The sequence below is a fragment of the Streptomyces malachitofuscus genome (assembly GCF_055571035.1).
Window position 1 is genome coordinate 55939 of sequence record NZ_JBVIGA010000023.1, and the last position, 105851, is coordinate 161789.

At 72.5% G+C, this 105851-nt stretch carries 92 protein-coding genes, 1 tRNA gene and 10 pseudogenes (1 of these 103 running past the window's edge); 53 read left to right on the plus strand and 50 right to left on the minus strand.

What is annotated here, in order from left to right; translation table 11 throughout:
- The 5 genes in view from ACZ44S_RS29050 to ACZ44S_RS29070 are tightly spaced (at most 3 nt apart) and all read left to right on the plus strand, a layout consistent with a single transcriptional unit that may run on beyond the window.
- Positions 1 to 878 carry the 3' portion of a M16 family metallopeptidase gene (locus ACZ44S_RS29050; RefSeq protein ID WP_466934066.1) on the plus strand. The gene continues 436 nt to the left of window position 1, outside the view, so 878 of the gene's 1314 nt are visible here — the last part of the coding sequence; the start codon falls outside the window, past its left edge; its stop codon occupies positions 876 to 878.
- Positions 875 to 2248, plus strand: coding sequence for a M16 family metallopeptidase (locus tag ACZ44S_RS29055; protein WP_466934068.1), 1374 nt, complete (start codon positions 875 to 877; stop codon positions 2246 to 2248). The genes ACZ44S_RS29050 and ACZ44S_RS29055 overlap by 4 nt, the downstream gene beginning before the upstream one ends.
- Positions 2245 to 3333, plus strand: a complete 1089-nt coding sequence (gene lxmK, locus ACZ44S_RS29060; protein ID WP_466934070.1) for a class V lanthionine synthetase subunit LxmK — start codon at positions 2245 to 2247, stop codon at positions 3331 to 3333. Before ACZ44S_RS29055 ends, lxmK begins: the two co-directional genes overlap by 4 nt.
- Before the next feature lie 2 nt (positions 3334 to 3335).
- The gene (locus ACZ44S_RS29065) at positions 3336 to 4295 is read left to right on the plus strand and encodes a T3SS effector HopA1 family protein (RefSeq protein ID WP_466934072.1); all 960 of its coding nucleotides are present in this window, start codon (positions 3336 to 3338) and stop codon (positions 4293 to 4295) included.
- 3 nt (positions 4296 to 4298) lie between these two features.
- Positions 4299 to 5126: an SDR family NAD(P)-dependent oxidoreductase gene (locus ACZ44S_RS29070; protein ID WP_466934074.1), complete on the plus strand. Its 828-nt coding sequence runs from the start codon at positions 4299 to 4301 to the stop codon at positions 5124 to 5126.
- 93 nt (positions 5127 to 5219) lie between these two features.
- Here the strand turns inward: ACZ44S_RS29070 and ACZ44S_RS29075 are convergent, their stop codons facing one another.
- Positions 5220 to 6134 carry a D-alanyl-D-alanine carboxypeptidase family protein gene (locus tag ACZ44S_RS29075; protein WP_466934076.1) on the minus strand — a complete coding sequence of 305 codons (915 nt, stop codon included), beginning with the start codon at positions 6132 to 6134 and terminating at the stop codon, positions 5220 to 5222.
- A 196-nt stretch (positions 6135 to 6330) separates the two neighbouring features.
- On the opposite strand from ACZ44S_RS29075, the gene ACZ44S_RS29080 reads away from it, so the two are divergent.
- Entirely contained in the window at positions 6331 to 6987 is a 657-nt protein-coding gene (locus ACZ44S_RS29080; protein WP_466934078.1) for a GntR family transcriptional regulator, read from the plus strand.
- Positions 6984 to 8294, plus strand: coding sequence for an MFS transporter (locus tag ACZ44S_RS29085; protein WP_466934080.1), 1311 nt, complete (start codon positions 6984 to 6986; stop codon positions 8292 to 8294). The genes ACZ44S_RS29080 and ACZ44S_RS29085 overlap by 4 nt, the downstream gene beginning before the upstream one ends.
- A 111-nt stretch (positions 8295 to 8405) precedes the next feature.
- Here ACZ44S_RS29085 and ACZ44S_RS29090 read toward each other — a convergent pair whose 3' ends face one another.
- A complete protein-coding gene (locus tag ACZ44S_RS29090) occupies positions 8406 to 9230 on the minus strand; it encodes a maleylpyruvate isomerase family mycothiol-dependent enzyme (protein WP_466934082.1) in 825 nt (274 codons plus the stop codon).
- Between the two features lie 218 nt (positions 9231 to 9448).
- Between ACZ44S_RS29090 and ACZ44S_RS29095 the strand changes: the two genes are divergently transcribed.
- On the plus strand, positions 9449 to 10255 hold the full coding sequence (locus ACZ44S_RS29095; protein WP_466934084.1) for a carbon-nitrogen family hydrolase: 807 nt from the start codon (positions 9449 to 9451) through the stop codon (positions 10253 to 10255).
- Positions 10256 to 10552: 297 nt separating this feature from the next.
- On the opposite strand, the gene ACZ44S_RS29100 is transcribed toward ACZ44S_RS29095, so the two are convergent.
- Positions 10553 to 11047, minus strand: a complete 495-nt coding sequence (locus ACZ44S_RS29100; RefSeq protein ID WP_466934086.1) for an LURP-one-related/scramblase family protein — start codon at positions 11045 to 11047, stop codon at positions 10553 to 10555.
- Positions 11048 to 11197: 150 nt separating this feature from the next.
- Here ACZ44S_RS29100 and ACZ44S_RS29105 point away from each other — a divergent pair, with 150 nt between their 5' ends.
- Positions 11198 to 12598: an NAD(P)/FAD-dependent oxidoreductase gene (locus ACZ44S_RS29105; protein ID WP_466934088.1), complete on the plus strand. Its 1401-nt coding sequence runs from the start codon at positions 11198 to 11200 to the stop codon at positions 12596 to 12598.
- A gap of 76 nt (positions 12599 to 12674) precedes the next feature.
- Here the strand turns inward: ACZ44S_RS29105 and ACZ44S_RS29110 are convergent, their stop codons facing one another.
- From ACZ44S_RS29110 to ACZ44S_RS29120, 3 genes are all read right to left on the minus strand, one after another.
- Complete coding sequence (locus ACZ44S_RS29110; RefSeq protein WP_361026531.1) at positions 12675 to 12932, minus strand: DUF6458 family protein; 258 nt, start codon at positions 12930 to 12932, stop codon at positions 12675 to 12677.
- Between the two features lie 89 nt (positions 12933 to 13021).
- Complete coding sequence (locus ACZ44S_RS29115) at positions 13022 to 14320, minus strand: M18 family aminopeptidase (protein WP_466934090.1); 1299 nt, start codon at positions 14318 to 14320, stop codon at positions 13022 to 13024.
- A gap of 118 nt (positions 14321 to 14438) precedes the next feature.
- Positions 14439 to 16265: an acyl-CoA dehydrogenase gene (locus ACZ44S_RS29120; protein ID WP_466934092.1), complete on the minus strand. Its 1827-nt coding sequence runs from the start codon at positions 16263 to 16265 to the stop codon at positions 14439 to 14441.
- 161 nt (positions 16266 to 16426) lie between these two features.
- On the opposite strand from ACZ44S_RS29120, the gene ACZ44S_RS29125 reads away from it, so the two are divergent.
- Complete coding sequence (locus ACZ44S_RS29125; protein ID WP_037938163.1) at positions 16427 to 16891, plus strand: SseB family protein; 465 nt, start codon at positions 16427 to 16429, stop codon at positions 16889 to 16891.
- 141 nt (positions 16892 to 17032) lie between these two features.
- On the plus strand, positions 17033 to 18025 hold the full coding sequence (locus ACZ44S_RS29130) for a pirin family protein (protein WP_466934094.1): 993 nt from the start codon (positions 17033 to 17035) through the stop codon (positions 18023 to 18025).
- A 62-nt stretch (positions 18026 to 18087) separates the two neighbouring features.
- Here the strand turns inward: ACZ44S_RS29130 and ACZ44S_RS29135 are convergent, their stop codons facing one another.
- Positions 18088 to 20208 carry an ATP-binding SpoIIE family protein phosphatase gene (locus tag ACZ44S_RS29135; RefSeq protein WP_466934096.1) on the minus strand — a complete coding sequence of 707 codons (2121 nt, stop codon included), beginning with the start codon at positions 20206 to 20208 and terminating at the stop codon, positions 18088 to 18090.
- Between the two features lie 156 nt (positions 20209 to 20364).
- Here ACZ44S_RS29135 and aspS point away from each other — a divergent pair, with 156 nt between their 5' ends.
- Positions 20365 to 22128, plus strand: a complete 1764-nt coding sequence (gene aspS / locus ACZ44S_RS29140; RefSeq protein ID WP_466934098.1) for an aspartate--tRNA ligase — start codon at positions 20365 to 20367, stop codon at positions 22126 to 22128.
- 63 nt (positions 22129 to 22191) lie between these two features.
- Here the strand turns inward: aspS and ACZ44S_RS29145 are convergent, their stop codons facing one another.
- The 5 genes and pseudogenes from ACZ44S_RS29145 to ACZ44S_RS29165 all read right to left on the minus strand — a co-directional run bounded on the left by ACZ44S_RS29145 (position 22192) and on the right by ACZ44S_RS29165 (position 28111).
- Entirely contained in the window at positions 22192 to 23613 is a 1422-nt protein-coding gene (locus ACZ44S_RS29145) for a VCBS repeat-containing protein (protein WP_466934100.1), read from the minus strand.
- Positions 23614 to 23637: 24 nt separating this feature from the next.
- Positions 23638 to 24003 (minus strand): PH domain-containing protein, encoded by a 366-nt coding sequence (locus tag ACZ44S_RS29150; RefSeq protein WP_466934102.1) that lies wholly within the window; start codon positions 24001 to 24003, stop codon positions 23638 to 23640.
- Between the two features lie 177 nt (positions 24004 to 24180).
- A pseudogene (locus ACZ44S_RS29155) lies at positions 24181 to 24692 on the minus strand (hypothetical protein); the annotation flags it as partial.
- A gap of 121 nt (positions 24693 to 24813) precedes the next feature.
- The gene (metG, locus tag ACZ44S_RS29160) at positions 24814 to 26529 is read right to left on the minus strand and encodes a methionine--tRNA ligase (RefSeq protein ID WP_466934104.1); all 1716 of its coding nucleotides are present in this window, start codon (positions 26527 to 26529) and stop codon (positions 24814 to 24816) included.
- Positions 26530 to 26674: 145 nt separating this feature from the next.
- Positions 26675 to 28111 (minus strand): VWA domain-containing protein, encoded by a 1437-nt coding sequence (locus ACZ44S_RS29165; RefSeq protein WP_466934106.1) that lies wholly within the window; start codon positions 28109 to 28111, stop codon positions 26675 to 26677.
- Between the two features lie 277 nt (positions 28112 to 28388).
- Here ACZ44S_RS29165 and ACZ44S_RS29170 point away from each other — a divergent pair, with 277 nt between their 5' ends.
- Positions 28389 to 30464 (plus strand): PhoX family protein, encoded by a 2076-nt coding sequence (locus ACZ44S_RS29170; RefSeq protein ID WP_466934108.1) that lies wholly within the window; start codon positions 28389 to 28391, stop codon positions 30462 to 30464.
- 46 nt (positions 30465 to 30510) lie between these two features.
- On the opposite strand, the gene ACZ44S_RS29175 is transcribed toward ACZ44S_RS29170, so the two are convergent.
- Entirely contained in the window at positions 30511 to 31434 is a 924-nt protein-coding gene (locus tag ACZ44S_RS29175) for a LysR family transcriptional regulator (RefSeq protein WP_466934109.1), read from the minus strand.
- 202 nt (positions 31435 to 31636) lie between these two features.
- Here ACZ44S_RS29175 and snpA point away from each other — a divergent pair, with 202 nt between their 5' ends.
- Positions 31637 to 32323, plus strand: a complete 687-nt coding sequence (snpA, locus tag ACZ44S_RS29180) for a snapalysin (protein WP_466934111.1) — start codon at positions 31637 to 31639, stop codon at positions 32321 to 32323.
- A gap of 106 nt (positions 32324 to 32429) precedes the next feature.
- Here snpA and ACZ44S_RS29185 read toward each other — a convergent pair whose 3' ends face one another.
- From ACZ44S_RS29185 to ACZ44S_RS29195, 3 genes are all read right to left on the minus strand, one after another.
- On the minus strand, positions 32430 to 33431 hold the full coding sequence (locus ACZ44S_RS29185) for an endonuclease/exonuclease/phosphatase family protein (protein WP_466934113.1): 1002 nt from the start codon (positions 33429 to 33431) through the stop codon (positions 32430 to 32432).
- Between the two features lie 43 nt (positions 33432 to 33474).
- Positions 33475 to 34398, minus strand: a complete 924-nt coding sequence (locus tag ACZ44S_RS29190) for a hypothetical protein (protein ID WP_466934115.1) — start codon at positions 34396 to 34398, stop codon at positions 33475 to 33477.
- A gap of 79 nt (positions 34399 to 34477) precedes the next feature.
- Positions 34478 to 34918, minus strand: coding sequence for a hypothetical protein (locus ACZ44S_RS29195; RefSeq protein WP_466934117.1), 441 nt, complete (start codon positions 34916 to 34918; stop codon positions 34478 to 34480).
- A 212-nt stretch (positions 34919 to 35130) separates the two neighbouring features.
- On the opposite strand from ACZ44S_RS29195, the gene ACZ44S_RS29200 reads away from it, so the two are divergent.
- Positions 35131 to 36261, plus strand: coding sequence for a PP2C family protein-serine/threonine phosphatase (locus ACZ44S_RS29200; protein WP_466934231.1), 1131 nt, complete (start codon positions 35131 to 35133; stop codon positions 36259 to 36261).
- Positions 36262 to 36285: 24 nt separating this feature from the next.
- Here ACZ44S_RS29200 and ACZ44S_RS29205 read toward each other — a convergent pair whose 3' ends face one another.
- Positions 36286 to 36591, minus strand: coding sequence for a hypothetical protein (locus tag ACZ44S_RS29205; protein ID WP_466934239.1), 306 nt, complete (start codon positions 36589 to 36591; stop codon positions 36286 to 36288).
- Between ACZ44S_RS29205 and ACZ44S_RS29210 the strand changes: the two are divergent.
- A pseudogene (locus ACZ44S_RS29210) lies at positions 36493 to 37405 on the plus strand (hypothetical protein). The gene ACZ44S_RS29205 and the pseudogene ACZ44S_RS29210 overlap by 99 nt on opposite strands.
- A gap of 122 nt (positions 37406 to 37527) precedes the next feature.
- On the opposite strand, the gene ACZ44S_RS29215 reads toward ACZ44S_RS29210, so the two are convergent.
- Positions 37528 to 37692 (minus strand): hypothetical protein, encoded by a 165-nt coding sequence (locus ACZ44S_RS29215; protein ID WP_466934119.1) that lies wholly within the window; start codon positions 37690 to 37692, stop codon positions 37528 to 37530.
- A gap of 97 nt (positions 37693 to 37789) precedes the next feature.
- Between ACZ44S_RS29215 and ACZ44S_RS29220 the strand changes: the two genes are divergently transcribed.
- The 3 genes from ACZ44S_RS29220 to ACZ44S_RS29230 all read left to right on the plus strand — a co-directional run bounded on the left by ACZ44S_RS29220 (position 37790) and on the right by ACZ44S_RS29230 (position 40378).
- Positions 37790 to 39133, plus strand: coding sequence for a helix-turn-helix domain-containing protein (locus ACZ44S_RS29220; RefSeq protein WP_466934121.1), 1344 nt, complete (start codon positions 37790 to 37792; stop codon positions 39131 to 39133).
- A 203-nt stretch (positions 39134 to 39336) separates the two neighbouring features.
- A complete protein-coding gene (locus ACZ44S_RS29225; RefSeq protein WP_466934123.1) occupies positions 39337 to 40074 on the plus strand; it encodes a GAF and ANTAR domain-containing protein in 738 nt (245 codons plus the stop codon).
- 28 nt (positions 40075 to 40102) lie between these two features.
- Positions 40103 to 40378, plus strand: a complete 276-nt coding sequence (locus tag ACZ44S_RS29230; protein ID WP_466934125.1) for a hypothetical protein — start codon at positions 40103 to 40105, stop codon at positions 40376 to 40378.
- Positions 40379 to 40424: 46 nt separating this feature from the next.
- On the opposite strand, the gene ACZ44S_RS29235 is transcribed toward ACZ44S_RS29230, so the two are convergent.
- Both ACZ44S_RS29235 and ACZ44S_RS29240 read right to left on the minus strand, forming a co-directional pair.
- Positions 40425 to 40607, minus strand: a complete 183-nt coding sequence (locus tag ACZ44S_RS29235; protein WP_466934127.1) for a hypothetical protein — start codon at positions 40605 to 40607, stop codon at positions 40425 to 40427.
- Positions 40608 to 40701: 94 nt separating this feature from the next.
- Positions 40702 to 41520: a hypothetical protein gene (locus tag ACZ44S_RS29240; protein WP_466934129.1), complete on the minus strand. Its 819-nt coding sequence runs from the start codon at positions 41518 to 41520 to the stop codon at positions 40702 to 40704.
- 304 nt (positions 41521 to 41824) lie between these two features.
- Here ACZ44S_RS29240 and thrS point away from each other — a divergent pair.
- The 4 genes and pseudogenes from thrS to ACZ44S_RS29260 form a co-directional block, all read left to right on the plus strand.
- A pseudogene (thrS, locus tag ACZ44S_RS29245) lies at positions 41825 to 43048 on the plus strand (threonine--tRNA ligase); the annotation flags it as partial.
- 40 nt (positions 43049 to 43088) lie between these two features.
- Positions 43089 to 44072: a nucleoside hydrolase gene (locus tag ACZ44S_RS29250; protein ID WP_466934131.1), complete on the plus strand. Its 984-nt coding sequence runs from the start codon at positions 43089 to 43091 to the stop codon at positions 44070 to 44072.
- A gap of 155 nt (positions 44073 to 44227) precedes the next feature.
- Entirely contained in the window at positions 44228 to 45931 is a 1704-nt protein-coding gene (locus ACZ44S_RS29255; RefSeq protein ID WP_466934133.1) for a glycoside hydrolase family 13 protein, read from the plus strand.
- Between the two features lie 345 nt (positions 45932 to 46276).
- Positions 46277 to 47044, plus strand: a complete 768-nt coding sequence (locus tag ACZ44S_RS29260; protein ID WP_466934135.1) for an Ig-like domain-containing protein — start codon at positions 46277 to 46279, stop codon at positions 47042 to 47044.
- A 56-nt stretch (positions 47045 to 47100) separates the two neighbouring features.
- On the opposite strand, the gene ACZ44S_RS29265 is transcribed toward ACZ44S_RS29260, so the two are convergent.
- The 7 genes from ACZ44S_RS29265 to ACZ44S_RS29295 all read right to left on the minus strand — a co-directional run bounded on the left by ACZ44S_RS29265 (position 47101) and on the right by ACZ44S_RS29295 (position 53489).
- A complete protein-coding gene (locus ACZ44S_RS29265; protein WP_466934137.1) occupies positions 47101 to 47472 on the minus strand; it encodes a DUF6479 family protein in 372 nt (123 codons plus the stop codon).
- A 216-nt stretch (positions 47473 to 47688) separates the two neighbouring features.
- Positions 47689 to 49809, minus strand: a complete 2121-nt coding sequence (locus tag ACZ44S_RS29270; RefSeq protein WP_466934139.1) for an MMPL family transporter — start codon at positions 49807 to 49809, stop codon at positions 47689 to 47691.
- A gap of 198 nt (positions 49810 to 50007) precedes the next feature.
- Positions 50008 to 50322 (minus strand): hypothetical protein, encoded by a 315-nt coding sequence (locus ACZ44S_RS29275; protein ID WP_190164710.1) that lies wholly within the window; start codon positions 50320 to 50322, stop codon positions 50008 to 50010.
- Entirely contained in the window at positions 50319 to 50705 is a 387-nt protein-coding gene (locus tag ACZ44S_RS29280; RefSeq protein ID WP_466934140.1) for an ArsR/SmtB family transcription factor, read from the minus strand. The genes ACZ44S_RS29275 and ACZ44S_RS29280 overlap by 4 nt, the downstream gene beginning before the upstream one ends.
- Before the next feature lie 140 nt (positions 50706 to 50845).
- Positions 50846 to 51463 carry a Fic family protein gene (locus ACZ44S_RS29285; RefSeq protein ID WP_466934142.1) on the minus strand — a complete coding sequence of 206 codons (618 nt, stop codon included), beginning with the start codon at positions 51461 to 51463 and terminating at the stop codon, positions 50846 to 50848.
- Positions 51450 to 52058, minus strand: a complete 609-nt coding sequence (locus ACZ44S_RS29290; RefSeq protein WP_466934144.1) for a hypothetical protein — start codon at positions 52056 to 52058, stop codon at positions 51450 to 51452. The genes ACZ44S_RS29285 and ACZ44S_RS29290 overlap by 14 nt, the downstream gene beginning before the upstream one ends.
- Before the next feature lie 228 nt (positions 52059 to 52286).
- On the minus strand, positions 52287 to 53489 hold the full coding sequence (locus ACZ44S_RS29295; RefSeq protein ID WP_466934146.1) for a cytochrome P450 family protein: 1203 nt from the start codon (positions 53487 to 53489) through the stop codon (positions 52287 to 52289).
- A 109-nt stretch (positions 53490 to 53598) separates the two neighbouring features.
- Between ACZ44S_RS29295 and ACZ44S_RS29300 the strand changes: the two genes are divergently transcribed.
- From ACZ44S_RS29300 to ACZ44S_RS29310, 3 genes are all read left to right on the plus strand, one after another.
- Complete coding sequence (locus tag ACZ44S_RS29300) at positions 53599 to 54456, plus strand: TetR/AcrR family transcriptional regulator (protein ID WP_466934148.1); 858 nt, start codon at positions 53599 to 53601, stop codon at positions 54454 to 54456.
- 113 nt (positions 54457 to 54569) lie between these two features.
- Positions 54570 to 54950: a MerR family transcriptional regulator gene (locus tag ACZ44S_RS29305; RefSeq protein WP_466934150.1), complete on the plus strand. Its 381-nt coding sequence runs from the start codon at positions 54570 to 54572 to the stop codon at positions 54948 to 54950.
- A gap of 240 nt (positions 54951 to 55190) precedes the next feature.
- The gene (locus ACZ44S_RS29310) at positions 55191 to 55394 is read left to right on the plus strand and encodes a cold-shock protein (protein ID WP_004985680.1); all 204 of its coding nucleotides are present in this window, start codon (positions 55191 to 55193) and stop codon (positions 55392 to 55394) included.
- 104 nt (positions 55395 to 55498) lie between these two features.
- Here ACZ44S_RS29310 and ACZ44S_RS29315 read toward each other — a convergent pair whose 3' ends face one another.
- Both ACZ44S_RS29315 and ACZ44S_RS29320 read right to left on the minus strand, forming a co-directional pair.
- A complete protein-coding gene (locus ACZ44S_RS29315) occupies positions 55499 to 56386 on the minus strand; it encodes a serine hydrolase (RefSeq protein ID WP_466934152.1) in 888 nt (295 codons plus the stop codon).
- Positions 56383 to 57312: a LysR family transcriptional regulator gene (locus ACZ44S_RS29320; RefSeq protein WP_466934154.1), complete on the minus strand. Its 930-nt coding sequence runs from the start codon at positions 57310 to 57312 to the stop codon at positions 56383 to 56385. Before ACZ44S_RS29320 ends, ACZ44S_RS29315 begins: the two co-directional genes overlap by 4 nt.
- A 115-nt stretch (positions 57313 to 57427) precedes the next feature.
- Between ACZ44S_RS29320 and ACZ44S_RS29325 the strand changes: the two genes are divergently transcribed.
- Both ACZ44S_RS29325 and bla read left to right on the plus strand, forming a co-directional pair.
- Positions 57428 to 59053, plus strand: coding sequence for a penicillin-binding transpeptidase domain-containing protein (locus ACZ44S_RS29325; RefSeq protein WP_466934156.1), 1626 nt, complete (start codon positions 57428 to 57430; stop codon positions 59051 to 59053).
- 28 nt (positions 59054 to 59081) lie between these two features.
- On the plus strand, positions 59082 to 60017 hold the full coding sequence (bla, locus tag ACZ44S_RS29330) for a class A beta-lactamase (RefSeq protein ID WP_466934158.1): 936 nt from the start codon (positions 59082 to 59084) through the stop codon (positions 60015 to 60017).
- A gap of 21 nt (positions 60018 to 60038) precedes the next feature.
- On the opposite strand, the gene ACZ44S_RS29335 is transcribed toward bla, so the two are convergent.
- Both ACZ44S_RS29335 and ACZ44S_RS29340 read right to left on the minus strand, forming a co-directional pair.
- Positions 60039 to 60359, minus strand: coding sequence for an antibiotic biosynthesis monooxygenase family protein (locus ACZ44S_RS29335; RefSeq protein ID WP_466934160.1), 321 nt, complete (start codon positions 60357 to 60359; stop codon positions 60039 to 60041).
- Between the two features lie 42 nt (positions 60360 to 60401).
- Positions 60402 to 61262, minus strand: coding sequence for an SCO2400 family protein (locus ACZ44S_RS29340; RefSeq protein ID WP_466934162.1), 861 nt, complete (start codon positions 61260 to 61262; stop codon positions 60402 to 60404).
- A gap of 304 nt (positions 61263 to 61566) precedes the next feature.
- On the opposite strand from ACZ44S_RS29340, the gene ACZ44S_RS29345 reads away from it, so the two are divergent.
- The 8 genes and pseudogenes from ACZ44S_RS29345 to ACZ44S_RS29380 all read left to right on the plus strand — a co-directional run bounded on the left by ACZ44S_RS29345 (position 61567) and on the right by ACZ44S_RS29380 (position 69286).
- Positions 61567 to 62706 (plus strand): sugar ABC transporter substrate-binding protein, encoded by a 1140-nt coding sequence (locus ACZ44S_RS29345; protein WP_466934163.1) that lies wholly within the window; start codon positions 61567 to 61569, stop codon positions 62704 to 62706.
- Between the two features lie 105 nt (positions 62707 to 62811).
- Positions 62812 to 63030: a DUF4287 domain-containing protein gene (locus tag ACZ44S_RS29350; protein WP_466934165.1), complete on the plus strand. Its 219-nt coding sequence runs from the start codon at positions 62812 to 62814 to the stop codon at positions 63028 to 63030.
- A gap of 9 nt (positions 63031 to 63039) precedes the next feature.
- On the plus strand, positions 63040 to 63987 hold the full coding sequence (locus tag ACZ44S_RS29355) for an RNA polymerase sigma-70 factor (RefSeq protein ID WP_466934167.1): 948 nt from the start codon (positions 63040 to 63042) through the stop codon (positions 63985 to 63987).
- Positions 63988 to 64089: 102 nt separating this feature from the next.
- A complete protein-coding gene (locus ACZ44S_RS29360) occupies positions 64090 to 65292 on the plus strand; it encodes an NAD(P)/FAD-dependent oxidoreductase (RefSeq protein WP_466934169.1) in 1203 nt (400 codons plus the stop codon).
- A 201-nt stretch (positions 65293 to 65493) separates the two neighbouring features.
- A pseudogene (locus ACZ44S_RS29365) lies at positions 65494 to 65622 on the plus strand (oxidoreductase); the annotation flags it as partial.
- Positions 65623 to 65966: 344 nt separating this feature from the next.
- Positions 65967 to 68249, plus strand: coding sequence for a histidine kinase (locus tag ACZ44S_RS29370; RefSeq protein WP_466934171.1), 2283 nt, complete (start codon positions 65967 to 65969; stop codon positions 68247 to 68249).
- On the plus strand, positions 68246 to 68929 hold the full coding sequence (locus ACZ44S_RS29375) for a response regulator (protein ID WP_466934173.1): 684 nt from the start codon (positions 68246 to 68248) through the stop codon (positions 68927 to 68929). Before ACZ44S_RS29370 ends, ACZ44S_RS29375 begins: the two co-directional genes overlap by 4 nt.
- Positions 68930 to 68971: 42 nt before the next feature.
- The gene (locus tag ACZ44S_RS29380; protein ID WP_466934175.1) at positions 68972 to 69286 is read left to right on the plus strand and encodes an SCO4225 family membrane protein; all 315 of its coding nucleotides are present in this window, start codon (positions 68972 to 68974) and stop codon (positions 69284 to 69286) included.
- A 71-nt stretch (positions 69287 to 69357) separates the two neighbouring features.
- On the opposite strand, the gene ACZ44S_RS29385 is transcribed toward ACZ44S_RS29380, so the two are convergent.
- From ACZ44S_RS29385 to ACZ44S_RS29425, 9 genes are all read right to left on the minus strand, one after another.
- Positions 69358 to 71448 (minus strand): SpoIIE family protein phosphatase, encoded by a 2091-nt coding sequence (locus ACZ44S_RS29385; protein ID WP_466934177.1) that lies wholly within the window; start codon positions 71446 to 71448, stop codon positions 69358 to 69360.
- Between the two features lie 117 nt (positions 71449 to 71565).
- Positions 71566 to 75468 carry a CHAT domain-containing protein gene (locus ACZ44S_RS29390; protein ID WP_466934179.1) on the minus strand — a complete coding sequence of 1301 codons (3903 nt, stop codon included), beginning with the start codon at positions 75466 to 75468 and terminating at the stop codon, positions 71566 to 71568.
- On the minus strand, positions 75465 to 76421 hold the full coding sequence (locus tag ACZ44S_RS29395; RefSeq protein ID WP_466934180.1) for a hypothetical protein: 957 nt from the start codon (positions 76419 to 76421) through the stop codon (positions 75465 to 75467). Before ACZ44S_RS29395 ends, ACZ44S_RS29390 begins: the two co-directional genes overlap by 4 nt.
- A 4-nt stretch (positions 76422 to 76425) precedes the next feature.
- The gene (locus ACZ44S_RS29400; protein WP_466934182.1) at positions 76426 to 77349 is read right to left on the minus strand and encodes an AAA family ATPase; all 924 of its coding nucleotides are present in this window, start codon (positions 77347 to 77349) and stop codon (positions 76426 to 76428) included.
- Positions 77350 to 77357: 8 nt separating this feature from the next.
- Positions 77358 to 78629 (minus strand): toll/interleukin-1 receptor domain-containing protein, encoded by a 1272-nt coding sequence (locus ACZ44S_RS29405; RefSeq protein WP_466934184.1) that lies wholly within the window; start codon positions 78627 to 78629, stop codon positions 77358 to 77360.
- A 57-nt stretch (positions 78630 to 78686) separates the two neighbouring features.
- A complete protein-coding gene (locus tag ACZ44S_RS29410; RefSeq protein ID WP_466934186.1) occupies positions 78687 to 79922 on the minus strand; it encodes a hypothetical protein in 1236 nt (411 codons plus the stop codon).
- 49 nt (positions 79923 to 79971) lie between these two features.
- Positions 79972 to 80607 carry a response regulator transcription factor gene (locus ACZ44S_RS29415; RefSeq protein WP_466934232.1) on the minus strand — a complete coding sequence of 212 codons (636 nt, stop codon included), beginning with the start codon at positions 80605 to 80607 and terminating at the stop codon, positions 79972 to 79974.
- Positions 80607 to 81728 carry a sensor histidine kinase gene (locus ACZ44S_RS29420; RefSeq protein WP_466934234.1) on the minus strand — a complete coding sequence of 374 codons (1122 nt, stop codon included), beginning with the start codon at positions 81726 to 81728 and terminating at the stop codon, positions 80607 to 80609. Before ACZ44S_RS29420 ends, ACZ44S_RS29415 begins: the two co-directional genes overlap by 1 nt.
- A gap of 155 nt (positions 81729 to 81883) precedes the next feature.
- Positions 81884 to 82546, minus strand: a complete 663-nt coding sequence (locus ACZ44S_RS29425; RefSeq protein ID WP_466934188.1) for a DedA family protein — start codon at positions 82544 to 82546, stop codon at positions 81884 to 81886.
- A 301-nt stretch (positions 82547 to 82847) separates the two neighbouring features.
- Here ACZ44S_RS29425 and abc-f point away from each other — a divergent pair, with 301 nt between their 5' ends.
- The 4 genes from abc-f (at position 82848) to ACZ44S_RS29445 (ending at position 88012) form a co-directional block, all read left to right on the plus strand.
- Complete coding sequence (abc-f, locus tag ACZ44S_RS29430; protein WP_466934236.1) at positions 82848 to 84476, plus strand: ribosomal protection-like ABC-F family protein; 1629 nt, start codon at positions 82848 to 82850, stop codon at positions 84474 to 84476.
- A 107-nt stretch (positions 84477 to 84583) separates the two neighbouring features.
- Entirely contained in the window at positions 84584 to 85138 is a 555-nt protein-coding gene (locus tag ACZ44S_RS29435) for a DM13 domain-containing protein (protein WP_466934190.1), read from the plus strand.
- A 127-nt stretch (positions 85139 to 85265) separates the two neighbouring features.
- The gene (locus ACZ44S_RS29440) at positions 85266 to 86387 is read left to right on the plus strand and encodes a sulfite oxidase (protein ID WP_466934192.1); all 1122 of its coding nucleotides are present in this window, start codon (positions 85266 to 85268) and stop codon (positions 86385 to 86387) included.
- Between the two features lie 272 nt (positions 86388 to 86659).
- A complete protein-coding gene (locus ACZ44S_RS29445) occupies positions 86660 to 88012 on the plus strand; it encodes a DUF5933 domain-containing protein (protein WP_466934194.1) in 1353 nt (450 codons plus the stop codon).
- Between the two features lie 33 nt (positions 88013 to 88045).
- Here the strand turns inward: ACZ44S_RS29445 and ACZ44S_RS29450 are convergent, their stop codons facing one another.
- Together ACZ44S_RS29450 and ACZ44S_RS29455 are read right to left on the minus strand one after the other, a co-directional pair.
- Entirely contained in the window at positions 88046 to 88819 is a 774-nt protein-coding gene (locus ACZ44S_RS29450) for a polysaccharide deacetylase family protein (protein ID WP_466934195.1), read from the minus strand.
- A gap of 173 nt (positions 88820 to 88992) precedes the next feature.
- A pseudogene (locus ACZ44S_RS29455) lies at positions 88993 to 89289 on the minus strand (hypothetical protein); the annotation flags it as partial.
- Positions 89290 to 89473: 184 nt separating this feature from the next.
- Here ACZ44S_RS29455 and ACZ44S_RS29460 point away from each other — a divergent pair.
- Positions 89474 to 90241, plus strand: a complete 768-nt coding sequence (locus tag ACZ44S_RS29460) for a flavodoxin family protein (protein ID WP_466934197.1) — start codon at positions 89474 to 89476, stop codon at positions 90239 to 90241.
- Positions 90242 to 90376: 135 nt separating this feature from the next.
- On the opposite strand, the gene ACZ44S_RS29465 is transcribed toward ACZ44S_RS29460, so the two are convergent.
- Positions 90377 to 92695: a SpoIIE family protein phosphatase gene (locus tag ACZ44S_RS29465; RefSeq protein ID WP_466934199.1), complete on the minus strand. Its 2319-nt coding sequence runs from the start codon at positions 92693 to 92695 to the stop codon at positions 90377 to 90379.
- 907 nt (positions 92696 to 93602) lie between these two features.
- Positions 93603 to 94436: a PIG-L family deacetylase gene (locus tag ACZ44S_RS29470; protein ID WP_466934201.1), complete on the minus strand. Its 834-nt coding sequence runs from the start codon at positions 94434 to 94436 to the stop codon at positions 93603 to 93605.
- A 394-nt stretch (positions 94437 to 94830) separates the two neighbouring features.
- On the opposite strand from ACZ44S_RS29470, the pseudogene ACZ44S_RS29475 reads away from it, so the two are divergent.
- Positions 94831 to 95052, plus strand: a pseudogene (locus ACZ44S_RS29475) (pyridine nucleotide-disulfide oxidoreductase); the annotation flags it as partial.
- A gap of 75 nt (positions 95053 to 95127) precedes the next feature.
- Here the strand turns inward: ACZ44S_RS29475 and ACZ44S_RS29480 are convergent.
- The gene (locus ACZ44S_RS29480) at positions 95128 to 95493 is read right to left on the minus strand and encodes an ArsR/SmtB family transcription factor (RefSeq protein ID WP_466934202.1); all 366 of its coding nucleotides are present in this window, start codon (positions 95491 to 95493) and stop codon (positions 95128 to 95130) included.
- Positions 95494 to 95538: 45 nt separating this feature from the next.
- Complete coding sequence (locus ACZ44S_RS29485; protein WP_466934204.1) at positions 95539 to 96594, minus strand: flavin-containing monooxygenase; 1056 nt, start codon at positions 96592 to 96594, stop codon at positions 95539 to 95541.
- Between the two features lie 107 nt (positions 96595 to 96701).
- Here ACZ44S_RS29485 and ACZ44S_RS29490 point away from each other — a divergent pair, with 107 nt between their 5' ends.
- Together ACZ44S_RS29490 and ACZ44S_RS29495 are read left to right on the plus strand one after the other, a co-directional pair.
- Positions 96702 to 96869, plus strand: coding sequence for a hypothetical protein (locus ACZ44S_RS29490; protein WP_466934206.1), 168 nt, complete (start codon positions 96702 to 96704; stop codon positions 96867 to 96869).
- 230 nt (positions 96870 to 97099) lie between these two features.
- A complete protein-coding gene (locus tag ACZ44S_RS29495; protein ID WP_466934208.1) occupies positions 97100 to 97537 on the plus strand; it encodes an ArsI/CadI family heavy metal resistance metalloenzyme in 438 nt (145 codons plus the stop codon).
- A 238-nt stretch (positions 97538 to 97775) separates the two neighbouring features.
- On the opposite strand, the pseudogene ACZ44S_RS29500 reads toward ACZ44S_RS29495, so the two are convergent.
- Together ACZ44S_RS29500 and ACZ44S_RS29505 are read right to left on the minus strand one after the other, a co-directional pair.
- Positions 97776 to 97909: pseudogene (locus ACZ44S_RS29500) on the minus strand (DUF2637 domain-containing protein); the annotation flags it as partial.
- 61 nt (positions 97910 to 97970) lie between these two features.
- On the minus strand, positions 97971 to 98264 hold the full coding sequence (locus ACZ44S_RS29505) for a 2TM domain-containing protein (RefSeq protein ID WP_466934238.1): 294 nt from the start codon (positions 98262 to 98264) through the stop codon (positions 97971 to 97973).
- Positions 98265 to 98695: 431 nt separating this feature from the next.
- Here ACZ44S_RS29505 and ACZ44S_RS29510 point away from each other — a divergent pair, with 431 nt between their 5' ends.
- The 4 genes and pseudogenes from ACZ44S_RS29510 to ACZ44S_RS29525 form a co-directional block, all read left to right on the plus strand.
- A complete protein-coding gene (locus tag ACZ44S_RS29510; RefSeq protein ID WP_466934210.1) occupies positions 98696 to 99127 on the plus strand; it encodes an ester cyclase in 432 nt (143 codons plus the stop codon).
- Between the two features lie 630 nt (positions 99128 to 99757).
- Positions 99758 to 100018, plus strand: coding sequence for a ribbon-helix-helix domain-containing protein (locus tag ACZ44S_RS29515; protein WP_466934212.1), 261 nt, complete (start codon positions 99758 to 99760; stop codon positions 100016 to 100018).
- A pseudogene (locus ACZ44S_RS29520) lies at positions 100015 to 100459 on the plus strand (PIN domain-containing protein). The gene ACZ44S_RS29515 and the pseudogene ACZ44S_RS29520 overlap by 4 nt, the downstream one beginning before the upstream one ends.
- Positions 100460 to 100594: 135 nt before the next feature.
- Positions 100595 to 100781, plus strand: a pseudogene (locus ACZ44S_RS29525) (heavy metal transporter CzcB); the annotation flags it as partial.
- Between the two features lie 308 nt (positions 100782 to 101089).
- Here the strand turns inward: ACZ44S_RS29525 and ACZ44S_RS29530 are convergent.
- Positions 101090 to 101173: transfer RNA gene (locus ACZ44S_RS29530), tRNA-Gly, on the minus strand.
- Positions 101174 to 101211: 38 nt separating this feature from the next.
- Entirely contained in the window at positions 101212 to 102021 is an 810-nt protein-coding gene (locus tag ACZ44S_RS29535) for a GntR family transcriptional regulator (RefSeq protein WP_466934214.1), read from the minus strand.
- Between the two features lie 80 nt (positions 102022 to 102101).
- Here ACZ44S_RS29535 and ACZ44S_RS29540 point away from each other — a divergent pair.
- From ACZ44S_RS29540 to ACZ44S_RS29560, 5 genes and pseudogenes are all read left to right on the plus strand, one after another.
- Positions 102102 to 102379: pseudogene (locus ACZ44S_RS29540) on the plus strand (hypothetical protein).
- Between the two features lie 508 nt (positions 102380 to 102887).
- The gene (locus ACZ44S_RS29545; RefSeq protein WP_466934216.1) at positions 102888 to 103157 is read left to right on the plus strand and encodes a hypothetical protein; all 270 of its coding nucleotides are present in this window, start codon (positions 102888 to 102890) and stop codon (positions 103155 to 103157) included.
- Positions 103126 to 103857 carry a GntR family transcriptional regulator gene (locus ACZ44S_RS29550; RefSeq protein WP_466934218.1) on the plus strand — a complete coding sequence of 244 codons (732 nt, stop codon included), beginning with the start codon at positions 103126 to 103128 and terminating at the stop codon, positions 103855 to 103857. The genes ACZ44S_RS29545 and ACZ44S_RS29550 overlap by 32 nt, the downstream gene beginning before the upstream one ends.
- Positions 103854 to 104114 (plus strand): hypothetical protein, encoded by a 261-nt coding sequence (locus tag ACZ44S_RS29555; RefSeq protein WP_466934219.1) that lies wholly within the window; start codon positions 103854 to 103856, stop codon positions 104112 to 104114. The genes ACZ44S_RS29550 and ACZ44S_RS29555 overlap by 4 nt, the downstream gene beginning before the upstream one ends.
- 902 nt (positions 104115 to 105016) lie before the next feature.
- Positions 105017 to 105760, plus strand: coding sequence for a hypothetical protein (locus tag ACZ44S_RS29560; RefSeq protein WP_466934221.1), 744 nt, complete (start codon positions 105017 to 105019; stop codon positions 105758 to 105760).
- The last annotated feature ends 91 nt before the right edge of the window (positions 105761 to 105851 follow it).

The window sequence follows — 105851 nt, forward strand, 5'->3', positions numbered from 1 at the left end:
CGGCCCTGCTGTACCGGAGTCATGCCAACACCCACAACGGGTACGGCGCCCTGGAGGACCTCGACGCGGCCACGGCCGAGGACGCCGCCGGCTTCTACCGGACCCACTACGTGCCCGCGAACGCCGTGCTCACCGTCGCCGGGGACATCGACCCCGAGGCCGCGGCCACCCTCGTCGACCGTCACTTCGGCCCCCTGCCCGCGCGCCCGGCACCCGCCCGCGTACCGCTCGACGAGCCGCCGCGCACCTCCGGCGTCCGGGGGGAGCACCACGACGCGCACGCGCCCCTGCCGGCGCTCGCGCTCGGCCACCGGCTGCCCGACCCGCGCACCGACGCCTACCTGGCCCGCATGGTCCTGTGCGAACTCCTCACCTCAGGCCCCTCCGCCCCGCTGTCCGCGCGACTGGTGCGGGACAGCGGCGTCGCCGTGCGGGTCACCGCGGGCTGCGGCCTGTTCGATTCCCTCGACGCCCGGACGCCCGACACCCTCGCCCTCGTCGTGACGCACCACCGCGAAACCGGCTCCGAGGCGGTGCTGGCCGAGGTCGACGCCGAACTGGAGCGCCTGGCCGGCACCCCCGGCGCACTGCCCGGCGTCAACCTGGCGCGGCAGCGGCTCGCGGCCCGCATCACCCGCCGCGACGCCGACCTGCTGGTCCGCGCCCGCACCCTGGGCGCGTACGAACTGCTGCACGGCCGCGCCGCTCTCGTCGACGAACTCCCCGCGCGCGTGGGCGCGGTGCCCGACGACGCGGTGCGCGAGGCGCTGCGGGCCCTGCTGAGCGAGCCGCGCGCCGAACTCTTCCTGGTGCCGGGGCGGCAGCCGAACGACACGACCCACCGGCACCGCGACCGGAAAAAGGCGGCCACCGCATGACGACCACACCCCCCGCCCCACGGACCACCACCGCCGCCGTCGTCGACACGGTGCTGCCGGGCGGCACCCGGCTGGTGGCCGTCCGCGACGGTGTCGCGCCCCTCGTGGAGATCCGCCTGAGCATCCCGTGCCCGGTGCGGGAAGAGCGGCACGCCGCGACCGCGCAGGTCCTCGGGGACACCCTGCTGCGGCACACCGGGACCGAGGAGGACGCCCTGCCCGACGCATGGCGGATCGCCTCCCTGGACTCCGGCCGGGACGTCGACCGCGTCGGCGTCTTCGGCTACACCCCCGCCGCGGGCCTGGAGCCGGTGCTGCGGGTGCTGGCCGAGCGGCTGGCCCGGCCGCCGCGGGGCGAGGACGTCGTCCGCGAGGCGCGCGCCCGCCTCGCCGGGGAGATCGCCGTGGCCCGCACAGACGCCCGCTGGACGGCGCTGTCGGCGCTGCTGCGCCACCGGTACCCCGCCGCCTCCCTGCCCTGCGACCTGCCCGGTCCCGGGCACCTCGAGCAGGTGGACCCGGACCGTGTCGCCGCACTGCACCGCGCCCGGGTCCGGCCCGGCGCCGCCACCCTCGTCCTGGTCGGTGATCTCGACCCCGAGGAGGCGGTGCGGACCGCCGAACTCGCCCTGGAGCCGTGGGGCCCCCTCGGCCCGCCGCCCCCGCACCCGAGCTCTTCCCCGCCGCACACGCCGGCCGCCGCGGTGCAGCTCGTCCACCGGCCCCGCTCCAGCCAGGCCGAGGTGCTCCTCGGCGGCCCCGCGCCGTGCCGGACCGACCCGCGGCGTCCGGCGTTCGACCTGGCCAACGCGGTCCTGGGCGGGGGCGTCGGGTCCCGGCTGAGCCGCAGTCTCCGCGAGGACAAGGGGTACGCCTACGCCGTGGGCTCCGCCGTGGAGGTGCTCGCCGGGGAGCCCACCGCCCTGATCCGGCTCGCCGTGGCCCAGGAGCACACCGCCGCGGCGCTGGCCGAGGCGCGTACGGAACTGTCCCGGCTCGCGGAGCACCGCCTCGACGATGCCGCGCTCGGCGCCGCCGCGCGTCTGCTGACCGGCCGGCTGGCCACCGCCCGGGTGTCCCCGTCCGCCACCGCCACGTTCCTGTCCAACCTGCTCGCCGAGGGCGCGGACCTGGACTGGATCGACACCCACGCCGACCGGCTGGCCGCCGTCGGCCCCGACGACGTACGGGAGGCCGCCGCCCTGCACCTGCATCCCGGCGTGCTCGACACGGTCGTGGTGGGCGACGCGGACGTCCTCGGCGCCCCGCTCGCCGCACACGGCGCCGTACGGCGTCACCAGCGGCTGGAGGACGTGACCCCGGCGGCGTCCGGCGCCGCACCCCGCCCCCTGCCACAGGAGCTGCGATGACCTCGGTCCGAGCGAACCGCTACCGGGCCCGCCCCACCGACCTGTCGGCCGCCCCCGCCGTCGGAGCACTGCTGCGCCGCCTCGGGCTCGGTGCGTTCGACCCCGACCGGGTCACCTCCCGCACCGGCCGCAACGACAACTGGTCGGGCACGACCACCACCGGGGCCCGGGTCTTCGTCAAGCACCTCGGCCGTCCCGCCGACGACGCGGACGTCCGCCGCCGGCTGGCCAACACCCTCGCCTTCGAGGAGCTGATGCGCCGGGCGGACGTGCCGGAGCCGCTCGGGCCGCGCTGTCTGGGCTGGAGCGAGGAGGACGGGCTGGTCGCCTTCGAGCTGCTGGCGTCCGCCCGCAACGGCGCCGAACTCGCCGACGACGACGCCTTCGGGGAGCCCGAGGCCCGCGGCGCCGGCCGGCTGCTCGGCGCCCTGCACGGACTGGACCCCACGGGCCGGGTGGCCCTGGACCCGGCCCCCGCACAGCTCCCGCCCGCGGACGAACTCACCGCGCTCTCCCTGGAGGCCCACCGCACCGCCAGTGGCGCCGCGCTCCAGGCATGGGCCCTCCTCCAGGGCGACCCCGAGCTGGTGGCGGCGATCCGTGCGCTGGGCGAGGGCGACGAGGAGGCCGAAGCCTGCCCCGTGCACGGTGACTTCCGGCTCGACCAGGTGCTGTTCACCGACGGCGCGGCCCGCCTGGTCGACCTGGAGGAACTGCGCCGCGGCGACCCCGCGCGCGACCTCGGCGCCTACGCCGGCGAATGGCTCTTCCGGGTGGTCACCCGGCTCCCCCGCGGTGCGGCGTCCGACGCGGGAACCGTCGGCCACGGCGCCCGCGAACTGTCACGCGTGCGGCCCCTGATCGTGTGGTTCCGCGCGGGCTACACCGCCGCGGGCCGGTCCGTCGGCGCGGACCTCGCCACCCGGGCCGCCGCCTTCGCCGGTTGGCATCTGATCGACCGCGTCCTCGCCCGGGCCTCCCGCGCGTCGGTCCTCTCCGCCGTCGACCGCGCGGCCCTCGGGATCGGCCGCACGGTGCTGCTGCGCCCCGCCTCCCTCACCACGACACTCGGCCTGGAGGACTGACGGTGCCCCCGCTCTCCCTGCATCCCCGGCTCGGTGCCGCGCTGCGCGGCGCACGGGCGGACCTCTCCGGACCGACGGCCACCCTCGCGGGCACGACGGTGCGCGCGGACGACGAGTCCGCCCTCCGGCACCGGATGGCGAACACCCTCTACGAGGTGCTGCACGCGGGCCTGGCCCCCGACTCCGGACCCCGCCCGCGCACCCTCCGGGACGAGGCCTACGAACGACTGCTGGCCGACGCCGTCCCGCACCGGGAGACCGCCCTGCGGATACCGTCGGCCCACGTCACGCCCGCGGCCGGCCCGGAGCTGCGGACCGTCCTCGTCGAGGGGGTGCGCACGCTGGTGCCGGCGACGGCGGTGCGGGACGCCGGTGACGGCACCGCGGTGCTGGACTACCCCTGCGCCCGCCCGGCGCTGTCGGCGGGGTTCTTCCTCGTCGACGGTTCCGCGGGCACCGTTCCCGACGGCCCCGTGGCCCGCTACTACTTCCACCTCGAGGACGCCGACGCCGCCCCCCGGGCATGGGGCCTGCTGCTGCGCGCACTGGAGCGGCGCGCGCCGCGCTACCGCGCGAAGGTCGGCTCCTCCCGGCTGCTGTATCCGCGCCGCGACGCGATGGTCGTCTACCTCGATCCACGGGACGCGGACGCCGCGGACCTGCCCGAGGTGGCCTCACGGCTGCCCGGACTGGGCCGCTCCACCTCCGTGTTCGGGCAGGAGCTGGCACCCGGGCTGGCCACGGCCCGTGAGCCGTCCGACTCCCGCCCGGGCATGCGCCGGATGAGTTTCGGCCAGCACCGGGCGTACGCGGTGGCGGACGGACTGCTCGACCACGCCCGCGACGGTGGCTCCGGCGCCGCCGACCAGACCGTGGCCCGTGCCCTGCTGCGGGCGCAGGCCGATCCACGGGCCCCGTGGCGCAACCTGCCGGAGGGCCACCGGCCCGGAGCGGAGAACTGAACGATGAACCTGACCGGAAAGACCGTCCTCGTCACCGGGGCGACCTCGGGACTCGGCCTGCGCCTCGCGGAGGAACTGGCCGAGCGGGGCGCCACCCTGCTGCTGCACGGCCGTGACGCCGGGCGGCTCGACGCCCTGTGCCGCCGGCTGGGCGACCGGCACGGCGGGCGGGCGCACCCCTACGCCGCCGACCTGTCCTCGATGGCCGAGGTCCGTGACCTGGCCGCCCGGGTCGCCGGGGAGTGGCCGCGACTGGACGTGCTGATCAACAACGCCGGAGTCGGTCCGGGGCCCGAGGGTGCCGAACGGGAACTCAGCAAGGACGGCCATGAACTGCGGTTCGCCGTCGGCTATCTCGCCCCGTACGAGCTCACCCGCCTGCTGCTGCCCGCGCTGCGCCGCTCCGGCGCGGGACGCGTGGTGAACGTCGGCTCCGCCGCCCAGGCCGAGATCGACCTGGATGACCTGGACATGGCCGGCTTCTACCACAACTGGGCGGCGTACGGCCGGGCCAAACTGGCACTGGCCTCCTTCACGGTGGACCTCGCGGCCGAGACCGCGGGCGACGGACTGCTCGTCAACTGCGTCCACCCGGCGGATTTGATGCCCACGGCACTGGTCGCCGAGACGGGACTGGAACCGGCGTCCACCCTGGAGGAAGGGGCGGACGCGGTGCTGCGCCTGGTCACCGCGCCCCCCGCCGAGACCGGGACGGGCGGTTACTTCCACGGCGCCCGGAAGGCGGAACCGCACGACGACGTGCGCGACCCCGGCCGGCGGGCGGCGCTGCGGCAGGCGACGGAGCGGCTTCTGGCCCCGGCCCCCCGGTGAGGCCGTACCCCTGGGGGGCCGGAGACGCCCCGGGGCCCGGGTCGGTGCGCGGCCGGGGCCCCGGGGACGTGCGGACGCACGGTCCCCGGCGGGTCAGAGCTTGCCGAAGCCGTAGCTGAGGAGCTTCTTCGCGTCCTTCTCGCGCTGGGCGGAGGAGGACGACGCCAGGACCGTGCCGATGACCGTCCTGCCGTTGCGCGTCGCGGCGAAGACCAGGCAGTACTTGGACACCGAGCCGGAGCCGGTCTTCACGCCGATCGTGCCCTTGTAGCTGCTGAGCAGCCCGTTGGTGTTGGTCCACGGCGCCATCGTGCGGGTGCCGCCCGACTTCGTCCGCGTCTTCGCCGTGTACTTCTTCGTCTTCACGATCGAGCGGAACGTCGAGTTCTTCATCGCACTGCTCGCGATCTTCGTCAGATCGCGCGGCGTGGAGTAGTTCTTGCCGTTGCCGATGCCGTCGAACGAGTCGAAGTGGGTGTTCTTCAGGCCCAGCTTCTTCGCGTCGGCGTTCATCTTGCCGATGAACGACTTCACGCGGGCCGAACGCGTCTTGCCCGAGCCGAACTTGTCGGCCAGCGCGTACGCCGCGTCGCAGCCGGACGGCAGCATCAGGCCGTAGAGCAGCTGGCGGACGGTGACCTTGTCACCGACGATCAGCCGCGCCGAGGAGGCGTTCTTCGACACGATGTAGTCGCTGTACGCCTTCTGGATGGTGACCTTGGCGTCGAGGTTCAGGTTCTTCTGCGCGAGCACGACCTTCGCGGTCATGATCTTCGTCGTCGAGCCGGTCGAACGGCGCGTGTCCGCCGCCTTGGTGTACAGCGACTTGCCGTTCGCGTTGTTCATCACGAAGCCGCCCTTGGCGACGATCGTGGGCGCGGCGGCCGCCTGGACGGGAGCGGCCTGCGCGGGCGCTGCGAAGAGGGCGCCGGACGAGAGCACGGCGCCGGTGGTCACGGCGACGCCGACGGCTCTGCGGAGACGGATGCCCTGAATGCCGATCTTCAAGTGAGGTACCCCGATTGAGTTGAATGCCCCAGTGGTGCGGCAGAGTTGAGGTGCGGCCGGCCATGGGGCCGCACATGTCCGACTCCTGCCGGTGGCGGATGGTTGTGCTCGCCGTGAGGTGAGTTTCCGGGGATGGGCCGAGTCCGCATCGTGGACGCACGCTTCCACGCGTACGTGTTGTATCTATCCTGTCCGCATGACCAGCCTGGCCCATGTGAAGCAGCCGCCCGCCGCCGAGCGCGTCTACAGCCATGTCAAGCAAGCGGTGCTGGACCGTCGTTACGAGGGCGGCACGCTGCTCACGGAAGGCGAGCTCGCCGAGGCGGTGGGGGTCTCGCGGACCCCGGTGCGGGAGGCGCTGCTGCGCCTGGAGGCCGAGGGGCTGCTCAAGCTCTACCCGAAGAAGGGCGCGCTGGTCCTGCCGGTCTCCGCCCAGGAGATCGCCGACGTCGTAGAGACCCGGCTGCTCGTCGAGGAGCACGCGGCGCGGAAGGCCGTCCCCGCGCCGCCCGCCCTCATCGAACGCCTGGAGCAGCTGCTCGCCCGGCAGAAGGAGCAGGCCGCCGCCGGTGACTTCGCCGCCGCGTCCGTCACCGACCGGTGCTTCCACGCCGAGATCGTCCGCAGCGGCGGCAACGAGATCCTCTCCCGCCTCTACGACCAGCTCCGCGACCGGCAGTTGCGCATGGGCGTCGCCGTGATGCACTCCCACCCCGACCGCATCGCCAAGACCCTCGCCGAGCACGAGGAGATTCTCGGGGCGCTGCGCTCGGGCGACGCGGAGGCGGCCGTCGGCGTGGTCCACCGGCATGTCGGCTGGTTCTCCCACCTGGCCAGGGGTGAGGTGCGATGAGCGCTGCCCGTGAGGGGTCCGGCGCGGCGTCCGCGGGCCCTCCCGGCGGACGGCGGGCCCTCGCCGTCTGGGGGATCGGCGTCTCCGTCTACTTCGTCGCGGTCATCTTCCGCACGTCCCTGGGGGTGGCGGGCCTCGACGCCGCCGACCGGTTCGGGGTCAACGCCTCCGCCCTGTCCACCTTCTCCATCCTCCAGCTGCTGGTCTACGCGGGCATGCAGATACCCGTGGGGCTGCTCGTCGACCGGCTCGGCACCAAGAAGGTGCTGGGCATCGGCGTCGTGCTGTTCACGGCCGGGCAGCTCGGTTTCGCCTTCTCGCCGTCGTACGGCATGGCGCTCGCCTCGCGGGCGCTGCTCGGCTGCGGGGACGCGATGACGTTCATCAGCGTGCTGCGGCTGGGCACCCGGTGGTTCCCGGCGCGGCGCGGGCCGCTGGTCGCGCAGCTGGCCGGGCTGGCCGGCATGGCGGGCAACCTCGTCTCCACGCTGGTCCTGTCACGGCTGCTGCACGGCGTCGGCTGGACGGCGGCGTTCGCGGGCAGCGCGCTCGCCGGGGCCGTGGTGTTCGTCCTGCTGGTGCTGTTCCTGAAGGACCACCCCGAGGGCCAGGAGCCGGAGCCCGTTCCGCATCAGGGAGCCGCCTACGTACGCCGGCAGATCGCCGCGTCCTGGCGGGAGCCGGGGACGAGGCTCGGGCTGTGGGTGCACTTCACGACACAGTTCCCGGCGATGGTGTTCCTCCTGCTGTGGGGCATGCCGTTCCTGGTCGAGGCGCAGGGGCTGTCCCGGGCGGCCGCCGGCGAACTGCTGACCCTCGTGGTGCTGTCCAACATGGCCTTCGGCCTCGTCTACGGCCAGATCATCGCCCGGCACCACGGGGCGCGGCTGCCGCTGGCGCTGGGCACGGTCGGTGCGACGGCGCTGCTGTGGGCCGCGACGCTGGCCTGTCCGGCGGACACGGCGCCGATGTGGCTGCTGGTGGTGCTGTGCACGGTGCTGGGGGCCTGCGGGCCGGCCTCGATGATCGGGTTCGACTTCGCGCGGCCCGCGAATCCGCCGGAGCGGCAGGGGACGGCGTCGGGGATCACGAACATGGGGGGCTTCACGGCCTCCATGACGACGTTGTTCGCGGTCGGGGTGCTGCTGGACGCGACCGGCGACGACTACGGCGTCGCGTTCTCGTCGGTGTTCGTGCTGCAGGCGTTGGGCGTCTCGCAGATTCTGCGGTTGCGCAGGCGGGCGGCGCGGGCGGAGCGGGAGCGGTTGGTGGCGAGCAGGGTGACGTCGGTGCACGTGCCCGTGTAGGTGCACGGTGTGGGGCGGGGCGGGGGTGGGACGCGCGGCCCGGCGCTTACGGCTGCCGTCGCGCCCACCCGTGCCGCCCCGCGGCACGACTGCCCGCGTGGGGGCGAGGCCTCAGGGGGTGACCGCGAAGTGGCGGAGGATTGCCGCGGCCAGGTCCTGGTCGCCCTCCGTCTTCAGCCGGTCCGCCATCGCCTCCGCGGTCACCCGGCCGCAGGCCAGACGGACGTAGGTCTCCCAGTCGAGGGTGAGGGTGGCGGCCGGGCCGAGGGCCGGGGCCGTCTCCAGGGTGCCGCGGCCCTGGATGTCGACGCGGACCGTGCGCAGGAACTCCACCGGGCCGTGGACGTCGATGACCACGGCCGAACTGCGCGGCGCCCGCGCCTGCTCGGCGACCACGCGCGGCAGCTCGGCGAGCAGCACGTCGCGGGCGATGTACGCGCCGGGCGAGTCGAGGTTGCCGGGCCGGCCGAGGGCCGTGCGCAGATCCTGCTCGTGCGCCCACACGTCGAAAGCGTGCCGGCGCATGGACTCCTCCAGCGTCAGCTCCGTGCCCAGCGGGCCGCGCACCTTGGTGCCGGGCTCCCGGTTCTCGTTGCGCAGCTGCCGGTTACGGCGGATGATCATGAGCTCCAGCTCGGAGGTCATCTCCGGCGCCGTGTGGTGACGGCGCACGTCGACCTGCATCTCCATGTACCGCTGGTGGTCGTTGGTGACGTGGAACAGGTCGCGCGGCAGCGTGTGGATGGGCCGGGGGTCGCCGTACATCTCGGAGTCCAGGCCGATGACGTGCGACACGACGTCGCGGACGGACCAGCCCGGGCACGGCGTCCGCCGGTTCCAGTCGGCCTCCGGAAGCGGCTGCACCAGCTCGGATATCGCCTCGATCGAGTGGGTCCAGGCGTCGGCGTAGGGCTGGAGGGCGGGATGCAGGCTCACGGAAACGGGACCCCTCGGCGGTCGGTACACGGGCAGGTTGTGGCGGCGGTGCCAGTGGGCGGTGGCTGCACTGCGTGGGTGTCTCGAGTCTCCCCCAGTTCTCGGCTTCGCTCGAACCGGGGGTGCCCCCAAGTTACGCTGCTGTGAGGCACCCCGGCAGTGCTTTCGTGACGATCGTAGGCCCGTGGGCACGGGTCGAATGCCAGGACGGTGGTAGTGTGCGCGCTTCTTTGCTCCAAGTCGCCGTGAACGAGGACGAATCGGTCGATTCGCGCCGGCGCCGGGTCGCCGCGATGGTGCGGGATCAGGCCGGTGTCGATCTCGTCGTGCTGCCGGAGCTGTGGACCACGGGCGCGTTCGCGTACGAGGCGTTCGGCAGCGAGGCGGAACCGCTCGAAGGGCCGACCTTCGAGGCGATGGCCAAGGCCGCGAGCGACGCGGGCGTGTGGCTGCACGCGGGCTCCGTGCCCGAGCGCGCCGCGGGCGACGGCACCCTCTACAACACCTCCCTCGTCTTCTCCCCCTCCGGGGACCTGGCCGCCGCCTACCGCAAGATCCACCGCTTCGGCTTCGACAAGGGCGAGGCCGTGCTGATGGGAGCGGGCGACGCGCTCGTCACGGTCCGTCTGCCGCACACCGTGCTCGGCGTGGCGACCTGCTACGACCTCCGTTTCCCCGAACTGTTCCGCGGTCTCGTCGACGCCGGTGCCGAGACCTTCGTCGTCCCGGCGGGCTGGCCGGAGCGCCGCCGGTCCCACTGGACGCTGCTGGCGCGGGCCCGGGCCGTGGAGAACCAGTCGTTCGTCCTCGCCTGTGGAACGGCGGGGTCGCACGCCGGAGTTCCGCAGGCGGGTCACTCGATCGTGGTGGACCCCTGGGGCGAGGTCCTCGCCGAGGCGGGCCCCGGCGAGGAGGTCCTCACGGTCGACTTCGACCCGGCGACGGTGGCGGGCACCCGCGAGCGCTTCCCGGCCCTCAAGGACCGCGTCCTCGGCCTGGCCGCTCCGGGGCACCCGCGCGCGTAGCCGTCAGCCCTTCCGCCCCCGGGCGGCACCAGGGCCTGTCCGGCGGATCATGCCGGGGACGCGAGGGCCGGCACGCCTGTCCGCGGCGTTGCCGTCGGTTGCCGACTGCCCCACTCTCGGCTTCTCCCCGACTCTCGGCTTCTCCCCCACTCTCGGCTTCGCCCGAGCGGGGACCCCCGTGAGCGGGGGCCCAGCGCGTCGACGCCCTGCTCCGCCTTGCAGCCGGACACACCGGTCCTCGCTCGCCGGGCTTCCGACCACCGCCGGTTTCCTCCGACGTGAACCGCCGGACAGGCCCTACTCCTCCCGCTCCTTCTCCGCCAGGTGGATCACGCACACCGCCACCGCGATCAGCAGCGCGGGGTCCGCGTCCTCCCGTACGACGTCGACGCCGTAGGTCTCCCGGACGTGCAGCCAACGGCGGGAGACCACGGCGAGCAGTTCGCCGTCGTACTCCACGGCGAACTCCCGGTCCACGATCCTGCCGCTGACGTCCAGTTCGGTGCTGCCGTCCGCCAGGGCCACCCGGTAGTGGTTGCGCAGCAGCGACAGCCGCTTGCGCCGGACGGTGGCGAGCGGCTCGCCGCCCCGCTCGATCACCATCGTGTCCCGCAGGGCGAACATCTTCTGACGGATGTCGACCAGCACCCGGCCCTCGGTGTCCTTCAGCTCGAAGGTGTCCCGCAGCCGCATCGCCTTGCCGTCGACGAGGAAGACCTTGTTCCCCCGGTCGTCCTCGATCCAGTAGTCGTCCCCGATCCCGAGGATCCGGTCCCGCACGAGAAATCTCATGCCGTCAGGGCTTCCCCCGCCCCGCCCCCGGAACCCGGCGAATGGGCCGACGGGCCGAGCCCCTTCACCCGGACCCGACGGAGGGCGCCGGGGCCGCTCACGGAAAGGCGTGGCTGCGGAGATCGGCAGACGGCTACGGTGGGAGCAACCATGCCTGAGACAACCACCCGTCACCGACCCACCGCCCTCGTCGTGGGCGGCAGCCTGGCCGGGCTGTTCGCCGCGGCGGCCCTCGCGGAGAGCGCCGATGTCACCGTCGTCGAGCGGGACCGGTTTCCCGAGGGTGCCGGGCCGCGGCGCGGTGTGCCGCAGGCACGGCACGCGCACCTGGTGTGGAGCGGCGGGGTCCGGGCCTTCGACCAGCTGCTTCCCGGGCTGGTCGGCGAGGTCGTCGCCAGGGGAGGGCGGCTGGTGCGGATCATGGGGGACATGGTCTCGCGCGCCCCCAACGAGGTCTGGTTCCGTCGCTTCACGTCCACCCACCACCGCAATCTCGTCTGCTCCCGTGAGCTGCTGGACGCCGTCGTGCGCGACCGCGTGCTCGACGACGACCGCATCACGCTGCGGCAGGGCACCACCGCGCTCGGACCGACGGGGGACGCCACCAGGGTGACCGGCGTGCGGGTGCGCTCCGGTGAGCGGGAGAGCGTGCTGTCCGCCGACATCGTCGTCGACGCCTCCGGACGCGGATCCCGCGCCTCGCAGTGGCTGACGCGACTGGGACTGCCGGCGGTCGCCGAAAGGGAGATCGACGCCGGAGTCGCCTACGCGACACGGCTGTTCCGCGCTCCCGGGTCCACCGCGGGGATGGACTTCCCGCTCGTCAACGTCCAGGCCAATCCGGCGAAGGCGCCCGGCACGGGCGGCATCGTTCTGCCCGTCGAGGGAGACCGCTGGATCGTCACGCTGGCCGGTACCCGGGGCGGGGAACCCAGCGGTGATCCGGACGCCTTCGTGGACTTCGCCCTCGGTCTCGGTGACCCCGTCATCGGCGAGCTGCTGGCGAACGCCGAGCCGGTGGGTGACGTCGCCGCGACCCGCAGTACCGCCAACCAGCGCCGCTACTACGAGAAGATGCGCCGCTGGCCGGACGGGTTCCTGGTACTCGGTGACGCCGTCGCCGGCTACAACCCCGTGTACGGGCACGGCATCACCGTGGCCGCGCAGAGTGCCGTCGCCGTCCGGGACGTGCTCCGCTCCACGGGCCTGCGGGCGCCCGGGACCGCCCGGCGTCTCCAGCGGGTCGCGGCACGTCCCGTCGCCGCCGCGTGGGATCTCGCCGTGGGACAGGACGCCCTGTACCCGGGCGCCGCCGGCGCACCGCCCACCGCCGTGGAGCGGCTCCTCGCCCGGTACGTGGACCGGGCCGTCGCCACCGGTGCGCGCCATCCGCGTGCGCTCGGCGCGCTGCTGGACGTGATGAGTCTGGAGAAGCCCGCCACCCGGCTGTTCTCACCGGACATGCTCGTCCCGACGCTCCTCGGCCCCCGGAAGGCGCATCTTGAGGGACCGCCGTTGACGGAGGCCGAGCGCAAGGCGGCCGTGCGCTGAGGACCGGCTCGTACGGAGCGGGCGCGGGAGAGCCCCGCTCTCCCGCGCCCTCGTGCGCACCGGGCCGCCCCCGGGGTCAGACCCCGTACCCGTCGCTGTAGCCGTCGCGGGTGTGGTGGTGAGGGCGGGTCGTGTCGTCGACGACCGGGGTGGCGGGTGGTACGACGACCCGCCGACGCCGGGCGATGCTGCTGAAGGTCGCGACGCCGATCAGACCGACGATCATGAAGATGATGCCGACCAGGTCAAGGTTGACACCCTGCATGTCCCAGTCGGTCGCGAACGTGAGGATTGCTCCCACGGCGATGAGGATGATGCATCCGCCGAGGCCCATGAGTGTCGCCTCCCTGTCCGGTGTTTCCGGTGCGCACCGGGTACCCGGGCGGGCGGCGGCCATGCGCCCTTGCCGCGTACGGCGGCTGACTAGCCCTCAAGGAACGCGACGAGCGCGTTCGCCAGCAGGAACGGGTCGTTGGCGCCGCACAGTTCGCGTGCGCTGTGCATCGACAGGATGGCAACGCCGATGTCGACGGTCCGGATGCCGTGCCGGGCCGCGGTGATCGGACCGATGGTGGTGCCGCACGGCATCGCGTTGTTGGAGACGAAGGACTGGAAGGGGACGTCCGCCGTCTCGCAGGCCGCCGCGAACACCGCACGGCCCGAACCGTCGGTGGCGTAACGGTTGTTGACGTTGACCTTGAGGATGGGGCCGCCGTCGATCCGCGGGTGGTGGGTCGGGTCGTGCCGCTCGGCGTAGTTGGGGTGGACGGCGTGACCGGTGTCGGAGGACAGGCAGACGGTGCCGGCGAAGGCGCGCGCCCGGTCCTCGTAGGAGCCGCCGCGCGCGAACACCGAACGCTCCAGGACGCCGCCGAGCAGCGGGCCGTCGGCGCCGGTGTCGGACTGGGAGCCGTTCTCCTCGTGGTCGAAGGCGGCGAGGACGGGGATGTGGGACAGGTCCGTGCCCCGGCCCGCCGCCGCGGCGAGCGCGGCCGTACCGGCGTGCACGGACAGCAGGTTGTCCATGCGCGGACCCGCCAGCAGCTCGCGGTCGCGGCCCAGGTAGGCGGGCGGTTCGACGGAGTGCACCATCAGGTCCCAGCCGGTGACCTCGCCGGACGGCAGCCCGGCACTCTCCTCCAGGAAGGCGATGAGGTCGCCGTCGCGGACGTCGCCGCCCATGCCCCAGACCGGCTGCATGTGCCGCTGCTTGTCGAGCTTGAGGCCGTCGGCGTTGACCGAGCGGTCCAGGTGGATGGCGAGCTGGGGGACTCGCAGCAGGGGGCGGTCGACGTTGACCAGGCGGGTGGAGCCGTCGCGCAGGGACAGCCGGCCGGCCAGGCCCAGATCGCGGTCGAGCCAGGAGTTGAGCAGCGGACCGCCGTAGATCTCCACGGCCACCTGGCGCCAGCCGTGCGCACCGCTGTCGGGCCGGGGCTTCACCCGCAGGTTGGGGGAGTCGGTGTGGGCGCCGACGATCCGGAAGGGGGTGTGCGCGGGCGCGCCCTCGGGGACGTACCAGGCGATGATCGCGCCGCCGCGCAGCACGTACTTGCCGCCCGACGAGCCGTCCCAGGCGTCCGTCTCCGCGACCTGCCGGAAGCCCGCCTTCTCCAGCCGCTCGGCGGCGTTCGCCACGGCGTGGTACGGCGTGGGGCTGGCTGCCAGGAAGGACATGAGGTCGTCGGTGTGGCCGCGATCGAAGCGGGGGGGTTCGCTCATGGGGTTCACCTTAACGAGGGCGAGGGCCCGCTTCCCTGTGCGGGAGCGGGCCCTCGTCGGGTCCGGACGGGTCTCGTGGGGTTCTGTACCGATGACGTACCGTGAGGCCCCGAAAGGGTCAGAACGCCGCCTCGTCCAGTTCCATCAGGTCCAGTTCGACGCCCTCGGCGACCTTGCGGGCCAGGGTGACGCCCGGGAGGACGTTGGCCGCGAAGAACCGGGCCGCGGCGATCTTGCCGGTGTAGAAGGCCTGGTCCTTGGCGGTGGCCGTCGCCAGCTTGTCGGCGGCGACCGCGGCGCCCTTGAGGAGCAGGTAGCCGACGATCACGTCGCCGGAGGCCATCAGCAGGCGGGTGGTGTTCAGGCCCACCTTGTAGATGTTCTTGACGTCCTGCTCGGTGGCCGCCAGGTCGGTGAGCATCAGGCCGACGATGGCCTCCAGCTCGACCGCCGCCTTGGCCAGGTGCTCGCGGGCGCCCGCCAGCTCCTCGCCGCCCTCGCCGAGCGCCAGGAACTTCTTGATGTCCTCGGCGAGCGAGTTGAGGGCCGCGCCCTGGTTGCGGACGATCTTCCGGAAGAAGAAGTCCTGGCCCTGGATCGCGGTGGTGCCCTCGTACAGGGTGTCGATCTTGGAGTCCCGGATGTACTGCTCGATCGGGTACTCCTGCAGGAAGCCGGAGCCGCCGAAGGTCTGCAGCGACTGGGCGAGCTGCTCGTAGCCCTTCTCGGAGCCGTAGCCCTTGACGATGGGCAGCAGCAGGTCGTTGAGCGCGTGCTCGGCCGACACGTCCTCGCCCGCCGCCTCCTTCACCGCGATGGTGTCCTGGACGGACGCGGTGTAGAGGACGAGGGCGCGCATGCCCTCCGCGTACGCCTTCTGCGTCATCAGCGAACGGCGCACGTCGGGGTGGTGGGTGATGGTGACCTTGGGCGCGGACTTGTCCATGAAGTTGGCCAGGTCCGGGCCCTGGACGCGCTCCTTGGCGTACTCCAGCGCGTTCAGGTAGCCGGTGGAGAGGGTGGAGATCGCCTTCGTGCCGACCATCATGCGGGCGAACTCGATGATGCGGAACATCTGGCGGATGCCGTCGTGCTTGTCGCCGATCAGCCAGCCCTTGGCGGGGTGGCGGTCGCCGAAGGTCATCTCGCAGGTGTTGGAGGCCTTCAGGCCCATCTTGTGCTCGACGTTGGTGGCGTAGACGCCGTTGCGCTCGCCCAGCTCGCCGGTCTCGAAGTCGAAGAGGTACTTCGGGACGAGGAAGAGGGACAGGCCCTTGGTGCCGGGGCCGGCGCCCTCGGGGCGGGCCAGCACGTAGTGGAAGATGTTCTCCGTCATGTCGTGCTCACCGGACGTGATGAACCGCTTCACGCCCTCGATGTGCCAGGAGCCGTCCTCCTGCTGCACGGCCTTGGTGCGGCCGGCGCCCACGTCCGAGCCGGCGTCCGGCTCGGTGAGGACCATGGTGGAGCCCCACTGCCTCTCGACGGCGATCTGCGCGATCTTCTTCTGGACCTCGTTGCCCTCGTCGTAGAGGATTCCGGCGAAGGCCGGACCGGAGGAGTACATCCACACGGCCGGGTTGGCGCCCAGGATCAGCTCGGCGTACGCCCAGATCAGCGAGGGCGGGGCGGTGGTGCCGCCGATGGCCTCGGGCAGGCCGAGACGCCAGTACTCGGAGTCCATGAAGGCCTGGAAGCTCTTCTTGAAGGACGCCGGAACCGGCGCGGTGCTGGTCTCCGGGTCGAAGACCGGGGGGTTGCGGTCGGCGTCGGTGAAGGACTCGGCCAGCTCGTTCTCCGCGAGCCGGGTCAGTTCGTCGAGGATGCTCTTCGCGGTCTCGGCGTCCATCTCCTCGAACGGGCCCGTGCCGTACAGCTTGTCGCGCCCGAGTACTTCGAAGAGGTTGAACTCGATGTCGCGGAGATTCGACTTGTAGTGCCCCATGGCGACGGCTCCGTTAGAGAGATCGGCGAGGCACTGACTCCTCGCACCTAGTTCACGTACCAACAAGTAGCTACGATGATGCTACCCGTCGGTAATAAGAAGCAACCCCGATCCGGACATCTGTGACCCAGCCCTCCCGGCGGGTCAGTAGTCTGTGCGGCATGTACGGCTACGACCAGAGCGCGGGGACGCAACAGGGTTACGTCCCGCCGCAGCAGCAGATGCCGGGCGGGTACGGGCAGCAGGCGCCGCTGTATCCCGAGCCGTCCGCACCCTCGCTCGCCGATGCCGTGCGCGCGTTCACCACCGGCCAGATGGCGGCGGAGGACTTCCAGCAGGTCTTCGCCACCTCCAAGGTCTACTGCCCGCGCGGTGACAACCCCGGATTCCTCGCCCTGCACAACACCCAGCAGCCGGTGATCCCGATGTTCACCTCGCTCAAGGAGCTGCGGCGGTACGCGGGCAAGGAGTCCAAGTACTTCGTCATCACCGGCGCCGAGGTGATCGACCTGCTGCCCACCGGCTACGGCTTCGTGCTCGACATGGAGGGCGAGCACCGGATGGTGTTCGACGCCAAGGCCGTGGAGCAGATGGTCGAGTTCGCCATGCGCCGGATGTACGGCTGAGGCCATTGCCGCGCAGACGGCTGAAGCCGCAGGTTCGCGCCCGTCCAGAGCCCGGAGGGAATTCCCTCCGGGCTTTCTCCGTTCCGGGTGGCAGGAAGTTCAATGCTCAACTAAAGTGGGTGTACCCGAGGAGGTACCGACATGCCTGCAGTGACCGTCGAGAACCCGTTGACGCTGCCCCGAGTGACCGCGACCGCCGATGCCGTGGCACGTCCCGTGCTCGCCGTCACGACCGCGCCGAGCGGATTCGAGGGCGAGGGCTTCCCGGTGCGCCGGGCGTTCGCCGGCATCAACTACCGCCATCTCGACCCGTTCATCATGATGGACCAGATGGGTGAGGTGGAGTACGCGCCCGGGGAGCCCAAAGGCACCCCCTGGCACCCCCACCGCGGCTTCGAGACCGTCACCTACATCATCGACGGGGTCTTCGACCACCAGGACTCCAACGGCGGCGGCGGCACCATCACCAACGGCGACACCCAGTGGATGACGGCGGGCGCCGGTCTGCTGCACATCGAGGCGCCGCCGGAGCACCTGGTCGTGTCCGGCGGTCTCTTCCACGGTCTCCAGCTGTGGGTGAACCTCCCCGCCAAGGACAAGATGATGGCGCCGCGCTACCAGGACATTCGCAGCGGCAGCGTCCAGCTGCTCACCTCCCCCGACGGCGGCGCGCTGCTGCGGGTCATCGCCGGTGAGCTGGACGGCCACGAGGGCCCCGGCATCACGCACACGCCGATCACGATGATCCACGCGACGCTCGCACCGGGCGCCGAGGTCACCCTGCCCTGGCGGGAGGACTTCAACGGCCTGGCGTACGTCATGGCCGGGCGCGGGTCGGTCGGCACCGAGCGCCGTCCGATCCACCTGGGCCAGACGGCGGTCTTCGGCGCCGGCTCCTCGCTGACCGTCCGCGCGGACGAGAAGCAGGACGCGCACACGCCGGACCTGGAGGTCGTCCTCCTCGGGGGGCAGCCCATCCGTGAGCCCATGGCCCACTACGGCCCGTTCGTGATGAACACCAAGGACGAGCTGATGCAGGCCTTCGAGGACTTCCAGAAGGGCCGCCTCGGCACGATCCCGGCCGTGCACGGCATGACCGAGGCCGGACCCGGAACCGGCGACGACGGCGCCTGAGCCCCTCACGGAACCGGCCGCCGGCGGAGACCACGACGTCCGCCGGCGGCCGTCCCGTTCGCTCAGCCGGTTCGCGCGCCGTCCTTCTCGTACAGCTCGAACCAGATGCTCTTGCCCTCGCCGCGCGGGTCGACGCCCCAGGTGTGAGCGAGGAGCTCGACCAGGACCAGGCCCCGGCCGGAGGAGGCCAGCTCGCCCGGCCGGCGCAGGTGCGGCAGGTCGTCGCCCGCGTCGGTGACCTCGACGCGGATCCGGCGGCCGTCTCCCCCGTCGGTGACCTCGGCGAGCAGCAGGGCGTCGGCGTCGGTGTGCACGAGGACGTTGGTGAGCATCTCCGACAGGAGGAGCACCGCCGAGTCCACCTGGTCCGTCGAGGACCAGTCGTGCAGCAGTTCGCGCAGCTGGTGCCGGGCCACGGCGACCCGCTCGGGCTCGGCCTGGGCCACGGTCAGCATCGTGCGGCGCACGGCCGGCCGTACCGTGTCCGATTCCGCGCCGCAGCCGCAGCCCTCGCCCTGCCGCGACAGCAGCAGGACGGCGATGTCGTCCTCGCGCCGGTCGGCCAGCGGGCCGGTGGTGTGGTGCGAGGAGGGGCCGTGCACCGCCTGGACCAGGGCGTCGGCCAGCTCCTCCTGGTTCCCCTTGTGCTCCTCGAGGATGGTGCGCAGCCGTCGCCAGCCGGTGTCCAGGTCGTGGCCGCCGGTCTCGATCAGCCCGTCCGTGCAGATCATCATGGTCTCGCCGGACTCCAGCACGATCCGCGTGATGGGGTAGTCGGCGTCCGGGTCGATGCCGAGCGGCAGCCCGCCCGCCGTCGGCCGGGTCAGCACCGTCGCGTCGGCCATGCGGATCACCGGGTCCGGGTGCCCGGCGCGGGCGATCTCCAGCACGCCGCTCACCGGGTCGACCTCGGCGTACAGACAGGTCGCGAAGCGCAGTTCGGGGTCCGCCTCGCCGATGCCGTGCAGGAAGCGGGAGGCGCGGGCGAGCACGGCGTCGGGCCGGTGGCCTTCCGAGGCGTACGCCCGCAGGGCTATCCGCAGCTGGCCCATCAGCCCGGCGGCCCGTACGTCGTGGCCCTGGACGTCGCCGATGACCATCGCGAACCGCCCGCTCGGCAGCGGGATGACGTCGTACCAGTCGCCGCCGACCTGGAGGCCCCCGCCGGTGGGGACGTACCGGGCGGCGACGCTCATGCCCGGGATGCCCTGGCCGAGCTTCGGCATCATCGAGCGCTGCAGGCCGTCGGTCAGCGCCCGCTCGCTCTCGGCCGTGCCGGCGCGGGTCAGTGCCTGGGCCAGCATCCGGGCCACCGTGGTCAGCACCGAACGCTCGTCCGGGGTGAACGCGACCGGGTAGGCGAAGGCCGCCAGCCAGGCTCCCATCGTGCGGCCGGACGCGGTCAGCGGCAGGAACGCCCAGGACTGGCGGCCGAAGCGCTGGGCGAGCGGCCAGGTGAGGGGGTAGCGGCTCTTGTACTCCTCCGGGGAGGAGAGATAGACCGCGCGGCCCGTGCGCACCACCTCGGCGGCCGGGTAGTCCGTGTCCAGCGGCATGTAGGTGAACGGGTTGTCGGCGCCGGGCTCGTGCCCGTGGTGGCCGATGATCGTGAGCCGGTCACCCTCCACGCCGAACACGGCCAGTCCGTCCGGTGAGAAACCGGGCATCGACAGGTTGGCCGCGACCCGCAGCACTTCCTCGGTCGACCGTGCCTCCGCCAGCGCGCGTCCCGCGTCCAGCAGGAACGCCTCCCGTGAGCGCCGCCAGTCGCCGGTGACCGCCCTGCGCCCGGCGGGCGTGCCCGGCATCGGATCGGTGACCTCCTGGAGGGAGCCGGTCAGGACGTATCCCTTGCGGGTGCGGTCGTAGGAGGGCTTGGAGCGGCTGCGCACGATCCGGACGACCCGCTGCTGGTCGTCCATGATCCGGATGCGTACCTCGGCGAGGGTGCCCTCGGCGACGGCGAGCTGGACCACTCCCTTGATCTCGTTCCAGTCGACGGGGTGCAGCCGGGCCCGGACCTGCGCTTCGGTGAGGGTGGCCTGCCGGGAGGGCAGCCCCAGCAGCCGCGCTGCCACGGTGTCGACCGTGACCAGCCCGGCGGCGGTGTCCCAGTGCCACAGTCCGGTGTCGAGGGCGGCGAGGACGTCCCCCAGGGCGGGCAGGGGCTCACCAGTGCGCATTGCACCACTTTATGAAGAGGGTGTCGAAAAGTTCCACCGAAGGCCGGAGCCCGCCCGACGGGTAAGGGCGGATAAGCGGCCCCGGGTCGGCCGGTAGGCTTGGGGGAGTTTCACGTGAAACAAAGACCCCGATCCGCGAAGGCTGGATGAACGACGATGCATCGGTACAGGTCCCACACCTGCGGCGAGCTCCGCGCCTCTGACGTCGGCACCGACGTCCGGCTGAGTGGCTGGCTGCACAATCGGCGCGACCTGGGCGGCATCCTCTTCATCGACCTGCGCGATCACTACGGCATCACGCAGCTCGTGGCGCGTCCCGGCACCGAGGCGTACGAGGCGCTGGACAAGCTGTCCAAGGAGACCGTGGTCCGCGTCGACGGCAAGGTCGTCTCCCGCGGCACGGAGAACATCAACCCCGAGCTGCCGACCGGTGAGGTCGAGGTCGAGGTCGGCACCGTCGAGGTGCTCGGCGCGGCCGCCCCGCTCCCCTTCACCATCAACGCCGAGGACGGCGTCAACGAGGAGCGGCGTCTGGAGTACCGCTTCCTGGACCTGCGCCGCGAGCGCATGCACCGCAACATCCTGCTGCGCACGTCGGTCATCTCGGCGATCCGCCAGAAGATGACGGCGCTGGGCTTCAACGAGATGGCGACGCCGATCCTGAGCGCCACCTCTCCCGAGGGCGCCCGTGACTTCGTGGTCCCGTCCCGTCTGAACCCCGGGAAGTTCTACGCGCTGCCGCAGGCGCCGCAGCAGTTCAAGCAGCTGCTGATGATCTCCGGCTTCGACCGCTACTTCCAGATCGCGCCCTGCTTCCGCGACGAGGACGCCCGCGCGGACCGCTCGCCGGGCGAGTTCTACCAGCTCGACGTCGAGATGAGCTTCGTCGAGCAGGAGGACGTCTTCCAGCCCATCGAGCAGCTGATGACCGAGCTGTTCGAGGAGTTCGGCAACGGCCGCCATGTGACGTCGCCGTTCCCGCGCATCCCGTTCCGGGAGGCGATGCTGAAGTACGGCTCCGACAAGCCGGACCTGCGCGCCCTGCTGGAGCTCGTCGACATCACCGACATCTTCGAGGGCTCGGAGTTCAAGGCCTTCGCCGGCAAGCATGTGCGGGCCCTGCCGGTTCCGGACGTCTCCGGCCAGCCGCGCAAGTTCTTCGACCAGCTCGGTGACTACGCGGTCTCGCAGGGCGCCAAGGGCCTGGCGTGGGTGCGTGTCGGTGAGGACGGCTCGCTGAGCGGCCCGATCGCGAAGTTCCTCACCGAGGAGAACGTCGCGGAGCTCACCAAGCGGCTCTCGCTGGCCCCCGGCCACGCGGTGTTCTTCGGCGCGGGCGAGTTCGACGAGGTCTCCAAGATCATGGGCGCGGTGCGGGTCGAGGCCGCCAAGCGGGCCGGTCACTTCGAGGAGAACGTCTTCCGCTTCTGCTGGGTCGTCGACTTCCCGATGTACGAGAAGGACGAGGAGACCGGCGCGATCGACTTCTCGCACAACCCCTTCTCGATGCCGCAGGGCGGCCTGGAGGCCCTGGAGACCCAGGACCCGCTGGACATCCTCGGCTGGCAGTACGACATCGTCTGCAACGGTGTCGAGCTGTCCTCCGGCGCGATCCGGAACCACGAGCCGGAGATCATGCTCAAGGCCTTCGAGATCGCGGGCTACGAGCGCGAGACGGTCGAGGAGAAGTTCGCCGGCATGCTCCGCGCGTTCCGCTTCGGCGCCCCGCCGCACGGCGGCATCGCGCCTGGTGTCGACCGGATCGTCATGCTCCTCGCCGACGAGCCCAACATCCGCGAGACCATCGCCTTCCCGCTCAACGGCAACGCCCAGGACCTGATGATGGGCGCCCCGACCGAACTGGACGAGGCCCGCCTGAAGGAACTCCACCTCTCGGTGCGCAAGCCGCAGCCGAAGTAGCCGGACACGCGAAGAGGCCCGGGCCCCTCAGGGGGTCCGGGCCGCCGTGCATGGTGCGCGCGGTCAGAGCAGCGGCAGGTCGTCACCGCCGAGCAGCTGGTGGCCGGAGGCCGGCAGGCCGAACTGGGACGTGGTGAACATCTTGCTGCCGGTCCCGGTGGGCCCGTTCGTCCCACCGGGCAGCACCCAGGCGGCACCGGCCGAGTCGTTCTCCCCCTTCCCGGAGACGATCAGCTCCGGGTGCCCGTCGTCGTTCACGTCGCCCGCGGAGACGGTGGTACCGAAGTTGTCGCCGGGCTCGCTGCCTCCCGGGACACCGGTCGTCTCCTGGTGGCGCGTGACCGACCCCGCGCCCGGGGTTCCGCTGCGGGCGCCGGGGACGACCGTGATCATCCCCGCGCCCGCGACGGAGCCCAGGGCCTCACCGGGCGAGCCCACCACGATGTCCCCGACGCCGTCGCCGTCCAGGTCCGAGACCGTGACGGAGGCGCCGAAACGGTCGTCCTTCTCGCCGGCGCCGGGAACCCCCGGGCTGTCCTGGGAGATCACGACCGGCTCGTCATGGGTACCGATGCCCTGCGCGGAGCCGTACCAGATCAGCACCCGGCCCCCCAGTTCCCCGTCGACCCCCCGTCGCTCGGGTTCGTCGGGGTCGCCGGTGACGAGATCGCCGTACCCGTCGCCGTTGACGTCGCCGATGGCGCCGACGAGGCCGTCACCCTCGGTGAGGGCGTCGCTCGTGCTGTCGTCGGGATCGACGAAAACCATGCCGCCGGAGGGGCCGACGCGCCCGGAGAACGCGACGTGATCGGCGCGGCCGTCGCCGTTGTGATCGCCGGTGGCCAGCGACCCCAGCCACATGCCCATGCCCATGTACGCGGCGGGCTCCGCCGAGCGGGAGAACGGGCCCGGGTAGGTCAGGCTGTAGTTCCAGCCGCCGACCGTGAGCAGGCTGTTCGCAGACGACTCCTTGCCCGAGGCGGCCACGTCACGGCCGTACCGGTCGATCCAGTCCGGGCTGGGCAGCGCCCGTCCCGTCCGCAGGCCGGAGCCGCTGCCCCACAGGATGCTCACCAGGCCCTTGTCCACACCCTCGGGAAGATCCTCGTAGGGCGCGCCGACGATCAGGTCGGCATAGCCGTCGCGGTCGAGGTCGGCGGAGGCGGTGGAGGACCCGAAGGCGTCGCCGCGCTCGGGGGCGCCGGGGACACCGGGTGAGTCCTGGGTGATGAACGCCCGGGACGCGGCGGAGAGCCCGGAGGCCGAGCCGTACAGGACGATCACCGCCCCGGCGCCTTCCTTCCCGCCGACCGTGGCCGCCGGGACGCGCAGTACGGCGTCCCGATAGCCGTCGCCGTTGAAGTCGGCGGGTACGGTCTCCCCGGCCGCGTGGGCCGGTGCGACCAGTACCGTGCTGCCGAGCAGCGCGGCGACCAAGACGGCGGCGGTTCTCCAACGGCCCCTGTGCGAGACGCGCTCCACCATGTACCCCCTCCGTGAAAGCGGCGCCTAGCGCGCCACGAACTGCGTCAGTATCGCCTGGACTTCGTAGATGTCGACTCCCTTGGTGAAGGTCTTCTGGATGGGGGCCGGGGAACCCGAGAGCCAGATCTTCAGCTCGGCGTCGAGGTCGAAGGTGCCGGCCGTCTCCACCGCGAAGTGCGTGATGCTGCGGTACGGGATCGAGTGGTACTCGGTCTTCTTGCCGGTGATGCCCTGCTTGTCGACCAGGATCAGCCGGCGGTCCGTGAACAGGATGGTGTCGCGGATCAGCAGGAACGCCGCGTGCACCTGCTCGCCGTGGCCGAGCAGCCGGGCGTAGTCCTGCTGGGCCTTGGCCGGGTCGACGGTGTGCGCGTTGCCGAAAAGTGCCATGGAACGAATCCCCCCACGTGAGTGGCGGCGGCCGGACATCGGCCGCCTTCACATGATCTTCGCAAGGAGAGGGGCCCGGGAGAAGATCCGGGCCTCTCCCGGGCCCCTGCTGTAGCGATCGCGTTACGCGGCGGACGCCTCCTCAAGACACGGGACGATCGCGAACGGCACCCTGCTCTACTCGTCTTCGAAGATCTCTTCGGCCGTCGGGGCCGTGACGGCCCGCCGGTGCCAGTGGCGCAGGATCTCGGGGTCGTCGCAGCCGGTGACGCGTACCCGGACGGCTTCGGGGATGTCGATGCCGCGTACTTCCAGGATGTCGAGGACATCCTCGGCGGCGCGCTGAGCTCGGCCCTCGGCGCGGCCCTCGGCGCGGCCTTCGTTGCGGATTTCCTCGGAGAGGTCGGACTTGTAAAAGGAGAGGTCCACGGCCACCAGTTTCCTCCACAGTTGTGCTGCCGGGTGCTTGCCCAGGCCTTGTGCGACGAGTTCGATGATCGGGCCGGCGATGTCCTGCGGCGTGTCCCGGCCGGGTTGGTGAGCACCGGCATGTTGTGCGGTCCCGCGACCAGCGGCCGCAGGGTCAGCAACGGCCACTGACGGGGGCCGAAGCTGACTTCGCGTGCGGCCCATTCCGCCGTGGCACGGTCCTGGCAGACGACCAGCAGCAGCGGCTGGAGCCGGTACTGGCGCACTTCGTGAGCTACGCCTCGGAACGCTGATCCGCAACGCACATGTGACGCGGAGAGGCCCGGAAGCATCGTGCTTCCGGGCCTTTCGTTCGTGGGGTGGTGACGGTGGTTCGGGCGGTTACTGGTCCGAGCCGCCGAAGCGCTCCTTGTAGGTCTCCAGGTCATCCTCGGTGATCTTCGCGAAGAGAACCGGGGGGACCGTGAACGGTGTACCGGCCGGGACGGTGGTGAGGGCACGGGCCTCGTCCGGGGTCACCCACGTCGCGGTGTCGTCCTTCAGGGCGAAGGCCGACCGCATCGCCTCGGCGGAGGCCGGGATGAAGGGCTCGGAGACCACCGCGTAGAGGTGGATGAGGTTCATCGCCGTGCGGAGCGTGAGGGCCGCGCCGTCCTTGTCCGTCTTGATCTCCAGCCAGGGCGCCTTCTCCTCCAGATAGGAGTTGCCGGCCGACCACAGGGCGCGCAGCGCCGCCGCCGCCTTGCGGAACTGGATGGCCTCCATGTGCTCCTCGTACTCGGCGAGGAGCCGGGCGATCTCCGCCCCGAGCTTCGACTCCGCCTCGCCGGGCTGGGCCCCGGCCGGGACCTCGTCGCCGAAGCGCTTGCGGGAGAAGGACAGGACACGGTTGACGAAGTTGCCGAGCGTGTCCGCCAGATCCTTGTTCACGGTGGCCGTGAAGTGCTCCCACGTGAAGGACGAGTCGTCCGACTCGGGGGCGTTGGCCATCATGAAGTAGCGCCAGTAGTCGGCGGGCAGGATCTCCAGCGCGTCGTGCGTGAAGACACCGCGCCGCTGCGAGGTGGAGAACTTCCCGCCGTAGTAGTTCAGCCAGTTGAAGGCCTTGATGACGTCGACCTTCTTCCACGGCGAACGGGTGCCCAGCAGGGTCGCCGGGAACATCACGCTGTGGAAGGGGACGTTGTCCTTGCCCATGAACTGCGTGTAGTGGACGTCGGCGTCCGACTCCCACCACCAGGAACGCCAGTCGCGGTTCTCGGGGTCCTGGTCCGCCCACTCCTTCGTGGCGCCGATGTACTCGATCGGGGCGTCGAACCAGACGTAGAAGACCTTGCCCTCGGCGGCCAGGTCCGGCCAGGTGTCCGCCGGTACCGGCACGCCCCAGTCCAGGTCACGGGTGATCGCCCGGTCGTGCAGCCCTTCCGTGAGCCACTTGCGCGCGATGGAGGAGGCGAGGACGGGCCAGTTGTCGGCCCGCTCGTCGACCCAGGCCTCGACCTCGCCGGCGAGGGCCGACTGGAGGAGGAAGAGGTGCTTGGTCTCGCGGACCTCGAGGTCGCTGCTGCCGCTGATCGCCGAGCGGGCGTCGATCAGGTCCGTCGGGTCCAGGACACGGGTGCAGTTCTCGCACTGGTCGCCGCGGGCCTTGTCGTAGCCGCAGTGCGGACAGGTGCCGATGATGTAGCGGTCGGGCAGGAAGCGGGCGTCGGCGTTCGAGTACACCTGGCGGATCGACCGCTCCTCGATGAACCCGTTCGCCTTCAGCTCCCGCGCGATCTCCTGCGTGATCTCGTGGTTCTGCGGCGAGGAGCTGCGCCCGAAGTAGTCGAAGGCCAGGGCGAAGCCGTCGTAGACCGCCTTCTGGGCTTCGTGTGCCTGGGCGCAGAACTCGTCGACCGGGATGCCCTGTTCCTTGGCGGCCAGCTCGGCAGGTGTGCCGTGCTCGTCGGTCGCGCAGATGTAGAGGACCTCGTGACCGCGCTGACGCAGATAGCGGGAGTGGACGTCCGCCGGGAGCATCGACCCCACCATGTTGCCCAGGTGCTTGATCCCGTTGATGTACGGAAGGGCGCTGGTGATGAGGTGTCGAGCCATCGCGGGCTGCTCCCGGGTCGGTACGTGGTGACGATCGGCGGCTGTCGGGTCGTCTACGAACCTTGAAATCCTAGCTGAAACGCGGGGGCCGCCCGCTTCCCGTTTTGCGTGCTGGGAAGGGGCGGCCCTGGGCGACGGCCTTGCGCTACGGGCGCCAGGAGGCCAGGACGCCCTCGTAGAGCTCCTTGTCGGTGAGCTCGCGGGGGGTGGGGCCCGCGTGGAAGAAGGAGGCGTTCTCCGTCTTCAGCTTGCGGAGGTAGTCGAAGGCCTTGTTGTCGTGCTCCCCGAAGGCGACGAAGGAGAAGAACACGGTGGGGTGGTTCTTCGCCGCGTCGGTGAGGGCCTGGGTGGCCGGGGTCTTGGCGTCGGGGGCACCGTCCGTCTGGAAGACCACCAGGGCGGGGGTGCCGGCCGGCTCCTTGGCGTGCTGCGCGAGGACCGCCTCGACGGCGGCGTGGTAGCTGGTACGGCCCATGCGGCCGAGGCCGGCGTGCAGCTCGTCGATCTTGTTCTCGTGGTCCGTGAGGGTCAGCTCGCCGGTGCCGTCGAGTTCGGTGGAGAAGAACGTGACGTGGAGGGTGGCCTCGGTGTCGACGTGGGCGGCGAGGGCGAGGGTCTGCTCGGCGAGGGCCTGGGCGGAGCCGTCCTTGTAGTACGGGCGCATGCTCGCGGAGCGGTCGAGGACGAGGTAGACCTTGGCGCGGGTGCCGGTGAGGTCGTGCTTCTTGAGGGTGGCGCCGGCGGCTTTGTAGGCGGTGGTGAGGGTGGTGTCGCGGAGCTTGGTGGCGGGGGTGGCGGGTTTCGCTGCGGTGGGCTGGGCGGGGGGTTCCGCCTCGGCTTCGGCTTCGGCGGGGGGTTCGGTCCCGCCCGCGCCGGTGCCGGCGGCCGCGGTGGGTTCGGGGGCTGTCGGTTCGGCCTCGCCTTCGGCTTCGGCCGGGTTTTCGTTCCCACCCGCACCGCCCGTACCGCTTTCGTTGTCGGGTGCGGGTGGCCCCTGTGGGGTCTCCTCGCCGTCGGCGGCCGCGGGCGCGTCCTCGGTGGTCTCTGCTTCGGCCTTCGGCTCCGGGGCGGTCTCTGCGGCGGGCTTCGGCTCGGGCTCCGGCTCGGGCTCGGGCTGCGGGGCGGCCTCTGCGGCGGGCTTCGGCTCGGGGGCGGGCTGCGGGGCGGCCTCTGCGGCGGGCTTCGGCTCGGGGGCGGGGGCGGGTGCTGCCTTGGCCTTGGGCTCAGGCTCTGCCTGCACCTTCGGTTCGGGTTCTGCCTCGGTCCGGGACGCGGGGGACGGGGTGTCCTCCGAGCGGGTGGGACCGGGGACCGCGATGTTGTCGAACGCGGCGCTGACGAGGTCGTGCTCGTCGCGGGGTTCCGGGACCGAAGGCGTGGCCTGTGCCGGGTTCGGTTCCGGGGAGGGGGACGGAATCGTCGGGGACGCCGGTGTGCTCGCGGCGGGTTCCGGGGCCGGTTCGGGCGATGTCGGAGCGGCCGTTTCCGTCGCTTCGGCGGCCGGTGCCGCACCCTCCGCTTCGGCGGTCCTCGCTTTGCGTGACCGTCCGAACGCGTTCCGCAGGAGAGTGAGAATGCCCATGTGCGCAACCCTTCGCGTGAGTTGATGCCCGTCAATCCCTGGCCAGGACGGACACGTAAGGTTAGCGGCCCGCAAGGGCGATCTTGGGCAGGGTTGGGTTTGCGGAATCGTATATGTCAAGAGCGCGATCCGGTCCCCTGGGTCCGCCCTGCGACCGTCCGGCGCGCCTTCCGTAACGCTGCCGCAGGTTCACCCCCCGTTCATCAGGGCGCCCGGCTACCGCACATTTGTGCTCCTACGGTCTCGCTGACACCACGGGCACCCAAGGAGAGAACACGTGCGAAAGCTGCTGCCGTTGATCGGAACGCCGTCCGGTTCCCACCCCGGCGGCCGGTCCGCCATGACCTGTCGTTTCCGGTGTGGTGACGCCTGTTTCCACGAGGTGCCCAACACCAGCTCCAACGAGTACGTCGGTGACGTCATCGCCGGCGCCCTCAGCCGCCGGTCCATGATGCGCGCCGCCGCGGTCGTCACCGTCGCCGCGGCGGGCGCCGGGGCGGCCGGTGTCGCGGCCGCCCCCGAGGCGCAGGCGGCGCCCGCCGCCGGCCGTCACGGCCACCACCACACACCCAAGGGCGCCCGCGGTCTGCGGTTCACGCCCGTCGCGCCGAACACGAACGACGCCGTCACCGTGCCGGAGGGCTACCGGCAGAACGTCGTCATCCGCTGGGGCGAGCCCATCCTGCGCGGTGCTCCCGCCTTCGACCCGGAGCGGCAGAGCGCCAAGGCGCAGGCCGGACAGTTCGGGTACAACTGTGACTTCCTCGCCCTGCTGCCGCTGCGCGGCGAGCGCGACCGGCAGGTGCTCGTCGCCAACCACGAGTACACCGACGAGGTCCTGATGTTCCGGGACTACGACCCGGAGAACCCGACCCGCGAGCAGGTGGAGATCGCCTGGGCCGCGCACGGGCTCGCCGTGGTCGCCGTGGAGGAGGAGCGGCGGAGCGGGAAGCTGACGCCCGTCGTCCGGCACCACCTCAACCGGCGGCTCACCGCCACCACCGAGTTCCGGCTCACCGGCCCCGCCGCCGGGTCCGACCTGGTGAAGACCTCCGCCGACCCGACCGGCACCAAGGTGCTCGGCACCCTCAACAACTGCGCGGGCGGCACCACGCCCTGGGGCACCACCCTGCACGGCGAGGAGAACTTCAACCAGTACTTCGCCCACGGCAGCAGCGCGACCGACAAGCGGTACGGCATCGGCACCGGAACCACCGAGCGCAAGTGGGAGAGGTTCGACAAGCGCTTCGACCTCGCCCAGGAGCCGAACGAGGCGCACCGCTTCGGCTACGTCGTCGAGCTCGACCCGTACGACCCCGACTCCACCCCGCGCAAGCACACCGCGCTGGGCCGGTTCAAGCACGAGGGGGCGACCGTGCGGCTGACGCACGACGGGCGTCCGGTCGTCTACTCCGGCGACGACGAGCGGTTCGACTACTTCTACAAGTTCGTCGGCAGCAAGCGGATGCGGCACGGGAACAGCCGCTGGGCGCGGGAGCACAACCTCTCGCTGCTCGACGAGGGCACGCTGTACGTCGCCAAGCTGACCGGTGACTCGCCCGCCCACGAGATCGACGGCACGGGCAGGCTGCCCGAGGACGGCGAGTTCGACGGCAGCGGACGCTGGATCCCGCTGGCCACCGCCACCGCCGACGGCGCCGTCTCGCACGTCGAGGGCATGACCGCCGAGGAGGTCTTCGTCTTCACGCGCCTCGCCGGCGACAAGGTGGGCGCCACCAAGATGGACCGGCCCGAGGACATCGAGCCCAACCCGGTCACCGGCAAGGTGTACGTCGCCCTCACCAACAACTCCCGGCGCGGGGTCGACGCCAATCCCAAGGCCGACGAGGCCAACCCGCGCAACGCCAACAAGCACGGCCACGTCCTGGAGCTGACCGAGCGCTGGAACCGGCCGGACAGCACCACCTTCGCCTGGTCGCTGTTCCTGGTCGCGGGTGACCCGGAGGACCCGGCGACGTACTTCGCCGGGTTCCCGAAGGACTCCGTCAGTCCGATCTCCTGCCCGGACAACGTCGCCTTCGACGACCACGGCAACCTGTGGATCTCCACCGACGGCAGCGCCCTCGGCTCCCACGACGGCCTCTTCGGCGTCGCCACGCGCGGCGACCGGCGCGGTGAGCTGAAGCAGTTCCTCACCGTGCCGAACGGCGCGGAGACCTGCGGCCCGGTCATCCAGGACCGGCGGGTCCTGGTCGCCGTGCAGCACCCGGGCGAGGTCGACGGGGCGACCGTCGACAGCCCGGCGAGCACCTGGCCCGACGGGCCCGGCAGCTACGTCCGGCCCGCCGTGGTCGCGGTGTGGCGCGCGGACGGGCGGGACATCGGCGTCTGACGCCGGTCCGACACGGTCCGGTGCCGGGAGCGGCCGGTGGGCTCCGTCAGGGGCCGGGCACCAGCTCCTCCAGCCACTCCCGGTACGCCGGTGCCTGGCGCGCCACCTCCCGATAGGCGTCGGCCAGGTCGGGATAGACGCCCTCCAGCTCCGTGTCCGTGCGGGCCGCCAGCAGCAGCCGTACGCCGAGCGGATCGCCGTACAGCCGGCGGACCGCCGTCTCTGGGCGGGAGGGCGAGGTCGGCTGGCACACGGTGACGACCTCGCCGGTGGCGACCAGGGACGCGGCGGTGTGGTAGTCGCCGTGCAGCACGCGCGGGCTGATCCCCGCGGCGCGCAGCATCCGGCGTACGGCGTCCCACTCGCCGTCGACCGTCGGGTCGATCATCCAGCGGTCGCCGGCCAGGTCGGACAGGCGGACGACCGGGTGCGCGGCGGCCGGATGGTCGGCCGGCAGGGAGACGAACTGCGGCTCGCGCTCGATGAGCACCCGGGTGCGCAGGCCCTCCGGGATGCGCAGCGGGCAGCCCTCCACCTCGTGCACGAACGCGACGTCGAGCTGTCCGTCGGCGACCATGCGCAGCAGGGCGTTGGGGGAGACGTCCATGTGGAGGGTGGGTTCCTGCCAGTGCCGGCGCAGTCGTCGCAGCCAGCCGGCCAGCGCCCGGCTCGCGGTGGAGCCGATGCGCAGCTGGCGGCCGCCGACGGCGGCGGCGCGGGCCTCGGTGACCAGGGAGCGCAGCTCGGTGACGAGCGGGCGGGCGCGGCTGAGCACCAGCCGGCCCAGTGGGGTGGGACGGCATCCGGTGCGCGCGCGCACGAACAGGGCACCGCCCAGCTCCTGTTCGATGCGCCGCAACTGCGTGCTCAACGAGGGCTGGGCCACGCCGAGTTGGCGTGCGGCGCGGTGGAGACTGCCGGTGTCGGCAATCGCGCACAGCGCCCTGAGGTGCCTGACCTCGAGCTCCATGCCCTGGGAGGGTAAGCCGGAAGTTCAGGTTTCACCAGACATACAAATCCCGACCGTTCAGGCGGAGTCGGGCGGGCGCGACGGCATGGCCGGAGTCCGGCGATAGCGCGGACCTATCACCGGTTGCCATCATCACAGCCGCCGTGAGGGCGCGGACACTCACCGATGACATGTGACTCACCCCCACCACAAGGAGTCATCGATGCGCATGCGCATGCCCATGTCCGTTCTCACCGCCGCGGGTCTGAGCCTCACGGCCCTCGGCCTCGGCACCGCCCCGGCCACGGCGGCCCCCGCCCCGCTCGACACCGGGTCGCTCGCCTCGATCGCGGCGTACGACGGTTCCTCGGAGGAAGCGGCGGCGAACCGCGCGTTCTTCGAGGCCGTGCTGAAGTCGGCGGCCGAGAAGCGGGCGGCGAACCCGTCGAGCGCGGCGGCCGTCACCGTCGTCTACAACGCCTCCCGGGCGCCTTCGTTCGCCACGCAGATAGCCCGCAGCACGCAGATCTGGAACAGCTCGGTCTCGAACGTGAGACTCCAGGCCGGCACGTCGGGCGCGGACTTCTCGTACTACGAGGGCAACGACTCGCGCGGCTCGTACGCGTCCACCGACGGTCACGGCCGGGGGTACATCTTCCTCGACTACCGGCAGAACCAGATCTACAACTCCACGCGTGTGACCGCGCACGAGACCGGGCACGTGCTCGGTCTGCCGGACCACTACTCGGGGCCGTGCAGCGAGCTGATGTCCGGGGGCGGGCCCGGTCCGTCCTGCACCAACGCGTCCCCCAACTCGGCGGAGCGGTCGCGGGTGAACCAGCTGTGGGCGAACGGGTTCGCGGCGGCGCTGGACAAGGCGGAGAAGGCGTTGCAGAAGTCCGCGCGGTAGGGGGTGACCGGTAAACCTCCGGTGCCGGGCCGGCCCGGGGTGCGTTGCGCAGCCCGGTGCCGCCCCGGCAGCACGACTGCCCGCAGGTGCGGGGCGCTGCCCGCGGCTACGTGGCGTGCAGGGTCAGGTCCACCACCACGGCTCGGTGGTCGGTGTCGGGGAGGGGGAGGAAGCGGGCCTTCCGTGCCGCGAACTCCTCCGAGACCAGGACGTGGTCGATCTGGACGCCGAACGCGGGGGCGGTCCGCGACGGCCAGGTCGGTGTGCGGTCCGAGCCGTCGAGCCGGGCCGCGTCACGCAGACCGGTGTCGAGGATCCGGCGGAACGCCGCGTGGTCCTGCGAGGCGTTGAAGTCACCGGCGAGCACCGTCGGGATGTCCGGCTCGGCGGCCGCCGCGTCCCGCAGCCGGCCGAGCTCCCGCTGCCACAGGGGTACCTGGTCGGGCAGCGGCGGCATCGGGTGGGCGAGCTGGAGCCGTACGGCGTGGCCGTCGACGTCGGCCACGGCCCCGGGCATGCCCATGGTGCCGGGGACGCCGCCGGTGGGCTCGAGCGGGAAGCGGCTGAGGATGACGGAGCCCTCGGAACCGCCGCCCGCCACGGCCTGCCGGTGCGGATAGGCGTCCGCGAGCGCCCGCTTCAGGGACGCGTCGCAGGTGTACTCGCACTCCTGGACGAACACGACGTCCGGTTTCTCCCGGCGCACCTCCTCGATCAGCGCGCCGGTGGCCTGCCCGAACTCCACGTTGGAGGTCAGCACCCGCAGCTCGGCGACGGGCGGCCCCGACGGGTCGCCCGTCTTCCCGTACGGCTCGATGAACCACGCCAGCAGGCCGAGGAGGAGCACACCCCACACGGCGCCGGTCCACCAGCGGGCGAGCAGGGTGAACAGCAGGCCGGCGCCGGTGGGGACGAGCAGCCAGGGCAGGAAGGCGAGCAACTGGGGCACGGGCGTGATGCCGTCGGTGTCCGCGGTGCGGCAGCCGACGACCACGCTCACCCCGGCGAACAGCAGTGCCGCGCACCAGGCGCCGAACCGCCGCCCTCCCCCGGCGCGCCGTCCCGTTCCGTCCCCGGTGACCGTCGGGTCGGCAGTCGCAATGTCCAACGTTCCGGCCTTCCACTCGCGGGCGCGATGCCCGAATCCTCCCTCAAGGACGGGGGAGCGTGGCGGGCGGTTGCCGGGACGGGCCGTCCGGGGCGGCGGTCGCAGGGGGCGGGGGAGGCTCGCGGCGGGCGCCGTAGCGGCCCGTCAGCCAGGAGGCCAGGGCCACTGCCAGGCCCACCGCCAGGAGCAGCCAGGAGGCGGTGCGCAGGGTGGCGGTGAGGGCGTCGTAGAGCGCGCCCGCCGCCGGGCGGTGGACGGGGTCGGGCAGGTCGGCCAGGGTGAGGCGGCGGCCCACGGCGACCGCCAGCGCGAGCAGGGCGCCGCCGAGCGCCGTGCCCAGACCGGTGGCGGTGAGCGCGCGGCGCCGGCAGGCGGCGACGGCGATTCCGGCGACGGCGAGGGCGACGGTCGCGACCGGCAGCCAGAAGGCGGCGGTGTGCAGCACCTGGTACCCCTTCCGGAGTCCGGCCACCTCTCCGGCCGGCACCACCGCGACCTCGGTGTGCTCGACCGGGATGCGGTGGGCGTAGGGCATGTGGTCGGCGGCGAGGTGCTCTCTCACCTGCGCGGTGACCGGCGCGAGGTCCACGGTGACGGGACCCCGGGGCGCGGCGTCGTCGCGCAGGGCGTGCAGGACCGCGTCGTGGACGGCCCGGTTTCCCGCCTCCCATGCCGTGCGGAACGCGGGTGTGCGGGTGAAGGAGTGGACCGCGTCCCGGATGAAGGGGGCGAGGGCGGAGTTCTGTGCGCCCTGTGCCTCCGGGGCCAGTTTCCTCAGGACCTCGTCCTCCACGGTGTCGGCCACGGCGGTGCGTACGGCGGGGTCGGCGGCCAGTGGGGCCACGGTGTCGACGTAGCGGGTGGTGTCCGCGAGGGCGAGGGTCGCCCAGGTGGTGAGGGCGGTGCAGGGGGTGAGGAGGCAGGCGAGGGCGAGGAGGACGGCGGACAGGGGGGCGCGGAGGGGCACGCTTCCAGGCAACGGGGTGCCGGTGGCGTGCGCCAGTGCTGCGCGGGCGTACGGGTGAGCCCGCAGCTGTGACGCCCGGCTAGGTGATGCGGTGGCCCTCCGCGTCCTCGTGGGTGTAGAAGCGGTAGAACATCGTGGCGAAGACGCCCGCCGCGACCGCCAGGGACAGCGCCGTGGAGCGCAGCACGCTGCCGCCGGACTGGCTGAACAGGAAGCCGACCGCGATGCCGCTGAAGGCCGCCCAGGCCACCGCGTGCAGTTCCCGGCGGAGTTTCGGGGCCAGGGTGAGGAGCGCCATGAGGACCAGGGCGAACGCGAGCGCGGTGAGGAAGCCGAACAGGAGGTTCCACCCGGTGATGGGCCCGCCGTGACGTCGGTTGGCCGCCGCCCAGTAGCCGTACACCAGCCCGAGGAGGACGGGCATCGCGACCAGCGCCGCCCTGTGCGCCCGTCCGCTGAAGACGTCCGTCGTGCTGCCCCGCTCGATCGCTCCCCGGGTCCGGGGTGCCGCATGCGCCATGAGAGCACTCCTCTCTCCTCGCCCCCGCCTACCAGGGCACACCCACCGCGCCCCCCTGGCAAGTCGGCTGCGCGGACCCGTACGTCCGGGGACCGGATGCGGGCCGTGCGGCCCCGTGTTTCGCTGGGGCCGTGAGTCCGGGCAGCGGGGGGCACGGCCTGCACGACCGGTACCCGCGGGCCGGCCGTGAAGACGTCGTGCACCGGCACGAGATGCTGCGGGCACGGGGCCGCAGCGTCGCCTGGGTGCCGCCGCTGCTGCTGCTCACCGCCATCGCCGTGGCCGACTACAACACCACGGGCGAGTTCCGAATCATCTCCTGGATCGTGCTGGTGCCGGGCATCGCCGCCGCGATCTGCGGGGTGTGGGGGACGGCCCTGTTCGCCGTGCTGGCGATGGGTGTCTACACCCTCGTGGACAGCGCCTGGCCGCACCAGTTCCAGGCGGGACTGCCGGACTTCATCCTCGTCGCCCTCGGTGGCGTCCTCGCCACCCTGGCCTGCGTGGTGCGGGTACGCGGTGAGACGCGCGCGTTGCACATGCGGGACGTCACCGACACCGTCCGCCGTACCGTGCTGCGCCCCCTCCCCACCGGCTGGGGCGGCCTGGACCACGCCGGGATCTACCTCACCGCGGACGCCCAGGCACGCGTCGGCGGCGACTTCTACGACATCCAGCCGGGCCCGCACGGCACCCGCGTCCTCGTCGGCGACGTGCAGGGCAAGGGGCTGGGGGCGGTGGAGACGGCGGCGGTGCTGCTCGGCACGTTCCGGGAGGCCGGCTACCACGAGCGGGAGCTGACGACCGTGGCCGACCGGCTGGAGAGCCGGATGCGGCGCCACCGCGAGTACACCACCGCCCTCGGCCGGGCCGACGGCGACCGGTTCGCCACCGCCGTACTGCTCGGCTTCCCCGCGGACCGGACCGACGTCGTGGACACCGTCGTCTTCGGGCACGAACCGCCGCTGGCCGTCGGCCCCGACGGCGTACGGATCCTGCCGGTCGCCGGGGGGCTGCCGCTCGGCTACCGCGACCTCGCCCCCGGGCCGCCCGGAATGCGCCGGGTGCCGCTGACGGCGGACGAGACGCTGCTGGTGGTCACCGACGGGGTGACCGAGGCCCGGGACGGCGACGGGCGCTTCTACCGGCTGGCCGACCAGGTGCGGCGGGCCGTGGCGACGGACCCGCGGCTCGTCGCACCGGCACGGCTCGTCGCCTTCGTGCGGGACGGCACGCTGCGGCACTGCGAGGGTCACCTGACCGACGACACCACCGCGTTCGCGGTGCGGCGGACCCGCGCGACGGGGGGCGAAGGCCCCGAAGGGGGACGTTCACCGTACTGACCGCACCCTTTGCAGCCGCAGCGGTTACCGTGCTGTGCCGTGGGTGATCGACAGGGGGAGGGGACCATGCCCGGAACCGTGCTGCTGCTGGCGGCCTCGCCGGTGGGCCGCGGGCGGCTGGTGGACGCGGCGTCCGTGCTCCCGGTCCTCGCCGCGGTACCGCCCTCCGTGCTGTCCGGCACGGACACCGCCAACGTCGTCGAACTGGCCGACCCGCTGGAGCCGCAGGCCGTGCTGACCCGGCTGCGCGCGGCGGCCGCCGCCCCGGGACCGCTGACCGTGTACGTCACCGGCCAGCTCCAGCTCGACCGCCGTCAGCGGCTGCCGCACCTGGCGCTGGCCCGGACGACCGCGTCCACCGTGCGGTACACGGCACTGCCCTGGCACTGGTTCCGGGAGGAGCTGCGGCTGCGCCCGGCGGGTGCGACGACCCTGATCCTCGACCTGCACGCCGACCCGGACACCTGGCAGTCGCTGACCGCGCCGCATCCTTCGGGCGTCCCCGCTGGACTGCGGGCGGGACAACACCGTTTACGGTCGCATCGCTCCGCCGCCGTCCCGCCGGACGGTCGCGGCACCCGCGTACATGAAGGCGGTCGCGACGATACTGCGCAGCGGACGGCGCCCTCCGGACGAGGAGCTGCACCAGCGGGCGCTGGCCCGGCTCGCGCCGGAGGACGGGGGCGCCGGCCTGGTGCTGGCCCAGCGCGGGCCGGTCCCGGGCGACCCGCACGCGGCCGTCACCGCCGCCGTCCGCGCCGGCCGGCACGCGGACGCCGACGCGCTCGCCGCGCGGCTGGAGCAGGCGGCCGGTCTGGCGCACGGGCCGGTCTCCGAGGAGGCGATGCACTGGACCGAGGTACGGGCGGATCTGGCGATGCTCGCCGGGGACGCGGCGCGCAGCTGCCGTGCCTGGCTGTCGGTCGCCACGGCCCGGCTGGCCGCCGGTCAGCCGGCGGACGCGCCCGCCGTCGAGGCGGCCGTGGACCGGGCGCACCACCAGTGGGGCCGGATCGGCGACCCGGTTAGGGCACGCGAACTCGGCCCTGTGCTCGCGGAGTTGCGCGGCAGGGTGCCCGGCCGGCGGGAGGGCGCCCTGGACCATGTGCGCCGGCAGCTGCGCCAGCTGCAGACACAGGCTTGAGCGGCGTGGGGCTGTGTTCCTGGTGGTGCGCGGTCCTGATCGCCGTGGTGTTGTCGGGGAGGCCGACGAGGAGAACGGGACGTCTCACGCTTCGGCGGGGGCCGGCCCGTGGCGGACGGCCGTCACCGTACCGCCGCTTCCACCGGTGCCGTGGTCCGCGGCTCCGGGACGGGGTCGGCGGCTTTGGCCGGGCCCGCGTTCGCTGCCAGGACCAGCGCCGCGACCGCGGCGACGGCCGCGGCGAAGCCTCGGGCGTAGCGCTCGGTGGTGCGTGTGGGTTCCAGCACGGCGACCTCGCAACAGCGATGGGTTAAGCACGTTTAATCCGCGGTTTAACCTAGGGGCTGTCGGACGCGAACGGCAAGGGCCGCTGGGGGAGTTGGCATGGGGGATCGGGACGAGCCCGGGACCATCGGACGCCGGGTTCAGCAGTTGCGCGTGGAGCGAGGGCTGACCCAGAAACAGCTGGCCGAGCCGGTGTACACGCCCGCGTACATCTCGACTCTGGAGGCCGGACGGGTGCGCCCCTCCGACGACGCGCTGCGGCATCTCGCCGACCGTCTCGGAGTCGAGTTCGACGAACTGGCGACCGGACGCCCCGCCCGGCTCGTGACCGAGATGCGGCTGCGGCTCACCGAGGCGCAGCGCACGCTCGCCGCCGGTACGGCGGAGGAGGCCGTGCAGCAGTACGCGGGGCTGCTCGCCGAGGCGGAGACGCACGGCCTGGCCGAGGAAGAGGCCGCCGCGCTGCTCGGGCTCGGGGAGTGCGCGCTGGAGACCGGTGAGCTGGCCGAGGGCCGCCTGTACTTCGAGCGGGCCGAGGCCCGGCTCGCCGACGCGCCGCTGACCGCACGGGTGCCGGCGCTGCGCGGGCGGGCCGTCGCCCACTACCTCGCGGGGGAACTGCGGTACGCCGTCTACCTGCTGGAGTCCACGCTCGACGAGCTCAACCGGGGCGGGCTGCACGACCCGGACGCGCTGCTGCTGCTCTACGCCAGTGTGATCGGTCCCTACATGGACATGGGGGCCCACGCGCGGGCCGCGCAGGCGGCGGAGTTCGCGCTGGCGCTGGCGCCGCAGTCCGGTGATCCGGCGCTGGTGGCGCGCATGCACCGGTCGGTGGCCCGCACGCTGCTCGCCGAGGGCCGCCTGGTGGAGGCGGACGCCTCGCTGGCCAAGGCCGCGGAACTGTACCGGGGGCTGCAACTCCGTACCGAGCTGGCCAACTGCCACTGGATGCGCGGGTACGTGTACGCGCAGAACGGCGAACTTCAGCGCGCCGAGCAGGAGATGCGCGAGGCGCTGCACATGCTGTCCACCACGCGCGCGGCCCTCTACAGCAGTCAGCTGACGGTCGAGCTGGCGGACGTACTGCACCGGCGCGGAAGCTCGCGGGAGGCCGCGGAGCTGCTGCGGGACGTGCTCGGCGGGCTGTCGCCCGAGCGGGGCGCGGTGCACGCGGCGGCGGCGCACCGGTTGCTCGGGATCATCGCCGAGGACGCGCGGCGGGTGGAGGAGGCGGAGGAGCACTATGTGCGGGCGCTGAGCCTGCTGGAACGGGCGGGCGCGGCGGGGGATCTGGCCGACCTGTGCCGGCTGCTCGGGGATCTGCTGCGGCGGTCCGGGCGGATCGAGGCGGCGCTGGACGCGTATCGGACCGGGCTGGGGCACCGTACGGCGCCGGGGACGACGACGCTGGGGCCGGCGCCGGCACAGCCGCCGGTGTAGCCGGGCTGCGCTCGGGCGGGAAACCCCCACCGCCCACCCTCCCCCACTCCCGGCTTCGCTCGAGCGGGGACCCCCATCGCCCCGGGGGCACCTCCCAGGCCCTCGAGGCACTGGGGGAGGCACGGCTGCCCTCAGCCGCGCGGGGTGTTTCGGGGGGTGGGTGGAGGGTAGTCGGCAGGCGTTTCGGCTGGTGACGGGAGGCGGTGGGTGTGCGGCCCAGGGACCGTCCCGGGGACGGGGGCGGGGAGTACGAGCGGGTCGCCGAGACGATCGCCGAGGAGCTGCGCGGGGCCGGCCCCGCCGCCGTGCCCGGGCGGCTCTGCGCGGTGGCCGTGACGCTGCTGCCGGTGGACGGGGCGAGCGTGTCACTGCGCGGTGACGTCATGCCCGTGTACCTCGCCGCCTCCGGCCCCCGCGCCGCACGCCTGGCCCAGCTCCAGGCCACGTTGGGTGACGGACCGTGCGGACATGTCCTGGTGACCGGCACCCCCATGCTGGTCCGCGATCTGACCGCCGACGACTGCGCCCACCGCTGGCCCGTCTTCGTCCAGCAGGCCCTCGGCGTCGGCGTACGGGCCGTGTACGCCCTGCCCCTCGGCAGCGCCGGTGTCTGCGTCGGCACCCTCGACCTCTACCGCGACACCCCCGGCGCGCTCACCGGCCACCAGCTCCGCACGGCCCGGCTGGTCGCCGGCATCATGACGGGGGCGCTCATGGACCTGCCGCACGACCCCCGGGACGGCGGCGAACCCTGGCTGAGCGGACTGGCCGCCGATCACGACCGGGTGCATCAGGCCGTCGGCATGATCATGGCCCAGCTCGGCGTCGGCGCGGACGAGGCGCTCGCCCGGCTGCGCGGTGACGCCTTCGCCCGGGGCGCGACCGTCCTCGAGGTCGCCCTCGACGTCGTCGCCCACCGTCGGCGCTTCGACGCCTCCTGAGCGCGACGCGTCCGTAGGATGGGCGACCATGGACATAGCCGCCCTCTTCCTCACCTGCGTCGTGATCCTCGGCATCATGACGGTGCAGAACCACCTCTCCCGGGCCGACCGCCGCGCCGCCCGCATCGAGCGCAAACTCGACCTGGTCCTGGACCACTTGGGACTCCACGACGAGGTCCCGGGACTGGATGAGGTCCGCACCCTGGTACGCCAGGGCAAGCAGGTCCAGGCGATCAAGCTGTACCGCGAGAACACGGGCGCGGACCTGGTCGAGGCCAAGCAGGCGGTGGACCGCCTGAGCTGACGCCCGGGCCCACCGGGCCCGGCCCGCCCCTCACCGCCCGGTGCACTCAGTTCGACGACGCGCAGTCGATCCAGATCTCGTCGATCTTGTCCCGCTGGTGCGTCCTGACGTGAACGATCTTCTTGCCGTGCCCCGTGCAGGACTTGGCACAGTCCAGGAATGCAGCGAGGTCATCCAGGGTCAGGTCGCGGTTGTTGTCCCGTTTCAGCGAGTGATGATGCTGTGGCATTCACCCAGCATGCAGGCGTCCCCGATCCGTGTCACCAGTGCCTCGGGCGGCGGAGTTGCGCACCGGGCCCCGAGCCCGCCCCGGGCATCGGCGTTCAGACCCGCACCCGGCCCTGTCGTGCGACCTCCTTGAGGCGGTCCGCGCCCAGTTGGGACATGGCCTGCGTGACCTCGGGGAGGACCGCGCCGAAGCCGCCGTTCGTGAGGGTGATCGCTTCGTCGCCGACGCGGATCGCCGCGACGTCGACGGTGAGATACGTCGGTGCCCCGCCCAAGGCCTCTCCCGTCATCCGTACGCGCAGTGCCGCTCGCGCGTCGCCCGCCTCCGGCAGGGGCAGTTCGGACACCTCGACGAGCTGGGCGCCGGCCCGGGGGGCCGTCGCCTCGAAGCGTTCGCACCTCTCCGGCAGGGTGCCCAGCCAGGTCAGGGCGCGGTCGACGTCGGCCCGGGGATGGGCGGCGATCTGATAGCGCAGCTGGGTGTCGTTGTAGGTGTCGTCGAGGGTGACGGTGGCACGCGGGCCGGCCGGGCTGCCGAACAGTTCCTCCGTGTAGAGCGCGTCGAGGAGCCGTCGGCACTCGGGGTGCTCCGTGGTCGACTTGAGCACGCCGTCCCGCCAGGTCGCCGCGCCCCGGCTCGTCATCCACGGCTCCCCCAGGTCCGCCTCCGTGAGCAGCGCCTCCCGCAGCTGCGCCTCGCTCAGCGCGGGCGGGGACGGCGCGTTCCGCCCGCCGGCGGAGGCGGCCGGGGACGCGGTCACGGACGGGGACGGCTCCGGGGGCTGGGAGACGCCCGCGGGCAGTGCGCGCGGCACGTTCCGGTCGGTGGCCATGCACGCGGCCGAGGCCAGCAGGACCGTCACCGACAGCGCGGAGACGAGGACGGCGCGGGCGGCGGCCGGGGCATGGGTCATCGGGGTGCCTCCTGGGGGAACCGGGCCGTCCACGAGCGGACGTGACGTGCTCTTACGGCACCACCGGGCCGCCCCCGCCACCAGCGCGACGAGCCGTCCGGGTGAGCCCGCCCGCACGGAAACCCGCTCGCGGGTGCCCCTTGGCCCCTGCTACGGTCCGGCGCATGCAGCGCGCCCACGCATCCCGCACGACGACGCCGGAGAGAGTCCCGGCGCGCTGACAGCTGACCACTGACGAAGCCCCGGGGCGAGTGCCCCGGGGCTTCCTCGCGCGTGGTGCTCGCCTCACGACCACGAGGAGCCCACCGTGCACGACCACCGACGCCTCGGCCGTGAGCTCGGCCTGTTCGACACCGACCCGCTGATGGGCGCGGGCCTGCCGTACTGGCTGCCCGACGGCGCCGTCGTCCGGCACGTCCTGGAGGAGTACGTCCGCGAGGCGGAGCGCGCGGCCGGGTATCGGCACGTGTACTCGCCCGTGCTCGGCAAACGCGAGCTGTACGAGCTCTCCGGCCACTGGGACCACTACAGCGACGACATGTTCCCGCCCATGGAGCTGGGGGCGGAACAGGTCGTCCTGCGGCCCAGTCTCTGCCCGCACCACGCCCTCATCTACCGCTCCCGGTCCCGCAGCCACCGGGAACTGCCGCTGCGGATGGCCGAGCTGGGCGGCATGTACCGCTCCGAGCCGTCCGGGGTGCTGGGCGGGCTGACCCGGGTACGGGCCATCCAGCTCAACGACGCGCACATCTTCTGCACCCCGGACCAGGCGGTCGAGGAGGCCCGGGCCGCCCTCGCGCTCATCTCCCGCGCCTACGCCGACCTGGGCATCCGCGCGGCCCGGCACCGCCTGTCGCTGCCGGGCGGCGGCGGCAAGTACGTCGCCGACCCGGCCCTGTGGGAACGGGCCACCACCCTCCTGCGCGCGGTGCTGGACTCCTCCGGCATCGCGTACGAGGCCGTCGAGGGGGAGGCGGCCTTCTACGGCCCGAAGATCGACGTGCAGATCACCGACGCCGCCGGACGCGAGTCCACCCTGTCCACCGTGCAGATCGACTTCCATCAGCCCGAGCGCTTCGGTCTGCGTTACATCGGTCCCGACGGCGCCCGGCACCGCCCGGTCATGGTGCACCGCAGCATCATCGGCAGTGTGGAGCGGGCGGTCGCCCACCTCCTGGACGTGCACGGCGGTGCCTTCCCGGTGTGGCTGGCACCGGTGCAGCTGGCCGTGCTGCCGGTGGGCGCGGCGCAGGAGGAGCGGGCGTACGAGGTCGTACGGCGGGCCGGTGAGCTGGGGCTGCGGGCCGAGGTGACCGGGCCCGGGGAGGGCAGCCTGGGCGCCCGGATCCGCCGGGCCCGGCTGGTGCCGTACCAGGCGGTGCTCGGGGAACGGGAGGCCGAGGACGGGCTGGCCGCCGTACGGCTGCGGGACGGGCGGCGGCCCGGGGCCCTGCCGGCGGAGGAGCTGCTGCGGCGGATCGCGGAGCGCTCGGACCGGCGCGGGCCCGGCCTCTGGGACCCCGCGTAGGGTCGACGGGCACGCGAGCCCTCGGTAAGGAGTCCCCGCCGTGACGAACGGTCAGCCCACCCCGGTGATCATCGACTGCGACACGGGGGTCGACGACGCCCTGGCCCTGCTGTTCGCCGTGCGCCACCCGGGGATCGACCTGCGCGCCGTGACCTGCGTCGCCGGGAACACCGACGTGGACGGCGTCGTGCGCAACACGCTGACCGTGCTGGAGCGGGCGGGCGCGCCGGACGTCCCGGTCGCGCGGGGCGCCGAGCGCCCGCTGATCGAGGCACCGCGCTCCGCCCGCCACGTCCACGGCCACGACGGCATGGGCGACCTCGCACTGCCCGCCCCGCGCCGCTCCCCCGCCGACGTGGACGCCGTGACCCTGCTGCGCCGCGAGATCCTCGCCTCCCCGCGCCCGGTCACTCTCGTGCCCACCGCCCCACTCACCAACATCGCGCTGCTGCTGCGGACCCACCCCGAGGTCACCCGCAACATCGAGCGGATCGTGTTCATGGGCGGCGCGGCGGGCGCCGGGAACGCCACGCCGGTCGCCGAGTTCAACGTGTGGCACGACCCGGAGGCCGCCGCGGTCCTGCTCACCGCGGGCGTGCCGATCACGATGTACGGCCTGGACGTGTTCACCCGGGTCGTGGTCCCGGGTGCGGAGGTGCGGCGGCTGCGCGCGAGCACCGAACCGGGCACCCGGCTGGCCGGCGACCTGCTCGCCCACCGCCCCGCCCACCCGGGCAGCCGCTCGGACGACCCGGCCGAGGACGCCGGCGGGCTCGGCGACGCGGGCGCGCTGTGCGCGGTCGCCGACCCGCAGGGCCTGACGACGCACCGCCTTCCCGTGGAGGTCTCCCTGGCCCCCGGCCCGACCCGTGGCCAGACCGTGGTCGACCGCCGCCCCCGGGTGGGCGAGTCCGAACTCCACGAGGGCGTCCGTGAGCAGCCGCTCGTGGATGTCGGCCTGGACGTGGACGTGGAGCGCTATGTGCGTCTGTACCTGACGACGGTGGAGCGTCCCGCGGTGTAGCCGTGCGCCGTGGGCGCCCGGCGCACGGTCGCGGAACCGGGCCTGCGGTGTGCTCCGCGACACCCCGGGATCGCTCCCTGCCGCCGGTGTGTTCACTTTTACGGTGGTGTGGACAGTTTCTCTGCCGGTACCCGCACGCACCCAGAGGAGACCGCGTGACCGACCGCATCCCCACGTCCGACCCCCGGCCCCCGCACCCCGTGCCCGACGCCACGCCCGACCTCTCCTCCCGGAACCCCGACTGGTGGCGACAGGCCGTCGTCTATCAGGTCTACCCCCGCAGCTTCGCCGACGCCGACGGTGACGGCCTCGGTGACCTGCGCGGCATCACCCGGCGCCTCACCCACCTCGCCGCCCTGGGCGTCGACGCCCTGTGGCTGAGCCCGTTCTACCCCTCCGAGCTCGCCGACGGCGGCTACGACGTCGCCGACCCGCGGGACGTCGACCCGCGCCTGGGCACCCTCGACGACTTCGACGCCATGGTGCGTGAGGCCCACCGGCTCGGGCTGAAGGTGATCGTCGACATCGTCCCCAACCACACCTCCCACCAGCACGTCTGGTTCCAGGAGGCGCTGCGCGCGGGCCCGGGTTCGCCCGCCCGCGACCGCTACGTCTTCCGGGACGGCCGGGGGGAGCGGGGCGAGCTGCCGCCCACCGACTGGCAGTCCGTGTTCGGCGGCAGCGCCTGGCAGCGGGTGCCGGACGGGCAGTGGTACCTGCACCTGTTCGCCGCCGAGCAGCCCGACCTCAACTGGGAGCACCCGGACGTCCGCGACGACTACCGCACCACCCTGCGGTTCTGGTCCGACCGGGGGGTGGACGGTTTCCGGATCGATGTGGCGCACGCCCTCGCGAAGGATCTGAGCGAGCCGCTGCGCGACCTCGGCTCGCCCGAGCGGAGCCGCGAGGACGCCCTCGGCGAGTTCCCGCCCGGCACGCACCCGTTCTACGACCGGGACGAGGTGCACGAGATCTACCGCGACTGGCGCAAGATCCTCGACGCCTACTCCCCACCCCGGACGGCCGTCGCCGAGGCCTGGGTCCCCGGTTCCCGGCGCGCCCTGTACGCCCGTCCGGACGAGCTCGGGCAGGCCTTCAACTTCGAGTATCTGCAGGCGGCGTGGGACGCGGACGAACTCCGCCAGGTGATCACGGACTCGCTGGAGACCGCGCACGCGGCGGGTGCCTCGGCGACCTGGGTGCTGTCCAACCACGACGTGATCCGCCACGCCTCCCGGCTGATGCTCCCGCCGGGCACCGACGACAACGCCTGGCTGCTGGCCGGCGGCCACGCGCCCGCCGTCGACCCGGACGCCGGACTGCGCCGGGCCCGCGCGGCGACCCTGCTGATGCTGGCGCTGCCCGGCTCGGCGTACGTCTACCAGGGCGAGGAACTCGGCCTGCCGGAGGTGGCCGACCTGCCCACCGAGGTGCTCCAGGACCCGATCTGGGAGCAGACGGGGCACGTCCGCAAGGGCCGCGACGGTTGCCGGGTGCCGCTGCCGTGGACCACGACCGGGCCGTCGTACGGCTTCGGGCCGGGCGGTGCCTGGCTGCCGCAGCCGCCCTGGTTCGCCGAGTACGCCGTCGATGCGCAGGACGAGGTGGAGGGCTCGACCCTGGAGCTGTACCGCACGGCCCTGAGACTGCGCCGCAAGCTGCTGGACGGCGAGACGCTGACCTGGGCGGAGGAGACTCCGGCGGGTGTCCTGCAGTTCGACCGCGGAGACGGCTGGCGCTGCGTGGCCAACCTGTCCCCCGACCCCATCGACCTTCCCGCCGGCGAGGTCCTGCTGACCAGCGCCCCCTTGCAGGACGGCCGCCTCGGCCCCGACACGGCAGCCTGGCTCGCCCGCTGACCCACCCGGCACCGGTCCGGTCGCCGCCCGGCGGCCGGCCCCGACGCGGCGAGGGGGTGCGGGAGGGTCGGCCGGTCGGGGTGACTGGGGGCTGGGCCCGGGGTCTGCGGGGGTGGGCGGTCGGTCGGTGTTGGCGTCGGTCGGTGTTGGCGTCGGCCGGTGTGGGTGCGGCCGTGCCCCGGGCCCGTCCGGGTTCCCGGCGGCACCGGCCGACGAGGTTCCAGCGGGTGCCCCGGGACCGGTGGTGCCACCCGTACGGCCGTCCAGTGCGGGCGGCCTGCGCGGACGCACCGCAAGATCGGTTCCAGGTGTGTCCGTGACGGCCGTACAGGGAGCCCGCCGACGATGAACAGGTCCAGCAAGACAGCCGCCGCGCTGGCCGCGGCCGGGATCCTCGCGGGTGCGTGGCTGCCGGCCGGGACGTCCGCCGCGGCCGACGGTCCCCCTCCGGCACGGGCCCGGGTGCTGTGGGGCGACGTGACGATCCCGCCCGGCCGGGACGGCGTCGTCGAGGCCGCGGGCTTCACGGGGCCGGCCCTCGGTACCGGTTCCACGCTGACGCTCACCGCGCCGGCCGGGGCCCGGGTCACGGGCGCGCCCCTCGAGGCGCCCGGTTACCGGGGCGCGGTGGCCGCCGACGGCCGTACCGCCGCCTACACCGCCGCCGCGGTGGAGCGGCCGTGGCTGGGCGGGACCTTCCCGTTCGTGCTGGCGGTGCCCGCGGACGCGGTGCCGGGCACCCGGCTGAGCGGCTGTGCCCTGCGCCTCGCGGACGCGAAGGGCGTGGTCCGGGCGACCGGCGGCTGCCAGGTGACCGTGGGCCTGGCCCCGCCGACCCTGGCCCGCCCCGAGTCCGGTGTGCCGCTGGACGCACGACCGGCGATCGCCGGCACGGCACACCCGTGGGCGCAGGTCACCGTCACCGACCAGGACGGCGCCGAGGTGTGCACGGACACCGCCGGGGCCGACGGCCGCTGGACCTGCACCCCCGCCCGGGCGCTCCCCGAGGGCCCCAACCGGCTTCAGGCCGCCGCCACCCTGAACGGCGTGAGCGCGGTCGGCGAGCAGGTCCAGATCACCGTGGGGGAGCCCGCCGCCCCGGCGGCCGGGTGACGCACGGCCGACAGCGCGGCCGCTCCCGCGGCCGCGCACCTGCGTGAGCCCGTGCGTCAGACGTGCCCGGGGCCTCCGCTGCCGAAGGCGCCGCTGGATCCGGGCAGCCAGCGCTTGCGGCTCTGATCCTTGCCCGTCCTGGTGGCGGCGTGGTGGAGCTCGTAGGGCATGAGCCGGGAGCCCGTCCTCTCCACCAGCGGGACCTCGTCCGGCTCGCGCATCTCCCGCATCTCGTGGACCGCGCCGCCGTCCGGCAGATGCGGCTGGTCCTCGGGCCGCGGGCGGGGCTCCTCGCGGTCCATGTACCGCATTCCGACACGTACGGCCCAGACCAGTGCGCCGGCCACGATCAGCCCGCCGATGAAGGCCGCGAGGACGGCCCACCGGTGCTCATTTGCGGCCAGTTGTACATACGTTGCCGTGTCCATGTTTCCGAGTATGGCCGAAGAAATAGGATAAAGCGCCCGGAATGTCCGAGCGATCAGGGGTGGGGCGGGTGCGGTCGCCTCGTTCGGCCCGTTCCGGCGGGCGGCCCGGCCCGCCGCATGGCAGATTGCGGCCAGAGGGAAGGCCGGGACGGGCCGTCGCGTCCCCACGTGTGCAGCTCGGGGCCCGGCCCCGGCCTTCCCGCGCCGGTCGTCTGCCTACGCCGTCGTCCGGGAGGCCGTCCCCACCGCCTCCGGGGCGTCCGCGGACCGGACCTCCGTCCCGTCGCGCGGCGGGTCCCGGAACAGGCGCCCCGGCCACCAGAACCAGCGGCCGAGGTCCAGGGCGAGGGCCGGCACCAGGACCGTGCGCACGAGGAACGTGTCCAGCAGGACGCCGATGCCGACCAGCACGCCCATCTGCGCCATGGTGACCAGCGGCAGCCCGGCGAACACGGCGAAGGTGGCCGCCAGCACCACGCCCGCGGAGGTGATGACGCCTCCCGTGCTGGTCAGGCCCTCCAGGACGCCCCGCGTGCAGCCGAGGCGGGCGGTCTCCTCCCGGACCCGGTGCATGAGGAAGATGTTGTAGTCGATGCCGAGGGCCACCAGGAACACGAAGCCCATGAGCGGGATCGACCAGTCCACGCCCGCGTAGCCCAGCACATGCTCGAAGAGCAGGTTGGAGCCGCCGAGTGCCGCGAGGTACGACAGCACCACCGTGGCCAGCAGCAGCACCGGGGCGACCAGCGCCCGCAGCAGCCCGATCAGCACCGCCAGGACGACGAGCAGCACGACCGGGACGACCGTCGTCAGATCGCGGTCCGCGGCCCGCGCGGTGTCCAGGCTCTCCGCCGTCGTCCCGCCGACCAGGGCGTCCGCCCCGTCGACCGCGTGCACGGCGTCGCGCAGCACATCGATGGTGTCCTTGGCGGCATCGCTGTCCGGGGCGTCCTCCAGCACCACCGAGAGCGTGGTGAGGGAGCCGTCGGAGGTGCGGTCGCCGCCGGGCTCGACCCGGGCCACTCCGTCGGTTCCGGCCGCCGCCGACCTGACCTCGTCCGCCGCGGCGGTCCGGGTGACGATCTGCGCCGGGTCCGAGGCACCCGAGGGGTAGTGCTGCGAGATGCGCTCCTGCGCGACGACCGACTCGGGCTTGTCCTGGAACATCTCCGACTGGCTGAGCCCCAGGGAGATCCCGGCGCAGCTCAGCGCGAGCACCCCGGTGGCCGCCACCGACATCAGCCACGACCAGCGCGGACGCCGCGCCACCGCACTCCCGATGCGGGACCACACGGTGCGCGCCTTGTGCGCAGGCGTGCCGTACCGGGGGACGAACGGCCAGAACACCCAGCGGCCCGCGAGCACGAGCAGTGCGGGCAGGACCGTGACCATGGCAAGGAAGGCGCAGACCACGCCGACCGCTCCGACCAGGCCCAGCGAGCGCGAGGAGTTGATGTCGGCGAGCGCCAGGCAGGCCAGGCCCACGGCGATGGTGCCGGCCGAGGCGAGCACGGCGGGGCCGGAGCGGCGCAGCGCGATCCGCATCGCCGCGTGCCGGTCCTCGTGCCGGTGCAGTTCCTCGCGGTAGCGGGCGATGAGCAGCAGCGCGTAGTCGGTGCCGACGCCGAAGACCAGCACCATCAGCACGCCCGCGCTCTGCGGGTCGACGGGCAGCGAGGCGTAACGCGCGAGGAGATAGGTGACGGCCTGGGTGAGCACGGCCGCGAAGCCGACCGACAGCAGCGGGAACAGCCACAGCACCGGGCTGCGGTAGGTGATCAGCAGCAGGACGGCCACGACCAGTCCGGTGGCGATCATCAGCGTCGCGTCCAGGCTGTCGAAGACCGCGACACTGTCGGTGAGGGAGGCGGCGGGACCGCCGACCTCGACGTCCGTGCCGGGCGGGGCGTTCGCCCCGGCGATCTCGCGCAGCTCGTCGACCTTGTCGGTGATCTCGTCCTCGCTGTCCAGCGGGACCACCGTCATCAGGGCCCGGCCGTCCTCGGACGGGACGGGCCCGGTCAGTTCCTCGCCCGCGGCGACGAACCGCGCGAGGCCCGGGCGGTCGGCGTCCGCCGCCTCCCGCGCGCCCTCACCGGTGTAGACGACGACCGCGGGCATGACCGGGTCCGTACGGAACTTCTCCAGCTCGGTGTTGACGCGCGCCGACTCGGCGCCGTGCGGGAGGAACGCGTTCGGACCGGTCTCCTCGACCTCGCCGAGCTTCCCGGCGAGCGGGCCGAGCGCGACGGCCACGATCAGCCAGGCCGCGAGCACCATCCATTTGCCGCGGCGCCCGCCGGGCGCACGCGCGATGCGCTGCAACAGGGCACGCATGAGTAGTCTCCTTCGTGTGGAGCGCACCGCCGGCCGGTGACGGCCGGCGCGGGGCGCACGGAACCCGCACCACGGCGCACAGGGTGTGACGACCTGCCGTGGTGTACGGGAAGGGGTGTGTCCGGGGCGTGTGCTTCCTCGGTACGGCCGGGAGTTGCAGCTCCCGGCCGTACATCCGTCGCGCACGCGCGGGTGCCGTTATTCGATCTCGCGCATCATCTTCTCCATCGAGCCGACCGCCAGCCGCGTCTGCGTCAGCTCGTCCAGCAGCTGCCGCTGCTCGTCGGTGGTACGGCGCTGCAACTCCACGGTGTCCTCCAGCAGTTGCGCGTAGCGGGTGGCGAGCTCCTTGTACTGCTCCTCGCGCGCGGCCAGCATCCGGGCGCGCCAGGTGGCCGCCACCTGCCAGACGATCACGATCAGCAGGGTGAAGAACCCGGCCGCGCCGACGGCTCCCACCAGGACGCCGAGTTCCTCGGCTCCGGCGGCCTGCGTCACCAGTTCGTCGTTCACTTCGCTTCCTCTTTCGCGCTTCGGTCCGACCGGTGCGTGCTGCGGTCGGCGGTGTCCGCCCCGGCGTCGGTGAGCGTCGCGGCCGCGCGGGCGATGGTGTGCGGGGTGAGTTCGCAGACGAACGGCGTGACGTCGTAGTACTTCATGGTCTTGCCGTCCTCCGCGGCTTCGAGCGTGCCGGTGACGAGGCCCGCGGCCTCCAGCCGCTGCAGATGCATGTGCAGCAGCGGGCGGCCGATGCCGATCTCGCGTGCCAGCGCGCTGACGTAGGTGCGGTTCTCCAGGAGCGTCGCGACGATCCGCATGCGGTGCGGGTTGCCGAGCGCGGAGAGCACCTTCAGCAGCTCGTCGCCCGTGGGTGCCGACGGCGGGACCTCGGGCATCGCGGCCCCTTTCCCTCGTACCTGTCAGAAAAGGCTGACAGCCCCCGGAGGGACCTGTCAAAGATTTCTGACACATCTCAGGGTCGGATGGGGGACACCTCAGGGTCGGCTCCGGGAGGGCCCGGGGCCCCGGCCGGCCGTCACCGGATCAGGATCGCCACCAGGACAGCGAGGTCGGCGGCACCGTCGGGGTCGTCGGCGTAGCGGGTGGTCTGGAGGGGGCCCACCTTGTGCAGGGTGACCGACTCGCGGGCCAGGACGAAGGCGAGGGTGAGCAGGGCGGCGCGCGCGTTGCCGTCGTCGAAGGGGTGGAAGAAGGCCACGTCCAGGTAGGCGCGTGCGGCGCGGGCGGGCAGCGGGACGCCGGGGTCGTCGGCGTCCGCCAGACAGCGGGCGAAGGCCGACGGGGTGTGCGGGGTCAGGGCGTAGCGCTCGCGTCCGGCCTTGGCGTAGGCGTCGCGGGTACGGAACGGCGGACGGCCGGGCGTGCCGAGGACCCGCTGCTGCCAGCCGGACAACAGGGGGAAGGTGAGCGGCGGGCGCCGGACGGCGTCGGCGCGGACCGCCCCGTACGCCGCCAGCAGGCGCCGCGCGCGGGCCGGGTCGCGGCGGTGGACGGGCCCCGTGCACCAGGAGGTGAAGCCGTCCCGCGCCGGTGGGACCGGCTCGGCGAGGTGCGCGGCGCCCGCCCGGGCCCAGTCGACCCGCGCCCTGGCCCGGCACCAGTCCGCCGACGCGTCGTGCTCAGCGGTGGTCATGGCGCTCCTCCAGTGGGGCGTACTGCCGGTGGTCCCGGTAGGGCGGCCGGCCGGTCACCCCGACGGCGAGGTCCTCGCCCACCGAGCCGACGAGCGTCGCCGGCGGCGTGACCCAGCTGTGGAAACGCCCGCCGATCGCGTCGTCCACCGCCGCTTGTGCCGCCTCGGTGTCCATGCCGTACGCGGTCAGGAACCAGGCGAGGGCCAGCCGGCACTGGCCGTACCACCCGGCCTCCGTGCCCGTGAGGTCCACCACCCGCGTCATGAGCCGTACGGCGGCCCGCTCCAGGTGCCAGCTGCGCCGCTCGGCGTCCGCGCCCGGGGGCGGGGCCAGCTCGGCGAAGCGTGCGGCGAGCTCCTCCAGCCACCCCCGCCACTCCAGCAGGGCCGCGACGGCACGGGCCGCGGTCTCCTCGGGGGTGGTCACCGAGTGCGGGCCGCAGCACCAGCTCTGCACGACACCGCCGCCGCCCCCTTCCCCGTAGGCCCAGTTCCAGTGCCGGGCCCAGGGGCCGTACTCCTCGACGAAGAGGTCGGTCAGCCGCCGTTCGCACCGCCGTTGGTCCGTCCACCGGCCCTCCCCGCCGCCGGCCACGCGTGGTACGCGCGCGGCGATCAGCGCGCCGATGCGGGTCTCCTCGGCCGCGTCCCACTCGAAGGGGACGCGGGCCGGGTCGACCTCGGGCCAGGTGAGGGGGCGGGAGGGCGCGGGTACGGCGGGCGGTTCGGATGACGTGGCGGGCTCCGTGAGGTGGCGGGCGGATCCGTGGATACGGCGCAGTCTCGCGCCTCTTTGTCGTACGCGCCTCCGAATTACCGGGCCTCAGGGGCGGTGTGCCGCTCCGTCCAGGCGCACCGGGAGCGCGGTCAGCCCTCGCAGCAGCGTGCTCGAGCGCCAGACGAGGGTCTCCGGGGCGGCGGCGAGGGCGAGACCCGGGTGCCGTTCCAGCAGGAGGCGGAGGGCGATGACGCCCTCCGCGCGGGCGAGTGGTGCGCCCAGGCAGTGGTGGGCGCCGTGTCCGAAGGCAAGGTGGCCCTGGGGGCGGCGGGTGATGTCGAAGCGGTCGGGATCGGGAAAGGCGAGCGGGTCGCGGGAGGCCGCGGCCAGGGAGACGAGCACGGCGTCACCGGCGGCGACCCGGGTGCCGGCCAGTTCCAGCGGCTCCGCCGCGAAGCGGAACGCGCTCGCGTGGACGGGGGAGTTGAAGCGCAGCGACTCCTCGACCGCGGCGTCGGCCAGGTCCGGGTCGGCGCGCAGCAGGGCGAGCTGGCGGGGGTGGGTCAGCAGGCTGTGCACCGTCGCCGAGATCAGGTTCACCGTGGTCTCGTGCCCGGCGACGAGGAGCAGGAAGGCCATGCCGAGGAGCTCCTCCGGGGCCGTGCCGTCCTCGGCGTCCCTCGTCAGGTCCGCGAGCAGGGAGCCGTCGGGGGCGCCGGCCTTCTCGGCGATCAGTTCGGTGAGGTAGCCGGTCAGCGCGGCGGCCGCGGCGCCGGCGGTCTCCTCGCCGGTGGGTATGACCAGCTCGTTCGACCAGGTGTGGAAGTCCGCGCGGTCGGCGACGGGTACGCCGAGGAGGTCGCAGATCACCGTGACCGGCAGCGGCAGCGCGTAACCGCTCACCAGGTCGGCGTCGCCCGTCTCCGGCAGCCGGTCCAGCAGCCGGCGGGCCACCGTCCCGATACCCGGCCGCAGGGCGGCGATCCGGCCCGGTGCGAAGCGGCCCGCCACCAGCCGCCGCAGCCGGGTGTGGTGCGGCGGGTCGCTCTGCAGCATGTTGCGGCCGACGGCGTGGCCGCCGTCGGTCTCCCAGGTGGCGGAGTACCGGATGTCGTTGCGCAGCCGGGGGTCGGTCAGCGCGGCCCGCGCCGCCTCCCGCGTCACCACCAGCCAGGCGTCCCCGCTCCCCGGGATGTGGACGCGGTGCACCGGGCCCTCGGCCCGCAGGGCCGCGAGGACGGGGAACGGGTCGGCTGCCGGGTCGTGGCCGTGGCCGTGGGCCAACTCCTCCAGGGTGGGCGCTCGCACGTCGACGTCCTCTCCGTGTCGCGAACATAAACGGGGAGTACTCCCCACTTGATGCGGCGACGATAGCATCCGGTCGGGGAGTGCTCCCCGCTTCGCACGGAGGAAGACGATGACCGTCGGTGAAGAGCCCACCGCCCCCGGCCGCGCCACGCCCGGCCGCGCCACGCCCGGCCGCGCCACGCCCGGCCGCGCCACGCCCGGCCGCGGCACACCCGCGACCGCACCCGCGCCCCGGCGGCGGCGGGACGCGCGGCGGAACCGGGACCGGCTGGTGGAGGCGGCGCACGCGGTCTTCTCCGAGCAGGGGCTCGACGCCCCGCTGGACGTGATCGCGCGCCGCGCGGGGGTCGGCAACGCGACGCTGTACCGGCACTTCCCCACACGTGCCGCCCTCGTCGACGCCGTCTTCCACGGCCAGCTCACGGACACCATGACGGCCGGCGAGCACGCCCGGACGGCCCCCGACGCCTGGACCGGCCTGACCGGATACCTCCGGACCGTCTTCGCCACCCTGGCGGCCGACCGCGGCACCAACGACCTCATGACCACCCGCTTGCCGGACGTCGAGGTCCTCGAGGCCGTGCACGCCCACAACCGCGCCACCGTGGAACTGCTGCTGGAGCGGGCGCGCGCGCAGGGCACCGTGCGCCCCGACGTCACCACCGAGGACCTGCTGTTCGCCCTCGCCGCCCTGGGCCGCGCCGTCCCGCCCCTGACGGCGGCCACCGCCCCCGACGCCTGGCACCGCCCCCTCGTCCTGTTCCTCGACGGCCTGCGCGCCACCCCGTCCGCACCGCCGGGGCCCCTCCCCGGCAGTGCGCTCACCGAGGCCGAACTCGGTGCCGTCCTCGGCGAGATGGGCCCGCATCGCACCCGGACGGCCGAGGAGACCGGGACGAGAACGAGGAAGCGGCCGCAGGGCGAGGGCGGTCCGACCGCTCCCGGCGTCCCTCCCACGGACGGGTGAGCAGGACATCTGTCTCGGCCGCGACAGTTTTTCCGCCGAGGCGACTAAAGTTCCTCTGCGGGGAACCCGTCCCCGTGGCGGACCGTGTCCTTGTGGTCCGCGGAAAGGTGCGCATGCCCTCGGAAGGTCAGCCGTACGCCGACGGCCGACAGCCGGACCAGGACCGGCTCCCCGTCGCCGACCGGCTCGACGACGACCACTTCCCGGCCTACACCATGGGCAGGGCCGCCGAGCTGGTCGGAGCCACACCCGCGTTTCTCCGCGCCCTGGGCGAGGCGCGGCTGATCACCCCGACGCGTTCGGAAGGCGGCCACCGCCGCTACTCACGCCACCAGCTGAGGCTGGCCGCCCGGGTCCGTGAGCTGGTCGGCCAGGGCACCCCGGTCGACGCCGCGTGCCGCATCATCAGCCTCGAGGAGCAGCTGGAGCAGGCCGAACGGGCCAACGAGGAGCTCCGCCGGCGAGGGACGGGCGCGCTCCACGGACCCCGGTGAAAATCTGTCACCGCCGGAACAGAAAGACCGCTCCCGCTGCGGAAAATGTCTTTCCCTAAACACGCCGTCGGTGTTTTATTCCAGTGATTTTCCTCGCTTGCCGCGGCTCTTTTCCATGCTAGGCTGACGCCAGTTGCAGTTGTGGTTGCCAGTTTGCTACCGGGTCTCCGGGCAGGTGATCATCGCGACGATGTAGGGATTCGTAAAGTGCGAGTTCCGACACTGTCTCAGGAGATTTATATGGCCACCGGTACGGTGAAGTGGTTCAACTCGGAAAAGGGCTTCGGCTTCATCGAGCAGGACGGCGGCGGCGCTGACGTGTTCGCCCACTACTCGAACATCGCCACCTCGGGCTTCCGCGAGCTCCAGGAAGGCCAGAAGGTGACCTTCGACGTCACCCAGGGCCAGAAGGGCCCGCAGGCGGAGAACATCGTTCCCGCCTGACCCGAACCCAGGGTTTGAAGAGCAGGGCCCCGCACTTCGGTGCGGGGCCCTGCTCTTTGTTTTCCACCTGGCCGGCGCTTATTCATGTGCCTTTGCGCTTCTGGTCAACGCGAGCGCAACTCCTCCGCCCGCAGCGCGTCCACCGCGATTCTCGCCGCCGTTCCGATCACCGCGTCGGCCGCCGGAAGGGTGGCGGCGGTGTGCGCGGTCCGGGTGAACACGGCGACGGCGTAACGGCCGCCGTCCGGGTACTCCACGACGCCCACCTCGTTGCGCAGGGTCGGCAGCGTGCCGGTCTTCCCGGCGACATGGACGTCGTCGAACGGGAAACCGGAGGCCAGCCGGTGCGGCCACACCTGGAGCCCCATGATCCGTCGCATGGCCGCGCCGTGCTCCGGCGGGCACGCCTCGTCCCGCCACACGGCGGCCAGCAGCCGGGTGAGATCGCGCGGGGTGCTGCGGTTGGTGCGGGCGGGGTCCAGCGCCCGCAGTCGGGTGATGACATGCGGGTCGGCGAGCGCCCGGGCCCCGTCCGGACCGGCGTCCTCCTTGATGGTCGCGAGCATGTCGCCGAAGGAGTGCACGGCGAGCGTCCGCGTGAGTCCCAGCCGGGCCGTCGTGGCGTTCACGGCGTCCAGGCCCACCCGGCGCAGCAGCAGGTCGGCGGCGGCGTTGTCGCTGACCGCCATCATCAGATACGCCAGATCGCGCAGGGACAGCCGGGCCGCGTCCAGCATGGCGGCCACTCCGGTGGGGCCGGTGGTGCGTCCGGCGGGCGGGCACTCCACCTGTTCGGTGAGGTCCAGCCGGCCCGCCGCGTCCTGCTCGTGCAGCGCGACCAGGACGCACAGCTTGTGGACGCTGGCCGTGGGGACCGGCTGGTCCGCCCCCGCGTCGAGCTGCACGCCCGAGTCGATGCCGAGGGCGTGCAGCCGGCCGGTGACCCCGGCGTCGGCGAAGGCGGCGTGGATACGGGCGACGGCGTCGGTCACAGCCAGTACTCCGATGCCGGGCGCAGGTGCAGCGGGCGGGTCGGTGCGTCGGGGGTCGCGCCGGCGGCGGTACGCAGGGCCTGCGTGGCCGCTTCGGCGAAGGCGTGCACGGCGGCGTCGCCGCGTCCCGCGGGCCAGGCGGCGGAGTGCCGCAGGGCGGGGCCGCCGCCGGTGAGGGGACGCCACACCACGTCCGGGTCGCCCGAGGACGGCCGGGCGTCGCGCGGGCACAGGGCGACGGCCCCGGCGGACAGCACCAGCCCCCGGACGAAACTGTCGCCCTGGCCGTGGCGTACGGCGGCGGGGGTGAAGCCGCCGCGGGCGCAGGTGGTCAGCAGGTCGTCGTAGAGGGCCGGGGCCGCGGAGCGCGGGAACAGGATCAGGTCGTGGCCGCTCAGCGCGGCCAGGGGCACCTCGTCGCGCCGGGCCGCCCCGGCCCCGCGCGGCAGCAGCACACCGAGCTCCCGTCGCAGCACCGGACCCAGCTCCAGGCCGGCCACGTCACACGGATGGTGGACGATGCCGACGTCGAGCTCGTGGGCCGCGAGCCGCGCGAGCTGCTGAGCGGTGGACAGCTCGTGCAGTTCGAGCTCCAGACCGGAGCGGCGGCGCCCGAAGTCCGCGAGCAGGGCGGCGACGGTCTCGCCGGAGAGGTCCGGGGGGAGCGCCGCCCGCAGCAGCCCGGTCTCGCCGTCACGCACCCGGCGGGCGGTGGCGAGGAAGGACTCCGAGCGGGAGAGGACCTCACGGGCCTCGGCCAGGAGCAGCCGTCCCGCCTCGGTGATCGTCACCCGACGGCTGGTCCGCTCGAACAGCCGCACTCCCAGCTCCCGTTCCAGCCGCTGGATGCGCTGCGACAGCGGCGGCTGCGCCATGCCCAGACGGGCCGCGGCACGCCCGAAGTGTGACTCTTCTGCAACAGCCACGAAGCACTCCAGGTGCCGCACCAGGTCCACGACCAGTCATCATATCGAGTATTGATCGGTCCGAGATCGATAGCGGTCTTGGACGGACGGTGCCCACCGCTGCTGTGGTCGGTGCATGCACTCCTACCCCGACTTCCCCCCGGGCGGCCCCCGCCGTCGCCGCCCGCGCAGAACCACCAAGTCCCTCACCGCCGTCGCGGTGGTGGCCGCGGTCGCCGCCGGCGGGGCGTACGCGGCGGGCGTCGGCCCCTTCGCGGGCGACAGCGGTCCCGATCCCGAGGCGGTGGCCGAGGCCCGCGCGTTCCTCGCCGACTGGTCCGCCGGACGGCTGCCGGACGCCGCCGCCCGTACGACCGGACCCGACCGCGCGGAGCAGGTGCTGGGCAGCTTCACCGCCGGGCTCGACATCGAGAAGCCGGAGCTCACGGCCGGGAAACCCGAGGAGACCGGCGACGGCACCCTCACCGTGCCCTTCACCGCGAAGATGCCCGTCACCGGCCTCGGCACCTGGACGTACACCTCGAAGCTGCCGCTGCGGGAGCAGGACGACGGCACCTGGAAGGTGGAGTGGACACTGTCGCTGGTCCACCCGAGGCTCAGTGACACGGAGAAGTTCCGCCTGGAACGCGAGGAGCGACCACCCGTCGAGGCCACCGACCGCGACGGCGGGACCCTGACCGGCGCCACCCACCCGTCCCTCGCGCCCGTCCTCGCCCAGCTCGCCGAGGGCGCGGACGGCGGCCCGCGCGGCGCGGTGCACCTCGTCGACCGGGCCACGGGTGAGGTCGAACGCACGGAGGTGTCCTTCGGCGGCGAGGAGACCCGCAAGGACGAAGGCCCCGTCCGCACCACCCTCGACGCCCGCTGGCAGACGGCCGCCGAACGCGCCCTCGCGAAGGCCGACGGCAAGAACGCCGCGCTCGTCGCCCTGCGCATCGACGACGGCGAGATCCTCGCCGTGGCCAACTCACCCGCCTCCGGCTTCAACCGCGCCGTCTCCGGCACCTACGCCCCCGGCTCGACGTGGAAGATCGTGACCAGCAGCGCCCTGCTGCTGAAGGGCGCCGTGGCGCCGGACGACGTCGTGGACTGCCCCAAGTACCTGACGGTGGGCAAGAAGTTCCAGAACGTGGAGACGTCGGAACACCCCGGCGCCACCTTCCGCAAGGACTTCACCGAGTCCTGCAACACCGCGTTCATCAGCCTGCGCGGGCGGCTCGGCGAGGGAGAACTCGGGGACGTGGCGAAGAAGTACTTCGGGGTCGGCCAGACCTGGCACGTGGGCGTCCCCTCGTACGACGGCTCGGTGCCGGTGCCGCGCGACGCCACGGAGAAGGCCGCCTCGATGATCGGGCAGGGCCGGGTCCAGGCCAACCCGCTGATCATGGCGTCGGTCACCGCGACGGCCGTGTCGGGCAGCTTCCACCAGCCCTCGCTCGTCGACGGCACCGAGGACACCACCCGCACCACGCCGCTGCCGCGGAAGGTCGTGACCCAGCTGCGCACACTGATGCGGGCCACGGTCACGGAGGGCACCGCGCGCGTTCTGGCCGGCCTGCCCGGCGACATCGGCGCCAAGACCGGCACCGCCGAGGTCTCCGACGACCAGGACAACAACGGCTGGATGGTCGCCCACCGGGGCAACGTGGCCGTGGCCTGCGTGGTCGAGGAGGGCGTCACCGGCGGCGGTTCGGCGGGACCGGTGCTCCGTGAGCTGCTGTCCGCCGTACCCGAGTCCTGACCGCACCGTCCGAAAGGGAGCATCCCCCGTGACCTCACACCCTTCCCGCCGCGCCCTGCTGCTGGCCGCGGCCCTCGCCCCCGCGGCCGGGTGCGCCACGAGCACGCCGGTGCGCGAGCGGGGCCGGGACGATACCGCGGCACCGTCGCCCTCGCCCTCCTCGGGCCGGGGCGCGCCCGCCCCGGTGACCCCCCGGAGCCTCGCCGGCCTCGAACGCGAGTACGGCGCCCGCCTCGGGGTGTACGCCGTCGCGACCGGTACCGGCGCCACCGTGGTCCACCGCGCCGACGAACGCTTCGCGTTCTGCTCCGTCTTCAAGACGCTCGCCGCGGCCGCCGTCCTGGACCGCGGCCCGCTCGCCCGCCTGGACGAGCGCGTCCCCTACACGGACGACGACCTCGTCGCCTACTCACCGGTCACGGAGCGGCACACCGGCACCGGCATGACCCTCCGTCAGCTCTGCGACGCCGCCGTCCGCCACAGCGACAACACCGCCGCCAACCTGCTGCTGCGCCACCTCGGCGGCCCCTTGGCCCTCACCGCCCACCTGCGCGGACTCGGTGACTCCGTCAGCCGCCTGGACCACTACGAACCCGAGCTGAACAGCAATCCGCCCGGAGACCCCCGGGACACCACGACCCCACGGGCCGTCGCCGCCGACTACCGTTCCCTCGTCCTCGGCGACGCCCTGCAGGCGGGGAAGCGGACGCTGCTGACGGACTGGCTGGTGCGCAGCACCACCGGCGGCAAGCGCATCCGGGCCGGCGCCCCCCGCGGCTGGAAGGTGGGCGACAAGACCGGAACCGGCGACTGGGGCCGGGCCAACGACGTCGCCGTCCTGTGGCCCGGGCGCGGCGCCCCGCTGGTACTGGCCGTCCTGACCGATCGCCCCGGCCGCGACGCGACCCCCAGCGACCCGCTGGTCGCCGAAGCCGCCCGCCGCGTACTCGCCGCCCTGCGCTGAACCGGGCGGACGGCCGTGGGATCAGCCCTGCTGGGGCGCGGCCTGCTGGACCACCTCGAACGACCAGAGCGTGGCGTCCGTGGCCGCCGGGCGTGGCTTCTCACCCTGCGCCCCGCCGTGGGCGGCCTGCCCCCGGCCGGCCATCCAGCGCTGGAAGTCCTCCTCGGTCCGCCACCGCGTGTACACGAGGTAGGTGTCGGTGCCCTCCACCGGGCGCAGCAGCTCGAACCACTCGAACCCGTCGGAACTCTCCACGGCCCCGGCCCGTGCGGCGAACCGCTGCTCCAGCGTCTCGCGCTGCTCTTCCGGGACGGTGAGTACGTTGATCTTGACGATGCTCATGTCCCGATTGTTCCGCAGGGCCGGCGCCCGGGGCGCGGTGGGTCAGCCCAGGCAGATGACCAGGAGGCAGAGCTGGGAGGAGTCCGCTTCGCCGGCCGGCGGGGTGGCGGGGGCGGGCTGGGAGCCCTCGCCCCGGTCGGTGCCGCCGGCCGCGTCGCCGTCGTCCGCGGCCGGGGGCGGCGTGGCCGGGCGGGTGGCCGTGCCGGAGCCGGAAGCGGAGGCGGAGCCCGACCCGGTGTCGACGCCCGCGTCGGTGCCCGCGCTCCCGTTCGCCTCGGCGCGGGAGCCGGAGCGGGAGACGGAGTCGGGGGCGGTCGTCCGCGGCCGGGACGTCACCTCCGTACGCCTCTCGGAGCTGCTGTCCGTGTGGGTGCGGGACGGGGCGGGGGACGTCTGCGCGGTCTCGCCCGGCGCCCGGCGCTCGTCGTCTGCCGGGGGCGACTGCCGCGTACGGTCCGGGGAGGCGGACGTGGATCCCGGGCCGGTGGTGCCGTCCGCGGCTTCCGTCGCGCCGCCCATGCCCCGGACGTCGGGTGCCGTGCTGGCCTGGGCCCGGTCCCCGCCGCCCCGGTCCACCGAGGCGAGGGTCAGCCCGCCGCCCACGAGGGCCACGGCGGTGGCGACCAGGGCCCGTCGCTGTGTCTTCCTCCAGCGGGTCAGCTGCCGCCGCCGCGCCGCCCTTCCGGTGCCGGTGCCCGACGGCGCGGGCGTCCGCGACGCCGTGTCACCGGAGCGCGGGGCGGGGGGTGTGACGGCCGCGGCGGGCTCGGCTGCTGCGCTCGCCGTACCGGGAACCGTGTGGCCGCCGATGACGCTGGGCGCGATGTCGGGGGCGTAGGCACCGCAGCCCGGGCAGACCAGGGCGCCGTTCAGATGCCGGCGACACGTGGAGCAGTAGTCCATCCGCTGTCTTCCTGAGTTGACGTACCGACCGACCGGAAGGCGAACGGTCCGGAGCAGGGGACAGCAACGCTAGCCAGGGCCACGACGCACTGTGTGCAGCCTGTGTGCCTCTCCTGCGCACATTCTCTGCGCACCGCGCGAGAAGGTCGTGAGCGCCGGTGCCGCACCACCCCACAACGGACACACTTCTGATCGACCTTCGGGCCGGAGCCGCCCGTCGGCCTTGACGCCGCACCGTGGTGCCACGTTGGCTGTCCGGCCACTCGGTCGCCCACGCCGCACGTCCGCCCGGAAGGCCCTCCACGTGAACCCCCGAACCACCCCCGCCCCCACCGCCGTACGCCGTTCCGTCCTGTTCCTGACCGCCACGCTGTCGGCCCTCTCGCTGACCGGCTGCGGTCTCCTCGGCGCCACCGGCGACGACGACACGGAACGAGGCTCGCGGAGTTACGACATGACGGTGGGTCTGCTGCTGCCCGACAAGGACACGGCGCGCTTCGAGAAGTTCGACTACCCGCTCATCAAGGAGCGGATCTCCTCCCTCACCAACAAGCAGGGCGAGGTCGTCTACGCCAACGCGGAGGGCAGCAAGGCCAAGCAGAGCGAGCAGTTCCGGAAGCTGATCGCCGACGACGTCGACGTGATCCTGGTGGACGCGGTCGACGCCGCGGCCGTCGCGCCGGACGTGAAGAAGGCGAAGGAGGCGGGCATACCCGTCATCGCCTACGACCGTCTCGCCGAGGGGCCGATCGACGCGTACGTGTCGCACGACAACGAACTCGTCGGCCAGGTGCAGGGCCGCGCCCTGGTGAACGCGCTCGGTGAGAACGCCGAGAAGAGCAAGGTCGTCATGATGAACGGCGAGCCCGCCGACCCGAACACGGCCCTGTTCAAGAAGGGCGCGCTGAGCGAGCTGAGCGGCAAGGTGGACATCGTCAAGTCGTACGACACGGAGAAGTGGCTGCCCGAGGTCGCCGCGAAGAACATGCGCAAGGCGCTCAAGGAGGTCGGCGCGGGCGATCTCGCCGCGGTGTACTCGGCGAACGACGGCATGGCCGGCGCCGTCATCGACGTGCTGGGGGACGCGGGCCTGTCCGACCTGCCGCCGGTCACCGGGCAGGACGCGGATCTCGCGGCCGTGCAGCGGGTCGTCGCGGGCACGCAGTACATGACGGTGTACAAGTCCTTCCTGCTGGAGGCGACGGGGGCCGCGGACATGGCGGTGGCCAAGGTGCAGGACCGCTCGATCCAGTTCGACGCCCTCGCCCGGGACCTCATCGACAGTCCCACGCGGAAGGACATTCCGGCGATGCTGGTCCCGGTGGTCGCCCTGACGAAGGAGAACATCGAGGACACGGTGATCGAGGACGGCGTCTACACCGCCGAGGACATCTGCACCCAGCCCTACGCGGCGGCCTGCGCGGAGATCGGCCTGGCCCCGTGAGACGGGCGAGGTGACGCGGATCACTCCCTCGTGCCGATCAGTTCCGCTCCGTCCACCCGTCCTCACTGGTGACACATCACCGCGAGGACGAGAAGGACGGCTGACATGAGCGCACAGGTGAAGGGCCCCGCGAGCTACTTTCCGTCGATCGAGAAGAAGTACGGGCGTCCGGTCGCGGAGTGGAAGGACCTCATCCGCGCCTCGCCGCTGACCCGGCACATGGAGCTCGTCGCCTGGCTCAAGTCCGAGCACGGCCTGGGCCACGGCCACGCCAACGCCCTGGTCGCCCACACCCTCGCCGAGGACAGCGGCTTGAAGTCGTAGGATCCGGGCATGGCCCTGAGCGTGAGCGACGTGGAGCGGTTCATGGCCTCCAGGCCCCGGCTGGAGGCCATCGCCTACCGGCTGCTCGGCTCCGCGAGCGAGGCCGAGGACGCCGTGCAGGAGACGTTCCTGCGGTGGCAGGACGCCGACGTCGACCGCATCCGGGTGCCCGAGGCGTGGCTGACGAAGGTGCTCACCAACCTGTGCCTCAACCAGCTCGCCTCCGCCCGCGCGCGGCGCGAGACGTATGTGGGTGAGTGGCTTCCCGAGCCGCTGATCGCGGGAGACCCGATGCTGGGTCCCGCCGACACCGCCGAACAGCGGGAGTCGGTGTCGTACGCGGTCCTCGTCCTGCTGGAGCGGCTCACCCCGAACGAGCGGGCCGTGTACGTCCTGCGGGAGGCGTTCGACTACGCGCACCGGGAGATCGCCGAGATCCTCGACATCACCGAGGCGGCCAGTCAGCAGATCTTCCACCGCGCCAGGAAGCACGTCGCACAGGGCAGGGCCCGTACGGAGATCGACGAGGCCGCCGCCCGCCGGGTCGTCGACGAGTTCCTCGCGGCCGCCACCAGCGGGCGGACCGAGCCGCTGGTGCGGCTGCTCACCCAGGACGCCGTCTCGGTCGGCGACGGCGGCGGAAAGGTCCCGGCCCGCACCAGGCCGTTCGAGGGCGCGCTCGCGGTCGCGAAGTTCCTGCGCGGTCTGTTCCTGCCGGGCAAGGCCAAGCGGGAGCTGGTCGGCGGCTCCCCCGAGGTCTACGCGACGACCGCCAACGGAGACCCCGCCCTCGTGGCGGTCGTCGACGGCCGGGTCGTCGCCGTCATGTGCCTGGAGGTCACCGGTGAGGGCATCTCCGCCGTCCGGAACCAGGTCAACCCCGACAAGCTCGAACGGGTGACCGAGCGTTGGGCGGCCGCCGACCACGGGGAACCCCTGGTGCGCATCGCCTACTGAGCCTGCTGACCGCGATGTGACAGGCGTCACATTCCACTCCTGTCAGGAAACGGCGGGCCGTCCGGTTCAAGGGGCGAATCCGCTGACGACAGGAGCAAGGCCATGCAGCACCGCATCATCGTCCTCGGAGCCGGCTACACCGGAGCCTCCGCCGCCGGACGCCTCGCCAGGCGGCTGCGCCGGGAAGACGTCGCCATCACCCTGGTCAACGCCGAGCCCGACTTCGTCGAACGCGTCCGCAACCACGAGGTGGCGGCCGGCCGCCCGGTCAAGCACCGCCCCCTCGCCGGGATGCTCGCCAAAACCGGCGTGGAACTGAGGCTCGCGCAGGTCACCGGCGTCGACGTGGACCGCAGGGCGGTCACCGTGCGGGACGCGGACGGCGAGGGCGAGCTGGAGTACGACACCCTCGTCTACGCCCTCGGCAGCCGGTGGAACGACCAGGGCGTACCCGGTTCCGCCGAGCACGCGCACGAGATCGCGGGCCGCCCCGGGGCCCTGGCGGTGCGCGAGCGGATCGCCGGCCTGGACGCCGGACAGCGCGTCGTCGTGGTCGGCGGCGGGCTCACCGGGCTCGAGGCCGCGTCCGAGGTCGCCGAGGCCCGCCCGGACCTCGACGTCGCCCTCGCCGCCCGCGGCGGACTCGGCGACTGGCTCTCCCCCAAGGGCCGCCGGCACCTGCGCAAGGTCTTCGACCGGCTCGGCATCACCGTGCACGAGCACGCCGACGTCACGGGCGTGGAGGCCGACCGGGTCACCACCGCCGGCGGCGGTTCCCTCCCGTCCGACCTCACGCTGTGGACCACCGGTTTCGCCGTCCACCCCATCGCGCGGGCCACGGGCCTGGAGGTCACCGGCAGCGGCCAGATCGTGGTCGACGGGACCATGCGCTCGGTCTCGCACCCCGAGGTGTACGCCGTCGGCGACGCCGCCATGGTGACCGGCCCCGGCGACAAGCCGCTGCGGATGTCCTGCGCCTCGGGTGTGCCCACCGCGTGGCAGGCCGTCGACGCGATCGCGGCACGGCTGACCGGCGGGAAGCTCCCGAACGTGCCGATCCGCTACTTCAACCAGTGCATCTCGCTGGGCCGCAAGGAGGGCATCATCCAGTACGTCACCGCCGACGACCGCGCCGTCGGCACGGCCCTGACCGGACGGCTCGCCGCCGTCTACAAGGAGCTGGTCTGCAAGGGCGCCGCCTGGGCCGTGGCCAACCCGACGCTCGGGCTGCCGACCCGCCGCCGTGCCGTGCGGACCCCGTCCCCGGCGGTCCCGGCCGAATCCGCGGCCGAGGCGGCGGCCTGACCCCGCGCCCCGCCCCCGTGCGGGCCCTGTGGTGACGCCGTCCGCAGGGAGTTGGTTCGCGAGGGCGCCGCCTGGGCCGTGGCCAACCCGACGCTCGGGCTGCCGACCCGCCGCCGTGCCGTGCGGACCCGGTCGCAGGCGGCTCCGGCCGAGGCGGCGGCCTGACCCCGCGCCCCGCCCCCGTGCGGGCACTGTGGTGACGCCGTCCGCAGGGAGTTGGTCTGCAAGGGCGCGGCCTGGGCCGTGGCCAACCCGACGCTCGGGCTGCCGACCCGTCGCCGTGCCGTGCGGACCCGGTCGCAGGCGGCTCCGGCCGAGGCGGCGGCCTGACCCCGTGCCCCGCCCCCGTGCGGGCACTGTGGTGACGCCGTCCGCAGGGAGTTGGTTCGCGAGGGCGCGGCCTGGGCGGTGGTCAACCCGACGCTCGGGCTGCCGACCCGTCGCCGTGCCGTGCGGACCCGGTCGCAGGCGGCTCCGGCCGAGGCGGCGGCCTGACCCCGCGCCCCGCCCGCCGTCCGGGCCCCTCGCGACCACGGGGACCGGACCGTCGACGTCCCCGGGCACGCGCACCCCGGGAGGGAGAATCCCGCCCCGTCTGCAACCCAGGTAAGAGGGCCGAATCCCCCTGTGGCCGGAGCCGGGCCGGCCGGCCGCCGCCCTAGCCTGGGCCTGTCATGAACCGAACCGACGACCGGCTGCTCCCGGTCCTGCTGCTGTGCGCCCAGGCCGTGGTGTGGCCGGGCGCGGCCCTGCTGCGCGGCGACGCCCCCGCCGCGTCCGCGCTGCTGGTGTGGGCCCTGGTCGCCGGACCCGTCACGGGCGCGCTCACCCTGCGCCGAACCCGCCCGGTCACCGCCCTCGTCCTGACCGCCGCCGCGTGCGCGCTGGGCGCCGGGCCGCTGCCCGCCGGGGCGACGGCGGTGCTCGGCACCGCGGGTGTCGCGCTCGCCCTGTTCACCGTGGCGACCGCACGCGACACCTTCACCACCGTGCTGTGCGCGGTGGCGCTCGCGCTCTGGCAGCTGCTGCACGGCCTCACCCTGCACGGCATCAGCGAGCGCGACGGACTCGACCTCGTGCTCACCGCCCTGCTCTACGCCACCGCCTGTGGTGCCGGCCTGCTCGTCCGGCGGACCCGCCACGCACGACAGGCCTCCGAACGGCTCCTGAGCCGCGCCGAATCCGAGCGCCACCGGCTCCCTGCTGCCGAACGGCGCCGCATGGAGAGGGAGTTGCACGACGTCAGCGCGCACCATCTGACCGCCGTGGTGGTCACCGCGGGCGCCGCGCTGGGGCTGCGCGACCGCCGTCCCGAACTCACCGAGGAGGCCCTGCGGTTCGCGGTCGACACCGGCCACGAGGTCACCCGGGCGCTCGGCTCCGTACGGGCCCCGGCGCCCTCGGGCGAGGACCTGCCGTCACCGGAGGAGCGGCTGCTCGACCTGGTCGACGGATTCCGGCGCCTGGACCAGCGGGTGGACTGCGAGATCGACCCGCTGCCGGACGGCGCGGTCGCGGAGGCGGCGTACGGCATCGTGCGCGAGGCGCTGACGAACGTGGCGCGCTACGCCCCGGGCGCGCCCACGCGGGTGCGGTGCCGCTACGGCGACGACCGCACGGACGTCGTGGTGACCAGCGGGGCACCGCTGCCCGGCACGGTGGCGCACGGCGCGGGTCTCGGCGGGGGACGCGGGCAGGGCTTCCTGCGCTCCCGGGCGCGGGAGGCGGGCGGCACCCTGGCCACCGGGCCGACGGCGGAGGGCGGCTGGGAGGTACGCGCGGTCCTGCCCGGCCGCAGCGCCGCCCCCGTCGAGCGGTCCGGGCCGCGCGGCCGGCGTCCGGCGCAGGTGACGGCGGCCGTCGGACTCGTGCTGCAACCGCTGCTGCCGACGCTGGTCGTCCGGGCGGAGAGCACCCCGGCGGGCTCTCAGGTGTCGGCGGGTGTGCTGTTCGCCCTGCTGGCCGCGGCTCAGGCGATCACGCTGCTGTGGCTGCGCGGTGCACCGCGCGCCGCCCAGGGCGTCCTGTGCGCCCTGGCGCTGCTCTGGCCGGTGGCGATGGCCGCGGGCGACTACACGGGCCCGGTCGTCCTGCCGCCCGCGCTGAGCATGCTCGCCATGTGCGCGGCGCTCGCCGTGGACGGGAGCCGGGACGGACGGCGGGTGCTCCTGCCGGCCGTGGCCGCGGTGGTGCACGCGGCGGCCGTGACCGCCGCCGTACTGGACCGGGGCACGACACTGCCCGTCTGGGCGGTCGTCGCGGCGGCGACGGCCGGGGCGTCCCTCGCGGCCGGTGCCGCCCATGGGTGCGGGGTTCTGCGCGGCCGTCGCGCGCGGGCCGCCCGGGGCACCCGGGACGCACGCCTCGCCCACTGGACGGAGGAGGCGGTCCGGGACGCGTGGGCCGAGCGCCGCCGGATCGCCGGCGGGCTGGAGACGACCGTGCTGGCGCGCACCGCCGACATGGTCGCCGAAGCGGAGGCGGGCCGGCTCGAGGCGACCGCCGAACGCGCCCGCGAGGCGCTGGCCGCGATGCGGGCCCTGCTCGACACGGTGCGGGAGGGCGGGGCGGAGCGCGCACTGCGGCCGCAGCCCACCCTTCAGGCGCTGGACCTGCTCGCCCATCAGTGCCGGGCCACCGGCCGCGAGGTGGAGATACGGCTGACCGGCCACGTGCCCCGGCGCCTGCCCACCGCCGTCGACCTGGCCGCCTACCAGGCCGCCGAGACGCTCCTCGCCACCGGGGACGACCGGCCCGCGGTGCTGGAACTCGACGCCGCGGAGGGTACGTTGACGATCACGGCCACCGGGATCGCACCCGCCGCCCACCCGGCCGTACGGGAGCGGCTGACGGCCCGGCTCGCGGCGCTGGACGGCACCCTGACCACCGGGCCCGCGGACACGGTCCGCCTTCTGCTGCCGCTGACCCCGGGCGGCGAGGAGGGGAGCGCACGATGAGCCTCAGCGTGCTGGTCGCCGACGACCAGGGCATCGTCCGGGCGGGATTCGCCGCCGTGATCGACGCCGAGGAGGACATGACGGTCGTCGGTGAGGCCGCCGACGGCGCCGAAGCGGTGCGGCTGGCCGAGGAGCTTGCACCGGACGTGGTCGTCATGGACGTACGGATGCCCGTGCTGGACGGCATCGCGGCCACCCGGATCATCACCGGCCGCCGGAACGCGCCGCGCGTCCTGGTGCTGACCACCTTCGACCTCGACGCCTACGTCTTCGACGCGCTGCGGGCCGGCGCCTCCGGCTTCCTCCTCAAGGACGTGCACGCCCCCGAACTGCTGCGGGGCATCCGGGTGGTGGCCGCCGGCGAGAGCGTCCTCGCCCCGTCCGCGACCCGCCGCCTGATCGGCCACTACGCGTCCGGAGCGCTCGCAGGGCCCCGCGGGGAGAGAACCCCCGCCGAGCTGGACGGCCTGACCGACCGCGAACGGGGCGTCCTCGCCCTCGTCGCCTCGGGACTCAACAACGCGGAGATCGCCGAGCACCTCGGCATCACCGTCGGCACCGTCAAATCACACGTCAACGCGGTGCTGCGCAAGCTCGGGCTGCGCGACCGGGTCCAGGCCACGATCCTCGCCTACGACCTCGGCCTCGCCCGCCCGAACCCACCCGGCACCCACCTCTGACCACCCCCCGACCACGACCAGCACACCCCAGGAGCCCACGCCGTGACCGGACCCGGCCCGTCCCTGCCCCGCCGACTGCGCCACGTCCTCGGCGACATCGCCGCGCTCGTCTACCTCGGGCTCTGCGCCGCCCTGCTGACATGGGCGTTCGCGGTGAGCGCCGGCGAGACCGAGGACGCCTCCTTCGCGGGCGTCATCCCGTTGCTCGCCACCGCCCCGGTCAGCTTCGTGCTGATCGTGCTGCCGGACAGCCCCGTGATGTTCGTCCTGGCCGTCGTCGTCGGCGCACTGGTCAACGCCACGGTCATCGGCTGGTGCTCCCGCGCCCTGCGCCGCGGCACCGGGGCCTCGCGCTAGGGGTGTCCGGGCCAGGGCGTCTCGCCGCGCATCCGCCGGACGGCACGGCACCTGTACGCCGCCGACCGGCATCACAGCTCCGCCGCGTCCGCCATGTCGAAGGCGTCCATCGAGGCCGGCGGGTCCGAGGACGCGTCGTCGAGGTGCTGCTCGGACCAGATCGTCTTGTCCCGCCGGCTGTGCCGTACGCCCCAGTGGGAACTGAGCCGCATCACGATGAAGAGGCCCCGGCCGCCCTCGTCGCTGGTGCGGGCGTGCCGCAGGTGGGGGCTGACGCTGTTGGCGTCCGTGACCTCGGACAGCAGCCGCTGCTGGTCGTGGATGAGCCGCAGCCGCACCGGACCCTTGCCGTAGCGGATGGCGTTGGTGACGAGTTCGCTGACGATGAGCTCGGTGGTGTGAACCGCCCCGTCCAGGTGCCAGGCCGCGAGTTGCTGGTGGACGAGCCGGCGTGCCGTGCCCACGACGATGGGGTCGGGGGGCAGCGTCCAGTCCGCGACCCGTTCCGGGGCCAGGGCGTGGAAGCGCGCGAGCAGGAGGACCGCGTCGTCCTGACGCGAGGGCGCCATCCGGTACACGGCGGTGTCGCACAGTTCCTGCAGGGGCCGGGAGGTGGTGGCGAGGACGTTCTCCAGGTCGTGCCCGGCCGCCGTTTCGCCCTCGTCGCCGGAGGCGAGGAGACCGCGGGTGCAGAGGGCGAGCAGGCTGCCGGGGGCGAGCTGGACCACGGTCGAGGTGAAGGGCTGCTCGCCGCCCCCTCCCAGCGCCGGCCCCTGGGGGACGTCCACGGCGAGCGGCGAGCCGTCGGGGTCGACGACGACGGGGGCGGGGTGCCCGGCGCGGATCATGGTGCACTGACGGGAGACGGGGTCGTAGACCACGATCGCGCAGGTCGCCGTGTGACGGTCCGCGGCCGAGGTGTCGGCCGCCGGGAGCTGCGTGGCGACCTCGTCCAGGTGGATCAGCACCTCGTCCGGCTCCAGGTCCTGCAGCGCCAGTGTGCGCAGGGCGATGCGGAGCTGGCCCATCGTGGCCGCCGCCTCGATGCCGTGTCCCGTGACGTCACCGACGACCAGGGCGACCCGTGTGCCGGAGAGCGGGATGACGTCGAACCAGGCGCCGCCCGCTCCCTCGGGCAGGTACACATGGGCGGTCTCCACGGCCGTGAGGCGGGGAATCTCCCCGGGCTGGAGCCTGCGCTGCAGCGCGGAGGCCACGGTGCGCTCGCGGCGGTAGCTGCGCGCGTTGTCCAGGTGCGCGGAGGCGGTGTCGGCCGCCTGCCGGGCGACGTCCAGGTCCGCCTCGTCGAAGGCCTCGGTGCGGTTCCGGTACAGGGTCAGCAGACCCAGCAGGGTGTCCCGCGCCATGAGCGGGGCGACGATCATGGAGCGTACGTCCGCCGCGATCAGCGGTGCGAAACCGTCCCGGTCGGCCGAGAGCCACGGATCGTCCGGGGTCACCTGGACCAGACGGGCGTGGGTGTCGTTGAGGGCCTGGGTGTACGGGGTCGGGAAGGGGAAGGGGAGGCTGTCGCCCTTCTTCCTGGCCGGCTCGACGGTCGGCGGAGCGAAGGCCACCCGGCGCAGCGGCACGTCCGTCGGTACGGGGCCGGCCCGGGGCGCGCTTCCGCCGGTGCCGTCCTCGAGCAGGTCGACGCTCGCCGCGTCGGCGAAGGCGGGCGCCAGCGCCCGCACGAGTTCGTCCGCCGTGGTCCCCACCTCCAGGGTCGAGCCGACGCTCGCGTGCACCGCGCTGAGGACGGCGAGGCGGTCCGCCGCGGCCTGCCGCTCGGTCACGTCCTCGACGACGCCCACCAGTCCGGGGATGCCGCCGTCCCGGCCGGGCAGCGGGAACAGGGACACCTCGACGGCGAGGGCGACCTGCGGGTCCGACGGCGAGGGCCCGCGGATCAGCCGGCCGCGCAACGGCTTCCCGGTCGCGAAGACCTCGTCGATCAGCGCCCTGAACTCACCCGCCTCTCCGGGGGCGAAGTCGTCGACGACGTGCCCGACGACGTCCCCGGCGGGCAGCCCCCGCACGCCCCGGCCGGCCGGGTTGTAGCGGGTGACCTTCCGTTCGGCGTCGAAGACGAACAGACCCTGGGGCGAGTCGGCGAACAGCGCGTTCAGCACGGCGGTGTCGTCGACGGGACAGCCTGTCACCACAAGCTCCCTTCGCGAACCTCCCTCCTTACCTTCTCGCATCACCGGTGCGCGGCAACTCGGGCCGGGGCGGGGCACGGCGGCAGCAGGCGTGGGCGACCGGGCACGTCCCACGGGTCACGGGCCCAGGTGGATCACGCCGGCGAAGCCGAGCGCCTCCCGGGCGGAAGCCGTGAACGCCTCCTCGAGGACCGTGTGCAGGGCCAGGGCCGCGTGCTCCGGACGCAGTCGGCCGTCCCCGTCGGTCAGCAACTCGTAGACGTCCGCGGCGATGTGCGCAGCGCCTTCGTCCGTGACCGTGCCGAGCATCCCGATCACATGGCGATACCCGGCGGCCTGGAAGGACGCGGCGATGGTCCAGCCCCCGCCCTCGAAACCCCGCTCGTCGCCCGCCGTCTCGCAGGCCGAGAGATAGGCCAGGGCACCGTCCGCCACGAGGTTCGGCGGGAGGTGCCGCCAGTCGAGGTGTCTGTCCTCACCGAACTCGAACCGCAGTCGCGGCACGTCCTCGTGCACGCCCGCGTGCCCGATGAAGTGGAAGAACGGGTGATCGGTGAGGCGCGCGGCGACGTTCGCGACCGTGGCGTCCGGTCCGCGCAGGACGTGCCCGTCGGCGACCAGACGTTGGATGCGCGCGGCTTCCGCGCTTCCGGCCGGCCGTGTGTCGTCCGCGAGGACCAGCAGCATCCGCTGCTCCTGGTCTTCGCTCCGGTGCCGCTCGCCGTACCGTGCGGTCATGAGTGCCTGGAGGCTCGGCGTGTAGGAGTGGACCGCGTGGTCCAGGGCCGTGGCAGGGGGATGTCCGGCCACATGGAGGGGCAGCATCGTGAACGGACCGGTGGGACACCACCAGATCCGGGGAAGGGTGCCGGCTGGACCGGGTGCGGCGGATGAGGTGAGTCCGAGGGCGGAGAGGACCGGCCGCACCGTGCTCTCCCACAGCCAGGCGAGCGCCGACCAGGCCTCGCGGTGGTCCTGCCCGGCAACCGAGCGCTGATACGCACGCGCGCGGGTGGTCAGTTCGGTGGGATCCGCCTTCGGCAGCGGGAGCGTCGACACTCCCTGTCGTGTCACCAGCAGTGCGTCGCAGCGGCGTGCGGTCGTGTTGAGGACCACGACGGGGCCCTCGCTCGCGGCCGCGACCATGCGATGGCCCAGGACGGGGACGAGGAAGTCGTCGAAGCCGGGAACGGCACGGACCGCTTCCACCAGGTTGTTCATCCGGGCCCGCGCGAGTTCGCCCCGCCTGGGGGACGCCCCTGAGCTCTGTCCGGTGTCCAGATGGAGAAACGCCCACAGCCACCGGAGTTCCTCGTACAGATCCGGTGCGGCGCGGTGCAGCCGGTCCACCTCGGCATGCGAGTTCTCGGACCACGCCGACAGCAGCGCGCTGCGCTGCTCGAGGAACTCCAGAGCACGCTCCGGTGACCCCGCCTCGATCGCGTAGGCCGCGGCTTCCCGGCTCCGTTCCTCCCACGCACGGATGACACCTCCACGCTCGGCACCGGGCAGCAGCACGACGGGCGGGAGTTCCCGGGTGACGATCTCGTAGCTCCGGACGACCTCGTCGTGGCGGCCCAGGTGCTTGGCCAGGCTTCCCCAGAGCAGCGCGGCCTGCAGCCGTTGCAGTGGCTGTGCGGCAGGGTCCAGGGTGATCCGCCGCACGTCGTCGGCCGCGCGGCGGAGCGAGTCGCCGGAGGCGTCGGCCACACGGGACAGCACTTCGGCTCTGGCCAGCAGCAGGGAAGCCGTCGGCACGGTGGCAGCCGGCGGGGCCATGCCCAGGTCCTCCACTGCGGCGTCCAGCTCGCTGAGGGCGATGTCGAGGCGTGCCGGAGAGCCGTCGGCCGAGTGGAGCGCGAGCAGGACGGAGACGTATCCGGTGGCCCGGGCCAGACGCCGGGCGGGATCGAGCCGGAGCCGGTACTCCCCGGCTGTGCGGTAGTCGGCGAAGGCCTGCTCCAGGAACTGGAGGCGTCCCGTCGCCTGGTGCTTCAGGAACAGACATTCGCCGTGCTGTACGAGCGCCACGTACCGGTACGGCAGTTCGTCACCGGCTCGGTCGGAGACGACCTCCGCGGCGGACTCGGCGGCACGGTCGAGATCCGCCGGGTCACCTCCCTGCCGGAACCGGTCGACCAGGCACCGGGTCAAAAGGTTGCCCGCAGCCTTGCGCCAGGGCGACGCCCTGGGCAGGGAGTTCTTGGCCCTCTCTGCGAGAGCCAGGGCCTGGTCCAGGTCCGCGGAGCGGCGGGACAGGGCCGAGGACACGCGCAGCACCTCGGCGGTCACGAGGTGCAGCCGGGACCGTCGGATCCTGCCTTCCGGGGGGGAGGACGTCTCGGCCAACCGCGCGAGTGCCAGGGCTTCGTCGAGCGCCTCCCGTGAACCGTCGGTCCAGAACCGGGCCATGCACAGGGCGGAGGACACGGCTGCCCGCTCGTACTGGTCGGCCCTGTCATCCTCGGGCGGCTGCTGGAAGCGGAGCAGGTTCTCGGCACGGGCGAGGTCGCCGGGGCTCCCCCTCACCGCGGAGCGCATCACCAGGATCCGCGCCAGCGGCAGCGCGGTGGCGTCCGCACCGTGAGTGGTCGCGGCCGCCTCGTCGGCGAGCGCCACGGCGCGCCACAGGTCGTCGTCCCCGTGCCCGATCTCGTGGTGGACCGCGTACGTGCGCAGGAGTTCGGCGACGAGCGGTCCGGTGTCCGCCCCGCTCGCGGACAGCCGGTCCAGCGACCTTTCGAGGAGGGTGAGCGACCTGTTCAGGTGCGAGAGGGCCCCCGTGTGCGAGAAGAGCTCACGCAGGGCGGCGCCGAGCACCCGGTTGACCCGTACGGCCTCGTGGGCGGTCCCGGTGTCGACCAGGCGCTCGCCGATGTCCACGGCCTTCTCGAGCGGTCCCCGGGTGCCGCGGCGCACCCCCTGCAGGTACGCCGCTTCCGCGGCCTCGCAGCCGAGTTCGGGGAAGCGGGCCGCGTCGTAGTCGAACGCCAGGGCAAGCTCCGTCAGGTCGAACGCCTGGCGCAGGGCCTCGAGGTCGTCCTGCCGGCGGAACCGGTCCAGCAGGTCCCGTATCGCCCGGGTGAGCCGTGGCGCCAGCTCCACCTCGTTCCCGCGCCCGAGCAGGTCTCTGAGCTCCGCGTGTTCGACGTCCTCGGCCCGTGGGGAGGGCGGCGCGGGCCCGCCGAGCTCGTAGACGTGGCCCGCTCCCGTGCGGAGGCGGACCGGTCCGGGCCCCACCTCGACGCGGACCACGTCGCTCGCGTCGATCCGCACCGTGCGGGTGCCGGTCCGCGTCACGGCCTCGATCACGCGCGGATGGGTGTCGGGCACGAGGATCGCTGCCGCGGACGGGCCCCCTACGTCACCCAGCAGCAGCGCGCCTCCCTCGCGCCGGACACCGAGCCGGGTCTCCCCGACGGCCGTGGCGATGGAGGCGACGGTGTCGAGGGTGAGGTCCGGCGCCGAGCCCGGGTCGAGGGAGGGCACATGGGCGCGGGCGGCGTTGGCGAGGCTCCATGCTCCGGTCGTCGAACGTGCCTCGGCGGGCAGCCGCTTCCACGCCTCCGCGAACCATCCCGCCAGACCGGAACGGTTCTGCCGTACCAGGGCGTGCAGGGCCCGGTTGAGGTGCCGGGCGGCGGCCTCGGTGTCTCCGGTCAGGCTGGCCCAGGTGACCCGTTCCTCCAGGAGCAGCGCGGGCGACAGACCGCCGTGCAGCTCGGTGAGGACCTCGATGATCTCGTGGAGCCGCGGGTCGGTCTCCAGCATCCGCGCCAGGCCGGCCCGCAGATAGGGCAGGCACTCCGGGAGCAGCGCGATGGCTTCGGGCGTACGGGCGCCCACCCAGTCGCTGAACCACAGATCGGCTTCGGCACCGACGTCCAGGTGCGGCAGGAACCGGAGCCGGATCGCACGGATCAGTTCCGGTTCGATCCGGGTGGCGACGCTCAGGACCGTGGCCAGCTCGAGCGCCCCCGCCGGGGGCGGAGGCGGCAGCTCCCGCGGTGGCCCGGTCACGGCTGTCCCACCCCGGCCCGGCTCGCGGTGGTGGTGCGGTCCCAGCTGACCAGCGGCAGCAGCCTCGTCATCCAGTCCGGCCAGCGTCCGGGCGGATACGGGGTCAGTGCGACGGCGCTGCATCCGGCCCGGGTGACGAGCCGGACGAACTCCTCCCAGCCGTCCCGCGTGCCGTGGTGGAAGGGGTCCGGAGGGCCACCGAGGCCGAGATCCGAGAGCAGCAGGATGCGCCTGCCGCGCTCGGGGGGCGTGTATGCGGTGCGCGTCCAGCGTGCCCCGGGACCGGTCCCGTGCTGGGGGAGGCCGGAGAAGTAGCCGACCTCGACCAGACCGGATCCGACCACCGCGCGGATCCGACGGACCAGGTGGTCCTGGTCGCGGCGGAACGGCTGCATACCGGGGCCCCGGTCGACCAGCACCTGAACCCCGTACCGCAGCGTCCGCACGGGGCGGCGCGGCAGCCGTGTCACCGGGCGGCCGTGGGCGAGCACGTCGATCAGTGCCGGGATGTCCACCGGGCCTTCGGGCACCTGCCGGGAGAGCATGGCGCGGAGAATGGCGCTGGTCCAGTGCGGGACCAGGAGCGGCAGGTGGGGGAGCGGGGAACGGTCGGCCGTCGGCCTGGCCAGGGGCTCCGTCGGCTCGGGCGGTCCGCCCGAGCCTTCGACGCGCGCCGGGTGGAGCAGCGGGAGGTCCGCCGTCGCGTCCGTGCCCGAGCCCTCGTTCCGGGGACCGGTGGGCGGCTCGTCGCGGGGACCGTCGCCGGGCTCCTCGCGGGGACCGTCGGCCGGGGGCTGTGGCGCGAGTGCGTGCACCGGGGGCGGGGCGGAGTCGCTCGTGCGGGGGACGCCGCCGGCCAGGCCCAGCAGGTGCAGGACCTGTTCCCGCTCGCTCTCGGTCCGTGCCACCTCCAGGGCCCGGACGGCATCGGCCAGCCAGATCTGCGGGCGCATCGGGTCACGGCTCCCGCTGCGGGGACTTGCTCAGCGTGAGACTGCGCAGCAGGGGCCACCGCGGATGGGCCGGACCGAGGTCCAGTGCGCGGCAGGCGCGCAGGGCGTCCAGGTACTCGGCGGTGCTGGGCAGCCGCTCGCGGCGGTTGCTCCCTTCCGCGCGCACTCGCATGAGCTCGTCGGCGAGCTCACCCGCGAGATGCAGTGTCGGCGGGTCGAGGGCCACTCCCTCCTCGCGCAGGTGCAGCGTCGCGATCCTCACCAGGCTCTCGTGGGTCGGGCCGGGCAGGGAGAAGGTGACACAGCGCCGTACGAAGGCATCCGGCAGTTCGCGGTCCCCGTTGGTGGTGATGACGATCAAAGGGGTCCCCGCGCCCGGCTCGCGGCGGACGGCGGTCCCGGTCTCCGTGACGGTGAACTCCTGCGAGCCCAGCGGGACCAGCAGGCTGTTGGGCACGTCCGGGTCGGCCTTGTCGATCTCGTCGATGAGGACGACGGCGCCCTTGGACACGTGCTGCCGGTAGAACCGGTCGAGCGGGTCGTGCGGGCGTCCCGGCGCGAGAAGACCGCCTCGGGTGTGGGCCGACTCGGGTGCGAACGCCCACCACAGGACACCGGGTTCGATGTAGTCGCCGTCCTTCAGCGTGCCGTGGCGCGTCTGCGCGTCCGCCAGCCTGCGCACGGCGTCGAAGGACCACAGCAGGTCGGTGGCCTGGGTCCGGGACGTGACCACGTGCTCGTAGTACCGCATGCCGTTGGCCCGGGCGTGGAACGGGGCCAGGGACGACTTGCCGGAGCCCGGGGCCCCGCTCAGCAGCAGGGGCCGGGCGGTGGCCAGTGCCACGTCGATGGCCAGCCCGAGCCCGTCCGGCATGTCGTAGACCCGGCCGTCCCTGGCGTCGGGACCGTACGACACGTGATCCGTCACGGGGACTCCTATGAGTAGGTACCGGCGAGTTGTTCGTGCAGGGTGCTGAGGCGTTTGGTGCGGAGCTTCGCCGTCTGTTCGTCCTGCGCGGTGAGCAGGGGCCGCAGCAGCACCGCGTTACGGAAGGCCGCCCGGACCTGTTCCCCGGGCTCCGGCGTGCCGGTCGTCACCAGGACGATCAGCCAGGAGAAGGCTCCGTGCAGCAGCTGCACCGCCTGTGCGAACTCGGCGTCGGGCGGGCACAGTTCATTGATGACGAGGTAGTGGACCCGGGTGTCGACGTCATGGGGCAGGATCCGGTCCTCCTCGTCCTCGGCCTCGAAGAACTCCTGCCACACCGCGTTCTCCCAGGTGCGGAACCGCTCCCCCACCCGGTCCTCACCCGTGGGCAGGCTGCCGACCGACCGCACCTCGAAGCCGTGGGTGGCGGCGCAGGTCGCCCGCCGGATGTACTGCTCGGCCGTTACCGTCGCCCGGGCGTTCAGCAGGACCGTCATCCCGTGGGGGCGCTTGTCCGGTTCGGGGAGCAGTCCGCGTGCGGCCTCCTCGTCGACCCAGGTGGGCGCCAGCGCCGCCGCCAGCCGGCGGATGATGTGGTCCGGCAGTGAAGAGGCGAGCGCGTCGAGGGCCGCCTCCATCCGGTCGGGAGGAGCCAGCAGGAACTGGTGGGCGAGGAACAGGCACCCTCCGTGCCGGCCGGTGGCACCGGCCAGGTACTCGTTCTCCGCCCCCAGCGCCCTGGCGGCGTCGACCAGCACGCCGGGGCGATGCCGGGCCTCGGAGAGATAGTCGCCCAGGCGCTGGAGCCAACGGCTCATCGGATCGGTGCCCGTGACCGCCTCGGGAAGCTCGCAGAAGCGATCCAGTACCTGGTCGGAGAGGCTCTCGGCGTCGGGCTGCGCGCCGCGCGGGGTCCTGGCGAACTGGATCGGCCGAAGCTCCTCCAGCCCGGCGATCTTGACGTCCTCGGTGGTCAGCCCGTCCAGGAGGACGGGCACCACGAGCAGAGGCGCGCCGAGCGCCCTGCGCCACATGAGGATGTTGACCTCGCGCCGTACCCACGTCGACTTCAGCGCCTTCTCACTGAGAAGCACGACGGCCGCGTCACAGCGCGCGAGCCAGTGCACGATCTCCGGGCGCCACTCGTTGCCCGGCGGAATGGCGGACTGGTCCACCAACGGGCTGTGGTTCTTCTCCCTGAGACGCTTCTCGATCCTCTTCAGAACAGCGGTCGCGAAGGCGTCGCCCCGGGCGCTGTGGCTGATGAACACGTCCCCCACGACGATGATTCTGATCCATCGGCCGCCACCACGGAGGGCAGTCTCACAAACCCGCGCTCACAGACCCGCGTCGAACTCCGGCTTGGCGACGATGATCCTCCAGCGGCGCAGCTCCTCCGTGAGTGTCGTCTCGACCCGTAGGGCCAGGGCGCGGAAGGAGACGGCGACGTCCGGGCCGACGGGTTCGGCGAGCAGCCGGCGCAGCGTGTTCTCGTGGGCCAGCAGTTCCAGGCGGGCCTCCCGGTAGGAGACGGCCAGGCGCTGCGCGGCGAGCAGGTTCTGCACGGCCAGCACGGTGTTGCACACGGGCGGGAGGCCCGCGGCGAGCAGGGCGATGACCGAGGCAGCCACCGACGGCTCGGCTCCGCCCCGGCCCGACACGAGGAGCGCCGCGTACGAGAGGGCGACGACCACGGCTGCCAGCACCGCGCCCTTGGCGACCCGGCCGAGGACGCTCTCCGTACGCCCGCACTTCTCGGCGGCCAGCTCGAAGTACAGCCCTTGACGCCTGATGCGGTGGTCGAGGTACGTGCTCATCCGGTCGGCGGTGTCGGTGCCGGGGCCGCCGGGACGGCGCCAGACCTCGTCCTGCCAGTGGGTTTCCGATCCGTCCGTGGCGCGGTCGGCGAGTCGGGCGAATGCGTCGAGCTCGGCCGGACCGGCACCGGCGAGCAGGCTCAGGCGTGCGTCGCGGACCCGCTCCGCCTCCTGGTCGGTACGGCCCAGATAGGGCCCGACGGCCGCGAGGAGCAGGAACATCTCACGGCGGAAGAGCTCGGCCCTGACCCGGCTGGTCACCCAGGGACGGGACGGTTCCTGCTCGGTCCAGACCGTCCAGACCAGGAAGACGAGCAGAAGGCACTCGGCGAGGACGAAGCCCAGGCCCAGGTGACTGCCGTGGTCGAGAAACACGGTCTGCGCGGTCAGGAACACCACGGCCAGGGCGGGGAGCACGGCGAGTCGGACACCGGTCGCCCGGAACCGCCCCTGCAGATCGACCGCGGTGTCCCCCGCCGGGCGCGGCACGATGTTCGGATAGTCGATCGGCTTGCGTACGCCCGGCCCGGGGCTCCATGCCGCGCGCCGCGGGCCGCTGGTCCGGCGACGGCGTCGGTGCGCCCATTCCCGGCCGAGCAGGTATCCGCTGTCCAGGAGGACCAGGATCCAGAGTGCCCCGACCGCCGGAAGCGCGACCACCATGAACGGCGCCCGGGTCAGCAGTGCTGCCGCCGTCCAGGCCACCAGTACGGCGCTGGCACCGAGAACGATCTGGATCCGCCTCGCAGTCCGCATGCTCCCCCCACCCCCACGGCACGGTGGCGAGGGTATCGCGACCCCCGTGTCACGACTCCAGATACCGCAGCACGGCCAGGATCCGGCGGTTGTATCCCGTGGCGTGGGCGAGTTCGAGCTTGTCGAAGATGGTGTTGAGGTTCTTCTCGACCGCGCTCATGGAGATGTGCAGCTGCTCGGCGATGGCCGCGTTGGTGTACCCCTGGGCCAGCGTCTCCAGGACGCTGCGCTCACGGGGGGTCAGCCGGGCCAGCGGATCGCTGTGCGTCGTGCGGATGACCAGCTGCCGTACGACCTCCGGGTCGATGGCCGCGCCTCCCGCGTGCACCCGCTCCAGGGCGTCGAGGAACTCCTCCACCTGGGCGACACGGTCCTTGAGCAGGTAGCCCACGCGCTCCGCGCCCGAAGCCAGCAGCTGCGCCGCGTAATTGCGCTCCATGTGCTGGGACAGCACCAGCACCCCGACGCCGGCCCACCGGCTGCGGATCTCCAGTGCGGCCCGCAGCCCTTCGTCCGTGTGGGTCGGGGGCATCCTGATGTCGACGACGACCAGGTCGGGCGGCCGCGCCTCCACCTCCCGCAGCAGCGCGACGGCGTCACCGACCGCGGCCGGGACCTCGTGCCCCTCCTCGGTGAGCAGCCGGACCAGCCCCTCCCGCAGCAGGGTCGAGTCCTCGGCGAGCATTACGCGCACGGCAGCTCCGCGGTGATCGTGGTGGGTCCCCCGGAGGGGCTGTGGACGTGCAGCCGGCCGTCCAGCGCGCCGACCCGGCTGTGCAGCCCGGTCAGTCCGCTGCCCGCCGGGTCCGCGCCGCCGTCCCCGTCGTCCTCGACGCGGACGACGAGCACGGTGCCGTACGCGCGCACGCTCACGTGGATCCGTGTGGCGGCGGCCGCGTGCTTGGCGGCGTTGGTCACGGCCTCCGAGACGACGAAGTACGCGGCGGTCTCGACGGGGGCGGGCAACGGCTCGGTGAGCCCGAAGTCCATCCGGACGGGGATGTGGCACCGCTCGGACACCCCGGCGAGCGCCTCCCGCAGCCCCTGGCTGTCCAGTGCGGTGGGATAGACCCGCCAGGCCACTTCCCGCAGCTCGGTCAGCAGCTCCCGCGACTCCCGGTGGGCCTGCTCCAGCAGGCTGTCCGCCTGTTCGGGCGTCCGGCCCCGGCGGGCGCGTCCGAGGAGCATGGCCAGCGCCACCAGACGCTGCTGCACCCCGTCGTGCAGGTCCCGTTCGATGCGCCGGCGCTCGGTGTCCACGGCCTGCAGCACCGCTGCCCGGCTGGTGGCGAGCTCGTCGATGCGCCGCCGCAGCAGTTCGCGTTCCGAGGGACCGAAGCTCTCGCGGGCCAGCCGCGCGTCGAACGACTCCAGCGCCAGCAGGCCCTGCACGTTCAGGAAGAGCAGCACCCCGCCCAGCACCCCCTGGACCAGCAGTTCCCGCCAGCCGAGGGTGCCCCGCGCGAGGCTCGCGACGAGCAGCCCGGCCAGGACGGCACCGAACGCGAGCAGGCCCGCCACGAAGCCGGTGACCAGGCCCGCGCAGACGCGGGTGGCGAGGTAGCGCAGGATCCGGTGGTCCGGGACGGGACGGTCGGGGAAGCGGTCCCCGAAGAAGACCGAGCGGCGCCGGCGTTCGAGCGCGGTCAGCCGGCGCGCACCGGCGGCCAGGGCGGCGAGGGCGCGCCGACGGGTGCGCGGCCACAGCAGACGGGGACCGAGGAGGGTGCCGGCGACCGTGAAGTACAGCAGGCCCAGGAAGGCGGTCGGGCAGCCGAGCAGCAGCCCCGCGGCCCTTCTCGGCAGTGCCGGAGCGGACGCGGGCCCGCCTCCCGGGGGGCCGAGGGCCGTCGGGAGGTGCCGGGCGTCGAAGTCCGCCGATTCCTCCCGCACGTTCGCCGAGACTAGCCGGGCGACGCAGCCCGGACAAGATCGTCCGTCCGGGGCGGGGACGGGGCCGGTCATGACGTGCGGCGGTGCTGGGCGGACCCGCGGGGGCGCAGACGGACCACGACGTAGACCACCAGTGCCGCCGCGACCAGGCCGAGGACCGCCTTGCTGACCAACCCCACATACGTCCCGACGGTGTCCCACTGCTCGCCCAGCCAGTAACCGGACAGCACGAGCGCGGAGTTCCACATCAGGCTGCCCAGGGCGGTGAGCGTCAGGAAGGTGGGCAACGGCATGCGCTCCAGCCCGGCCGGTACCGAGATGAGACTGCGGAAGATCGGCACCATACGGCCGAGGAGGACCGCCTTCGTCCCGTGCCGGGCGAACCACTGCTCCGTCCGCTCCAGGTCGGACGCCTTGACCAGCGGCAGCCTGGCCCAGATCGCGTGCATCCGCTCCCGGCCGAACAGCGCGCCGGCCCAGTAGAGGACGGTGGCGCCCGCCGTGGAGCCGAGGGTGGTCCAGAACAGGGCCGAGAAGAGGCCGATGACACCCTGCCCGGCGGCGAATCCGGTCAGCGGCAGGATGATCTCGCTGGGCAGCGGGGGGAAGAGGTTCTCCAGGGCGACGGCGAGACCGGCCCCGGGCGCGCCCATGGCGTCCACGAGGTCGGCGGCCCAGCCCGCGATGCCGTCGGCGGGTTCCTGGGGCAGAGCCAGGTTCACGAGGTCCATGCGAAGTCTCCAGGGCGGCTGCGGTGCGGTCCTCGCGGCGACTGCCGCGATCCGTCAACCACGCTAGAAACCGCAGGTCAGCACCGGTATGAGGATTGCCGTCGCGTTCCTGGGGTTCCCCGCACCCGGCACCCTGCGGTTTTCCGCAGGGCGAGGAGCTCCCGGTGATCCGGGCGTCACCGGAGGAGCGGCCCGGACAAGAAACGAGACGTTGCGTCTTGTGTGGGCGGAGGGGAGAGGCTATGTTCGGTGAGGCGAGACGGACCGTCTCGTACTGTCTCTCGAAAGTGGACCTCACTTGATCCGTACTCCCGCAGCACCGTCCGCCCGTACCGCCGTGTCCCAGCTCACCGTCACCGACGTCACCAAGCGCTACGGCCCCCACCTCGTCCTGGACCGTGTGTCCTTCACGGTCCGGCCAGGGGAGAAGGCGGGGGTCGTCGGGGACAACGGCTCCGGCAAGTCCACCCTGCTCCGGCTGCTCGCCGGCGTGGTACGGCCCGACAACGGAGAGGTCTGCGTCGTCGCGCCGGGCGGCGTCGGGCACCTGGCGCAGACCCTCGGCCTGCCGGACACGGCCCGCGTCGGCGACGCCGTCGATCTGGCACTGGCCGAACTCCGCACCCTGGAGCGCGGGATGCGGGCGACCGGCGCCGCGCTCCACCACGCCGACCCGGCCGTCCTCGACCGGTACGCCGCCCTCCAGGAGGAGTTCGAGGCCCGCGGCGGATACGACGCGGACCGCCGTGTCGACGTCCTGCTGCGTCACCTCGGCGAGCCGTCGGCCGGTCTGGACCGCTCGCGGCGGCTCGGCACGCTCTCCGGCGGCCAGCGCTCCCGGCTCGCCCTGGCCGCGACCCTCGCCTCGGCCCCCGAACTGCTGCTGCTCGACGAGCCCACGAACGACCTGGACGACGAGGCGGTGGCCTGGCTGGAGGAGTGGCTGCGCGCCCACCGCGGCACGCTCGTCGCCGTCACGCACGACCGGGCGTTCCTCGACAGGGTCACCGACACCGTCCTGGAGGTCGACCACGACACCCGCTCGGTCCGCCGCTACGGCGACGGCTACCCGGGCTACCTCGCCGCCAAGGCCGCCGAACGCGCCCGGCAGCAGCGCGAACACGAGGAGTGGCGCGCCGAGACGGCCCGCCAGGCCCGGCTCGCCGACTCCCACGCCGGGCGCCTCGACGCGATCCCGCGCAAGGGACCGTGGGCGTTCAGCGGTGCCGGCGCCTTCCGGGCCCGCTCGCGGGCGCACGGTGCCATGAGCCGCGTCCGCAACGCGCGTGAGCGGCTGCACCGGCTCACCGAGAACCCGGTGCCCGCGCCTCCCGTGCCGTTGCGGTTCTCGGCGGACATCGGCGGATCGGCCGACCGTGCGGTGGAGGTGGAGGACCTGCGCGTCCCGGGCCGCCTGACGCTGGACTCGCTCCACGTCCCGGCGGGGGGCCGGCTCCTGGTGACCGGTCCCAACGGCGCGGGCAAGACCACCCTCCTCCGGGTCCTGGCCGGCGAGCTGACCCCGCAGCCCGGCGCCACGGTGCGGCGGCCCGCGCGGGTCGGATTCCTGCGCCAGGTGGCGCCGGCGGACTCCCCGGAGGAGGAGGGGCGTTCGCTGGGCGCGGTCTTCGGCGAGGATCGCGCGGACGAGCTGCTGACCCTGGGGCTGTTCCGGCCGGCCGACCTGACCCGGCCCCTGCGGGACCTGTCCACCGGACAGCGCCGCCGCCTCGAGGTCGCCCGTCTGGTCACGGGCGCCTACGACCTCCTTCTGCTCGACGAGCCGACCAACCACCTCTCGCCCGCCCTGGTGGAGGATCTCCAGACCGCCCTGGCCGCGTACGAGGGCACGCTGATCGTCGTCACCCACGACCGGCGGCTGCGGTCGGCGCTGCCCGGAGCCGTCCGGGAGATCACCCCTGCACGGTGAGCGGGCTGCGGGCCGGACGTAAGACTTTCGTCATCCCGTCGGCCGCCCGGGGCGGGCGCCCGGTCCGTTGAATGGAGACGAGACGACAACCCTCCAGGAGGTGGGCTATGGGGCGTGGACGACGTGCGCCGTCGCGGCCGTGGGTGGCCGGCGCGCTGCTCGTGGCGGTCGCCGGGGCAGGATTCGGGCTGTACTGGTTCCAGCCGTGGAAGCTGTGGCAGGACGAGACGGTCCAGGAGGCGCTGCCCGTGACCGCCACGAGCAGCGCACCGTCGCCCGACGGCTCCTCCGCGCCCTCCCCGGCCGGGCCGGTGACGCTGGCGAGCGGCGAGCTGATCAGCCATGAGCACGCGACGTCCGGCACGGTGAAGCTCGTACGGCTGGCCGACGGCTCCCATGTCGTCCGGGTGGAGAACCTCGACACCAGCAACGGCCCCGACCTGCGCGTCTGGCTGACCGACGCGCCGGTCAAGGAGGGCCGGGCCGGCTGGCACGTGTTCGACGACGGGAAGTACGTCAGCCTCGGCCGGCTCAAGGGCAACAAGGGCAGCCAGAACTACGTCCTGCCCGCCGACGTCGATCCGGGCCGGTACAGCAGCGTCAGCATCTGGTGCGACCGCTTCGACGTCTCGTTCGGCGCCGCGGCACTCGCCCGCACCTGAGGCGGCGCGGACCCGGGTGCGAGGGCGGCACGAAGCGGACCCGGGTACGAGGGCGGCACGAAGCGGACCCGGGTACGAGGGCGGCACGAAGAGGACAGAACCGGGCGGAGTGGACGACAATCGGGGGATGGGACGTCGCATCGCCGACGTGAGCACTCCCGCCCGGCTGGCCGCCCCCGGCGAGGGCCTGGGCCAGGACGAGCTGGCGCTCGCCGCCCGGAACCACGGCCTGCCGCTCGAGGCCCTGCGCCACGACGTCACCCCGCCCGGACTCCACTACACCCTCACCCACTACGACATCCCCCACGTGCCGGACGAAACCGCCTGGCGGCTGACGGTCGGCGGCAGGGTGCGGCACCCCCTCGACCTCACACCGGCGCAGCTGCGCACCTGCCCCGCGGTCACCACACGGGTGACCCTGGAGTGCGCGGGCAACGGCAGGGCCCTGCTGACGCCACGGCCGGTGAGCCAGCCCTGGCTGGTCGAAGCCGTCGGCACGGCGGACTGGACGGGAGTGCCGCTGCGGACGCTCCTGCGCGAGGCGGGGGTGGAGCCCGGCGCGGTGGACGTCGTGTTCACCGGCGCGGACCACGGCGTGGAGCGCGGTGTCGAACAGGACTACCGGCGGAGCCTCCCGCTCGCCGTGGCCACCGGCGACGACCCCGAGGTGCTGGTCGCCCACGCCATGAACGGCGCCCCGCTGCCGCCCCAGCACGGCAGCCCGCTCCGCCTCGTGGTCCCCGGCTGGTACGGCATGGCGCAGGTGAAGTGGCTGCGGGACATCACCGTCCTCGACGCCCCCTTCACCGGCTTCCAGCAGTCCGTCGCCTACCGGCTCAGGCGGACACCCGAGGAGACCGGCGAGCCGGTCACCCTCATCGCGCCCCGGGCGCTCCTGGTCCCGCCCGGTTTCCCGGACTTCATGTCCCGGACCCGCGTGGTCGCGCCCGGCACCGTCACCCTGACCGGACGGGCCTGGTCGGGACAGGCCCCGGTGACGGCGGTCGAGGTGAGCACGGACGACGGCCGGTCGTGGCGGCCGGCCGCGCTCGAACCGGATCACGGTCACCGTTGGGCCTGGCGCCGCTGGTCCTTCGTGTGGCCGGCCGTGCCCGGCGATCACGTGCTGAGCGCCCGCGCCCACGACGCGTCGGGGAACGTCCAGCCGACCGAACAGCCCTGGAACCGAGGCGGGTTCGCCAACAACCTCGTCCAGCGTGTCCCGGTGTTCTGCCCCGACGCCGTGTGAGGTCGGACGCTGTGCGCTCACACGGCTATTGACCTGCGTAGATGGGCTGTGCTTCCCTCGCGCGAAGGGCTGGGGGGCGCCGCGGCCGGTGAGGTGCGGGGCGGGTCGGGGGAGGCGTGAGGTGTCTCCGTGTGAACCCGGGCCGTGCTTTTTCCGTCTTCTTACTGACCGACGGCTGCCCTGACGGGATCAACATCTAACAAAGCTGACAGAAGTTGACACACATACCACCGCAGAACTTTTCGCGCGTCCGTGAGAGAGCCGCGACGCCCGTGTGGCGTCGGCCGAAGGCCGTGCTCTGGACCCTGACCGCCGCCGTGACCCTCGGCTTCCTCGTCGCGCTCGAACTCGCCGCGCGTCACTACGGCACACCGGGGCCGATCACCCTTCAGGCGCGGGAGGTGATCCACGCGCCCAAGTCGGGCGGTCTGCTGTACGCCTCCCTGGCGCTGATGACGGTGGTGCTCACCTGGCGGCAACGGTTCATCGCGGTGGGCGCCGCGATCGGCATCGACCTCGCCTTCGCCGTCGTCCGCTGGGCCGTCGACGCCGACACGGCCGGCGGCCACCCCTTCGGCAACGGTGCCCTGTGGGTGACCCTGGGCGTCGCGGTCCTCGCCGTCACCCGCCGCACCGGCCCGGAACGCGTCCTGCTGCTGAAGGGCGTCGGCCTGGCCCTGCTGCTGATGGCCGGCCGCAAGACGGGCGACACCTGGCTGCTCATCACCTCGAAGACCCGCACGACGGTGCTCGACCAGTACGTCGCCGTCGCCGACCACGCGCTGGGCAACCCGTCCTGGCTGGTGGGCCGGCTCGTCACGGCCTCCGGCTCCGTCGGCTACAACTTCCTCGACTTCGTCTACGGCAACCTCGCGGTGGCCGCGGTCGCCGCCGCCCTCTACCAACTGCGTCACGTGGCGGCCGAGCGTCGCTTCCCGCGCCACCACCTGGTGCGCACGTTCCTGGTGATCGGCCTCGTCGGACCGGCCTTCTACATGATCTTCCCGGTGGTCGGCCCGATCTTCGCCTACGGCACCGGCACCGAGCACTGGTCGGCGGTCAGCCTGTGGGCGCCCGACATGCCGCCCACCTCGCCCTGGGCCGCGGCCGACATCTGGCCGCGGACGCTGCCGCCGGCCGACGCCCCGCAGCCCATGACGTTCGACGGGATCACCCCGCGCAACTGCATGCCCAGCCTGCACACCGCCTGGGCCACCGCGATCTTCATCCACACCCGCACGGGCCCGCGGCTGCTGCGCCACGCAGGAACGTTCTGGCTGGTCGCCACGCTCTGCGCGACCCTCGGCTTCGGCTGGCACTACGGCGCGGACCTCATCGCCGGCGTCGTCTTCACCCTCACCATCGAGGCGGCCCTGCGCGCGTACGACCGGGGCTGGGACCCGGCGGGGCTCCGGCTGGTCGCCCACGGCACCGCGGTCTTCACCGCGTTCCTGCTGTCGTACCGCTGGCTCCCCGTGCAGATGGCCCACTATCGCTGGCTGGCAGGCCCCCTGCTGCTGCTGGCGACGGCCTCGGTGGTCCACGGCTACGCACGGACCACCGGGCAGTGGTCCCGGAAGACCGCCCCGGCACCCCGCCCCGAACCGCAGCCCGAACCGATCTGAACCACGTCCGGGCGGCGGGCCGGGCCGGATGGCTCAGCGCACCGGGAAACCGAACGCGTACCCCTCCTCCTTGAGCCAGGGCAGGACGCGGTTCAGGGCGTCGACGGTCTGCGAGCGGTCCCCGCCCGCGTCGTGGAAGAGGAGCGTCGGCCCGTTGGGGAGCTCCCGCTCGACGGTGTCGACGATGGCGTCCGCGCCCGGCCGCTCGAAGTCCTTGGTGTCCACGTTCCAGCCCAGCGGGCGCATGCCCCGGGAGGCGGCCAACTGGCGGCTGTAGGGGGTGAAGGCCCCTCCGGGCGCCCGGTAGTACATCGGCCGCACTCCCCCGGACGCCTTGGTGATCATGCGCTCGGCGTCCAGGATCTCCTTGGACTGGTAGGCCTCGGACTGCCGGTCCATGGTGGTGTCGTGCGACACCGAGTGGTTGCACAGCCGGTGCCCGGCCGCGACCACGTCCTTCACCAGGTCCGGGTGGGCCTGCGCCTGCGTTCCGGTCACACAGAACGTGGCCTTCACCCCGTGCTCGCGCAGCAGGTCGAGCACCTGGGGGGTCCACGTGGGATCGGGGCCGTCGTCGATGGTGATGTTGACGCCACGGTCCCCCGCGTCGGAGGCGTGCGCGATGGTCTTCGAGACCGGTTCGACGGCACCGCCCGGCGCCGGGGACGCGGACGTCTGCGGTGACGGGCCGCCCACGACGTCGGCCTGCGCCGTCCACACCGAGGCCCCGACGGCCAGCACCGTCACCCCGAGCGCCGCCCCGGCCACCTTGCCGTACCAGCCCCGTCCACCGCTGTGCCGTGCCATGTCCGCCCCGCCTCCGCGTCGTTGCCCGTCGCCCTGATCACCTCGGAACCATCTGGCAGGACGAGCGAGGCGCGACCACGGATCCGCCCGTTACCGATCACGGACAATTCCGGGGAAGTTCGCGGACAAGTACGGGACTCGGCCGCACCGCCGCCGCACCGGTCACCGCGCTCTCAGCTCAGCGCGCTCGTCTCCCGCCACTCGCCCCACGAGAGGTTCCACGCGCCGAAGCCGTTGCCGGGCGCCACCACGCCCTCGGTCAGGAGGTGCCGTTCCACGGCGCGGCGTGCGCGGACCGGAATGCTGCGGACCGTCCTTCCGTCGCGCTGCAGGGTCAGTCGATGCCTGTCGAGGTCGACCTTGACGATCTGCTCGACGCCGATGGTGAAGCGGGTCGTGTGGTCACGCACGAACCAGCCGCCGTCCGCGCCCGAGTGGGTGCCGTTCAGCTCGGCCTTCAGCGTGACCTTGGGAGATCGGCTGGGACACCCCCACCGTGGAGTCAACCGTGCGCACCCTCACGCGCACGTCGGCAAGGAGAACGGCGGACCGGGCGTGGGCGCCGTCGCCGGCCGGCGGGGCCATTCGGAGTCGTGTGGTGGCGGCTGCCGGGACCGGTCCGCACGCTGGTCGCAGTGGACTGACGCCGTGCACATGCCGGCGGCTGAACTCCGGGAGGACCGTGTGACCGCTACATCGCCCGCCACCGACGCACCGCCTGCCCGGTACGACGACCTGCGTGCCCTGGTGATCAACTGCACCCTCAAGCGCTCGCCGGAGCCGAGCAACACTCAAGGGCTGATCGACCGAGGCACTGCCATCATGCAGGCACAGGGAGTGCACGTCGATGTCGTTCGGGCCGTGGACCACGACATCGCCACCGGGGTGTGGCCCGACATGACGGAACACGGCTGGGCGACGGACGCCTGGCCGGACCTGTACCAGCAGGTTCTGGCAGCCGACATCCTCGTGCTGGCCGGCCCGATCTGGCTGGGCGACAACAGCTCCGTGATGAAGCGGGTGATCGAGCGCCTCTACGCCTGCTCCAGCCTCCTCAACGAAGCGGGACAGTACGCCTATTACGGCCGCGTCGGAGGCTGCCTGATCACCGGCAACGAGGACGGCGTCAAGCACTGCGCCATGAACGTCCTCTACAGCCTGCAGCACCTGGGCTACGCCATCCCGCCCCAGGCGGACGCCGGATGGATCGGCGAGGCAGGCCCCGGCCCCTCCTACCTCGACCCCGGCTCGGGCGGCCCGGGGAACGAGTTCACCAACCGCAACACCACCTTCATGACCTGGAACCTGCTCCACCTGGCCCGGGTGTTGAAGGACATGGGTGGCATCCCCGCCTACGGCAATCAGCGCACCGCCTGGGACGCCGGCTGCCGCCGCGACTACGAGAACCCCGAGCACCGGTAGAGGAGGCAGCCCGCCTCGGACACACCCGCGGTGTCCTGGAGGGCCTGACCGGCGCCGGAGACGTCATCACCTCAGCCGGCGTCTGCGACCTGATGGTCCCTTCCCCGTCCGTACGGTCCGCCGGGGTCTCACCGGTCACAGCCGAAGGACGAACCAGGTGGTCTTCCCCTGCTCGTCGGGGCGGACGCCCCAATGGTCGGCGAGGGCGTCGACGAGGATCAGGCCCCGTCCGGACTCCTCGTCCTGAGCGGCCAGCCGTGGCTGGGGCAGATGAGGGCTGAGGTCGCTGATCTCGACGGCCAGTTCGGTGGCCGTGCGGCGCAGATGGACGACGACAGGGCCTTCCGCGTGCTGCACGGCGTTGGTGAGAACCTCGGAGACCAGCAGTCTGGCGTCGTCGGCTCTGTGGGCGCAGTTCCAGGAGGCGAGTGTCTCGACCACGAAGGAGCGGCCCGCGGACACCGCGGTTGGGGTGGCCGGCAGCTCCCTACGGGCGATGTCCAGCGGGGCGTCGGGGAGCTGGGCCAGAAGGAGGGTGACGTCGTCGTCGTGGCCCTCGGAATCGGGCAGCAGCGCGGCGAGTACGTGATCGGCGGCGTCATCGAGGCCGCTGGAGAGTGTGAAGGCGTCGTCGAGGGCCGCGGTGAGCTTGTCGATCTGGTACTCGATGTCGCTGCCGGGGGTTTCGACCAGGCCGTCGGTGTACAGCACCAGGGCGGCGCCCGGTGGGATGTCCGCGCTGGACTGCTGGTAGAGGATGTCGCCGACGCCCAGAGGGGCGTTCACCGGCGCGGGAAGCCGATCGACGCCGTTGCCGGGGGTGGCGACGAGGGTGGGCAGGTGGCCGGCGGAGCACAGGGTCACGGATCCGGCGTCCGGGGCTATGACCAGATAGCAGCAGGTGACCAGCTGGTCCGGGACATTGAGGTCGGCGACGACCGCGTCCAGCGCCTGCATGAGCTGACGGGGCTGCATTCCGGTCTTGGCCAGGGCATGGGCGGCGGAGCGCAGCTGGCCCATGACGGACGCCGCCTCCAGACCTCGGCCCATGACGTCACCGATGAGGATGCCGACTCGGCCGGCGCCGAGCGGGATCAGATCGAACCAGTCGCCGCCCACTCCGGCGCCCTGGGTCGCGGGCCGGTAGCGGCTGGCGGCCGCCAGGCCGGGGATGGCGGGTGGGGTGCCCATGAGGCTGCGCTGCAGGGTGAGGGCGATGTGCTTCTGCTGCCTGTACAGCTCGGTGAGTTCGGCCTCGGCGCGCTTGCGGTCGCTGATGTCACGGACGATGGCGCATGCGCCGACGACCGTTCCGGTGGCGTCCCGGGTCGGCCACAGCGTCACGTCGACGTCGAGCATGGCACCGGTGCTGGTGACCCGCAGGGTTTCGAAATGCTCGATCTTCTCGTCGTGCCGCAACCGCTCCAGCAGGTGGATGATCTCGCCCTTGCGCTCCGGCGTGGCCAGTATGGACACGTGCTGCCCGATGGCTTCCTCGGACGTGTAGCCGTACAGTCGCTGGGCGGCGGCGTTCCAGTACGTGATGCGCCCGTCGAGCGTCTTGGCGAGGATCGCGTCCTGAGAGGACTCGACCAGGGCGGCGAGCTCGGTGATACGCGCCTCGGCGGCCTTGCGTTCGCTGACGTCGCGGACGGCGGCGGAGACCAGGAGCCCGTCGGTGGTTTCGAGGGGGCTGAGGCTGATCTCGACGGGGAACTCGCTGCCGTCCTTGCGCAGTCCGTGCAGTTCGAGCCCCGCCCCCATCGGCCGAACCTGCCGGGCGCCGGCGTAGCCGTCCCGGTGCCGGGTGTGGTGGTCCTGGAACCGCTCGGGCACCAGCAACTCAACCGGACGGCCCAGGAGTTCCTCGCGCCGGTAGCCGAAGAGAGCCTCGGTCTGGGCGTTGACGAGTGTGATGGTTCCCTTGTCGTCCACGATCACCATGGCGTCCGGGGCCGCCTCCAGCAGTGCCCGGAACCTTTCCTCGGCGGCCTTGCGTTCGCTGACGTCGCGGACGGCGGCGGAGACCAGGAGCCCGTCGGTGGTTTCCAGGGGGCTGAGGCTGATCTCGACGGGGAACTCGCTGCCGTCCTTGCGCAGTCCGTGCAGTTCGAGCCCCGCCCCCATCGGCCGAACCTGCCGGGTGGCGGCGTATCCGTCGCGGTGGGTGGCGTGGTGGGTGTGGAACCGACTGGGAATGAGGATCTCGACGGGGTGGCCGAGGAGTTCGTCGCGCCGGTAGCCGAAGAGGGCTTCGGTCTGGGCGTTGACGAGTGTGATGGTTCCCTTGTCGTCCACGATCACCATGGCGTCCGGGGCCGCCTCCAACAGCCCCCGGAACCGGTCCTCGACCGTTCCGGGGCCGCTTGCACGGCTCGTGGTGCCGCGCCGGCGGCCGGCCTCCCCGGCAGCTGCTGCTCTGCCGGTCGACCCCGGTGTGATCGTGTCGCTCATGGCGGCCCCAACTGACTGGCATGGTGCGGTGAGTCCGCCATCCCAGCGCATCCCCGCCGCGGCCGCCCCGGTCTGCCCCGTTCTGGCTCCGAGACGGCCGTACCTGCCTGATTGCGACTGGATGCTGCCCCTGTCTGGCGACAACGAGGGACGACTCCGCGGGCGGGGTGCCCTCGGAATCGAGGGCTATGCGCAGCGCGTTGACGTGGGTGGGCAGCACCTTGCGGCCGCCCGCGGGCGGCTCCGACCCCCACACCGCGTCGAGCAGCCGCTCGTGGCTCTGCACCACCCCGCGGCTCAGCACCAACGCGGCCGGCACGGTCTGCCGTGTGAGCGGCCCGAGATCCAGCAGCGCTCCGTCCCGCCAGGCCCGTAACGGCCCGAGCACCTCGAACCGAAGCCGCTGAGAAGATCTCCCGCCCGCGCCAAGCCTCCGCTCCCGCACGTCACCCAGGTCATCCATCGATCATTCATCAGCATTGCAGCACGCCTCGCCATGGTGATGGCCGTGACATCGCACAACCCGCACACAACCGAGGGGGTCCGCGTGACCGAAGCGGAGTTGGTGGCCACCGCGTTGGCCACCGGCGCGGCGGCCGGCCTCACCGGCACCCGCGTGGAGTCGTCCACGATCTCCACGCCGCGCTGCGACAGGCGGTACGCCGACGACTGGCCGGCGGCGGCGACGGCGCCCGGGCCGGCTACGGGGTCCGGGTACTGGACGCGTACGAAACGGACCCCGACGTGTGGCGGACCCGGCTGCTCCAGGTCCTCGCCACCGGGATGGAGATCGACGAGGAGATCCGCGTCGCGGCCCGCGCCGTCCTGCGCGCGCAGCGCCGCACGGGACACCCCTGCTGACGGCGGCGGCCGGGAAGCCTTCCCGGCCGCCGGTCGGACGGATGGATCAGCGCAGGCCGGCGAAGAGATCGTTCTCGGGTACGGCGGCGCCGGTGGTGTCCCTGACCCGGACGAAGGTCTCCGTGCCCATCACCTCACCGAACCTCTCCTTGCCCATCTTGAGGAAGAAGATGTTCTCGCCCTGACTGGAGTGCGCGGCCAGCGCGTCGAACTTCTGACCGCTGAACGCGGTGGTGTCCACCCAGGTGGTGATCTCGTCGTCAGGGAGGCCCATCTCGGCCATCGCCGCGGCCTCGGCGGGATCCGGCTCCGGCAGGTCCGCACCGAACTCGCGCATGATCTCGCCGAACCGCCGCATCTCCGAGCGGGGCATCGTGGTCCAGTACACCTTCGGTGTCAGCGTGACCATCTCCAGCGCCGCCATCGTGATGCGGTGGGCCTGGATGTGATCGGGGTGACCGTAGAAGCCGTTCTCGTCGTAGGTGACGACCACATCGGGGCGGTGGTGCCGCATGAGGTCCGCGAGCCGGGCGGCACCTTCCTCGACGGGGGTCCGCCAGAAGGATCCGGGGGCGTCATTGCTCGGCCAGCCCATCATCCCGGAGTCGGCGTAGCCCAGCATCTCCAGCTCGCCGACCTTCAGGACGTCACAGCTCGTCTCGAGTTCCCGCCGGCGCATCACGGCGACGGCCTGCGGGTCATGCCCGGGATCACCAGGCTTGACGCCTCCCGGCCCGTCACCGCAACCGCCGTCGGTACACGTCACCAGAACCGTGCGGATGCCTTCCGCCGCATACCGCGCGAGAACCCCTCCGGTGCCGGTGGCCTCGTCATCGGGATGGGCGTGCACCGCCATGAGCGTCAAGGGTCGGTCAGTCATGGAGCAGTCCTCCTGCGGAGATGCGTCGTGGTCCGAGCAGGCCCGATCCCGCCAGCCGGACGACCTCGTGGTCTCCGTGTCCCCCGCACGCGCGGCACCGGCCCCTCGGTCGATGCAACAGCGCGGCCCCGACGGCCTGTTCCCCGCACGGCCACTCGCCCCACACACCGGCGTTTCCACGCGAACGAGCCACGGACGCGCCCCGCACATGCCGGCGCGCCGTCCATCCCACACCGGCGCATGTGCCGCACCGCCGCATCCTGCGGGCCCGATCCCGCTGGAGCCGGCGCACTGTTCTCGGCTCGACCGACCCTTCTCGTGCGTTTCCGCCGGCGGTGATCAGCGCGACCGCCGTACACGTACCGCGGCCGTCGAAGTGCGTTGCCGCCGGTCAGCGGTGGTCTGGTGCACCGGCTTCCGCCCTGCGCCTTCGCACCTGGCGCCCCTCGGTCCGGGCGGCCGGCGCGGGCACATCGCCACGGTGGGCACACGGGCCGCGGACGAGCCACGCCCGCACCTCCTCGGCCACGGCGACTGGACCGGCCCCGCTTCCGCCACTCTCATCGGCGTCGGACGACCGGCCCTCGATGCCGCCCGCGCTGTCGCCGCACTCCTCGACGCGGCACGGTCATCCGCGTGCGATCAGCCGCCAGGGCGCGTACGCGGCGATGACGGGCATGGCCGAGCGGGGCTACCGGACGGCGAGCAGTTGCCCCATCGCGGCCAGCACCGACGGTTCGACCCGGTAGTAGACCCAGGTGCCACGCCGCTCGGAGCTGAGCAGCCCCGCCTCCTTGAGCTTCTTCAGGTGGTGGGAGACGGTCGGCTGGGAGACGCCGACGTCGGAGATGTCGCACACGCATGCCTCGCCGCCCTCGTGGGAGGCGACGGCCGAGAAGAGACGCAGCCGCACCGGGTCCCCGAGCGCCTTGAACATGCGCGCCGTCCGCTCGGCCTCCTCGGAGGTGAAGGGGCGCTCGCTCAGCGGCGGGCAGCACGGCGCCACGGCGTCGGGGGCCTCGGGTTCCAGAAGCGGCAGCGCCTTGATGTTCGACATACATCTATGTTGACACATGTCAAACCAGAGGCCCAGGGTCAAGGGTCAGTGGGCCCGAAGCCGGTGGGCGAGCCCGCGGGCGATGCGAGTGGCGTCCCTGCCGACTCCCCGGAGGGAGTTGGAGGAGAGGCTGCGCTGCCATTCCAGTCCGACATGAGCGAGGCCGGGGAGGATGGTCGACATGCCCTCCCGGTGCCGCGGGTTGCCGTCGGCGTCGAGGGCGCCGACCGGGCGCAGGTAGTCGAGGTCGGGGCGGTAGCCGGTGGCGAGAACGATGGTGTCCACCTCCTCGGTGCTGCCGTCGGCCCAGGTCACCTTCGTGCCCTCGACCTCGCTGAACACGGGGCGCACGTCCGGTGCGCCGGCCGTCACGGCGGCGCGGTAACGGCCGTCGTCGATCACCCACTGTGTCGGCGGCGTGCGCAGGAAACGGCCCACGGGCAGAGTGTCGATCCCTGTCACCTTCAGCCACTGGTGCAGATCCCGGCCCAGTACGCGCTGACTGGTGAAGCGCACCGGATGGCGCGCCGCGAGGGTGGCCCGGGCGTGCGCCGCCAGTTCGGCGGCGATCTGCACCGCGGAGTTCCCGGACCCGACGACCACCACCCGCTGCCCCGCGAAGGGCTGCGGCGCGCGGTATTCGGCGGCGTGCAACACGGCCCCCGCGAACTCCTCCAGTCCCGGTAGAGCAGGGCGGTGGGGGCGACCGAAGCTCCCGGACGCCGCCACGACACCCCGGGTCGAGAGCCGGCCGCCGTCCTCCAGGGTGAGGGTGAAGCCCCCGTCCGCGGAGGCCACCTCCCGCACGCGCACTCCGGTGCGGATGTCGGCGTCCAGGCGGTCGGCGTACCGCAGCAGATAGGCGACGACCTCGTCCCGGTGCGGGTAGCGGTCCGGATCCCCACCGAAGGGCAGCCCAGGCAGCGAGCTGTGACCGGCCGGGGAGAACAGGGTGAGGCTGTCGTAGTACCGCGGCCACGACCCGGACGCCTGTTCCGACGCCTCCAGGACCACCGGCGCCAGTCCCTGTCCGCGCAGTGCGTGTGCGGTGGCCAGCCCGGACTGGCCGCCCCCGATCACTGCGACGTCTACGTGCTCCATGGCGCGCACCCTCACCGTTTCGATGTCTGTCTATCTTGACGTTCATCGAAGCAGGTGCCATGCTGGCAACGCAACCCATTGACACATATCGAAGCAAGGAGCCGAACATGGTTGCCGCCTGGGTCCGTAGCGTCTTCACCCGCTCTGCCGCCCGGCACCTGGCCGGCGTCCAGTTCTGCGACAGCTGCGCACAGGTGTGCGACAGCGACTGCCAGGCCCGGGCCCAGCGCCGCAGTGCACAGCTTGCGTCGGCATCGCACGCCCCGCTCCGCTGAGCCGTCCACCGCTCCGCCCCCGAGCACCGAACCGAACGGAGCACCGCCATGGAGAAGCAGAACCTTCCCGTCGTGGTCGTCGGTGCCGGCCTGTTCGACGAGCCCGACACCGCGCAGAGCGACGAGGGCGGCGGATGCTGCGCGGCCCCGGCCACCTTGCAGATCGGCACCGGCGCCCCGACCGCTTCCGGCGGCTGCCGAAACACCACTCCCATCCCAGGAGGTTCACCATGTCCCGCGTACAACTCGCCCTACGCGTCCCGGATCTCTCCGCGTCCATCGCCTTCTACTCGAAGCTCTTCGGCGTCGGGCCCGCCAAGCGCCGGGACGGCTACGCCAACTTCGCCATCGCCGAACCGCCGCTCAAGCTCGTCCTGATCGAAGGCGAAGCGGACGCGGCGACACGTATGGACCACCTCGGGGTCGAGGTCGACAGCACGGAAGCCGTCCATGCGGCCACCACCCGGCTGAGCGAAGCGGGCCTGGCCACGGCCGAGGAGAACGACACGGCCTGCTGCTACGCCCTGCAGGACAAGGTCTGGGTTCACGGCCCAGGCCAGGAGCCCTGGGAGGTCTACGTGGTCAAGGCCGACGCCGACACTCTGACCAAGCGGAGCGCCGGCCCCGCCGACGCCACGGGGCCGGCCGACGCTGCCGGATGCTGCTGACCCGCCCATGACCAACTGCCACACCAGCGCGGCCGTGACCGGAACAGGGGACCGGTCACGGCCCTGCGCCGCCCTGCCCACCCCCCTGTGCGTCACCCGGACCACCGGCTGGGGAATCGTCTCCTCCGCATCCCCTTCCTGAACCCGCGGATCACCGCAGACACCGGCCGGTCGACGACCACCACGACCGCCGCCTTCTCCGCGGCCCTGATCGCGTCGGCGCTCGCTCATGCTCTCGCCAGGCTGGGCGTTGACGGTCGAGCAGCCCGGCCGTGGCGACGTCGGCGTCGAGGGGTGCGGTCAGCGCGACGAGGAACCAGCACCACCCGGCCGCCTTTGCTCCGCGGAGCGCAGTCCCCGCCAGGCTGAGAGCCCGCGTTCGTGTCACCCGGTAGGAGGGGCGCTGTGCCACCTACGGACCGCACGCCCCTTCTCAGCGCATGCTGCGTAGCTCCCGATCGATGTCATCGTCCGTGATGGGCCGCCGGAAGTAGGCCTGCCACGCGTCGAGCAGCAGGAATACGCCCCACCCGCCAAGGACCCAGCCCGGCCAGAAGTATCCTGCACCCGTCAGTGCCCAGACCACGATCAAGAATCCATTGATCACGACATAGGCCACGAAGTCAGCGCGGAGTTTGCGCTTCTTCTCAAGCCGCTTGTGAGCCCACTCCCTCTCCGGCGTCGTCCGTGGCGAGTGTGAATCGTCCGGTCCCAAGGGACCCACCATGATCGCCACCTCCTCGGTTCGCAGGGGGGCTACGCGTCTCTTTCCAATGATCCCCCGGACCGGTTGGGTACGCCGCTCAAGAGCGGCGCGGGCCCTGCCTGGCAGCACGCATACAGGCAGGGCAGTACTCGGGCACTACCGGCGCCCGTCTCGTTTTCCGTCTCATTCAGCACCGTTCACGGCCGTTCGGAGGGGACCACCCGCCGGAGACTCACCCCACAAGCCGACCGCGCATGAACTCAGGTGAACGCCCCCGAACGAACTCCCACACCCAACCACCCCAGTTGGACAGCGTGTTGGCCACCTGATGAGGTGGGCTGCGGTCCACGACATGGACCCGAGGTTGCTCCCGGAAACCACCCGCAGGGGATGCGTAGTCGGACGCGGCGGGTCAGCATGGGAAGAAAGGGATGTTCCCTAGTGAGGTTCCCATGGCTGGCAATGAAACTTTCGTCCGTGACCTCTTCCGGGCTTGGAACGATCGGGACTACGACTCCATCGCCGGGTCCGTCGCTCCGGACTGCACCCTCATCGAGGAAGGCAGCGGCAGGACGCTGCGAGGGCCGGAGGGCTTCACCCGGCTCGCGAAGGCGATGTTCGACGCGATGCCCGACGGCACATTCACTCTCGACCACCTCACGTCCCAGGGGGACACGGTGGTCGTCGAGTACACGGGCAGCGGGACCCAGACTGGGGACCTGGTTCTGCATGCGGGCACCGTGCCCGCCACGGGGCGTCACGTCACGGTGCACGCATGTGACATCTACGAGGTCAAGGACGGCAAGATCCATGAGGGCCGCGCCTATCTCGACACCGGCGCCATCATGAGCCAGCTGGGTCTGACCGAGCAGTTGCGTGGCTGACCGCGGGGGCACCGACGACGGCGACCGATCTCTGTAGAGATACGGATCAGAAGGTTGTGAGGGGGGTGGGTGCGGAGCCATTCGGCGTCCCGGGACCCAGTGGTCCGGGGACCCCTGTCCGGCCACCCCCCTTGGCCGCCGTGTTCTTCGTCCAGAACATCGAACCGGCTGATCTCTGCCACGGAAGCTAACAGCCCTCACTGACAACGCCCATGTTCACCCTCCCGGCAGACGTGCCAGATCCGCGCCTGGGCGGTCGTGCCGGTGGCCGCGCCGTGCGCTGGACCGACCCCTATCCGTCGTGCCGGGGTGCCACGATGGCCGCCAGGGTAGGCATGACCGGGCTCACTACCGGACCACGGCGCTGGTTGCACGGCCGCCGAATCAGCAGATCGAGACGGGGAGTTCGACTCTCCGTCCGTTGTGGTCGTACCGGCGGAAGCTCGTCGGCGGCGGCTTCAGCCGTGTCGACGGCTCGACCGAGGTCTTCGGGGTCGTGGGCGCGCTCGTGGCGTACGTGCTCGACCTGGCCGAGCGGCACGCTGAGGGAAGTGAGGAAGGTGGCCCTCGACCACTGAGGACAGCTCAACAGGCATACATCATTCTGGTACATGGGCTGTGTCTTGGTACATGTCCATGAAGCGCACGAACGTCTACGCCGATCCCGAGGACCTGGCGATCATCAAGGAGGCGTCCAAGAGGCGGGGCCTAAGCGAGGCCGAAATCATCCGTCAGGGGATTCACCTTGCGGCGATGGCGAACCGAGTCCGGGACGAACCGTTGTTCTCGCGGACGTTCGAGGGGTCGGGGCGCACGCCGTCCAAGACTGAGGTCCGTGACACGGTCGCCGACGCGGTCCGCCGCAAGACGGACTCCGGAATTGCCCAGTGATCATCGTCATCCCTGATACATCCGGCCTTCTTGCCGCTCTCGACGCGACCGACCCGGAGCATAGGGGCGCGAACGAGTCGATCATGGCGGCCGGTCTCCTGATCATGTCCCCGCTCCTCCTGGCGGAACTTGATCACGTGGCCACGCGTGAGTTGGGGCGCGAGGCCGCTCTGAGCGCGGTCGACGACCTGCGGCGCTGGATGAGCCGGGGTCGTGTCGTGATGCCGGAGATCACGGCGGACCACCTGGGTGCCGCCCAGTCCGTCCGAGTCCGCTACGGCGGGCTCGACCTGGACCTCGCCGACGCGGTGAACGTGGCGCTTTGCGGCCGACTACGACACGGACGCGATCCTCACCCTCGACCGACGGGACTTCCGGGCCGTACGGCCATTGGGCCGTCACAAGGTGTTCCGGGTACTCCCGGACGACCCTCCGCTCTGACGCGAGAGTCTCGGCGGCCAAGCGCCTGCTCCCGCGAGGAGTTGTGTCCCCTCTTGTCGAGATGTGCGATCAGCGGGGTGCGTCCGGAGCCCTTCGGGACGGGCAGGCGGTGCAGGGCTGCCACGTCGCGTGCCGGGTATCCGGTGGCTCGCCGCGGGCCGTGCCATGGCCGAGGCCGAGCGTTTCGGCACTCCGCAGGTGCTCGCCATAGGTGTTCGCGTGCAGACGCACGCCCTGGTTGCGCGGGAAGCACACCGTCCAGGCCGTCGAACTGGTACGTCACACCGCGACCCAACTGACCGGCTCCTACGACCGTCGTACGAGTGCCCGTTCGAAAGGTGATCAGTCGGAGTGAGGAGGGCCTATGGCCTGCTGTCCTGCGGTGGCGTACCGCTCGCACGCTCGGTCCGTTCGGGTGCCGGGGCCGGCGGCCGCTCCGGGCCAGGGGCGGTCGTGCCGGTGCCGGGTATGGCGGTCTCACCCGGGATGACCCGGAGCGGCGTGCCTGCCGCGGCCTCGTTCTCCTCTTCCCTACTCCTTCTTCATGGCACGGGCCTCGGCCTTGAGGATGCGGGCCGACTTGGACTGGACAACAAGCGACCCCCGGGTCAATGACCTGGGGGTTGGGGTTGGAGCGGGTGACGAGAACCGAACTCGCGCTCTCAGCTTGGGAAGCTGAGATCATTTGCGGCTGGCTCGGCCGCTGAGCTGCGCGAACGGTACGGATGCCGCCTCGTCGGTCTTGGCGGCTTTCACCGTGGTTCCCCGCTGTTTCCCGCTCGGTCTGGTGCGCTTGTGGTGCGCGGCTGGCGACTGATCGGAATCTCGTAGACGATCTCGCAGAGTGCGGCGGGCACGACGATGTCCGCGGTCTCCACGGGCCGCCCCTGGTCGCTGTAGTACGTCCGCCGGATGTGGGTGACGAGCGCGCCCTTCTGGATGCCCAGGAGTGAGGCCTCCTCGGCGGTCGCCTGCCTCGGTTCCGGCTGCTCCACGGCGTGGGTGACGGTGATGCCGATCTCCGCCATGCGGTTCACGACACCCGCTCCGGCGTGCGGCCCTCCCTCGGGGAGGACGACGAGTGTGCCGGCGGTGAGGTCGTACGGCTCCCAGCTCGTCGACAGCTGAACCGGCCTGCCGTTGGCGAGGAACTCGTACGCCGTCCGCACGCACAGCGCGCCTTCGGCGATACCGAGACGCGTGGCGATCTCCGCCGGTGCCGGAACCTTGGCCTCGGTCCGGCTCTCCCAGTCCCCCTGCCTGCCCACGGCCTTCATGTCCGCCCGGAACGGGGAGCCGCTGAGCTGCTCGCGCGCCGATGACCGGACCATCCGTACGCGCTGCCGTGGCTCGGCGACGTAGGTGCCGGAACCGGCGCGGCCTTCGAGCACACCCTGGGAGATCAGCAACTCCTGTGCCCGACGCACCACGTTGTCGCCGACGCCGTACTCCTGGCCGATCTGGGCGCGGGAGGGGAGCCGTTCCCCCGGCTCCCACTCGTGCTCCGCGATCCGCCGCCGGAGCTCGTCGGCGATGCGGAGATAGGGCGGTTGCTCAGGCATATGGAAAATCTAGTCCACTAGCTCTAATCTAGTTAACTAGCTTTACTCAACGTGATTGCCGCTAACCGGAGGGCTGCCCTGTGCCTGCTTTCAAGGAGCGCGCGGAGGCCATCGCCGCCCGGTTATCGGCCGTCGGGCTCGCCACGCGTGTGGACGAGCGCGACGACTGCACGGCCATCGAGGCGGAGGTGCCGGAACCACTCTCCGCACAGTCATGGCGGGAGGCCCTGGAGGCGGTGGCTACGGCCGACCGCTTCGGCCTCCTCGCCACCAGATCGAACGACCGCACCCTTTGGGCGGTCGTACGCAAACGGTCCCCACGACGGGCGATGTCGGGGGACCGGGCTATCAGCGATAGGGGCTGAACACCGTGCTCAATCGTATCCGCCGTACCGCCTCGCACCTCAGGGAGCGGTACCTCTACAAGGGCCGGCACCGTCGCTCCGAAACTCTTGCGCGGCCGGTGGCCGTGTCCCCGGAAGTCGCTTACGGCGCAGTGTTGTTCCTGCGTCGGCACCGCGAGCACACGGGCGTTCTCGTGGGGGAGGAGACGGCGCTCGTCCGCCCGTACGTACTGGCCAGTGAAGCGCGAGCACGGCACCGCTCGGCGGCCGTGAGCTGCGCTCCCCTCGCCGCCCCTTGGTACGCCTCGGCGGGTGGCCGCTGATGCCTTCCCGCCAACGACCGCACACCACCCAACCCGGGCCCGACTCCTACCGGTCGACCTCCTGCCGCATCGGCACACACCACACCTGTGCGGAGTCGTCCCCGCTCACCGCACCGGTCGACGTGCCGGTGATCTATGAAGCCTGCGCCTGCTCGTGCCACACCATCGCCAAGTCCCCAGTCCCGACAGAGGCGGCACGGTGAGGGGGCCGGCACTCAGCGGCGCGGTGCTCTCCCCTGTCGAGATCACCTCGGCCAGCGTGCAGCTCGGCGACGTCATCAAGGTCGGGGGCCAGCAGTGCCGGGTGACCGACCTCTTCCAACTGCCCGGCGGAGCCAAACGACTCGTGTTCGACTCGGGCGAGTTGCTGACCATCCACACGGGGACCCGACTCGTCGCCCTGCGGCTCGTGCGAGTGAGAGGCGGTGACCCCGCCCGTGCCCTCACGACGCGACGCCATCGCCGGTGACCTCCGGGATCGGATCGTCACCGGCCGACTCAAGCCTGGCGAACGCCTGTCCTCCGAGACGTACTTGGCCGCGCAGTACATGGTGAGCACGCCGACGCTGTGGAACGCCCTCGCCGCGCTTCAGGCGGAAGGCCTCGTCGAGAAGGTCCACGGCAAGGGGAACTTCGTTCGCCGTCCGGTCCGCAGGATCACGTACGTGGGAGGGGGCCGGACGCCGGGCACGCACATCGTGGATCTCGCGCCCCTGAACGTCACCGTCCGTACCACCAGGGTTCGGGCCCGCGGGCATCTCGCGGCCCTGCTGAAGCTGCCGACCGGCAGTCCTCTCACGGAGATCCTCTGCCTCGGCCATGAGGACGAGAGACCTCACAGCCTGGCGCGCATCTACGTCCCCTGCGACTTGGCGCCGGCCACCATGCTCCGCGAGCCACTCCCGTACGAGGCGGTGGTGACAGGACTGATGAAACTCCGCCCGCCGCCGGCTGAGGTCCGGGAGGAGATCAGCCTTCGTCTCCCGACACCAGAGGAGGCGTCCACCCTTCGGATCAGCTCCGCCCTGGCAGTCCTCGTCGTCACACGCCAGACGGCCGACACCACTGGGCGCGTGGTCGAGGCGGCCCTCCTGGTGCTGCCCGGAGACCGCGCCGACGCGGTGTTCACCACTCACTACGTGATCGACGAGAGGCCGGCGAAAATATGACGACGTCAAACGAACTGCGACTCCTCCCCTGGACAGGGCCCGACGGCAAGCCGTGCTTCCTCAGCACCGATGACAGCCGCGGCTACATGTCCCGCCTGGCCGACCACATCGAGTCAGTACAACTCGGCACGGCAGCCGAACTCCTGGACCAAGCGATCGACATGCTGGCCGCCGACACGGCTCCGGACGACATGCGGCTTCTGGCGAAGAACCTGGCCGGAGCCCTGAGGGACACGCTCCGCGTGGCGACCAGCTGAGGCCGCCGCCTGGACAGCCGGCCCGCTGATTGCTCTTCCTGCTGACCAGCGGGCCTGACGAAGCCCACGGTTCCGACCAGTTCGGATGCCGTGGGCTTCTGCCGTCGGCGGTGCTGCGGTGTGACTACCGCATAAGGAGTTCGTTGACTCGTCGGTACTGTCCAGGAGCCACCTGGCCATGCTGCCCGTGTCGGACCGCCCATGAGCGTCTGGTGTCGTTGATGTCACTTGTAGATGTCAGACCGGCACCCCTGTATGTGCTCGTTGGCCCATGCGACCCAGCGCAATCCTGGCCACTGGAACTCTGAACGTAGGGCTTGCCGGAGAAGCCCTACGGCAGGGCGCAGGGCGTGACACATCCCGCGCCCCGCCTTTCGGCTGCTCAGAACCCCGCGGACATCACGTCTCACTCAGTCAAGAACTTCCTCAGAGTGAACCCAAGGGTGGCTACACCGATGAAGGTTGCACCCCCTGCCCCAAGCGCGGCGTAAGCAGGCGCTCCCACCGTCCAGAGAGCGGCGGTGCTCAGCATTGCGGCGATGAGTGCACCGAGCATGATGACTGCCGCCCAGAGGCCTCGGAGCGATGAGTCGTGGTTGGACAACCTGTATCAATCCCCTCATCAGTGGACTGCGGCAGCTCTAGGTCGGCCGCTCGACAATCTCCTGCTTGACTGAGGCGATGTTGGCAGGCGAAAAACAGCAGGTCAAAAGGGGTGAATGACGTTCTTGAAGGAGACATCCGTCGTTATCAACGGAGTCGCCATCCTTTGTGCTGCAGAGGTGCACGCTCTTGCTGTAGTCCCCCGGCCTCTGTAATGGGATCTATAAAGAAGCGCCTTTGACCCCCGTGTACCCCTGTAAGCTCCATATCCCTGTTTCTCCTGCGGGAAGGTAAAAGACGTGCCGCTTGATGGACGTCAGTCTGAGGCGCTCGTCTACGTGCGACGGGTAGCGGAGAAGGCGAAGAGGCGGGGGTACATCCCGTTTCCACCGGGGTTCGTCATCGCGTCTGAGGACGACGATGCCCCTCCGCCGCTAGCTCGGCTCATCCAAGGCGGGCGCGGGGGCAGGGTGCGCCTCAGGCTTTACATGTGCATCACCATGATGGCCACGAAGGAGCCCTTTGACCTGCGGAGGCCGCCGGGTCCGAACGGCTGGACACAGATGCTCGCACTCGACCCAAAGACGGGACCAAGGCAAGTTGCCAACAACTTGAAGTGGCTGGCGGAGAAGGGATTCATCGACCTCCAGCCGCAGTGGGGACGGCCCTCAGCGATCACGCTGCTCAGTGCCAGTGGTGACGGAGGGGTGTACACACAGCCAAGGGATGAAGGCCGCTACGTTGGCATGCCGGTTGAGTTCTGGACGCAGGGTTGGTTCCTCCAACTGTCGCCGACGGCAACAGCCCTACTGTTTGCCCTCCGAGAGGCCACCGGAGGGCACTCGGAGCCGCGGTACATACACACGGCGAGGCGTCAGCGATACGGGCTGTCCTCGGACACGTGGACTAAGGGCCGCAAGGAGCTCGAGACGCAGGGGCTACTGACCGTCAAGCGCGAGCCGCAGGGTGACTTCTATGACTTTACGCGGCTGAGGAACGCCTATCAGCTCTTCTTGGAGCGGCTGGACGATCCGCCCTTCTAGTACTCCAGCAGCGTTTCGCTATCTGGCCTGGTCAGAGGCGTCGTCGGGAGTGTAGTTGGCTGCTGGCACGTCAGGGGCGGTCTTGCCGGAC

Excerpts from the sequence above, each read along its gene's own strand:
- ACZ44S_RS29115 (WP_466934090.1), bottom strand. The coding sequence starts at position 14,320 with ATGAGCGAACCCCCCCGCTTCGATCGCGGCCACACCGACGACCTCATG.
- ACZ44S_RS29135 (WP_466934096.1), bottom strand. The coding sequence starts at position 20,208 with ATGCGCACTGGTGAGCCCCTGCCCGCCCTGGGGGACGTCCTCGCCGCC.
- ACZ44S_RS29480 (WP_466934202.1), bottom strand. The coding sequence starts at position 95,493 with ATGTCGAACATCAAGGCGCTGCCGCTTCTGGAACCCGAGGCCCCCGAC.
- ACZ44S_RS29130 (WP_466934094.1), top strand. The coding sequence starts at position 17,033 with ATGCCTGCAGTGACCGTCGAGAACCCGTTGACGCTGCCCCGAGTGACC.
- ACZ44S_RS29425 (WP_466934188.1), bottom strand. The coding sequence starts at position 82,546 with ATGGACCTCGTGAACCTGGCTCTGCCCCAGGAACCCGCCGACGGCATC.
- ACZ44S_RS29410 (WP_466934186.1), bottom strand. The coding sequence starts at position 79,922 with ATGCGGACTGCGAGGCGGATCCAGATCGTTCTCGGTGCCAGCGCCGTA.
- ACZ44S_RS29325 (WP_466934156.1), top strand. The coding sequence starts at position 57,428 with ATGCACTCCTACCCCGACTTCCCCCCGGGCGGCCCCCGCCGTCGCCGC.
- ACZ44S_RS29350 (WP_466934165.1), top strand. The coding sequence starts at position 62,812 with ATGAGCGCACAGGTGAAGGGCCCCGCGAGCTACTTTCCGTCGATCGAG.
- ACZ44S_RS29355 (WP_466934167.1), top strand. The coding sequence starts at position 63,040 with ATGGCCCTGAGCGTGAGCGACGTGGAGCGGTTCATGGCCTCCAGGCCC.
- ACZ44S_RS29505 (WP_466934238.1), bottom strand. The coding sequence starts at position 98,264 with ATGGTGGGTCCCTTGGGACCGGACGATTCACACTCGCCACGGACGACG.
- ACZ44S_RS29220 (WP_466934121.1), top strand. The coding sequence starts at position 37,790 with ATGGGGGATCGGGACGAGCCCGGGACCATCGGACGCCGGGTTCAGCAG.
- ACZ44S_RS29555 (WP_466934219.1), top strand. The coding sequence starts at position 103,854 with ATGACGACGTCAAACGAACTGCGACTCCTCCCCTGGACAGGGCCCGAC.
- ACZ44S_RS29535 (WP_466934214.1), bottom strand. The coding sequence starts at position 102,021 with ATGCCTGAGCAACCGCCCTATCTCCGCATCGCCGACGAGCTCCGGCGG.
- metG (WP_466934104.1), bottom strand. The coding sequence starts at position 26,529 with ATGGCTCGACACCTCATCACCAGCGCCCTTCCGTACATCAACGGGATC.
- ACZ44S_RS29070 (WP_466934074.1), top strand. The coding sequence starts at position 4,299 with ATGAACCTGACCGGAAAGACCGTCCTCGTCACCGGGGCGACCTCGGGA.
- ACZ44S_RS29460 (WP_466934197.1), top strand. The coding sequence starts at position 89,474 with ATGCCGGCGGCTGAACTCCGGGAGGACCGTGTGACCGCTACATCGCCC.
- ACZ44S_RS29270 (WP_466934139.1), bottom strand. The coding sequence starts at position 49,809 with ATGCGTGCCCTGTTGCAGCGCATCGCGCGTGCGCCCGGCGGGCGCCGC.
- ACZ44S_RS29265 (WP_466934137.1), bottom strand. The coding sequence starts at position 47,472 with ATGGACACGGCAACGTATGTACAACTGGCCGCAAATGAGCACCGGTGG.
- ACZ44S_RS29415 (WP_466934232.1), bottom strand. The coding sequence starts at position 80,607 with ATGCTCGCCGAGGACTCGACCCTGCTGCGGGAGGGGCTGGTCCGGCTG.
- ACZ44S_RS29395 (WP_466934180.1), bottom strand. The coding sequence starts at position 76,421 with ATGCGCCCGCAGATCTGGCTGGCCGATGCCGTCCGGGCCCTGGAGGTG.
- ACZ44S_RS29310 (WP_004985680.1), top strand. The coding sequence starts at position 55,191 with ATGGCCACCGGTACGGTGAAGTGGTTCAACTCGGAAAAGGGCTTCGGC.
- ACZ44S_RS29150 (WP_466934102.1), bottom strand. The coding sequence starts at position 24,003 with ATGGCACTTTTCGGCAACGCGCACACCGTCGACCCGGCCAAGGCCCAG.
- ACZ44S_RS29145 (WP_466934100.1), bottom strand. The coding sequence starts at position 23,613 with ATGGTGGAGCGCGTCTCGCACAGGGGCCGTTGGAGAACCGCCGCCGTC.
- ACZ44S_RS29375 (WP_466934173.1), top strand. The coding sequence starts at position 68,246 with ATGAGCCTCAGCGTGCTGGTCGCCGACGACCAGGGCATCGTCCGGGCG.
- ACZ44S_RS29110 (WP_361026531.1), bottom strand. The coding sequence starts at position 12,932 with ATGGGCCTCGGCGGATGCATCATCCTCATCGCCGTGGGAGCAATCCTC.
- ACZ44S_RS29055 (WP_466934068.1), top strand. The coding sequence starts at position 875 with ATGACGACCACACCCCCCGCCCCACGGACCACCACCGCCGCCGTCGTC.
- ACZ44S_RS29450 (WP_466934195.1), bottom strand. The coding sequence starts at position 88,819 with ATGGCACGGCACAGCGGTGGACGGGGCTGGTACGGCAAGGTGGCCGGG.
- ACZ44S_RS29510 (WP_466934210.1), top strand. The coding sequence starts at position 98,696 with ATGGCTGGCAATGAAACTTTCGTCCGTGACCTCTTCCGGGCTTGGAAC.
- ACZ44S_RS29470 (WP_466934201.1), bottom strand. The coding sequence starts at position 94,436 with ATGACTGACCGACCCTTGACGCTCATGGCGGTGCACGCCCATCCCGAT.
- ACZ44S_RS29120 (WP_466934092.1), bottom strand. The coding sequence starts at position 16,265 with ATGGGGCACTACAAGTCGAATCTCCGCGACATCGAGTTCAACCTCTTC.
- ACZ44S_RS29105 (WP_466934088.1), top strand. The coding sequence starts at position 11,198 with ATGCCTGAGACAACCACCCGTCACCGACCCACCGCCCTCGTCGTGGGC.
- ACZ44S_RS29440 (WP_466934192.1), top strand. The coding sequence starts at position 85,266 with ATGGGACGTCGCATCGCCGACGTGAGCACTCCCGCCCGGCTGGCCGCC.
- snpA (WP_466934111.1), top strand. The coding sequence starts at position 31,637 with ATGCGCATGCGCATGCCCATGTCCGTTCTCACCGCCGCGGGTCTGAGC.
- ACZ44S_RS29080 (WP_466934078.1), top strand. The coding sequence starts at position 6,331 with ATGACCAGCCTGGCCCATGTGAAGCAGCCGCCCGCCGCCGAGCGCGTC.
- ACZ44S_RS29515 (WP_466934212.1), top strand. The coding sequence starts at position 99,758 with ATGTCCATGAAGCGCACGAACGTCTACGCCGATCCCGAGGACCTGGCG.
- ACZ44S_RS29240 (WP_466934129.1), bottom strand. The coding sequence starts at position 41,520 with ATGACCCATGCCCCGGCCGCCGCCCGCGCCGTCCTCGTCTCCGCGCTG.
- aspS (WP_466934098.1), top strand. The coding sequence starts at position 20,365 with ATGCATCGGTACAGGTCCCACACCTGCGGCGAGCTCCGCGCCTCTGAC.
- ACZ44S_RS29235 (WP_466934127.1), bottom strand. The coding sequence starts at position 40,607 with ATGCCACAGCATCATCACTCGCTGAAACGGGACAACAACCGCGACCTG.
- ACZ44S_RS29465 (WP_466934199.1), bottom strand. The coding sequence starts at position 92,695 with ATGAGCGACACGATCACACCGGGGTCGACCGGCAGAGCAGCAGCTGCC.
- ACZ44S_RS29260 (WP_466934135.1), top strand. The coding sequence starts at position 46,277 with ATGAACAGGTCCAGCAAGACAGCCGCCGCGCTGGCCGCGGCCGGGATC.
- ACZ44S_RS29435 (WP_466934190.1), top strand. The coding sequence starts at position 84,584 with ATGGGGCGTGGACGACGTGCGCCGTCGCGGCCGTGGGTGGCCGGCGCG.
- ACZ44S_RS29360 (WP_466934169.1), top strand. The coding sequence starts at position 64,090 with ATGCAGCACCGCATCATCGTCCTCGGAGCCGGCTACACCGGAGCCTCC.
- ACZ44S_RS29195 (WP_466934117.1), bottom strand. The coding sequence starts at position 34,918 with ATGGCGCATGCGGCACCCCGGACCCGGGGAGCGATCGAGCGGGGCAGC.
- ACZ44S_RS29100 (WP_466934086.1), bottom strand. The coding sequence starts at position 11,047 with ATGAGATTTCTCGTGCGGGACCGGATCCTCGGGATCGGGGACGACTAC.
- ACZ44S_RS29335 (WP_466934160.1), bottom strand. The coding sequence starts at position 60,359 with ATGAGCATCGTCAAGATCAACGTACTCACCGTCCCGGAAGAGCAGCGC.
- ACZ44S_RS29300 (WP_466934148.1), top strand. The coding sequence starts at position 53,599 with ATGACCGTCGGTGAAGAGCCCACCGCCCCCGGCCGCGCCACGCCCGGC.
- ACZ44S_RS29280 (WP_466934140.1), bottom strand. The coding sequence starts at position 50,705 with ATGCCCGAGGTCCCGCCGTCGGCACCCACGGGCGACGAGCTGCTGAAG.
- ACZ44S_RS29125 (WP_037938163.1), top strand. The coding sequence starts at position 16,427 with ATGTACGGCTACGACCAGAGCGCGGGGACGCAACAGGGTTACGTCCCG.
- lxmK (WP_466934070.1), top strand. The coding sequence starts at position 2,245 with ATGACCTCGGTCCGAGCGAACCGCTACCGGGCCCGCCCCACCGACCTG.
- ACZ44S_RS29230 (WP_466934125.1), top strand. The coding sequence starts at position 40,103 with ATGGACATAGCCGCCCTCTTCCTCACCTGCGTCGTGATCCTCGGCATC.
- ACZ44S_RS29485 (WP_466934204.1), bottom strand. The coding sequence starts at position 96,594 with ATGGAGCACGTAGACGTCGCAGTGATCGGGGGCGGCCAGTCCGGGCTG.
- ACZ44S_RS29340 (WP_466934162.1), bottom strand. The coding sequence starts at position 61,262 with ATGGACTACTGCTCCACGTGTCGCCGGCATCTGAACGGCGCCCTGGTC.
- ACZ44S_RS29200 (WP_466934231.1), top strand. The coding sequence starts at position 35,131 with ATGCTGCGGGCACGGGGCCGCAGCGTCGCCTGGGTGCCGCCGCTGCTG.
- ACZ44S_RS29285 (WP_466934142.1), bottom strand. The coding sequence starts at position 51,463 with ATGACCACCGCTGAGCACGACGCGTCGGCGGACTGGTGCCGGGCCAGG.
- ACZ44S_RS29085 (WP_466934080.1), top strand. The coding sequence starts at position 6,984 with ATGAGCGCTGCCCGTGAGGGGTCCGGCGCGGCGTCCGCGGGCCCTCCC.
- ACZ44S_RS29370 (WP_466934171.1), top strand. The coding sequence starts at position 65,967 with ATGAACCGAACCGACGACCGGCTGCTCCCGGTCCTGCTGCTGTGCGCC.
- ACZ44S_RS29305 (WP_466934150.1), top strand. The coding sequence starts at position 54,570 with ATGCCCTCGGAAGGTCAGCCGTACGCCGACGGCCGACAGCCGGACCAG.
- ACZ44S_RS29175 (WP_466934109.1), bottom strand. The coding sequence starts at position 31,434 with ATGGAGCTCGAGGTCAGGCACCTCAGGGCGCTGTGCGCGATTGCCGAC.
- ACZ44S_RS29490 (WP_466934206.1), top strand. The coding sequence starts at position 96,702 with ATGGTTGCCGCCTGGGTCCGTAGCGTCTTCACCCGCTCTGCCGCCCGG.
- ACZ44S_RS29495 (WP_466934208.1), top strand. The coding sequence starts at position 97,100 with ATGTCCCGCGTACAACTCGCCCTACGCGTCCCGGATCTCTCCGCGTCC.
- ACZ44S_RS29165 (WP_466934106.1), bottom strand. The coding sequence starts at position 28,111 with ATGGGCATTCTCACTCTCCTGCGGAACGCGTTCGGACGGTCACGCAAA.